We start from the raw sequence: 115,343 nt of genomic DNA, 5'->3' as shown, positions 1-115,343 counted from the left end.
CACCTTTTTGATTGGTGATCGCGATTATTTTCATTATGAATTCTCAAACACAATTAAATGTCTTTCCGCTTGCAGGTTGGGCACTTGCAAACGAATAATTTCAGAAGGGATGACGCTCGCCAGTTGCAACTCTTCATCAGGCACCACACCCTTCATGGCTAGCCAGCGGCCATGTGCAACAATAAGGTGCATGGTCAGGCGCCTGAATAAAGCGATGTCTGAAAACGCCCTGGAAATAACCTGGTCAAAAGGCGAGGGCGGCTGATAGGCTTCCACGCGTCCATGCACCACCTCCACATTGCTTAAGCCCAACTCAGCTTTTACCTGGCGCATAAAAATGGCTTTTTTCTGCACAGTGTCGATAGTGGTTACCTGCACATCCGGGCGGGTAATGGCAATGATCAACCCGGGCAAACCGCCACCACTGCCAACATCCAGCAACCGACCGGATTGTATATGCGGCAATACGCTCAGGCTATCCAGTATATGCAGGCTTAGCATTTCCTGCGGGTCGCGTACTGCGGTCAGGTTGTATACCTTGTTCCACTTTTGCAGCAGGGCGATATACGCCAGACATTTTGCCTGCATCTCGTCAGAAACAACAGACTCCAGACCCAGTGCCTGCACACCGGCGGCTAATTGTGACGCTAATGTCATCATGCGGCGGCGATATCGCCAGAGTGACTTTGCTTTTTATGTTTGCGCTTGATATACACTAACAACAAAGAGATGGTCGCTGGCGTAATGCCCTGGATGCGACTGGCCTGGCCTATCGTCTCTGGTTGTTGCATGAGCAGTTTCTGGCGCGCCTCATTGCTCAGGCCATGCACATCATTGTAATCAATCACATCGCCCAATTTTATATGCTCACTGTTCTTCTGGCGCGCGATCTCTTCGTTCTGCCTATCTATATAGCCTTGGTATTTGGCAGCTATCTCAACCTGTTCAATGACATCATCAGCCAATATTTCAGGGGAGGGCACAATATCTAATAGCGATTGGTAACTAATTTCCGGCCTACGCAATAATTCAAACAGAGAATACTCATGCTCCAACGCTTTACCAAAAACAGCTACTTGTGTTTCACGTGAAACAATCCTGTTTTGACTGCTGCTATTCACCTGCCCACCCTCGGGCTGCAAATAAGTTTGCTTTAACCTTGCTTGTTCTCGCTCAACCATTTCCTGCTTTTTACTAAAAGCTTCCCAGCGTGCGTCATCTACCAAGCCTAATTTGCGGCCGATTTCTGTGAGACGCATATCGGCATTGTCTTCACGCAACTGCAAACGATATTCTGCACGGCTGGTAAACATGCGATAAGGCTCATTCACACCGGTGGTAATCAGGTCATCAACCAACACGCCAAGATAAGCTTGTTCGCGGGAAGGGCACCAACCTTCTTTCTCCTGTGCATAAAGTGCCGCATTTGCACCCGCGAGCAAACCCTGCGCAGCCGCTTCCTCGTAACCGGTAGTACCATTAATTTGTCCGGCAAAAAACAAGCCCTTGACGGTTTTGGTTTCCAGAGTCGATTTCAACCCTCTTGGGTCATAGTAGTCATATTCTATGGCATATCCGGGGCGCAAGATGTGTGCATTTTCCAATCCACGGATTGAACGCACTAGCGATAACTGGATATCAAACGGCAAACTGGTAGAAATACCGTTTGGATAAATCTCATGCGTTGTCAATCCTTCAGGTTCCAGAAATACTTGGTGCGATTCTTTATCGGCAAAGCGGTGTATTTTATCTTCAACAGAAGGGCAATAACGCGGGCCCACGCCTTCAATGACCCCTGTATACATAGGTGAGCGATCCAGGCCACTGCGGATAATGTCATGCGTCAGCTGGTTGGTATGGGTGATCCAGCAAGGCAATTGCTGCGGATGCTGCACCACATTACCCAAAAATGAAAACACCGGCACCGGTGTATCCCCAGGCTGCTCTGTCATCACACTGTAATTAATCGTGCGCCCATCAATGCGGGGTGGGGTGCCCGTTTTAAGGCGGCCGGCCGGGAGACCGATTTCACGCAACCTGGCAGCCAGCGAAATAGCTGGCGGGTCTCCGGCGCGTCCGGCACTGTAATTTTGCAAACCGACATGCACCAAGCCACCCAAAAAAGTACCAGCTGTAAGTACAACCGATTTTGCATGAAAGCGCAGACCGATCTGCGTCACCACGCCTACCGCCTTTTCGCCTTCTAAAATAATATCGTCAACCGCTTGCTGAAACAGCCACAGGTTCGTCTGATTTTCCAGTTTATGACGTATGGCGGCTTTGTATAGAATACGGTCAGCTTGTGCACGTGTTGCACGTACCGCCGGGCCTTTACTCGAATTTAGGATACGGAACTGAATGCCACCGATATCGGTGGCTGCAGCCATGGCGCCGCCAAGCGCATCCACCTCTTTTACCAGGTGGCCCTTACCGATACCACCAATAGAAGGGTTGCATGACATCTGCCCTAATGTTTCGATGTTATGGGTCAGCAGCAGGGTTTTTTGTCCCATGCGCGCAGCAGCCAGCGCCGCCTCGGTACCGGCATGGCCGCCGCCAACAACGATGACATCGAATTTATCAGGGAAATCCATCATAAAGTGATTGAACTATTTGATTTAAAAAGAGTTGTGATTTTAGCGTAAACTAGGCTGGTGGTCATTTTAATTCACACCATAATCACATCTTAGTTACACTTGAGCAGCGTTTTAATACAAATTAATAACGGTTTAATACAAATCAATTACACGCAGGCCATAATTATTTAACATAAAAATACTAAAATTTGTCTCAATAATAACCAAGGAGCTCTTACCATGAAATTTAAAACAATAATTGCTGTATTCGGGGTACTTTTTTCTGTGCACGCACTGGCAGATGTCACCAACGCTGAAAAACTGGTCTACAAATATACCAATATCGCTCACTCAGTAAACCCAACTTATCAAGCGCCATCTATCACCGACGGCAAGATCTTTTTTAACCGCAAGTTCCAGACACCAAGTGGTAAAGAAGCAGCTTGTGCTTCATGCCATACCAATAATCCCGCGAACATTGGTAAAAACATTGTGACGAATAAGGAAATCCCACCTTTGGCGCCACGTGTGAATACCAAACGCTTTACCGACCTGGATAAAGTAGAAGAAGAGTTCACTAAACACTGCAACGATATTCTGGGCGCAGATTGCGCACCGGCAGAAAAAGCCAACTTTATCGCCTACTTATTGACTGAAACCAAACCAACCAAATAATCAAGCCGAGATAACAAGCGGAATGCTACGCTACGTATGGGATCCATTTATCCGGATCTTCCACTGGTCCCTGGTGGCGGCTTTCGCTTATGCGTTTTATACCCACAGTTCCATGTGGGATAGACTGCACCATGCTTATGCGGGCTATGTCGCTGGTACCTTAATCGTTGCGCGTATTATTTGGGGCGTAGTCGCTACCGGCTACGCCAATTTCCAGAGCTTTCCCTTAAACCCCGTCTGGGCAGTGAAACATTTATTCAAACTGCTTAAAGGGACTGCCAGGCATTATGTTGGCCATAACCCTGTAGGCTCGATTGCAATCTACGCCATGCTGGGACTAGGTATTTTGGCGGTGGGTTCAGGTTGTATCGTTTATAACAGCGGCTGGGGATTTATTGATGATGCGCTAGCCCAAGTGATCCATCATTACGTCACTTGGACCTGGTTAGGCGTAGTTGTCATTCATGTTCTGGGCGTATTGTTTGAAAGCTTTATTCATAAGGATAACTTGATCTGGGCCATGATCACTGGCAGTAAACGCGTGTGTAGTATTGATGAGCGCTTCAGCAAAAGAAATACACCATTCCCCAGACGAAAAAAAACCCGCTAAAGCGGGTTTTTTTATTTGCCGATACAAAAGCGGCTAAAAATCTCACCCAGTAAATCGTCAGGAGTAAATTCACCAGTGATGGAAGCCAGCGCCTCTTGAGCGCTACGCAACTCTTCGGCAATCAATTCGGCAGCATGCATTTGCTTAACTGCCTGCTGTAAATGTGAATCTACCTCTTGCAAAGCCTGAAGGTGTCGGGCGCGCGCCATAAAAACACCCTCATTACCTGGCTGATAACCCACAATTTTCAGAAGCGTTTTTTGCAGGGCGTCAATACCTAAGCCTGTCTTGGCTGATAAAAACAGGTGTGTCTCATTTTCACGATTTTCGACACGCGATGTTTCACGTGAAACATCTATTTTGTTATGCACCCATATTTTTTCTACTTGCGCAGGTAACTGCTGCAAAATGCCTGTTTCATAGGGCCCAATTCCATGCTGGCTATCCACTAACAATAAGGCCACTTGCGCGGTTTCAATGGCTTTCCAGGTGCGCTCTATACCAACTTGCTCCACAACATCTTCGGTATCACGCAAACCCGCTGTGTCTATGATATGTAAAGGCACACCTTCGATTTGAATGACACTTTTGATGGTATCGCGGGTAGTCCCGGCGATGGGCGTCACAATAGCCACATCTTCACCTGACAGTGCATTGAGCAAACTGGACTTACCGACATTAGGCTGGCCTATCAGCACGACATTCATACCTTCGCGTAGCAGGGCGCCTTGTTTTGCACGTTGGTAAATAGTGAGCAAAGTTTGCTGATTAGCCTGCAGCTTTTCCAGCACACGACCCTGGCTGATAAAATCGATATCCTCTTCAGGGAAATCCAAGCAAGCCTCAACATACATGCGCAAGTCTATCAGTTGCTGCAATAAAGCCTGTATGGCGTGGGAAAACTCACCGGATAAGGAACGTACTGCACTGCGCGCAGCTTCCGCTGTAGCAGCGTTAATCAGGTCAGCGACTGCTTCTGCCTGTGCCAGGTCGAGTTTATCGTTCAGGTATGCGCGTTGGGTAAACTCACCGGCAACTGCATGGCGTGCGCCACATTCAATACAGCGCGCTAGCAGGATTTGCATGAGCGCTGTACCGCCATGTGCTTGTAGCTCCAGCACATCTTCGCCGGTATAAGAATTCGGGTTGGGGAAATAAATCGCGATACCACGATCGATCAGACTGTTGTCTGCATGGTAAAAAGGCAAATAAGCCGCATGCCGCGGGGCAGGGCAGTGGCCGAGCACTTGCTCGGCAATCCGCACAGCTAAAGGCCCGGATACCCTTACAACGCCTATACCACCAGCACCAGGGGCGGTGGCAATGGCTGCTATGGTTTCAGTGCTTGAACCTGGCGCAGATTGGTCCTTCGCTAGGTTAGCCGGCTGAAGATCACCCGATGGCTGACTATTTACCATTTCCTTTTTTAGCGACCGTCTCGGCATGGATCATGCGGTTGATCGCCCATTGTTGCCAGATAGAAAGAATGTTGTTCACCAACCAGTACAGCACAAGGCCGGCGGGGAAGAAGAAGAAGAACACACTAAACAGCACCGGCATGATTTTCATCACCTTGGCTTGAATCGGGTCCGTAGGCGGTGGATTCAAAGTGGTTTGAATAATCATGGTTGCGCCCATCAGGATAGGCAAAATAAAGTAAGGGTCGGTAGCTGACAAATCCTGGATCCAACCAAAGAAGGGTGCATGACGTAGCTGCACGGAACCCAGCAACACCCAATAGAGGGAAATAAACACCGGGATCTGCACCAGGATAGGCAAGCAACCACCCATCGGGTTGATTTTCTCGGTGCGATACATTTCCATCATGGCTTGTTGCAGCTTTTGCTTATCGTCGCCAAATTTGTCTTTCAGTGCCTGCATGCGCGGCGCCATTTCACGCAAGTGGGCCATATTACGGTAGCCGGATGCAGACAGTTTGAAGAAGGCAGCCTTGATCAGCACTGTCAGGATAATGATTGCAATACCCCAGTTTTTCACCAGGTCATAGATATGCGTCAGCAACCACATCAGCGGCTTGGCGATAATGGTGAGAATGCCGTAATCAACCACGAACTCCATACCTGGTGCAGCAGCTTCCAGATCATCTTGTTCCTGCGGGCCACTGAATAACTTGGCATCTATGGTTTTAGTCGCGCCAGCAGCAATCTCGCCCACAGGCAAAATGGTGCCTATCGAGTAATCCTGTTCACTCAGTTTCGTTGTGTAAAACTTGCGTTCAGCTTTGGATTGCGGGATCCAGGCACTGACAAAATAATGTTGTACCAGGCCGACCCAGCCATCTTTGGCATTGATAGAAACGTCTTTTTTGGCCATTTCATCGAATTTGACCTTGTTATATTTATCCGCCTCGGTGAAATAAGCGCCACCGGTAAAGGTAGGCATCATTTTGGAGCCTTGATTGGACTCACTATCATGGATGATCTGATAATACACTGAAGGCGAAATCGCTTTTTCGCTATTGTTTTTAATCTCGTAACGGACATCGATCTGGTATTGGCCACGGTGGAAAGTATAAATCTTGTCGACCGCCACACCATTGGTTTCCGGCGCGGTTAAACGCACTTCCAGTGAGTTTTCACTCTCCTGCATCACATAACTGGTATTCGCGGCTGTAAACGTCTCGTAATGCGTAGGCAGGCCATCGCCTTTCAGGCCGGACTGTGCGACATACAGTTTTTCTTTGCTCTGATCACTCATCAGCTCATAAGGGCCGGAGTTATCATCGGCTTTATGCTCAAGCAGAGATAATTGACGCAGATCGCCACCGACTGTGTCGATCACGGCAGCATACCTGTCGGTTTTGACTGAAATACGCTCGCCCTTTTTCAGGCTGAAACCACCATTTTCCAATGGTTTATCAGCTGGTGCGCCTTGAGGCGTCGCCGCAGTTTGCGTGGCTGGTGCTTCAGGTACATGTTCCTTTTGCCAGGCATCCCATAGCAGCATGATGGAAAAAGAAAAAATGACGAACAGAATTAAACGGCGAGTATCCATAAGGTTTCGTTTTTACAAGTCAAGGAAGAGGGTCTACACCACCAGGATGCCAGGGGTGACAACGGCCAATTCGGGCCAATGCCAGCCGCGAGCCTTTAAAGGCGCCATAGCGCTGTAAAGCTTCGATCGCATAGTGTGAACAGGTTGGATGAAAACGGCATTGACGGCCAAGCCAGGGACTCAGCCCCCACTGGTAACACTTTATCAAAGTAATCAGTACCATTTTCATCAGCGTTATCAGGAAACTGTAGAAGGTTTTTTTAGCTTGTTCAGCAATACCGACAAATCGCGTTGTACTGCTTGAAAATCTGCATGCTGAAAAGTCTTGCGCACCTGAAGCACCACATCATAACCGCTTGTTGTTGAAGAAGGTTGATTTCTTAACAATTCGCGCAATACCCGCTTCATATAATTACGTTTCACCGCCAGCTTGGCGATTTTCTTGGGTACGACTAAACCATAGCGATTGAGTTCTTGCTGGTTAGGTTTAATATTGACCAGCAACCACTCGCCATATAAGCGTTTCCTGAAAGTAAAAACGGATGAAAATTCATCCGTTTTTCTAAGCTTATACAATGTCATGGCTGGTAGACTGTCATGCATTGGCAAAGCAATGCAGCGCCGGGATTACAGACCCAGGCGTTTACGGCCTTTAGCACGGCGAGCAGCAATCACTGCACGGCCACCTTTGGTTTTCATACGTACAAGAAAGCCATGGGTACGTGCACGACGGGTTTTAGATGGTTGGTAGGTACGTTTCATTATTTAGCTCCTGCGCCAAGTAGGGAAGTAAATCCCGACAATTAAAATCTGTTTCGGCCCCGCTGATTTCGCAGCTGAAATTTGCCGATTTCAAAAACCCTTAATTAAACATGAATTGCGCTAGGTATGTCAATGATTTTTTTTATATTTATCTAGTCTAAGGCTGTGGATAACTCCTGTCAAAACGTTTAGAATGTTCCCAGTGAATCAGTCTATCAAACAGCTTTGATTCCCACTTCTGCCACTCTTTCCTGGCACATAACGAAATAACAAACGCAAACTTCTCCCAGGCTGACAGGCCGGAGCAAGCATTTTGCATACATTGAAAATACTGGAGCAATGGAAAACTTTTGGGCACATTGCCTGCTGAAGTTCGAACAGGAACTATCCGCACAGCAATACAATACCTGGATTAAACCCCTGCGTGCACGCGTGAATGGTCAGGCTGTGCAAATTGTTGCGCCCAACAAGTTTGTCATGCAGTGGGTTAAAAGCAAATTCTTTAACCGTATTGAGACTATTGCCCTCGAATTATCCAATACAGTGGTGGTTGAACTGATTGTCGATAGCAGCATTTTGCAAACTGAGCCTGCGCTTGTAAATGCTTCCTCAGCCATCGATAGCACGCCCACTACTGCCAGTGCAGCGCCAGTTGCAAAAAGCCAGCCCAGGCAAACTGAAAAACCCGTTGAGAAAAAACCTTTACCTAGCCGGGCACCAGTTAAAAATATCAAGGCCGAAAAAAGTAGCGGCCTCAATAACAGCTTTCTGTTTGATAACTATGTCACCGGACGTGCCAACCAGTTAGCGCGCGCAGCGGCGGTACAAGTCGCGGGTAACCCTGGTGAAGCCTATAACCCTTTGTTTATTTATGGCGGGGTGGGCCTAGGCAAAACGCATTTGCTGCAAGCGATTGGTAATGAACTGAAAAAAATCAAACCGGAAGCCAATATCCGTTACCTGCATGCTGAACGCTATGTATCAGACGTAGTGAAGGCCTATGAAAACAAGGCGTTTGATGAGTTTAAGCGACAATATCACTCGCTGGATTTGCTGTTGATTGATGATATTCAGTTCTTTGCCAAAAAAACACGCACGCAAGAAGAGTTTTTTTATGCCTTTAATACGCTGATCGAAGAAAAGAAGCAGATCGTCATCACCTGCGATACCTATCCCAAAGAAATCGTGGATATGGATGAACGGTTGCGCACACGCTTCAGCTGGGGCCTGACGGTCGCGGTGGAACCACCGGAACTGGAAATGCGCGTGGCTATTCTGCGCAAAAAAGCCGAGACGCTGAAGATCAACCTGCATGAAGATGTCGCGTTTTTTGTCGCCAAACAGATCCGCTCCAGCGTACGTGAGCTCGAAGGCGCCTTGAACCGTATTATTGCCATGGCCAACTTTACCGGGCATGCGATTGATGTGCACCTGGCTAAAGATGCCTTACGTGACCTGATCGCGGTGCGTGGTCGCCAGATCACGATAGAAAATATCCAGAAAACCGTGGCTGACTATTACAAGATCAAAGTCAGCGATATGTTCAGCAAAAAACGTTCGCGTAATGTCGCCAGGCCTCGTCAGGTGGCAATGTCGCTGGCAAGAGAGTTAACCAATCACAGCTTTCCCGAGATCGGTGAAGCTTTTGGCGGACGTCACCATACAACGGTGATGCACGCCTGTGATGAAATCGAGCAACATCGCTTAAATGACCAGACCCTGGCACGCGATATCGGTTTTTTAACGCAAGTCATTAGAGATTAGTATTAAGGATTAATGCAATAAAATGCAAAAACAAAAGCTGTGGATAAGGTGCGAATGAAGTGTGTTTAAATATTGCGTATAGACAGGATAAAATCGGTTTACAATATCAGCCACAAACTATGCATGTTTAAACCGCAATTTATACACAAGTTAAATGGGTAGCAAGTATTTGAATATAAATGGTTTTTTTAGTTACCCACAAATAAATGCTACATTACTATTAATCTTATCTTTTATATATTGAAATAAAGTTATTAATCAGGTCAGGCCATGCAAATCAAAATCAGCCGTGAAGTATTGCTTAAACCACTTAACAATGTCACTGGAATCGTTGAACGCAGACATACGTTACCTATTCTCTCTAACTTGTTGATCAACATCAGACAGCAGGAAATGCATTTGACAGCGACAGATCTGGAAATGCAGATTTCACTGAAAGTGAATAGTGGCGTAGAAGGTGAACTGAGCACGACGATTTCTGCTAAAAAATTACTGGATATCTGTCGCTCATTGCCTGAGAACACGGCAATCGAAATGAATAACCAGGATAATCGCATCACGCTGAAAGCGGGCAAAAGCCGGTTTAACCTGCAAACGTTGCCATCTGCCGATTATCCATTAATGAGTAAGGCCAGCGGCCAGAACATCAGTTTCAGCCTGGCACAATCTGAATTGAAACGCCTGTTGAAACAGGTTGAATTCGCTATGGCGCAGCAGGATATCCGTTATTACCTGAATGGTTTGCTGCTGGAAGTACAAGGCAACCAGTTGCATGTGGTGGGTACTGACGGCCATCGTTTAAGCTACACCAATACTACCCTGGACCAGGAGTTTGAAAAAACAGAAGTGATCCTGCCACGCAAGACTGTGCTTGAATTGACCAAGTTGCTGGATGATCAATCTGATTCACCAGTGGTGATTGATTTATTGAATGGCCAGGTCAGTTTTGAATTTGGTGATATTCAACTGATCAGCAAAGTGATAGACGGTAAATTCCCTGATTACAACCGTGTCATTCCAAATGGTCACCAGAACACATTTGAAGTGAATCGCCAGGAGATTTTGAGTGCATTGCAACGTGCCTCTATCCTGTCTAACGAGAAATATCGCAGCATCCGCATGGTGATTACCGATGGTCAGCTCAAGCTGATCAGTACCAACACCGAGCAGGAGGAAGCTGAAGAAGAACTCGATATCAATTACAGCAAAGCTGCACTGGATATTGGCTTTAATGTCACTTACCTGATTGATGTACTCAATAACCTCGGCGATGAAAACATCCAGTTTGCCTTTGCCGATGCCAACAGCAGTTGCCTGATCACCACGGCAAGCGATGCCAACTATAAATACGTTGTGATGCCAATGCGCATATAATGCAAGGTTACCAATAATGGCTTTCCGTGTTTCACGTGAAACACGGTTGCTATTGGTTTCAGTCGTCTTTTAATCTCATTAAAGAAACTTTTGTTATGGCACAGCCACAAGAATATAACTCAGACAGTATCAAGATTTTAGAAGGTTTGGATGCGGTACGTAAGCGTCCAGGCATGTATATCGGTGACACGTCAGACGGTTCCGGCTTGCACCATATGGTGTTTGAAGTGCTGGATAATGCGATTGATGAGGCACTGGCTGGCCATTGCGATGACATTAAAGTCATTATTCACCCGGATAATTCCATCAGTATTTCTGATAATGGTCGCGGTATCCCAACCGATGTCAAAGACGACGATAAGCACGAACCCAAGCGTTCAGCCGCTGAAATCGTCATGACTGAATTGCATGCCGGTGGTAAGTTCGACCAGAACTCTTACAAAGTTTCTGGCGGCCTGCATGGAGTGGGTGTGTCTGTCGTAAATGCCTTGTCTGATTGGCTGAGACTGAAGATCTACCGCAAAGGCCAGGTACACCAGATGGAATTCCATAGAGGTGTGCCACAAGCGCCGTTGGCGGTGACAGGTACGACTGATAAAAAGGGCACCGAAGTGCACTTCCTGGCTTCTGTAGATACTTTTGTACTGGTTGAATACCACTTTGAGATCCTGGCCAAACGTATCCGTGAACTGTCTTTTCTGAATAACGGCGTTAAAATCGAGTTGATCGACCAGCGCACCGGCAAGTCAGAAAATTTTGCTTTTAGCGGTGGCATTAAAGGCTTCGTTGAGTACATGAACCGTAGCAAAACCGTATTACACCCAAAAGTGTTTTACGCGGTCAGCGAAAAAGACAATATGACCGTCGAAGTGGCCATGCAATGGAACGACAGTTATTCAGAAACCGTACAGTGTTTCACCAACAATATTCCGCAACGTGATGGCGGTACGCATTTAACCGGTTTGCGCACGGCGATGACACGTACGCTTAACCAGTACATCGAGCAAAACGAATTCGCTAAAAAAGCCAAAGTGGAAACCACAGGCGACGATATGCGCGAAGGCATTACCTGTGTCTTGTCGGTCAAGGTGCCGGATCCCAAGTTCTCCTCACAAACCAAAGACAAACTGGTTTCCAGTGAAGTGCAACCAGTCGTTTCTGAAATTGTATCCGCTAAACTGGCAGAGTTTCTGGCTGAAAACCCTATCGATGCGAAAATCGTCTGTGGCAAAATCGTAGAAGCTGCACGTGCGCGTGAAGCCGCCCGTAAGGCGCGTGAAATCACCCGTCGTAAAGGTGTCATGGACACCATGGGCTTGCCAGGAAAACTGGCTGATTGCCAGGAAAAAGACCCGGCACTGTGCGAAATCTACCTGGTCGAGGGTGACTCCGCGGGCGGTTCTGCCAAACAAGGCCGTGACCGTAAAAACCAGGCCATCCTGCCACTCAAAGGTAAGATCCTTAACGTAGAAAAAGCGCGTTTTGACAAACTGTTAGGCTCTCAAGAAATTGCGACATTGATTACCGCACTGGGTACCAGCATAGGCAAAGCGGATTTCAATGTTGAAAAGCTGCGCTATCACCGCATTATCATCATGACCGATGCTGACGTGGATGGTGCCCACATTCGTACTTTGCTGCTGACCTTCTTCTATCGCCAAATGCCAGAACTGGTAGAACGCGGTCATATCTACATTGCACAACCACCGCTGTACAAAGTCAAACAGGGGCGCGATGAGCGTTACCTGAAAGACGAGCATGAGCTGGATGAGTACCTGCTGAACTCCGCTTTAAAAGGCGCCGAATTGTTGACACGCGAAGGTGGCAACACCTTGAAGGATGACGCACTGAACAGCATTGCCAAACAAATGGTGCTGACAGAAGCGGTGATCCGCCGTATTGCCAACCTGTATGACGAAAGCGTGCTGCGCGCCATTCAGGATCTTGGTGACCTTGAATTGAATACAGAAGTCGCTGCCAATGCCGCTGCCGAAAAATTGCGTCCTATTCTGGGTGCGATTGGTTCTGAAGTGATTGTGGCGCAGGATACTGAAACCAGCGCCTATCGCCTGGAAGTGAATAAATACGTACACGGCAACCTGCAAAGCTGCGTCATCGATGCTGAGTTCTTAAGCAGTGGCGATTACCGCCAGATCAACCGTACCTCACAAATGGTCAACAACCTGCTTGGTGAAGGCGCTTTGATCAAACGTGGTGAGAAAGAGCAAAAAGTCAGCACCTTTAAACAAGCACTGGATTGGTTGTTAGGCGAAGCCAGACATAACCTGAATATTCAGCGTTATAAAGGCCTGGGCGAGATGAACCCGGAACAATTGTGGGAAACCACCATGGATCCTAAAGTACGCCGCCTGCTGAAAGTGCAAATTGATGATGCCATCAGCGCTGATGAGATTTTCACTACCCTGATGGGCGATAATGTGGAACCACGTCGTGCGTTTATTGAAAGCAATGCACTCAGCGTGAGTTCTCTGGATATTTAAGTTTTCAGGTTCAGATGAGTATCTGAATCTTCGATAAGTTTAAATTTAAGGCCCCTGAAAAGGGGCCTTTTTTATCTGATCTAGCGAAAAATTTGCGCGGAGGCTAGCAGTTCCAAAGCGGAAATGTCTACCTGGCTTTGCATGACTCCGCATTGTGAACCAATCTCAATCTCTCAATTTTTAAAGACTAATTATTTGTTTAAATAAATATGACCACATCCACCATTACCCATAAAGCTAAAAGCTTGCCTGGTAAAACCGGGCAGCGCTCTCGCCGAAGCACTTTTTTGAAGTGATTGCGGGATATCCACGGCTGGCTAGGCCTGTGGGGGGTGATTCTTGGTGCTGTTCGGTGTAACTGGCATTATTCATAACCACCGTACAGTTTTAAAGATTGAGCTAGAGCAACCAGCATCCAACCAGATTCAAATGGTCGTCCCTGAGGCCGCCATGAAAAACCCTAAAGCAATGGGTGCCTGGTTGCGTAATGAGTTATCTATGGATAGGGAGCCACGTGTCAAAAAAGACAAGGCAGAAACCGTCGCCTGGCATGGACAGGATGTAAAACAGCCCGAGCATTGGGATATTCGTTTCGTGGCACCACAATATAAAGTCGTTGCTGATTACTGGGTGGGTGCCAATATAGTCACAATCAAACGCACTGACGAAACGTGGGTGGGCGCACTGAATAATTTCCATAGAGCGAATGGCGCAGGGGTGGGCTGGGTGTTGTTAGCTGACAGTATTGGCGGCAGCATGATTTTGCTCTCCCTGACGGGCATATTGCTGTGGACAGAGCTGAACCGCAGGAAAACAGTGGGCGCGCTTATCTTCTTAAGCTCTGTTGCAGCCATCATCGGCATTGCCATGCAGACGATGTTTGCCTAGCGCCTGAATCAGGGCAAGTGTTTATCAGAAACTGATAGCCAGGGCGGTGGTAGCCAGTAAGCTGCGGCTGGAAAAATCGTTATCGTCTTTCTGAAAAATACGGTCTTTGCTGACGAACTGGCGCAGCTCTGCCCGCAGCAGTATGGAAGGGTAGAGCTGATAATCCATATTGACTGAGTAACCCTGGGTTTTAAAACCATTGGGCGTGTCGGTGCTGACTATCACGCCTTGCTTGTCCTGGTAATATTCTGCCCGTGCAGCCATGCTTAATTGGTCTGAATAACGGTATCTTAAGATCAGGTTAGGCGTGTACCAGACATTGTAGCGGCCCTTGTCATCCAGGCGTTGCTCAGCGCCGATATCAAACCCCGCCAGCATAGACCAGTGGTCATCCAGCTGCACCTGCGCAAACAGATTATGAAAGTAGCGCATCTGGCGATCGGCATCTGATTTGTCGTTGCCTATGAATGAGCTGCTATTGATGGTCAGCCTGTCATTGGGCCTGTAGGTGATCTGATGGCCAAGCGAAGGCGTGCTGTTGCCATCCGGCCGATGCACCCGTTGCCAGCCATTCAACAGCAAGCCGCTGACATACCATTTGCCATCTGCACTGGTGTAGGAAAGTTTTGCACCCGTCTCAAAATAGGGCGAGTTGTCTGCCATCATGCTTCTGGTTAGGGTCCAGTTTTCAGCGCCGATCGCACTCTCAAAACCAATGTGTGCAGGCATCAGACCCACATCCAGCCAGATGTCGTGCTGATCTGAAAGTTTAATACCCACATTGGCTTCATACAGATGCTGCAAAGTGCGATTCTCGGCAGCATAATTCGCTTTCATATAGGTACCGGAGGCAACCCCCAGATGCGCCCTGAAATGACTGGCAGTGATGTCAGCTTTGACAAGAGCTAGGTTAACCTGCAGGCTATCATCCTGGTTATAGCTGTAGATAAATGGAGGCCTTTTCTGTACTGAAGGCTGGTTAAAATCCTTGCTGTAATACGACTCAAGATAGCCACTGGCCTTAAACCTGGGCTCACTTAGATTTTGTAAATCTTCCGACAAGCAATCATTGGCCAGCAATGAAATTGCCAGCAAGCCACCATGAGAGAAAAAATGGAGAGGGGATTTACTCACGCTATATCCTTATAAACGAATCACTTCTTTGAAGTCGTCATTATTCTAGAAAAGAAATAAGTTTTTTGAATGGTATTTAATTAACCACGCATACATACATATAAAAAACCAAGCGTTGCCTACCAAAGAGTTTTTATTGCAAGTGAACAGACCTTTCTGTATATTTAATTGCAGGGTAATCATTTTGCTTACCTAGCGACCGTGAACATACATTACTCCTTTGAAGACTGTCTGAAGACAACAATACTGTAACGACAGCGGGTTTACAAAGATTAATTGTATTTCACTCTCTTCATTATGAATACAGAGGATTTTCAAAATGGAATCAGCCATTGATGCGCACTTACAATGTCCACGAACTGTGAGCAGAAACATGGAAGAGGGCTACGAGCCTGCTTTTCCCATGTGGGCCGCCCGTGCCGGCACAGATTTGAAGCAAGTGGTGATGGGTTATTTTGGGGTTCAATTCAGCAAACAGGAATTGCATGGTAAGGCCTGCGCCGTCTTGGGTCAGTATCTGCGTAGCTTCGCTGTTGCGAATGGGCCACAGCATTACGACATTACCCAATTTAAAGACGCTGCCAACTTTGAAAATATGATCGTCATTGCCTATTGGGATAGTCCGGAAAAATACACGCAATGGCAGGCAAATGCCGAGATTGAAGACTGGTGGCAATCGGATGAACGTTTAAAAGACGAGTTAGGTTATTTCCGTGAAATCTTAATGCCGCGGGTAGAGAATTTTGAAACCGCATTTAGTACGCCAGATTCGCTTGAAGGCATAGGAGTGGTGATGGGCGATATCAGTGGCGAAATCCAGGAACATGGCTACTGGGGTTCCATGCGTGACCGCCTGCCTTCTGCGCAAACAGATGCGCTGGTCACTAAGGAAAGCCTCGCGGCTGGCGCAGTGTTTGACCAGAGCAAGCAGCGCATCAAACTGGCAGGGCATGAAAATCTGGCCGTCATACGTTCAGGACAGAACTGGATAGCGACCGAAGGCAAAGAGCGCGCTTTATATCTGAATGAAATGGAACCTACCTTGCGCAAAGGCATGGATTTTCTGCATCATGACGGGCTTGAGATTGGCTGCTACACCAACCGCTACATGCGGCATGCGGATAGCAAAGGCCAGATACTGGAAAAAAGCTTTGGTGTGAGTTTCTGGCGGTCACTGGCAGACCTTGAACACTGGTCAAAATCGCACCCCACGCATTTAGCCATTTTTGGCACCTTTATCAGAATCGTTCAGGAACTGGAGTCGGAGTTGAACTTGCGGCTTTATCATGAGGTTTCAGTGCTTAAAGCGGATGAGCAATCTTATGAGTATATCAATTGCCATCCCAACACCGGATTACTTAATGGTTTGAATGAAATCGCTGCCTAGCAGGACTGGCTGGGTCTAAACGCGGCGATTGAGTGTAGTCTCACATACCATGGCGATAAAATAATAAGCAACTGATCCAGGGTCAGTGTTTTAATTTTATCGCCATGATGGCTAGCGCCAACCATGATGCATCTGCGCTCAAATCAGTATCTAAGCAACATGCGTGCTACTAAAAAGCAAAGGATGCTATAAAGGGATTGACCCTGGTTTGCGTTTTAACACGCCTGACAGAGGTAGCCGCTGGCTTTAAAAAAGCATCCACAGCCGCGGCCAGACGAGCCGGTTCATCATAGGGCAGGCCATGCCCGGCATCAGGAATCAATTTGTATTGCAGGTCCGGGTTAAGTCTGTGCAACGCACGTGCTGTTTCAGCAGACACAATCCCTTCGCTGCCAAGCACCAATAGCGTTGGCACATACACATTGCGGATCAATTCCTCAAACTCCGGGTTGGGCGGAATCAGCACATCAAAAGCTTTCACGTTAGTCTGTAACCTGGCTTGAACAATATGCTCGATTAGTTCAGACGAACGGTATCTATGTTTGGCTTTTGCTTCCTTAAAAAGCGCTTCCTTGGTTGATTTCAGTAGTTGCAGATGCTGCTCAACCACACCGCTTTCATACACGCCTTCTTGCCATTCCGGGCTGATAAAAGTCGGGTCAGCTAACACCAGGCCACTGATCGCAAAGCCCAAACGGCTTGCCACCATGGCAGCGGTCATACCGCCCATGGAGTGGCCAAGCAGGTAGGGAGATTTAATGCCCAATGTCCTGATCAGTTCGATGACATCATTGGCATGGTCCTGATAGGTATAGCCATGCTGTGGCGCACTCGATAAGCCATGGCCTCTGGCATCAGGCATGATCACGTCATAGTCTTTCTCAAGTGCACGTGCCAGTTGCGACCAGCAGGCGCCGCTGCCCGCCAAACCATGCAGTGCGATTAAAGGCGGCTTGTTGCCACCTGTGCGCAGATAATTGATATTGATATCGTTGGCCCGGCAAACGCCATTAGCCCAGCTGGTCGAAATAATGTTTTTGCGTGTCATGATCAAAACTTTCTGAAAGAACCGGTGACTACACCCCAGATCTGAAACTCCATGCGAGTTTGAATCAGGATAGGGCTGTATCTGCCGGAAGAGTTAGCAGGCAATAGTTTGGGCAAGCCGTTCGATTGTTTGGCCAGGGTTTTTACTGTGAATTCTCCATCTATCATCGCTAGCACGATATCGCCCATAACCGGTTGCTTGCGCTTTTGCACAATGGCTTTATCGCCCGGCATGAGGCCGACTTCTATCATCGATTCACCCTGTATCGTGATAAAGAAGGTGTCATCGGTATTGGCGATCAGGTATTGGTACAGGTCCAGCTGTTCTTCGATATCGTTGTCAGCTGGAGATGGCAGCCCCGCCGGTACCTTGGATTGGTACAAGGGCAGGCTGATGCTTTCAGTGGTGGATGAAGGTTGCGCGAATGCGTCCACCGCATCCAGATTATCTTTCAGCTCATGCAGGCGTTGCTTTTTTGCATAGGCCTCAAGGAAATCAGCAATCACAGCTTTTTGGCTATTTGGGATACGGATAACAGAGGTTTCCTCACGGAAAGTACCAGAGCCAGGCTTGCGTCCGGAACCGGGTTTTCTGCCTGTCATTTTCAGTTCGTCTTTTTTCATAATTTTTATTGTAACAAAAATAATTATTTTATTGTTACAATAAATAAATAATTTTTTGAATGCGTTAGCGATACCTCGTTATTCACTACTTAAGATTTAAATTGCGCTCGCTGAACTTGCGGCTGATAGAGACCAGTCGTGTTTTAACCCATCACACCAACACTGCCAATGTGGCTTAAACGAATTTGAATAGCCATTAGGCTATCCAGATTTAAATGAATTAAGTACCTAGCATAAAGACCCCTATGGAACTCAAGCAAAAACTCGAAATACTGGCTGACGCCGCCAAATACGATGCTTCATGCGCTTCCAGCGGCACGGATAAACGCACCTCGACGGATGGCAAGGGCATAGGATCTACCACCGGCATGGGTATATGTCACAGCTACGCGCCAGATGGGCGCTGTATTTCGCTGCTGAAAATCCTGCTGACCAATTTTTGCGTCTACGACTGCATCTATTGCGTCAACCGCGTCAGCAGCAATGTGCCGCGCGCGCGGTTCAATGTAGATGAGGTGGTCAACCTCACCTTGAGTTTTTACCGCCGCAATTATATTGAAGGGTTGTTTTTGAGTTCGGGCATCATCCGCAACCCGGACTACACGATGGAACAAGTGGTGGAAGTCGCGCGCGTACTCCGTGAGGTGCATGATTTCCGTGGCTATATACACCTCAAAACCATCCCCGATGCCAGCCCGGAGCTGATGGCGCGTGCCGGTTTGTATGCGGACCGCCTCAGCATCAATGTCGAGCTGCCGACCATCGCCAGTCTGCACACATTGGCGCCAGAGAAGGACGGGCAGGCGATACGCCGCTCCATGGGGCATTTGCGGTTGAAAATAGACGAGAGCAAAGACAAGACGCTGACCGGCAAAAAGCCGCCGCGTTTCGCGCCTGGCGGGCAAAGTACGCAGATGATCGTCGGAGCTGATGCGACTGATGACCGCGCCATTCTCGATACCAGCGCCAACCTTTACGGCGCCTACCGTTTGCGCCGTGTGTATTACTCGGCCTTTAGCCCTATCCCCGATGCCAGCAAAATGTTGCCGCTGAAAGCGCCGCCGCTGGTGCGTGAGCACAGGTTGTACCAGGCCGACTGGCTGTTGCGGTTTTATGGCTTTAACACAGATGAGATCGTGACCGGGCAGGATGGCATGCTGGATCTCGATGTCGACCCCAAGATGGCCTGGGCGCTGCAACACAGAGAGCAGTTTCCGGTAGATCTCAACCGTGCGCCCAAGGCCGTGCTGTTGCGGGTGCCGGGGCTGGGCGTGACCAGCGTTGCACGCATTATTTCTGCCCGCCGTGTACGCGCCATACGGCATGACGACCTGGCCCGTTTGCGCGTGTCGCTGAAAAAGGTACTGCCGTTCGTCTTGCTGCCGGATCACCATCCCGGACGCAGCCTGGACAGTCAACAGCTGAAACAGCAGGTGCAGCAGGTGATCACACCGCAACAGTTCGGCTTGTTCGGGCCGGTTTAGCAGATGCAGATCGTCCGGCTGACACATGAAACCGATTTTGAAGGCTGGCGCATGGCTGCGCGGGGCTTATTGGGGCAAAGTATTGCCCCCGAGACTCTGGAATGGCGGATAGGCGAAGAGCGGAGTGGTTTATTCGATCTTCCCGAGTTTGATGCAGCGCACAGCCAGCCACGCAACCCAGGCTCAGACTTCAAGGTCCCACGCGACTTCATTGACCTGTGCAGCAAGGCCATCCTGCATAGAGACCCGTCGCGCTTTGGGTTGTTGTACCGCCTGTTGTGGCGTTTGCAACAGGAGCCAAAACTGCTACAGGTTTCATTTGACCCTGATGTGGCAAAAGTACAAGCCATGGTTAAAGCCGTCCGGCGTGACTTGCATAAAATGAAGGCGTTTGTGCGCTTTCGCGAGATAGAGATGGAGGGCGGAGAACCCGAATTCATTGCCTGGTTTGAGCCCAGCCAGCATATCGTGCAGGCGTCGGCGCCGTTTTTCACGGGGCGTTTTACCAATATGCGCTGGTCTATACTTACGCCAGACATCTGCATGCACTGGGATGGTAAAACGCTGAGCTACAGGCCAGGCGCCCGCAAAGCTGACGCACCGACTGAAGATGCCGGTGAAGAGTTATGGCGTGCTTATTACCGCAGCATTTTTAACCCGGCACGGCTCAAGGTATCAGCCATGCTGGCGCAAATGCCAAAAAAATACTGGCGCAACCTGCCGGAGGCCCCCTTGATCGCCGGGCTGATCGCGAATTCATCAAAACGCATGGACAACATGATGATCGCCCCGCCGACTGAGCCGCAACGCAAGATCGTGAAATATGTCGCGAAAAAGGCCAGCCCTGAGCGGCACATAGACGCAAGCAACCCTAGCGATGCCTTGCGTGCGTTGAACGAGCGCATGCTGGCCACAACTGAATTCCCGCTGGCAGTCCATGCCACACACGCTGTTTTTGGCGTAGGGACCGCGTCAGCAACGATCATGCTGTTGGGTGAACAGCCTGGCGAGCATGAGGATCTGGCTGGGCAGCCCTTTGTTGGCCCGGCCGGTAAGTTGCTGAATCAGGCGCTACTGGAAGCGGGAATACAACGTTCCGAGGCGTATGTGACCAACGCGCTCAAGCATTACAAGTTCAAGTTGCAGGGCACGCGGCGTGTACGCATGTTGCCTGGGGTTGGCGATATCAAAACCTATTTGCCGTGGTTGCAGGGGGAAATAACAATTGTGCAACCACAGGTGGTGATTGCTTTGGGGACCGTAGCCGCGCATGCCATCACTGGCGTGGCGCTAGAAATGGAAGCCAATCGCGGCAAAATTTTTCAGCTGGCCGCTAACCGGCAGGCGCTAGTGACTTACCATCCATCGTATATCCTGCGCTCACAGGATGCGGCAACCAGGCAATTACGATATGAAAAACTGGTGGCTGACCTTAAACTGGCGGTCAGCATGGTGATAAAAACCGCTTAGTGGTTTATAGAACGGCCGTAGTTGCAGCCTGTTGAAAAGTGCACGTTTCAGGCAGCTTTGGCAGAACGATACATATACAACTGGGACAGTTCACCCGTCAGCAGCTTGCAGGCTTCATCATAATCTACACGCGAAAGCAGTATGCGGTCACCCTCGGCAGGCACAAACAGAAACGATGCATTCACTTCATCCGAAATAAACTCGCCTGCAAATACACCATTGATATGCACAAAATCCAGGCTGGATTGGGTTTCTGATTTTTTAAATTCTATTTTCATGAAAATGCCTTGCTCAAGGATAGGACACAAAAGCGGCGGCTCCCGCAGAAGCCACCGACTGTTTAGCCTGCCGAAACCTGAAAATCACTCAAATTTTAAATCCGGCGACACGCTATATAAATAGATTAACGGCAATCAAAGGATAAATTTATAGGGCAAACACGATTTAGTTTGTAGGAATATCTTTACGCTTCAGGATTCGGGCTTTCCAGCTCCAGCAGGGTTTTCAGATCCTGGCGGCCTTGCTCCATTAAACTGGAAATGGCTTTACGGTCATGGCGGATTTTCAGGGTGGCTTCCAGTTGGTCTAAATCGTGTTTTTCAAACTGATGGACGATTTTTGCCGCCGAACTGGCGCTTTCACCGATGGCCAGTAATGACTGCCTCGCCGCTTCCAGCGAAGAATAAAAGGTTTCCCTGATCGGGTTTAAATCCAGCTCACGCAAATCAAAGGCATCGGTCCTGCTTCTGGCGCGTGCCACAATCGCCACACCGGGCCAGCGCTCTTTGACCAGCTTTGCCATCTCCAGCGCTGCCGCAGAGTCATTGACGGCGATCACCAGTAGTTTTGCTTCGGCAATGCCTGCTTCTTCGAGTAAATCCAGCCGCGATGCATCGCCGTAATAACAGCGCCAGCCAAACTCGCGCATCAGGTCGACCTGGTTAGGGTCGTTATCGATCAGCGTTGGCGTGATGCCTTTGGCCACGAGCACCCGGCCTACGATTTGCCCGAAACGGCCAAACCCGGCAATGATGACGGTGTTATTTTCCGGGATGGCATCTTTGGGCCGCTCACTGCATTGCAGGCTGAGAAAGCGGTCATACAATAACAGCAGGATAGGCGTAGTCAGCATGGACACAGCGACGATGGCGTTGAGGATATTGTAGGTTTCGCGCGAGATGGAATCCTGCGCCAGCGCCAGGCCAAAAATCACAAAAGCGAATTCGCCGATTTGCGAGATGGAAACACCGAATAACAGTTTGTCGCGCAGCGGGTATTTAAATACCCAGCCCAGGCTCATGAGGACTGCGATCTTGATGGCGACGATGAGCAGGGCAAAGCCGAAAATCAGTAACGGCTGGCTGGCAACCAGGTTTAAATCCACTGTCATGCCGACGGCGATAAAAAACAGGCCTAGCAGCAGGCCTTTGACCGGCTCGATATCCAGGCGCAGTTCATAGCGGTATTCCGAATCGGCCAGCAGTACGCCAGCGAGAAAAGTACCCAGCGCCATGGATAATCCGACTGATTCCATGGCTAATGAAATGCCTATCACCAGCAGCAGTGAAAAAGCGACAAAAATCTCGCGCACACCTGTTTGCGCAATCATGCGCATGATGGGTCTCAACACAGTGCGGCTGGCCAGTACAATGGCAATGATCACGGCAATGGCTTCTGCCACTGCCAGCAGGTCAAAGCTGGAGGCAGAGCGGTTAGGTGCCAGAAAAGCGAGTAGCATGAACAGCGGGATCACTGATAGATCCTGGAACAGCAGGGTGGCAAATGCTGCCTGGCCGCCAGCGGTATGCAACTGCTTTTTTTCGATCAGCGCGGTCAGGCCGATGGCGGTGGAGGACATGGCCACACCCATGCCGATGATCAGCGCTTCACTCCAGGAAAAGGCCAGCGTGTGAGCGATCACTGTCACCAGCAGTATGGTCAGTGTTACCTGGGTGCCGCCCAGTCCGAATAGCAGTTTGCGTAATTCCCACACTTTTTGCGATTCCAGTTCCAGCCCGATCAGGAACAGCATCAGCACCACGCCAAACTCGGCAAAATGCAGCACGTGCTCCGGGTCTGCGATCAGTTTCAGGGCCGACGGACCGATCAGTATGCCCGCGATCAGGTAGCCGAGCACCGACCCCAGGCCCAGCCGTTTGAACAGCGGCACCAGGATAATGGCGGCAGACAGGTAGATAGCAGCCTGGAAAAGAAAATGCGAGGTATTCATTAAAGCCTTTGTCTATGGTCAGGTGTCTGGCATGCCTGTGTTTCACTGGCAGCACTGCACCCGTAAATGTAAGAGTGGTTTAGTGGAAATTACCATAGATGGCGCGGGAGTCAACACACTCAAAAAAATTAATAAAAAATCGAGTAGCGGCTCACGACTATCTGCCTGGAAAAAGTCTGTCTTGTAGGAGAAACTTACCATTATCCACGGCGAACAGGTACTAAACCAATCTTTACCCGCCAAATATGGGCTTAGGCTAGCCATCCCATGCTATCTACGGTATCTTTATCAGGTTAAGCAGAGATACTTTCAGGGATAGCAATGACAGGCCAGCAGCAAATTGATCAAATCGGTTTTCGCAGAATACTTACCCGCAATGTCACCTTACCCTTAGCGCTCGGCGTGCTGAGCGCGCTGATTTTTGTCGTGCTTATCTATAACTTGCTGGCAGCGTTGAACTGGGTGGAACACACGCAGAAGGTCATCGGCAAGCTCAATGAATCTGCCAAACTCTCCACCGATATGGAGTCTGGCATGCGCGGCTACCTGTTGACGGGTGATGAAAGTTTCCTCACGCCTTACCAGGTCGCGCGGCCCCTGGTGCATTCCGAGCTGGATAGCCTGATAGCCCTGGTGGGCGACAATGACTACCAGGCCAATCGCCTGCGCAAAATCAAGAGCCAGATCACGCAGTGGGACGAGTATGCGCAGTCCATGATAGAGATGCGCCAGAAAAACTCTGATTATTTATCTGTGGTCCGGTCGCAGCGCGGCAAAACGCAATTTGACGAATTAAGAAAAGAACTAAGCATGGCGCTGGAAACCGAGCAGCGCCTGCTCAAGGAAAGAAACGACAAAGCAATCAGTACCACGACCACCAGTGTGATCGCCTTCCTGGTCATCAGCCTGCTGGTGAGCGCGATACTGGCGTTGCTGGGGCGCAGGGACCTGATGGGGCTTTCAAGCAACTACAACGCCATCCTGAAACAGCAAGATGAGCACGGCCAATATTTGCAGGAGCAAGCCCGCATGCGCGAAGGTCAGGCGGAGATCGTGCAAAGCGGTCTCGGCCAGCTTGCCCTGCCCGAGCTAGGCACCTCGGCACTGGCGATCCTGTCCAAATATGTGAATATGCAGGTCGGCGCCATTTACGAATATAAAGAAGATGGCACGCTCAGCCTGTTCGCCACTTATGGCTATAAAGACCATGCCGACAACCTGCAGCGGCACTTGCTCAAACATGAAGGCCTGGCTGGGCAGGCGGCGCTGACCGGCAATATCATCCAGCTGGCTGATCTGCCGGAAACCTACCTCAGTATCAATTCTGCCCTGGGTTCGGCTCGCGCCAATGGCGTAGCAATCATCCCGCTCAAGAGCGAAGGCCATGTCAATTCGGTGATGGAACTGGGCTTTATCGACGCCATCCCTGCCAAAGATATGGCATTGCTGGAATTTATTGCCAGCAACCTGGGCTCAGCGATTGAAGCCACCATCGCCAAGCAGAAACTGCAAAGCGCCTATGCCGAAGTGCAGCAACTCAACGAAGAGTTGCAGGTGCAGCAAGAAGAACTGAAAACCGCCAATGAAGAGCTGGAAGAGCAGTCTACGATACTTGAAGAATCGCATTCCATGCTGGAAAACCAGAAAGCCGAGCTGGAGCAAACCAATGAGCAACTGGCGCATCAGGCCACATTGATCGATCAGCGTAATGACTCGCTGGTGCTGGCACAGCAGGCGTTGGAGAAAAAAGCCGAAGAGTTGCAGAAATCCAGCCAGTACAAATCCGAGTTCCTGGCCAATATGTCGCACGAGCTGCGCACCCCGCTCAACAGCGCGTTGATCCTGTCCAAGCTGCTGGCCGATAACACAGAGGGTAACCTCAACGAAGAGCAGGTTTCGTTTGCGGAAACCATTTATGCCTCCGGCAATGACCTGCTTAACCTGATCAACGATATCCTGGATATCTCCAAGGTCGAGGCTGGCAAGCTGGAGCTTAACCTGCTGCCGGTGAGTGTGCAGAGCATCGCTGATGCCATGAAAATGAGCTTTGACGCGCAGGCCAGGGAAAAGAAATTACAGTTCCAGATCTCCGTCAGCCAGCAGGCACCTGCCCATATCACCACTGATAAGTTCAGGCTGGAGCAGATCTTGAAAAACCTGCTCTCCAATGCGTTTAAATTCACACAGGCCGGCGAAGTCGCGTTTACGGTAGACGCAACAGCTAACGGCCAGGTGTCGTTCAGCGTGCAGGATAGCGGTATAGGCATCGCCAAAGACCAGCAGGAAAATATCTTTGAAGCCTTCCACCAGGCCGATGGCTCTATCAGCCGCAAGTATGGCGGCACCGGGCTGGGCTTATCGATCTCACGCGACCTGGCACGGTTGCTGGGCGGTGAACTGACGGTAGAAAGCACGCCTGGCAAAGGCAGCGTGTTCACACTCATCTGTCCGCTGCACGTCACGGCAGCAATGGTGCCGCAGGAGGTCGCCGCTGAAAGCAAAGCGCCGGTCATTCCGCGGGCCGTGCCGCAGAAACCTGTTGAACCGGCGCCACTGGCGATGCCGGCGTTTCCTGATGACAGGGACAATATCCAGCATGCCAATCGTCTGGTGCTGATCATTGAAGACGAGACCGATTTCGCCAAAATCCTGTATGACATCTCGCATGAGATGCAATACAGCTGCCTGGTGGCGCATAGTGCAGGTGAAGGCTTGCGGTTGGCAAAAACATTCAAGCCGCAGGCGATCCTGCTGGATATCCGCCTGCCGGATGCTTCTGGCTTGACCGTGTTGCAGCAATTGAAAGAAGACCCTGAGACCCGGCATATCCCGGTGCATGCGCTGTCGGCAACCGAACAGCAGGATGCCGCCCTGCAACTGGGCGCGATCGGCTATGCGGTCAAACCGAAGACGCGCGATGAGTTAAAAGAAGTCTTCCTCAAGCTGGAAGAGAAATATACGCAGCAGATCAAACGTGTGCTGGTGGTGGAAGATGATGCCAGACAACGGCAAAGCGTGATCCAGCTGCTGTCTGATGAGGATATCGAGATCGTCGCCGTCGAGCTGGGCGAAGAGGCCTTGCAGCAACTGCACAAGCAGGTGTTTGACTGCATGATCATAGACCTGAAACTGCCGGATATGAAGGGCAACCAGCTGTTACAGCGCATGTCGACTGAGCATATCCTTTCCTTCCCGCCTGTCATCGTTTACACCGGCCGCAACCTGACCCGCGAAGAGGAGATGGAGTTACGCAAGTATTCCAACTCCATCATCATCAAAGGCGCCAGGTCGCCGGAACGCCTGCTGGACGAAGTGACCTTGTTCCTGCACAAAGTCGAGTCGCAACTGTCGGCCGAGCATCAATCCATGCTCAAAACCATACGCAATCGTGACCGCGTGTTTGAAGGCCGCAAGATCCTGCTGGTGGATGACGATGTGCGCAATATCTTCGCCCTGACCAAAGTGCTGGAGCACAAGGGCCTCAATGTGGATATCGCCCGCAATGGCCGTGAAGCGATCGATAAATTGCAGGCGCTGGATGATATCGACCTGGTACTGATGGATATCATGATGCCGGAAATGGATGGCTACGAAGCCATGCGCGAGATCAGGAAAGACGCGAAATTCAGCCGCTTGCCTATCATCGCGCTGACCGCCAAAGCCATGAAAGACGACCAGGAACTATGTATGAAAGCCGGCGCCAGCGATTACCTGGCCAAACCGGTGGATATAGACCGCCTGCAATCACTGTTACGCATCTGGATGCCTAACCTGGAGCGCTTGTAAGCATGCAGTTGCAAGACGCAGAGATTGAGATCAAGTTGCTGATAGATGCCATCTATCTCAAATACAACTACGATTTCAGGGATTATTCCAAAGCCTCGCAAAAACGCCGGATAGAGCAGGGCATCACCGCGCTGAAATGCCAGACCATTTCAGAATTACAGTCGCAAGTGCTGCACGACCCGGCAGTGTTCATGCAATTGCTGCAATACCTTACCATCCCGGTCAGCGAGATGTTCCGCGACCCGTCCTACTTCCTGTCCATCCGTGAGCATGTGGTGCCGGTGCTCAAAACCTATCCTTCGCTTAAGATCTGGGTAGCAGGCTGTAGCACCGGTGAAGAAGCCTATTCGCTGGCGATCCTGTTGCAAGAAGAAGGCCTGCTGGAGCGCAGCATTATTTACGCGACCGACATCAACCCGGTCTCGCTGGAAAAAGCCAAAAAAGGCGTGTTCCCGCTGGAGCGCATGGCGCTTTACGCCGAAAACTACCAGGCCGCGGGCGGCAAACGTTCCCTGGAGCACTATTACACCGGTGCCTATGGCGGTGCGCTGTTTGATAAAGCCCTGGCCGAAAAAATCACCTTCTCTGACCATAGCCTGGCGACTGACTCTGTGTTTTCTGAAACGCATTTTGTCTCCTGCCGCAATGTGGTGATCTATTTCAACAAGGCCTTGCAGAGCCGCGCCTATGGTTTGTTCCATGAATCCCTGTGCAGGCGTGGTTTCCTCGGCCTGGGCCATAAGGAAAGCCTGGATTTTTCCACCTGTTCACACCTGTTTGAAGCGGTGGTGAAACGTGACAAATTGTTCAGGAAGCTGTGATGATGAGCGAACAGCTGGCAGATGAACGGTTACAGGCGATTGAAGCGATTGTGGTGGGCGCGTCTGCGGGCGGCATAGAGGCCATGATGCATATCTTCTGTCCCCTGCCGCCTAACTACCCGTTACCGATTATCTCCGTCATCCATATGCCGGACAACCATGACAGCCACCTGGCGGAAGTGTTCCAGCAATGGACGCGCATTAAGGTGGAAGATGCCGAAGACAAGGCGAGCATACGCAAGGGCAGGTTGTATTTCGCTCCCGCCGGTTACCATTTGCTGATTGAAGAGGACGCGACGTTTTCGCTGAGTTGCGAGATGCCGGTCAACTATTCGCGGCCATCGATAGACCTGATGATGCAAAGCGCGGCCCAGGCCTATGGCAAGGGCTTGCTGGGCATTTTGTTAACCGGGGCTAACCTCGATGGCGCCATGGGCATGCAGAGCGTCAAGCAACACGGCGGCGTCACCATCGTGCAAGCGCCGTCAGAAGCAAAATCGGGTACTATGCCGAAGGAAGCCATCAAATTACAAACGCCCGACCTGATTCAAGGATTGACCGAGATTAAGAACATGTTGCTGCGACTTGGGGAAATGCATGCCGTACAGTAACGAAAAAATCAAAGTCCTGATCGTGGATGACCTGAGCGAAAACCTGCAGGCGCTGGATGCCATCCTGCGTGCACCGGATAGGGTGATCATGCAAGCCAGGTCTGGCCTGGACGCACTGGAACTATTGCTGGCACACGATTTTGCGCTGGCGATGGTCGATGTCGAGATGCCGGAGATGGATGGCTTCCAGCTGGCAGAACTGATGCGTGGCACCGAAAAAACCAAGCACGTACCTATCGTGTTTGTCACCGCCGCCGGTATGGAGCTCAATTACGCTTTTAAAGGCTATGGCGCCGGGGCGGTCGATGTCCTATACAAACCATTGGATATCAATGCGGTCAAAAGCAAGGCCAACGTGTTTGTCGAGCTGTTCCGCCACCGCACCGCGTTTGAAAACCAGGTCAAAGCACTGGAAGAAAGCCGCAAAGAACAGGAATGCCTGCTCAAGCAACTGCAGGCGACGCAAGAAGAACTACAACATTCACTGAATATGCGTGAGGAGTTTATGTCACTGGTGGCGCACGAGATGAGGACGCCGTTGAATACGCTGTTCCTGGAAGTGCAGGTCAGGTTGTCGCAACTCGCCAAAAATAACTTGTCTATCTTCACGCCTGAACATCTGCAAAAGATGCTGAGTCGCGGCGAGCGCCAGCTGAAAAGCATCATGCGCCTGATCGAAGATATGCTGGATGTCTCCCGCATCAAAAATGGCAAACTTTCCATCCAGCCGCAGGACGCCAATCTATCCGGCTTGCTCAGGCAACTCGCCGAAGACCTGACGCCATTAGCCAAAGAGTCGGAAACAGAATTTGTACTGGAGATCGCCAGCGAAATCGAAGGTCACTGGGATGCGTTCCGCATCGAGCAGATCATCATCAACCTGCTGACCAACGCCATCCGTTACGGCCAGGGCAAACCTGTGCATGTGTCGCTAAACCTGGAAGGCAATCATGCCGTGATCAAGGTCGCTGACCAGGGCGTCGGTATCGCTGAACATGAGCAGAAAAAAATCTTCGAGGCATTTGAACGCAGCGGCGATAACGAGGTAAAAGCCGGGCTGGGCCTGGGTTTGTATATCTCGAAAAAATTGGCTGAAGCGCACGCAGGTGAGATCAGTGTCATCAGCCAGAAAGACAGCGGCAGCACGTTTATATTGCGTTTACCCCTCAAGAGCGTCGCCATCATATGAAAATCCTGGTCGTAGAAGATGATGTCGATACGCGGGAGATCCTCAGCGAACTGCTGGAGATGCAAGGGCATGACATTGTCGCTGCCAGCGAAGCTCAACAGGCTTTAAACACTTTACGCCAGCAGCCAGATATCGATCTGCTGATCACTGATATCAGCCTGCCCGGCATGTCCGGCATCGATCTGGCCCGCCTGGCAAAAACGACGCATCCCGAGCTCGCCATGATGATCTGTTCCGGCTATGGCGAGCAACAGTTTGAAGCCTTGCCGTTTACGGTCGCCTGGATACAAAAACCGCTGGAGATGGATGCGTTCCTGCAAACGATAGAGCGTTTCTCCGGGGTGAATCAATGACGATTGCTGGCCATACAGACGCATTTGAAAAGTTACGCGCAGAAGTGCTTAACCGCGTCATGCCAGGCCTGCGTCACAAGATGCTGGGTAAATTGCAGCCTGTGACTTTGCTTTCCCAGGTGCTGAGCAGAAAACTATCACTCGGCAGCGCCGATCACGCCTATGTGCAAACCCAGGTCGATGAGATCAAACTCAATGCCCGCCTGGTCACCGCCGCCACGCAAAACCTGTTTACCTGGGTGGCACTCGATGCGCCCGTTCAGCTAGCGGCAGATGACCTGCTCAGTGAGTGTGTAGACCTGCTCAAGATGGACTGTTACACCAACCACCTCATTATCAGCAACCATGTCACCTCCAGGCAGCAACTGCCAGCGCTCGAGGTCAGGATGTTGATCTGTGCCGGCATTATCCTGCTGGCAGACAAGCAGGCGCTGGAAAAAACACTGGAGATCAGGGCTACGGATCACGCGATCCAGTTCAAATGGAATGACGCCTGTAACGGCTCAGCCTCCAGCAACCCCGGCATGTTGAGCAACTGGGATTGGATCACGGATATTTCACCCAGGTGCCAAATCGAAAAGATAGATTCAGGCATGCAGTTCAATTTTCAGGCCGCCGCCTGAGCCTGGTCACGCGCTACATTTTTAATGACAGCCCTGACACCTACCTTAGAACCCACCCGCGCAGAAGTAGATAGCCTTGCAGGCGCAACTGTGCTCGAGTTTGGTGCCAGCTGGTGCGGCCATTGCCAGGCAGCGCAACCAGCCATTACGGCTGCCATGCAGCAGTTTCCCCAAGTCCGCCATATCAGGATCGAAGATGGCAAAGGCCGCCGCCTGGGCAGGTCTTTCCACGTCAAATTATGGCCGACGCTGATTTTTTTAAAAGATGGCGTCGAGCTCAAACGCCTGGTTCGCCAAAGCCAGGCTGAAGAATTAAACGAATCTCTGCAACGCATCACTTCAGCCTGAATCCCCTGGCGGCCTGGCTTAATATTTTGCCAGATTAATCTGACAAGAAAATCAGATTACCGCCAGTATGACACCTGCCTGTTTCACCCTACACTGACGCCATTCTTACTCAGTGCATTACTAATCATAGGTTGAACGACATGCGTAGCCCAAACCAATTTGCAGAACAGATTTTTGAAGTATTGAGCTTCTCGATTAATCAGGCATGCAATGAGCAGGATTGGTTTAATGTCAGACGCGATGCGTTAGCCTACGGTTTCAAGCAGACCGATGTCTCCACCAGCTCTGCCTACGGACAACGTTTTGACCTGTTGATCGAGCCTGGCATCTACCTGTGCCTCACTTACCGCTCTTTCGACCCTTCCGGCCCTTTTCAAACCCTGCCGGTCATCAGTCGTTTTGAGCTCACATGCGCCATCGAAAATGAAAACATCAAGTCTTACCAGAACGGCTTTGATGAACCAGTTGCCGCCAATGACAAATCCATCTGGCACGAACTTTCATTCGCTTAAGCATCATTCACCGGCCTGGCATCTCTAGTCAGGCCTTTGTATTGAGTAGTATTACCTGATTTCAACTGGCAAGGAGAAGACTGTATGCATAGGCCCCAGCACGTGAATATATGGTCCGGCTTCCTGAAAAAATGCCTGCTGGTTTACAGCGGCGTGTATGCCGTTGTTGCCATAGCGGCCGAGCCAGCACAACTGTTTGAACCCATACGCTCTGTCCTGCAACATCCGCGTTGCCAAAACTGCCATATCCCCGGTGACCAGCCCCTGCAATATGACCAGGGCAAACCACACGCCATGCTGGTGCAGCGCGGCATAGATGGCAAAGGCATGCCGGCTATGGAATGCAGCTCCTGCCATCAGGAGAAAAACTCACCCACCGTGATGGGCCTGCATGCGCCCCCTGGCGCACCACACTGGCAATTACCGCCACCCGGCAACAAAATGGTGTTTATCGGCCTCTCCCCAAAAGACCTGTGCATGGTGCTCAAAGACCCGGCGCGCAATGGTGGCCGCGATGGCCAGAAACTGATTACTCACTTTGCCGATGACAAACTGGTCGCCTGGGGCTGGAACCCCGGCGGCAACCGCACTTTACCACCACTCACCAAAGCGCAGACCGTCACCGCCGTCAAACAATGGGTAGATGCAGGCATGCCTTGCCCGGCTTAAAGGCTTAATTAATTTAGGTCGCTTAATCTACCGCCTGGGCATTACTCAGGCTATTTGATTGCCATGCCCACAAATGCGCCGCCAGCAAAGCGCGCCATGGGCTAAATGCTTTCAGCCATTGCTCCGCTTCTTTCTCGCTGATCTGCTCCACCGCCATCAATCCCCGAATCGCCCGCCTTACCGCTGCATCCCCATGCAAGGAGCCATCCAGCCAACCGTAGCCGCGCAATAATGTGTAACTGATGGTCCACGGCCCTATGCCTTTGATCGCAGCTAACGCCGTGGCGATCACCTCAGAAGAAACCTGATCGCGCAGCCAGTCATCCATAGGCAACTCGCCCGCCAGCACCAACTCGCTTACTTTCAGCAAGGTGTTGGCCTTGCTTTGCGAAAGGCCAGCCAGCCGTAAACCCTCAACAGATAATTGTGCCACCTGCGCTGGTGAAGGGTAGCAATAAAAACCGGATGAATGCTGCATATCAGCCAGTTGAATAAACTTACGCCGCATCGAAATCGCCGCATGCAAACTCACTTGCTGGCCAATCACCGCCCACGTCAGCGCTTCAAACGGGCTCATACTCACCGGCACCCGCAACCCCGCCTGCCGGGCAATCATTATGCCTAGCAAAGGGTGGTCGGCATAAGCCTGTTCAAATTCTGCAATCGGCTGCGTAAAGCCCAGCATATGCTGCACCATTTGAACAACCGCATCCGCATCCACCTCATGCACGGCAGCATCCACCGCCAGGCTGTAGTCAACTTTCTGCTCGCTAAACGTCAGCGTCAACAAGGCAGGGCGGTCGTGCAGCACGATCGCCTTTTCCAGCACATTGCCAGTCACTTTTTCCGACACTGCCAACTTGTCCCGCCCATGAAAGGTCAGGAAATCCTGCGCGCGGAAACCAGCCGGTAATGCAATAGGTTGAGTGCTCAAAGCCAATTCACTTTCAAACAGGTGTGCATATTTTTACAGCTAAACATGATTTAGATTTAATAGCATATACTTTCATTGAAACACATGCGCTGCTGCATTGTCAGACTCATCAGTAACCAACTGTTTCAATATTTGATGGAGATACCCATGTCAGATGCATCCAAAAACAATGCAAACCCACCCGCAACGCCAGTCTATGACGAAACCTCGTTGTTACCGCCCATACACCCAAACACCAAAAACAAACAACCCGGCTCACACTCGGCGGAGATCGCAACCGAAGTTGAAGACGGCAAAGTATCCCCCGGCGAGTTAAGCAGCGAGAATGACATCTAAGCCCTGAACAGATTCCAAACAAGCAAATATAAAAAGCTCCTTCGGGAGCTTTTTTTGTTAAGGTAACGCGTGATTATTTTCTCTGAAGGAAAAAACGCATGAGCCAGCTAGAAGAAAACTTTCAAAACACTCTGTTTAAACTCATCCCGCAAACCAAAAACTTAGGGATAAAAATCACCAAGATTGATGAAAATCAGATCACCGTGCATGGCGATTATGCCCTGAACAAAAACCATCTCGATATCGTATTTGGTGGCAGCATTGCTGCCATTTCAATTACCACGGCCTGGTCATTAGTGCAGTCAAAAATCGAGCAAGCAGGCTTAAAAGGTAACCTGGTGATCAAGCGCCAGGAGATCGACTATCTATTGCCTGTGAAAACAGATTTTGAATGTGTGGCGAGTTTTCAATCAGCGGATGACTGGGATAGTTTTAAAAAGAGTTATGAGGAAAAGGGCAGGGCGAGAATTGTAGTCACTGCACAGATTATCAGTGAATCAAAAGCAACATCTAAGTTTCAAGGGGTTTTTATTCTGTATAAATAATTACCAATTGGTATTGGCCTTTTTCCAATACCCTTTATCATTAGCGCTGCTTATAAATTTCCTAAATAGGGTCTCAAATGTTGGCGACTGAAAGTCAAATCGAAAAAGACTTGATTCAAAAGCTCATAGAGCTTAAGTACGCTTATCGTGCGGATATTCGTGACCGCGAGTCTCTTGAAGCCAATTTTCGTCAAAAATTTGAAGCACTCAATCGTGTTAACTTAACCAATGCTGAGTTTGCACGGCTGCGTGATGAAATTATCACCCCTGATGTCTATCAAGCAGCAAAAAGGTTACGTGAAACCAACTATTTTCAGCGTGAAGACGGCACGCCGCTGCATTACACACTGGTCAATACCAAAGATTGGTGCAAAAACGACTTTGAAGTCATCAATCAACTACGGTGCAATACGCACAATAGTCACCATCGTTATGATGTAATTTTGCTGATTAACGGTATTCCTACCGTGCAAATCGAGCTTAAAACTTTTGAAGTCATCCCACGCAAAGCCATCGAACAAATCGTCCATTACAAAAATGACCCAGGCAATGGTTACGCCAATACCTTGCTGTGTTTTATGCAGTTGTTTATTGTCAGCAACCAAAGCAATACGCTTTATTTTGCGAACAATAAAAACGAGCATTTCAGTTTTAATGCCGATGAACGCTTTTTGCCTATTTATCAATTAGCAGATGAGCAAAACCATAAAATCTCGCACTTGCATGACTTTGCAAATGTCTTCTTAGTCAAATGTACCTTGGGGCAAATGATAAGCCGTTATATGGTACTGGTCGCCAGTGAGCAAAAACTCATGGTTATGCGCCCATATCAAATTTATGCGGTTAGAAAGATCGTCGAGTGCATCCACCAAAATCGTGGGAATGGCTATATCTGGCACACCACAGGCAGTGGCAAAACGCTCACCTCATTTAAAGCCTCTACGCTGCTCAAAGATAACCCAGACATTGAAAAATGCCTTTTTGTGGTTGACCGCAAAGACCTCGACCGCCAAACACGCGAAGAATTTAACCGCTTTCAAGAAGGCTGTGTAGAAGAAAACACCAACACCGAGACCTTGGTGCGCCGCCTGCTTTCCGAAGATTATGCGGATAAGGTGATTGTCACCACCATCCAAAAATTAGGCTTGGCGCTGGATGAAAATAGCAAGCGTAATCAAGTGAATGTGCAAAAGGGCAAGCTCACTTATAAAGAGCGCTTAGAGCCATTACGCGACAAACGCGTCGCCTTTATTTTTGACGAATGCCACCGCTCGCAGTTTGGTGAAAACCACAAAGCTATTAAAGAGTTTTTCCCCAAAGCGCAAATGTTTGGCTTTACCGGCACCCCTATTTTTGACGCCAACTCCAGCTTTGTGCAGGTTGATGGCAATGTCGGCTCGTTTAAAACCACACAAGATTTGTTTGAGAGCGAGCTACACGCTTACACCATTACCAACGCTATTGAAGACAAAAATGTCCTCAGCTTTCATATTGATTATTTTGGCAAAAACAAAGGCGAAGATACAAAGCCCAAAAAGAGCGAGGTACCCATCCCGCAAGCCGTGATTAACGAAATCTTTGCAAAGCACGATGCCGCGACGAACCATCGTCGCTTTAATGCCATTTTGGCGACTTCGTCCATCAACAGCGCCATTGAGTATTTCAAAGTGTTTGCGCAAATGCAGGCGCAAAAACAAGCCGAAGATGCAAACTTTAAAGCGCTCAATATTGCCTGTGTGTTTTCACCACCCGCTCAAGGCAATGTTGAGGTGCAACAGCTACAAGAAGACTTACCCACTGAGCAGCAAGACAACCAACAAGCGCCCGAAGAGAAAAAAGCCGCGCTTATTGCAATCATGGTGGCCTATAACCAACAGTTTGGCACTAACCACACCATTACCGAGTTTGATGCCTACTATCAGGATGTGCAAAAGCGCATTAAAGACCACCAATACGCCAATTACCCGCACAAAAACAAAATCGATATTGTGATTGTGGTGGATATGCTGCTCACAGGCTTTGACTCAAAATATCTCAACACACTGTATGTGGATAAAAACCTCAAAAATCATGGCCTGATTCAAGCGTTTTCACGCACCAACCGCGTACTTAACGACACCAAACCATGGGGCAATATTCTCGACTTTAGAGGCCAAGAGACCGAAGTCGATGCGGCCATTAAATTATTTTCTGGCAAACAAGACGAAGCCAGCGCGCGTGAAATCTGGCTGGTAGACCCTGCGCCTAAAGTGATCGAAAAATTGCAGAGCGCTGTGACCAAGTTGGGTGAATTTATGGAAAAACAAGGCCTAGACTGTGCGCCAGAGCAAGTGAGCAACCTCAAAGGCAATAACGCCAAAATGGGCTTTATCAACCACTTTAAAGAGGTGCAGCGCTTTAAAACTCAGCTCGACCAATACACTGACCTCACAGAAGAGCACAAACACACTATCGAGCAACTCATGCCCGAAGTCACCTTGCGCAGTTTTAGAGGCCGCTATATTGAAACCGCCCAACAACTCAAAACTCAGCAAGAAGTCACCAACCCGAACAAAGTGGAGCAAGAAAGAGCGAGCTATGTCGACGAAGCTAATCTGGAACAACTTGATTTAGAACTGGTGCTGTTTGCCTCGGCGGTGATTGATTACGACTACATCATGAGCCTGATTGCTAAATCGACGCAGGTGGACAGCAACAAACAAAAAATGACCCGCCAGCAGTTGGTGGACTATATCCGATCTCACTCTAATATGATGGACGAGCAAGACGCCATCATCGAATTTATCAACAGCCTGCCAGTCGGTGAGGTGATGACAGACCAACAAATAGGCCAAGATTTACAACGTTTTAAAGCCGAGAAGAATAACAAAGCGTTGGCAGAAGTAGCGAAGAAACATGGCTTGACACTCGAAAAACTCAAAGCCTTTGTGAATGGTATTTTAAACCGCATGATTTTTGACGGTGACAAACTCAGTGAACTATTTACCGAGCAAGATCTTGGCTGGAAGGCTCGTACACAAAAAGAGCTCGCTTTGATGGAAGATATGGTGCCACTGCTCAAAAAACAAGCGCAAGGCAGAGAGATTTCGGGGTTGGCGGCATATGAGTGAGAAAATTAAATTAGTGCCTAAATTGCGGTTTCCTGAGTTTAGAGATGTCAGTGAATGGAAACCTCAAGAACTGAATCAATTAGGTAAACTTGTTTCAGGTTTAACTTATAGCCCTGAAGATGTTCGTGAGAGTGGCTTGTTAGTTCTAAGATCATCAAACGTCCAAAATGGTCAAATCTCGCTTGATGATAACGTTTATGTGACGCCGAGCATTAAAGGCGCTAACTTAGCAAAACCAAATGATATTTTGATTTGTGTTAGGAATGGCTCAAAAGCACTGATTGGAAAAAATGCGTTAATACCAGATGGAATGTCGCTATGCACACATGGCGCATTCATGACAGTTTTTCGCTCGCCAATAGCAAAATTTGTCTATCAGTTGTTTCAAACAGATTCGTATCAAGACCAAGTTGATGCTGACTTAGGTGCAACAATCAACTCAATAAACGGCAGTAAATTTTTGAAATATAAATTTTTCGTTCCCAAAGAACCAAAAGAACAACAAAAAATTGCCGATTGCCTGTCATCACTTGATGATTTAATCACCGTACAAAACCAAAAAGTTGAAGCCTTAAAAAAATACAAAAAAGGCATGATGCAACAACTTTTCCCCGCTGAAGGTAAAACCGTCCCCAAACTTCGTTTTTCTGAGTTTGAGGAAGATGGAGAGTGGGCGTTTTTGAACGGAGATAAAATTTTCGAACCAATAAGCAACAAAAAACACAATTCAGACTTACCCATTTTAGCTATCAGCCAAGAACATGGGGCAATTCCTCGGGAGCTAATTGATTACAAAGTCATTGCAACAGAACAAAGTATTGAAAGTTATAAAATAGTTGAGGTTGGTGACTTCATTATAAGTCTCAGGTCTTTTCAGGGAGGTATTGAATACTCAAATTACAAAGGTATTTGTAGTCCCGCGTATATTATTTTGCGTAAGAAAATAGAAGTATTTGACTTGTTTTTTAAATATTACTTCAAAACAGATTTATTTATACGTGACCTTAACAAAAATATAGAGGGAATAAGAGATGGGAAAATGGTTTCCTTTTTTCAATTTTCTGAGAAATTGTTACCGTTGCCTGACTATGCTGAGCAAAAAAGAATTGCTAACTGCTTAACCTCAATTGATGATGCAGTCACTAGTCAAATTAAAAAACTAGAATCCTTAAGAGAGCACAAAAAAGGCTTAATGCAGCAGCTTTTCCCAAAGGCAATTGATTCGCAGGCCATTGAACAATGAATTTAGAGCAAGTTGCCACACAGCTTTATCAATCAGAAAAAAATATCATTCTTGTTTATGCCTTTAACGCAACGGGGAAAACAAGATTATCTGTAGCCTATAAAAATGTTAGCAAAAATGCTGATAGTGGCGAACATGAAGGGGTTTATTACAATGCCTTTAGCGAGGACCTCTTCGTTTGGGATAATGATAATGAAAACAACGAACAGAATATTAAGCTTGAGGTCAAGAGAAGTAGTTTAAATAGACTACATTCCTCAATCACTGAAGAGGATGTAAATGCGAAATTAGCACCATATCAGCCAAGATATGACTTTTACTTTAATACAAATGAAAATCCCGAACTTGGTATTGATGCGGTCACTTTCTATGTAAAAGGGGATAGTGAGACACCAATTAAGATCTCAAGAGGTGAGGAGCGTATTTTTGTTTGGTGTTTATTTTTAGCATTGTTTGAGGTTGAAGGCTGGGCAGATAAGCAATCAAAACATTTCTTTATAGACGACCCTGTTTCAAGTTTAGATGACCATAATATTTTCGTTACAGCTTTTACATTGTTTGAGTTAATAGATAAGCACTTCAAAAATAGAAAAATAATTATTACAACCCATCACTTAGGCTTGTTTTCGATTTTAAGTGATTGGATCACGAAAGGTGAAAAAGCTAGTCAGTTCAAAGAGCGTAACAACAATAAGTATCAGATGTATATTTTGAGTCGTAATGCTGATGAGCTCTCTTTAGAAAGCACAAGAAATGATGTGCTTTTGTATCATTTACAACTCATGAAGTTATTGCAACAAGCAAAAGATGGACAGCTTTATACCTATCATTTTGCATTGCTACGACAAGCACTTGAGAATATTGCTTCTTTTTTGGGGGTCGGTCAGTTTTCCTATGTCTTGGAGCAAATTGGTATAGCGGATAAAGATAGAGTAGCAACTATCGTCAACACCCTATCTCATCAGAAAATCTATTACCATCAATCTGATATTATGCAGCCAGATAATAAATCTATTTTTATAGAGATATTTGATAGGCTAATAGAAAAATATAAGTTTGTTTTACATGCGGAATAACCAGTGACTCAAGAAGAATTAAATCAACTCGGTAAAACCCTATGGGGCATTGCTGACCAATTGCGCGGCGCGATGAACGCGGACGATTTCCGTGACTACATGCTCTCGTTTTTGTTCTTACGTTACCTCTCAGATAACTACGAGGTTGCAGCAAAAAAGGAACTAGGTTCTGACTATCCAACACTTGATAAAGATGACAAAAGGTCACCTTTAACCGAGTGGTATGAGCTGAATTTAGAAGACTATTTAGAGTTTGAAAAGCAGATGCGCCGTAAGCTGCATTATGTGATTCAGCCGCAGTATCTATGGCGCAACATTGCTGAGCAGGCAAGGCTACAAGACACAGTATTGCTAGAAACATTAGATAAGGGTTTTGATTACATTGAAAATGAGTCATTCAACAGCACCTTCCAAGGCTTGTTTTCTGAGATTAATCTCAACTCAGAAAAGCTGGGCAAAACACACACCGACCGCAATGCCAAGCTGTGCACGATTATCACTAAAATTGCCGAAGGTATCGCACACTTTTCTACCAGTAGCGATGTGTTGGGCGATGCTTATGAGTATTTGATTGGGCAATTTGCCGCTGGCTCTGGTAAAAAGGCTGGGGAGTTTTATACCCCGCAACAAATCTCGACCATACTCTCTCGCATTGTGACGTTGGATAGCCAAGATCCAACACTAGGCAAAAAAACCAAAATAGAACGCGTGCTGGATTTTGCCTGTGGCTCTGGCTCGCTGTTGCTGAATGTGCGCCATCAGTTGGGCGAACATGGGATTGGCAAGTTTTACGGGCAAGAAAAAAACATCACCACCTATAACCTGGCGCGAATGAACATGCTGTTGCATGGTGTGAAAGATACCGAGTTTGAGATTTTTCACGGTGACACGCTAGATAACGAATGGCCCATGCTCAATGAGCGCAACCCAGCTAATAAGGTAGAGTTTGATGCGATTGTGGCAAACCCACCTTTTAGTTTGCGCTGGGAACCCACCGAGGAAATGAGCAAAGATTTTAGATTTGCCAATTATGGCCTTGCGCCAAAATCTGCAGCAGACTTTGCCTTTTTACTGCATGGCTTTCACTTTTTGAGTGAGAGTGGCGTGATGGCGATTATTTTGCCGCACGGTGTGTTATTCCGTGGCGGCGCAGAAGAGCGCATACGCACTAAGCTGCTTAAAGATGGGCATATTGATACCGTGATAGGCTTGCCTGCCAACCTGTTTTATTCCACGGGCATCCCAGTGTGTATTTTGGTGCTTAAGCGCTGCAAAAAGCCAGATGATGTGTTGTTTATTAACGCCGCCGAGCATTTTGAAAAGGGCAAACGCCAAAACCGCTTGCTGGAAAATCAGATCGACCAGATTGTTAGCACCTATCAATATCGCAATGAAATAGAGCGTTACTCGCGCCGTGTTCCGATGGCAGAAATTGAGAAAAATGATTACAACCTGAATATCTCGCGGTACATCAGCACCTCTGTTGCCGAGCAGGCAATTGACTTGCTGAAAGTGAATGCAGATTTATTGGCTGCGGAAGAAAAAGTTAATGAAGCCAAAACACGCCATAACGAATTTTTGAAAGAACTGGGTTTACCCTTGATACCTTAACAACAGGTTAAGCATGAGCGATATAAAACTTTTCAAAATAAAGAATCAAGCCGCGACGGAGCTCACAGGGTCTGCCTCGGACCTTGAAAAGCCATTGCAAACATTAATAGAAACAAATCTAGAAACATTATTAGGGGTCAGATTTCTAGCAACAGAATATTCAACTGGCAAAACCCACGCTGGACGCATTGATAGCTTAGGCATTGATGAAAATGGTAGTCCAGTGATTTTGGAATACAAGCGTTCGACGGGCGAAAATGTCATTAACCAAGGTTTATTTTATTTAGATTGGTTAATGGATCATAAAGCTGAGTTTGAACTCTTGGTCATGAAAAAGTATGGTCAGTTAGTTTCTGATACCATCGATTGGTCACAACCACGTTTAGTCTGTATTGCTGGAGATTTTACGAAGTATGATGCTCATGCTGTTCAGCAAATGAATCGCGAAATACAGCTAATCCGCTACAGATTATTTGAAGATGATTTGCTGTTGTTTGAATTGGTGAACTCAACCTCGGCAGGTCAAAGCAATAAGATTAGCCCAAAAACAGCCAAAGTTTTAGCTGGAACCAAGCTTACTAAGACCGGTGATAAGAGTTATGCGGAATGGATCGTCGATTTGTCACCTGAATTGATGCAGGTGTTATCTTCACTTGAAGAGTATATTTTTTCCTTGGGTGATGATATTGAAAAGAAAGAGCTCAAGCTTTATTCTGCTTTCAAGCGCATTAAGAATTTCGCCACAGTAGTGTTACAGAAAAACAAGATTCTTCTGTTTTTACATCTTAATCCTTCAGCATATTCAAATTTCCCTGACAATTTTCGTGATGTTCGCGAAATAGGACATTGGGGTACAGGTGACATTGAATTTACTATTTCAACCTTTGACGATTTAGAAAAGGCTAAGGCTTTTATTGTCGATGCTTATGAAGGTAAGAAATAAAAGAGCGAATTTCCATTAATGCTAACTAGATTTATTTTCTTTAATAGCAGTTTCCCACGATGCTTTCATATCAATTTCATCAAACGGCTTAGGTCTACTAAAGTAAAAGCCTTGCACCACTTTGCAGTCACAGTCTAGTAGATACTTAGCCTGTTCTGCCGTCTCCACCCCTTCTGCCACCAGTTCTTTACCCAAGCTTTTCGCCATTGAAATAATCGCCTGCACAATCAGCCTGTGGTCGTTGTTATCTGCAATGCCTTGCACAAATGACTGATCAATTTTGATTTCACTGACGGGGAATTTGTTTAAATAACTGAGCGCTGAATAGCCGGTGCCGAAGTCATCGAGGGAGATTCTGAAGCCCAGGCTATCCAGGCTTTTCAGGGTTTTTCGGATATGCAGGCTGTCGCTTAGGAGCAGGCTTTCGGTGATTTCCAGGGTGATCCATGCCGGGTTGCAGTGAGTTTTCTTTAACAGGTGCTTGATGGAGTTGAGCAGGTTGTTATGGATAAACTGGCGGCTGGACAAGTTGATGGCGACGCTGATAGGGTCTGTGCGGCCCGTGTTCCATCTGACGGCATCTTTAAACGCCGTTTGCATGATCCACTCGCCGATCTCGATAATGAAGCCTGAATCTTCTGCGATGCCGATAAACCGGTTGGGAGGGATCATTTCGTTGTGGTTGCGGTGCCATCTGAGCAGGGCTTCTACGCCGACGATTTTGTTGGTCTCTAAATTGACCTGCGGCTGGTAGTGCAGCAGGAACTCATCGTTTTGCAGGGCGGTGCGTAACGAGCGTTCGATGTCTATGCGTTCAATGGTGGTTTGCGATAGGTCGGACGAATAAAACTGGTAGTTGTTGCGGCCGTGCTTTTTGGCTTTGTACATGGCGATATCGGAATATTTCACAATATCACTGACGTCACTGCTGTGGTCGGGGCAAATGACCAGGCCTATGCTGGCCGAAATAAACAGTTCGGTGCCGCGGATCAGGATAGGTTGTTTGATCGCCTCCAAGATTTTTTTGGCGACGATGCCGGCATTTTTAGGGTCTTTGACTTCTGTCAGCACGATGGCAAATTCGTCACCACCCAGGCGGGCAACGGTATCGGTAGGGCGCACTGCCCGTTCAATGCGTCTCGCCATTTCGTAGAGCAGCAAGTCACCTTCTGCGTGCCCGAGTAGATCGTTGACGGCTTTGAAACCATCCAGGTCCAGCATTAGAAACGCAAATGAGGATGCTGACTGCTGCGATTGTTTGATGCAGTGATCCAGTACCTCAAGCAACGAGATGCGGTTGGGCAGTTTGGTGATGGAATCAAAATAGGCCAGATTATTGATGCGGTCCAGGTTTTCATACGACTGCGTCATATCCTGCCCGATGGCGATGACGGCGATGACTTCGTGGATGGCGTTGAATTCCGGCGTTAGCACGGTATCCATGATCTTGTGCTTGCCGTTTTTTGTGGTGAGCCTGAAGGCGACATGCTGGTTCTCGCCGCTTTGGAACACTTCACGTATGCTTTGCTCCAGCGCTATCGCGGATGCGCCACCTGGATATTGCGAGGGCGTTTTGCCTAGCAGGCTGCTGGCATTCACTTCATAAAATGAAGAGTTGGCATTGTTGAGGAAGATGCGCTCGCAGTCCTTGTTGTACTTGGCGATGCAATTGGACGAGTTTTCTACGATGGATTTGTACTCGTGCTCTTTCTGGATATCTTCGGTGACATCCCTGGCGTAACCCAGCGAACCCACCACTTTGCCATTGACCACCACGGCAGATTTATAAGACTCTATCCAGTAATACTCGCCTTCTGCATTTTTAATCGGCACGGTGACTGGGCTGGGTGAGGTGCTGAGCATGGCTTTTTTGTCGCCATCGACATATTCCTGCGCCAGATCGGGCGGGAAAAAATCAAAATCGGTCTTGCCTATCAGTTCGGCACTTGAAGAGACGCCCACCATATTGGCATAGGCAGTATTCGCCACCAGGATGCGGCTGTTCGCATCCTTGAGCCAGACCATGAATGGAAAATTATCGATCAGGGTCTGGATGTATTGGTTGCTTTCAATATTTTGTTTTTTAATATTTTCCATAAAATGAATGAATATTTAATATTGATCTATTACTATCTTCCCACAATAAATTAAGTTCATTGATATTAAATTGTTTTCGGTAGTATTTGATTTTTCTTAAATATCAATATGTTGCTTATTGATCTCCCTCAGATCACCTGCTAACTGTACTCTAAAAATTCCCCGCTTTTGTATCTGTTTTCCTTGCGCTGGCTGTCTTAGCATGGCTGTAATCCTCAATCCGTAGTTATTCGCTGTTCTGCTTTAACCAGCCCCCAGCCTTTATTCGCAAGCAAGTAGGAAAAATGTCGCAACAAAAAGCCTCCATCAAGCCTTATCACCACCCAGCCGCCGGTTGGGGTGCGTTGAAGCAAGTGGCTGCGCAACTCGCGCTGCAGAAGATCCCGGTGAAGGGGATCATGACTTTGCTTGCACAAAACCAGCCGGATGGCTTTGACTGCCCGGGCTGTGCTTGGCCGGACAAGGAACACACGTCTACGTTTGAGTTTTGTGAAAACGGCGTCAAGGCCGTGGCTGCTGAAGCGACTGCCAAACGCACGCCGCCTGCGTTTTTTGCCAAGCACACGGTGACCGAGTTGATGGGCTGGAGCGATTTTGACCTGGAGAACGAAGGCCGTTTGACGCACCCTATGCGCTATAACGCGGTGACGGACAAGTATGAAGAAGTCTCCTGGGATGGTGCGTTTGAGCTGCTGGCGACACACCTGAACGGCCTGGCCGACCCGAATGAGGCGATTTTTTACACTTCTGGCCGTGCGGCGAATGAAGCGGCTTTTCTGTACCAGTTATTCGTGCGTGAATTCGGCACCAATAATTTCCCCGATTGTTCCAACCTTTGCCACGAATCCACCAGCATGGCCTTGCCGCCTACCGTGGGCATAGGCAAGGGTTCGGTGACTCTGCATGATTTTGAGCATGCCGACACCATACTGATCTTCGGCCAGAACCCTGCCACCAACCATCCGCGCATGCTGGGTGAGCTGCGCGAAGCCGCTAAACGCGGCGCGCGCATTGTGGCGATCAACCCCTTGAAAGAGCGTGGCCTGGAGCGCTTTGCCGACCCGCAAAGCCCGTTTGATATGCTTTCTTTCAAAGGCAGCAAGATCAGCGACCTGTTTATCCAGCCGACACTGGGAGGTGACCTGGCGCTGGTCAAAGGCATGATCAAGTTCATCATCCAGTGGGATGACGAAGCGATCAAGCAGGGTGCCGAGCGCGTGGTCGACCTGGAGTTTATCGAGCAGCACACCAACAACTTTGAGGCGATTGCGGCCGATGCGCGCCAGGAAAACTGGGATTTGATCGTAGAAGAGTCGGGCGTGCCTTTGGCGCAGATCGAAGAACTTGCGCGTATTTATGCCACTGGTGACCGCGTGATCGCGACCTGGGGCATGGGCATTACCCAGCACAAACATGGTGTCGCCACGATTAAAACACTGGTCAACCTGATGCTGTTGCGTGGCAATATTGGCAAGGAAGGCGCTGGCCTGTGCCCGGTGCGTGGCCATAGCAATGTGCAGGGCAACCGCACCGTGGGTATTTATGAAAAGATGCCACTGGAGTTTCTCGAAAGCCTGGAGCGCGTGTTTGATATCAAGGTGCCCAAGACACCTGGCTATGATGCCGTAGCGGCCATCCAGGCCATGATAGATGGTAAAGGCAAAGTATTCTTTGGGCTGGGGGGCAATTTTTCGATTGCGACACCCGACACCGACCGCACCTGGGAAGGCATGCGCAAATGCGACCTGACCGCGCATGTGACCACCAAGCTCAATCGCAGCCATCTGGTACATGGCAAGGATGCCCTGATTCTGCCATGCCTGGGCCGTACTGAGATCGATACCCAGGAAACCGGGCCGCAAGGCGTGACCGTTGAAGACTCCATGAGCATGGTGCATGTGTCTTATGGCATCAACAAACCTGCTTCGCCGAATCTGCTTTCAGAGCCTGCCATTGTGGCGCGCCTGGCGCATGCCACGCTCAAGCACAGCAAAACGCCGTGGCTGGAAGCGATCAAGGATTACAGCAAGATCCGCGACATGATAGAGCGCACCATGCCGGTGGCGTTCAGGGATTACAACGAACGTATCAAGACGCCGGGCGGCTTCCGCATGCCGGTGCCTTCCAGTGAGCGTATCTGGAAAACACCTTCCGGCAAGGCTGAGTTCACGGTGCAGGCGATCCCCAGCCAGTCGCCTATCCACCTGGCACGTGAGCAATATGGCGACCGCCTGTTTGTGCTGATGACCACCCGCTCGCACGACCAGTACAACACCACCATTTATGGCATGGATGACCGCTATCGTGGCGTGTTCGGCCAGCGTCGCGTGGTGTTTATGAACCCGGTGGATATTGCGCGCATGGGGCTGGAGGCCGGTGACTGGGTCAATCTGGTCAGCGTCTGGCAGGATGGCATCACCCGTCGCGCGGACAAGTTCCTGGTGGTGTCTTACGATATTCCGCAAGGCTGCCTGAGTGGTTATTACCCGGAAACCAATAACCTGGTGCCGCTGGAAAGCGTGGCCGATGGGTCGCGCACACCTACCTCTAAGTCTATCCCGGTGATCCTCGAGAAAACCACTGCACCAGAGGTGGCCCGTGCTGCTTGATCACGATTATTTGAACGCGCCGGTAGAAGAAGCGTTTGCCGACTATGCCCCGCTGGACAGGAGCACAGTGCTGATGCTGAGTATCCTGGAGCTGCTGCATGCCGAGCATGCTGAAGGCCGCGCGCAGGTTTCGCTCGCCGTGATCTGCAAGCGGCTGGATATCCGCATGAGTACGGTGCAACGGTTGATGACGGCACTCAATGAGCAACAACTTGTTGACGTGTCTATGCAAAAAGACCGTCTGGTGGCTGCCCTCACCACCAGCGGCGAAGAAATTTCGCAGGTCTTGAAAACCGCCTAGCCAGCACGACGCGCTATTCGTAGAACGACAGCCGGGGCCAGGCTGACGTATAATGGAAAACACCTGAATTTTCCTCCCCGCTTGGCCACCATGAAGCTTTATGTCTCGTTTGCCGCCCGCATACGCGCAATGATCGATGAAGGCGTTTTACGGCCAGGAGACAGGATTTTCTCGGTACGCCAGGCCAGCCAGAAATATGGCCTCAGCATCAGCACCGTGTTGCGCAGCTATCTGTTGCTGGAGCAGGAAGGCGTGATCAGCAGCCATCCGCAATCCGGTTACTATGTCACGCTGCGCAAACGCCTGCAGCAAAAACACGCCTCGCCACTTGCCAAAGATATCAATCTATCTGAAGTGGATGCCAGCCGGCTGGTGCTGACTACCCTTAAATCCATCCGCGAATTCGGCACCGTGCCGCTAGGCTCGCCTTTCCCCGACCCGCAACTGTTCCCGCTCAGAAAGATACACCAGTATGAAAAAGCCCTGACGGATGACCAGGGCGAGTGGGGCGTGCTGAGTGACCTGCCGCCCGGCAACGAAATGCTGCGCCAGCAGATCGCGCGCCGCTATTTGGCCAATGGCATGGATGTCTCGCCGGACGATATTGTCATCACGCATGGCGCAACTGAAGCGATCACGCTGTGTTTGCAGGCCGTGGCCAAGGCTGGCGATATCATAGCCATGGAGTCGCCCGGCTATTACGCACTGGCGCACACGGTGGAACGCCTGGGCATGAAAGTGGCTGAAGTGGCGACTGACCCGGAATCCGGCATAGACCTGCAAGCCTTGCGTGTCATGACCGGCCAGGTGCGTATTGCGGCCGTGATCCTCACCAGCAACTTTCAGAACCCGCTTGGTTTTGTGATGCCGGACGCTAAAAAGCAGGCCTTAGTGGCGTTTTTGGCCGAGCAGGAAATCCCGCTGATTGAAGACGATGTCTACAGCGAGCTGTATTTCAGTGATGAGCCGCCGTTACCGGCCAAAGCCTATGATAAAACCGGCATGGTGCTGCATTGCTCGTCGTTCTCCAAATCACTGGCGCCTGGCTATCGCGTTGGCTGGACCAGCGCCGGGCGCTATCGCCAGCAAGTGGAACAACTGATGTTCCTCAACAGCCTGTCGCTGACTTCTGCACCGCAGATCGCGATTGCCAAATTTATGCAGCGCGACAGTTTTGAACAACACCTCAAGCAGTTGCGGCATACCTTGCGCTCGAATTATGTGTTGATGCGCAACGTGATCGAGCAAAGCTTCCCGGCGGGCACGCAGCTTTCAGAACCCAAAGGCGGCTACGTGATCTGGGTCAAACTGCCACCAGCGCTGGATGCACTTACGTTGTACAGGGCCGCTATCGACAACGGCATCACGGTCGCACCCGGCACTATTTTTTCCCTCAAAAAAGACCTCACCCACTATATCCGGCTGAATTTCAGCCATCTGTGGACATTAGCCATTGAGCAGGCGGTGCGTGATGTGGGGGCGATAGCCTGCGAGATGTTGTCATCCGACGCGCAGCCACAGCAGGCATAAAGCGCTCCAGGCTTTATCCCCTGCTTTATTGGTGTCTGGCTGCAAAAAGCAATAAAAACTAATTCTCTTAGCGCTTGCGCTACAGCGTTGCTTGAAACGCCGCTTTCAATGCCAACACCCCTTTTTCCAATTCAGCGGTCGTCAAACTGCCAAAGCCCAGCCTGATTGCATGCACGCTTTGTTCGGATTCTGAAAACAGGGTGCCGGGCAGGATGCGTACCTGATGTTTTAACCCTTGTGCCGAGACAGCCTCCACGTCTATACCTTCCTTTAGCCGTAGCCAGATGGCAAGGCCACCATCTGGCGCATCAAAGGTCACGTACTGTTTCAATTCCTGATTAATCAGCGCGATCAGCAGGTTACGGCGCTCGTTATACACTTTGAATGTCCGGCGGATATGGCGTTTGATTTCGCCGGAATCCATGAGCTCGGCCACGGCCAGCTCAGTGATGGAATTACCTTGACGGTCTATCAGCATGACCTCTTTAGCGCAGCGGTCTATCAGGCCTGGGGTTGCCACCAGGTAGCCTACGCGTAAACCGGGTGCCAGCACTTTGGAGAGTGAACCTACATACATGACACGGCCGCCGTGGTTGGTGCTGGCCAGCGGAAACACAGGGTGGTGCGAGAAGTGGAATTCGTGGTCGTAGTCGTCTTCCACAATGGTGAAGTCGTATTGCTCGGCCAGCATCAGCAGTTTCAGGCGCCGCTCGGCAGTCATGATCACGGTGGTGGGGAATTGATGGTGTGGCGTGACATAAATAGCGCGTATAGGCTGTTGCTGGCAGAGTTTTTCCAGCGCGGTGACATCGATGCCGTGTTTGTCTTGCCCGACAGTGAGGATGTTGGCGCCGCAAGACCTGAAGGCTTCTTTTGCCGCCGGGTAGCTGAGCTGCTCGACCACGATATTGTCATTAGGTCTGGTGAGTACACGCGCCGCCAGGAAAATACCCATCTGGCTGCCGCGCGCGATACAGATCTGGTCGATCGCGACACTCAGGCCTCTTTCCATATTCAGCATGGTGGCGATGGATTGCCGTAACGCCAGTGTGCCGCGCGGGTCGCCGTACCCCAGGCTTTTGCCTTTGCTGGAACCTATGAGTGCATGCCTGAATGCGCGCGACAGGATATTGAACGGGATCAGTCGCGCATCGGGGATGCCGTCATTAAAGTCGATCACGCCATCGACCGGCGATTGGTAACTCAGCAGCGGGTGATTGGTCGCTTCCACCACATTGGCGGGTTGCTTGCTGGTATTGGCTGTTTGCGGCTGTGCATTGAAGTTAGGCAGGCTGGCAGAAACAAACGAGCCCCGGCGCTGCTCGGAAACCAGCCAGCCCTGGGCGATCAGTTCATCATAGGCCAGGATCACCGTTTTACGGTTGACCTGCAGTTTTTCGGCCAGCTCCCGCGTGCCTGGCATGGCGGTCGAAGGCGCCAGGCGGCCGCGCTGGATCTCTTCCATGATTTGCTGGGCGATTTGCAGGTAGACCGGTAACCCCGAGGTGTCGGTAATGGTTAATTTAAGGCTCCACGAACGTAGCATTTTTCACGTCTCCATCCGCCGCTGAATATACGCAACAGCGGGAAAAAATCCCTTTTCTTTAGTCGCAATCTGGACTATGTAACCTTCACTATATCGCATATTTAACTGGACCAGCAAAGTTCTCGAAACTGGAGGATTGTGGACTAGTTACATTCTGTTACATTTTTGAAACATTCTATTAAAGGAAAGATTCATGTCCGCTTCATTAGATATTCAATTGGCAGATTGGCGTAACCATGCTCTGAACCTGGAAAAGCAGGTCAACCAGGTGATTGTTGGGCAAAGCAAAGCCATTCGTTTGATGAACATTGCGATTTTTGCACGCGGCCATGTGTTGCTGGATGGCGGCGTCGGTGTCGGTAAAACCACTTTGTTGCAATCGATTGCGCGCGGTATCGGTGGCGCTTACGAGCGGATCGAGGGCACGGTGGATCTGATGCCGAATGACCTGATCTACCATACCTTCCTCGGCCCGGACGGCAGGCCGCAGATTGACGAAGGCCCGCTGCTGCGCGCGGGTGAAAACTTATCCGTGTTTTTCTTTAATGAGATCAACCGTGCCCGGCCACAAGTGCATGCGCTGATGCTGCGCGTGATGGCCGAGCGCCATATCAGCGCGTTCAAAAAAGAATACCGCATGCCGCACATGATCGTGTTTGCTGACCGTAACCAGGTGGAAAAAAACGAGACGTTTGAGATCCCTTCTGCGGCGCGTGACCGGTTCATGATGGAGATCCCGATCGAGATCCCGTCTGACCGCGAGCTGAAAAAGTCACTGGTGTTCAATACCAAATTCCAGCATGCCGAAAAACTGACGCAACAGGTAGAGAGCGATATCCTGAAATTTGACCAGTTGAATGCGTTTTCTGACTTACTGCAAGACCACATCAAATCCAGCGATGTGCTGGAAGAGTACACCATGGATCTGTGGGATGCCACGCAAAGCCCGGAGAAGTTTGGCGTGACCATGGACAGTGTGGATGTCGGCCGTGTGATCCAGACCGGCGCCAGCCCGCGCGGCATGGGCATGCTGATGAAAGCGGCCCGCGTGAATGCCTGGCTGAATGGCCGCGACAGCCTGTATCCGGAAGATATCCATGCCGTGTTCCACGAAGTGATCTCGCACCGCCTGGTGTTTAACGCGGCCTATGAAAACCGCAGGACGGCGCTGGCGCGTGAACTGACGACCAATATCATCCGCACGCTTGCCGTGCCTAGCCTGACCTTCAGCAAAGCAGCCTAAAGCCAGCCAATGATACGTTCATTCATCAAAAAAGCGGATAAGCAGCCAGCCGGGCAGTATGACGATGCGAGCTATGCGCGGCCGTTCGAGTATGTGATCGGCTGGAAATCGGACAGCATACAACTGGGTGATCATGCCGGTACCCAGCGTGGCCTGGGCTCGGATTACCGTGGTACCGTCAACCTGGTCGATTACCCGGATGCGCGGCGCATGGATTTGCGTCAGACCATACGTGACCCGTTTGAGCAAGTGCAGGTGCGGCAGTTTAACCAGGACAGCACCACGCCTATTTACGCTGTGTGTGATTTGTCCAGCTCCATGCAATTCAGTGGGCGCAAGCGCAAGCTGGATACTGCGATCGAGATTGCCACCGCGGTGGCGAATTCGGCCTACAACGCGGGTGATCTGTTCGGGTTTATTGGCTATAACCAGCAGGTGATCGAAGATTTCACCTTGCCGTTAAGCCGCAATTTGCACCAGAGTAAAGCCGCCATTGCCTTGTTGCATGACTACCGGCATTTGCGCATAGGCGTGGAGGGCGTGACTGATGTGCCCAATTTCCTCGGCCAGACGCGTGCGCTGGTGTTCTGGATTTCAGACTTTCATATGCCTCTGAGCCTGATAGAAAAAACCTTGCTGGCGATGTCGGCGCATAAGGTCATTCCTATCGTGCTATGGGATGACGAGGAATACAAAAAACTGCCCAAGTTTGGCTTTGGCACCATGATAGATCTCGAAACCGGTCTTAACCGTACGCTGTTTTTCCGCAGCGAAGTGAAAGCAAAATTCCTAGCTGCATTTAATGCACGCAGGCATGCGCTGGAAGCCTTGTTTTTGCGTTTTGATAGTCCGGCGCTGTTTATGCACGGTGACTACCGGCCAGAGCTGATGACGCATTATTTTGAACAAGCCATGTGACCCAAACAGCGTGAAAAGCAAATAGTGATCACCAGTTAACCGAGCGAAATATACAATTATGCTAAAACAGATTTCATACCAGACGAACCGCCAGGCGCTGCAACGCCTGGTGCTAGTCGCCAGCTTATTAGGCACCGCCAGTATCGTGGTGGCAGAAGAGGCCGCGCCACCTGCCAGCACTTCGGTGACATCGGCACCAGTGGTGACAGTGACCAATCCGCCTTCTACCAATGGCGTGCATATTGGCGATGTACTGAGCAGAACGGTGGTGGTCGATGCGCCAACAGCGTATACACTGGCCGACAATGCCTTGCCTAAAAAAGGCAGCAAGCATGACGGCATTGAGTTGGTCGATGTGGCCCTACAAACCAAGCCGCAATCTGACCATACTCAATACACCCTGCAACTCAGTTACCAGGTATTTGCTGTCAGCACTTACCCGAGTGTGATGCATTTACCGGCTGAGAAACTCGCATTTACCGGGGCAACGGCAACGACAGTTGAAGTGCCTGCCTGGGGCTTCTGGTTTTCACCTTTGGTCACAGGCGGTACTGCCACCGCCAAGAAGAACCTGCTGCCGGAATTTAAAACGCCACTGATCGTAAGCCGTGCCGATGAGCAACGCCTGGGGTTATTTGTCACCTTGCTGGTCGCCAGCCTGGCGGGCTTGCTTTATATCAATGCCGATGGGCAATGGTTACCGTTTATGGGCGGTGCTTTTGCCCGCGCCCATCGCCAGCTCAAACGCCTGGCAAAATCATCCAAACCAAAAACGGCGGTGGAAGAGAAAAAAGCACTGGTGTATCTGCATCAAGCTTTTAACCAGCATTATGGCGCGAACATTTTTGCGCGGGATATCGAAGAATTTATGCGTTTGCGCCCTGGTTTTAAAGGCATGCAAAGCGAGATCACGCAATTCTTTGAAGCGTCCAATCAGTCTTTATATGACGTTAAAACACGCGACAGCCAGCAGGTGATCGCGCAACTGGTGCAACTCAGCAAACAGCTGCGTGATTGCGAGCGGGGCGTGGCATGATTATCTTGCATCCGTGGGCATTTGCGCTGTTGCCGATCGCGCTGCTGCCTTTCTGGTTAAAAGGCCATCAGGGCCAGCATTACAGCTGGCTGGATATCGTGCCCGAAGACGTTTTTTCTGACCGGCTGAACCTGGCGGTTAAAGTCATCATGTCGTTGCTGTTGCTGAGCATCGTGATTGCACTGGCCTCGCCCAGAGGTTCGGATGAGCAGGTGCCTAAGGTAGGCAAGGGCGCGCAAACGGTGATGGTGATAGACCGCAGTGTCAGTATGGATCACCCGTTTGCCGGTGATTCGTCCGGGCATGTAGCTGAGATCAAATCCGCGACCGCACGGCGCATCATTACCCAGTTTATCGACTCACGGCCGAACGACATGATGGGCGTGGTTGGCTTTACCAACTCGGCCTTGTACGGCATCAAAATCACCACCAATCGCGACGCGATCCATGCGGCGATCGTGGCGGCGACCAGCCCGTCACTGAACCAGACCAATATCGGCGCCGGTTTGACGGAAGCGGTCGGCCTGTTCGATAACATCCAGAACTCCGGTTCTCGTGCGGTGATTTTATTATCAGATGGCGCGGGCAAGCTGAGCCCACGCGTGAAGTTTTTACTGAGCGAACGCCTGAAGAGCCGCAAACTGAGTATCTACTGGATCATGCTACGCGAACCCGGCGAGGCCAGTATCTTCTCCAAGGACGAATACGAAGAAGGCCGCACGCCAAATTCGATCGTGCTGCATAAATACTTCCAGTCATTGGGGCTGAAATACAAAGCCTATGAAGCCGACAATCCGGAGACTCTGCAATCAGCGATCAATGACATTGATTCGCGTGAGAAAAAGGTCATTAAGTATAACGAAACCATCGCCGGTTTTGATTATTCAAAAATATTCGTGATCAGTGCACTGGTGCTGGTGTTGTTGATCCTGGGTATTAAAAATTTAAGGGTGTATGAATGAAAAACCATATAGCGCGCAAAAACCAGGTACTGGGACTATTGTTGTTCGTCGGGCTGGTCGGCACTGTGTACGAAGGTTTCCAGGTGAATAAGATCGCCTCTGCCAACAGCATTCTGCAAAGGGGCGAGGTGCTGGAAGGTGACCAGTTTGCCTTCCACCGTAAATTTGCCGATGCTTACCAGCAAGGGAAAACCGGTAACTTCAAGCATGCCAGCCAGAATTTCGGGCAATTGCTGGAAGCACCTAAAAAGCAGGATGAGCAAGTGTTCGAGCCTGACCCCCTGCTGAAATCGCAGATCCATTTCAATATCGGTAATCACCTGTTCCGCTCCGGTTTGCAACGCCTGGTAGAGGCAGACGGTGCGATTCAGGAACAGGCAAAGTTCGATTATCTGCAGGCGCGTGCTTCGTATGAGCAGGCGTTAAAGCTTGACCCGCACAACCAGGCAGCCAAATTCAACCTGAGCCTGCTGCATGGCGTGATCCCCAGGCATATCAAGACCGTGCCCCAGGATCCGTCTGGCCTGGAGATCAGTAACCTGCCACAGGGGTTGCCATGAAACGTTTTTTTGCACTGTTAAAACACAACTACGAAACGGCTTTGTTGTTATGTGCCATGATTTTCCTGGTACTGGCGCTGGTCAAACCGGAGATCCAGCTCAAGCAGGAAGTGCATAACTATCTGTTGCTGGCTGATATCTCGCAAAGCATGAACGCGGAAGATATGAAGGTCGCCGATAAGCCTGCGACACGCCTGGCTTACACGCAACACCTGATGAAGCAGGTCGTGAAAACATCCCCTTGTGGCACTTATGTCAGTGTCGGTGTATTTGCGGCTGAGAATGTAGCGTTATTGTTTATGCCACTGGAAGTGTGCGCTAACTTTGACATCATCACTGATAGTATCAACCATCTGGAATGGCGTATGGCCTGGAGCGGTAACAGCCGCATGACGTTTGGTGTGAAAGCGGCTGAGGCTACGTTTGACTACCTGAATATCCCCGCGCAAATGCTGTTTTTTACCGATGGCGATGAAGCCCCGAAAGCCAACGGCATCAACAAGCTGGATATCAGCGATGTGCGCATAGGCAAGAATGTGATCTTTGTCGGCATAGGTGGCACCGAGCCAGCGCCTATCAAGCGCTTTAATGCCAACAACAAATTTGTCGGTTACTGGGGAACAGATGCAGCCGCCGAAAGCGCGGGCGGCGGTGTGAATTACAACGATGCCAGCAAAGACGATCCGGACCCGCCGGTGGCGTATGCCGAATTTGACCGCTATTTATCCAGCCAGGATGTGGAACATTTGAAAGAACTGGCCTCCGATATCAAAGGGCAATATATTGAAGGCGTGGACCAGCCGGCGTTTTATGAGTTTGTGCAATCGCAAACCCCGGCAGCCAAATTTGTGACCAGTTATTCAGTGAAATGGTTGTTCCTGACGCTGGCGGCACTGATGGTGATCGCGACCTATATTCCAGATCTGCTGGTCTATCGTTTGCGCTACCGCAATGTCGCCAGATGAGGGTTGGCTTGGCGCATAGGCCATTAACAAGCTGACAAACACCATCAATAAAAAACGGCGACCAAACCAGGTCGCCGTTTTTTTATCACGATCCGCAGAAGCCGTTTAATAAGGCCTCTAACAATAACCATCTAGCATAAGTCATCCAGGTGCGTGGGTTCAGGAATGGCTTTCCCGATCGACATGGCATTGGTATGTTTGGACATTTCATAAGTGATTTTGCGCAAACGCATGACTGAGCCTAACGGCCGGTGGGACTTGATGCCATGCCAGGGCGAGAACATCATGCCATTATCCACCACTTCTGAGCGGTAAGGGCTCCAGGCGATTTGCGGTTTGGCGGTGATTTTTGCCACCGGCAGATACGGCGACACATCTTCAGACCAGACCACAGAGGAATCCTCAATCGGCATTTTATTGATGTCGGTGCACAACTGGATACGCAATTCCCACTCGGCCGTGTGCGTAATGAAAAAATCCACCACCGATTTTTTCAGGCTATCGGAAGCAAAGCTGACATCGATAGGCTTGTTGGTTAAGGCGATAAGCGACGGAGCGATCGGTACCAGCGCTACTTTGGCCATGAAATTGCCATACAAAATAGGGTCCTGGCTAAAATAGGTTTCGCCGAGGATATTGGTTTCCGGCTGCCCTTCACTACTTATCAGCCTTTCGCGGCCACCACTCAATGACGCGATCAGTTTTGAGGTCGCCTGCAATATCTGGGCGAGGAACTGCTTGAATTCAGGCGTGTTATCAGTGTTGGCGAGCAGCTTGAGGTTAGATAAGAATTGCTGCACGCTGGAAGACAAAAAGCTGGAGCCATTCACGAACAGGAAATTTTGCGTAGTCGCTGCTTCACTGCCACTCAGCCTTTCACCCTCAACGCCCAAAATCTTGATCGCCAGGCTGCGGGGGGTGCACAATTTGTCATTCAGGATATCGCCAGGTACGGTAGAAAAACGCATGACCAGCGGCAGTTTTTTAGGCGTTGCAAACATGCCTTGCGCTAAATGTTCAGGCAGATGGTCGTAGATTTCCATCTCGGCATAGATCAGCCCATGGCTTTTGCCATGTACGCTACGCGCCGAATAAGCGGAATGACGGTTAGTCGTTTCAGAAATCTTGCGCAGGGTGTATTGCAGGTTTTCTTTGCGCCTGGTTTTGCTTTCGTCTGGCACGATTTCGCCAGCTACGCCTTCGGTCATGATCTGGTCATCCAGCACTTCATAGGCAGGATGATATTCAAGAGGCGACATTCTTGAGCCCACGGTTGGTTGCATATAAACCCCCACTTCCCATACGCAAGTGTGTTTATTGACAAACAAACTTGTGATTTACATTTTTAGATAAAACATAAAAGCCATTCATCAAAAGGACTGAAAGCATGACTGCCTGAGTGTTGGATAAATCATTGATGGCCTTTGCTATCAGGCCAGATTCCAAACCTCACAGCTTTCAATACTTAAGACTCTTTTGTTTCGCCAGCGCGTTTTCTTTGTTTATTGACAATCCTGGCGGCGACTTCTTCTTCACGGCCCGGGTATCGGTGATCTTTTTTGAATTCAGTTTTTAAGGTTTGGTATTCACGTTCACGCTTGGGGTTGGAGCCTCTGGGCATTTGAATACTCCTTAATCAGATTCAGGTGAGTGCAAACGGCAGCCGCTAAGGCTGCCGTGTGTCTTGTTGTGAAAATGAATACGAGATTCATTTCAAACGCGACAATTGCAGGTTACCCCTTAGATTGTAAATATTTAATAAGTATTTATCTTAATGTTTTGTAGGAATTTCTTTATGTAAAACTGATTGGTATAAAGATTTTGCATGAATACAAAAAGACCCAAAAAGGGTCTTTTGTTGCAGCCAGTGATCACTTGGCTTGCAGGGTATTATAGGCAGTCATCAGGTTGCGGTAATCAGGAATATGGTTAGCACATAGCGCGCCCAGGCCTTCAATATCGCGGCGCCAGTCGCGGTGCAACTCGCAGGCCACGCCAAACCAGGTCATCATTTGTGCTCCGGCCGCTTCCATGCGGCGCCATGCCGCATCGCGGGTCAGTTCGTTAAAGGTGCCGGAAGCATCGCCGACCACAAACACTTCAAAGCCTTCTTCAATCGCAGACAGGGCAGGGAAAGCCACACATACTTCAGTCACCACACCGGCAATGATTAATTGCTTTTTGCCGGTGGCTTTGATCGCCTTGACGAAATCTTCGTTATCCCAGGCGTTGATCTGACCAGGACGGGCGATATAAGGCGCATCCGGGAACAAGGCTTTCAACTCCGGCATCAATGGGCCGTTGGGGCCGGTTTCAAAGCTGGTGGTGAGTATGGTCGGCAGGTTAAAAAACTTAGCCGCATCCGCCAGCGCCAGTACGTTGTTCTTGAAACGGTCAGGTTCAATGTCACGTACCAGCGATAATAATCCGGCTTGATGGTCGACCAGTAATACCACTGCGTTGTCACGGTCCAGGCGTACGTAAGGTTTGTTATTGCTCATGATAAATCCTCTCAAAAATGGTTTTTTATAAATTGAAAACAGGTAAAACTTCTAACGTCAGGCAGTCGCAAAACGGCCCAGGTTGTAGTCATTGATGGCCTGGTCTATCTCTTCCCAGGTGTTCATCACAAACGGGCCATGGCCAACCACTGGTTCGTTCAATGGCTCACCGTTCAATAACAGCAACACGGTGTCCTGCTGTGCCTGCAACACCAGTTCAGTGCCTTCGCGCTGCATCACGGCCAGCTCGGAAGGGCGTATGGTATGTACGCTGCCGGTTTTTACTGCGCCTTTAAGCACAAAGATCGCAGTCGTGTGGCCTTCAGGCAGGTTGAATACGGTGCGGGTGCCTGCATTCAGGCGTACATCCCACACATTCATAACACTGAAAGTCTTGGCCGGGCCGGTGTGACCTGCATATTCCCCGGCAATCACACGGACCTTGCCTGCGTCATCCGGTAATGCCACTTCAGGGATATCTGCGCGGGTAATTCCCTGATAACCTGGTGCGGTCATTTTGTCTTTGGCAGGCAAATTCACCCACAACTGGATCATTTCAAATGGGCCGCCACTTTTGGCATAGTCATCACCATGGTATTCCTCATGGATAATGCCTTTACCGGCGGTCATCCATTGCACTTCACCTTCGCCTATGGTGCCGCCGGCATTGGTAGAGTCATGGTGTGACACCTGGCCGTCATAGACGATGGTCACGGTTTCGAAACCACGGTGCGGGTGCTGGCCGACGCCACGGCGTTGCTCGGTTGGCTCAAAGCGGGCCGGGCCTGCATAATCCATCAGCAAGAATGGAGACATTTCTTCAGCGATATCCCTGTAGGAAAAAATGCTTTGTACCGGAAAGCCATCACCTACCCAGTGGTTACCGTTGCTACGTTTGATAAAAGCCAGTTTTTTCATGATGCGCTCCTTGTGTATTCATGTCGTGTTGCGATGGTTCACACTATAAACAGATGACTTTTAGCGCACTAGATGGTTAAATGATAAATTACTTTTCAATATAATGAACAATCATGGATTTGAACGAGGCAGCGGTATTCGTCAAAGTGGTGCAAGCCGGCAGCTTCAGCGCCGCCGCGCGCCAGCTGGGCTTGCCGACTTCTACCATCAGCACGCGTGTGGCCCGGCTTGAAAAGCGGCTGGGCGTGACCTTGTTGCAGCGCACTACGCGGCGCTTGCATCTCACAGAGAGTGGCGCCTTGTATTTTGAACAGGCCGCGATCGGGCTGGGTTATTTGCTGGAAGCCGAAGCCGCATTGGATGCCGCCAGGCAGCAACCCAAAGGCACTTTGAAAGTCACCGCCCCCGCTGACCTGGGTGATGCCTTGCTGGCCGGGCTGGTCAGACGTGTGCAAATCGAATTCCCCGAATTGATTGTTGAAATGCTGTTGACTGACCGCTATGTCGATTTGATTGCCGAAGGTGTGGATGTGGCGATCCGTACCGGTGACTTGCGTGATTCCAGCCTGATCGCCAAATCCCTGGGTACCATCCAATGGGCTTTGTTCGCCAGCCCGCAATATTTGCAGCAGGCACCCAAACTCGAAGCGCCACCCCATCTGCATGCGCACACTTGCCTGCAATTTACCCCTATGGGGCGTGAACATTGGGTGCTCAGCAATGAAAGTAGCGAGATCAGTGTGCCCATGAGTGGCCGCACGCTGGTGAATAGCATCGGCGTGGTCAAAGCCATGACTGAAAACGGGCAGGGCGTGGCGTTGTTGCCTACTTTTATCTGCCAGCCATCGCAACGCAGCCAGCAACTGGTGCGGGTGTTGCCGGCCTGGCTGGGGCGCGCAGATAATGTGCATCTGGTCTACCCGCAGCAGCGCTTTATGCCGCCAAAATTAAGGGCGTTTATTGACCTGGCGCTGGCAGAATTAAAACCGCAGTTTAAAGAATCACCTTAAAAAAACATCTGTAACAATGGTAAGGCTGCCACAACAATAAGACGCAGCTAGCGCTGTTTATGCACAACTTAAGATAAAAGGATTTCCCTGAATATGAGCCAGCAACCAGCATCCCTCAATCTGCCACATGGCGCCAGTGCAGTGATTAGTCACCGGGTTGATCTAGCACAGCAACCCGCCTATGAGCAGTGGCTGACAGAGATCAGTGCCGCATGCAAGGCATCAGCCGGCATGCTCGACTGGCATCTGATCCGCCCCATCGCCGGTTATACCGATACTTATACAGTAGTGATCCGCTACGACAGCGAGCAACACCTGAAACAATGGCTGTCTTCCGATATCCGCCAGCAACTGATCGCTAAAGTTGAAAGCCTGTTAAGTGCCAAAGACAGCTACCAGATCAAAAGTGGGCTGGATTTCTGGTTTGCGACAGAAACCGGCGCGGCAGAAACCGGCAAGGTATTGTTGCCGGTGCGCTGGAAACAATTTTTACTCACCTGGTCAGCGATTTTTCCCTTGGTGAGCGGCGTGTCGTTCCTGATGATACCCGTCATGGACCAGGCGGGTTTGCCGCAAAGCCAGCTGTTGCATACATTTTTGATCACCGGCGTGGTGGTCGGGCTGATGGTGTATGTAGTGATGCCACGTTACACAAAGCTGGTACGCAACTGGTTGCATGGCTGATCATGCTGTCATTTTCTGTTCAAAACGCTGATTTTTAGCACATCGTCGCGAAATTCAATTTATCACCGGTAAAACGAATTTAAGAATGGTGTTTTTGCTTTGCTTTTGGTGCATGATTTAAGCATGAATTAAAGTGTGGGTTTAAAACCACCGATGAATATTGCATAAATACAATATCAGGGGGTACGGCGTTGAGCACCGCGGCGGAATCAACAGCATTACACGCAGAAATCGTGGAAATGCTATATGCAAATAATCGTAGATCACTGATGGCTGCCATCGTGGTCATGGCCGCGCTTTTGCTGACGCAGCGCCATTTCATAGACCACACTATCCTGGTCATCTGGACGGTTATTTTCTTGTGTGCATATGGCAGCCGCGCTTACTTCAGCTTTCTCTATTACAAAGATCAACAACGCGCCTTGCATAGCCGGCGCTGGTTACACTGGTTTCGATTCACCACCGGTTTTTGCGGTTTAGCCTGGGGCCTAGCTGGTATTTTGCTGTTCCCTGAGGCTGCACCCGCCAACCAGGCGTTTCTGATTTTTGCACTGGTCGGCGTTTCCGGCGCCGGCATCGTCATTTACTCGGTAGATAGTTTAACCACCAACCTGTTCACCGGCGGCATCCTGCTGTTTATGATCCCGCGCTTTATCGCCCACGGCAGCTCGGTCTCTATTGCGCTGGCGGTGCTGTTCATCGTCTATGTGCTGTATGTCACGGTGGCGGGGCATGCACTGGCCAAAAGCCTGCGCGAAAATATCTCCTTGCGCATTGCTTCCAATCTGGACAATAAAAAAGTCCACCAGTTGGCCTATTATGATTTTTTGACCAACCTACCGAACCGCCGCCTGCTGTCTGACCGCTTGCAACAGGCGTTTGCGCGGTGTGCCCGTAGCCAATCTTATGGCGCAGTGCTATCGCTGGATCTGAATAATTTTAAAGGCCTGAATGACAGCAAAGGCCACCAGGCCGGGGATGAATTATTGCAGCAGGTCGCTACACGGTTACAGCAATGCCTGCGCAAAAAAGACACCATTGCGCGTATGGGCGGGGATGAGTTTATCGCGGTGCTGGACGAGCTGGGCAGCGACAAAACTGAAGCCATCAAGTCTGCGCAGGTGGCGGCGGAAAAGATGATGGCGGTCTTTTCGCAGGCTTTCCAGTTACAGCAAAGTAAATACCGTACAACGCCCAGCATAGGCATCTGCCTGTTTCTTGGTGATGATTATAGTGAAGCCGAAGTATTAAGGCGCGCTGATATTGCCATGTACCAGGCAAAAAAATCCGATAACCTGAATAGCGTCGAGATGTACGACGAAGTGCTGCATCCGGCGGTCAAGACGCGCGCCACGCTGGAAACTGACCTCGCATTCGCATTGCAGGGCAATCAGCTATTGCTGTATTTCCAAGTGCAGGTGGATGAAACACATCAGCCGATAGGCGCAGAGGTGCTACTGCGCTGGCAGCATCCGACCTTGGGCATGATCCCGCCCGACCAGTTCATCCCTATTTCAGAAGAGACCGGCGAGATCGTGCCGATAGGGCAGTGGGTATTGCAACAGGCATGCCAGCAACTCAGGCGCTGGGCCAATGCGCCATTGACGCGTACGCTGAAGCTGTCAGTCAATGTCAGTGCCGTGCAGTTTAATCAGCCGGACTTCGTGCAAATGGTGACTGATACCGTGCTGCAAAGTGGTTGCGACCCGCGCCTGTTGCGGCTTGAGCTCACCGAAAGCCTGATTGTGCGCAATGTGGAAGAGATCATAGGCAAGATCCAGGCACTAAAAGCATTAGGAATGACTTTTTCACTGGACGATTTTGGTACCGGTCAATCTTCATTATCGGTGCTGAAGCGGCTGCCGCTTGATGAACTGAAAATCGATAAAAGTTTTATCAAGGATATCCTGCACAACACTTACGACACGTTCATCGTCGAAACCATTATCAATATGGCGAAAAACCTGGGGCAAACGGTGATTGCCGAAGGCGTTGAAATGCAACCGCAAAAGGCCTTGCTGCAAACCATGGGTTGTCATCGTTTCCAGGGTTATTTATTTAGCAAGCCATTGCCATTAGAGGCATTTGAAACCAGTTTGCAATCTGAATTGGCCGTCCTGGTATCGAGCAATGACAATCTGTTGAATAACGGCACTACTCGCGCGGCGGGTAACTAGGCCTTACACTTTGACCAGCTCGTCACCGTGACTGAGCCAGCGTTGCAGATGCGCGGCAACTGCTTCTGGCGTTTTTAACAAAAGTTGATCAGCCACCTGCTTGGCCTGTTCCAGTAAATCGACGTCACGTTCCAGGTCAGCGATCTTCAGCATGGGCACACCGCTTTGGCGCGTACCCAGCAATTCGCCGGGGCCACGCAGTTGCAGGTCGGCCTGGGCAATATGGAAACCATCCGTGCTTTCATAAATCACTTTCAGCCTAGCGCGACCTATCTGTGAACATTGCTGTTTGCTATAGAGCAGTATGCAGGTACTTTTGGCCGCGCCGCGCCCTACGCGACCACGCAACTGGTGCAATTGGCTGAGGCCCATGCGCTCGGCATGATCAATCACCATCAGGCTGGCGTTAGGCACGTCTACACCCACCTCAATCACAGTGGTCGCCACCAGCAAATGCGTTTCGTTGGCGGCAAACGCCTGCATCACCGCCTGCTTTTCGGCTGGCTTCATGCGGCCATGCACCAGGCCAACCTTTAACTCGGGGAAAGCTTGCTGCATATAAGCATAGGTATCGTTAGCGGTTTGTAATTGCAGGGTTTCCGATTCTTCAATCAACGGGCATACCCAATAAGCCTGATGGCCCAGGGCGCAAGCTTCGCGTACCCGCTGCAAGATCTCTTCGCGACGGTCATCTGCCACCAGCTTGGTTGCCACTGGCGTACGGCCGGGCGGTAAGGCGTCAATCACGGACACATCCAGGTCAGCGTAATAACTCATGGAGAGCGTTCGCGGGATCGGCGTCGCCGACATCATGAGCTGGTGCGGTTCCAGGTCTGTGCGCTGGCCTTTTTTGCGTAGCGCCAGCCGCTGGTGTACGCCAAAACGGTGCTGTTCATCGACAATGGCTAACCCCAATTGTTTGAACTGGACTTCGTCCTGGAATAAAGCATGTGTGCCTATGGCCAGTATGGCTTCACCACTGGCAATGCGCGCCAGTGAGTGCTCACGCGTTTTCTTGTTCTGGCTACCGGTCAGCCAAGCGATCTCTATGTCCAAAGGCTGTAACCAGCCGCTGAGTTTTTTGTAATGCTGTTCTGCCAGGATCTCGGTCGGCGCCATGATGGCTACCTGCCAGCCTTGTTCTATCATCTGCAAAGCCGCCAGGCAGGCGACGATGGTTTTGCCACTGCCGACATCGCCCAGTAACAGGCGCTGCATAGGGTGCGGCTGATTTAAATCATGGCTGATCTCGGCGACGACTTTCTGCTGTGCCATGGTTAAGGCGAATGGCAGGCTGGCCAGTAATTGCGGCACCAGTTGTTTAGATGGTGCAGCCGCGGGCGCATGGCCTTGTTTGCGGCGCGCGTAGTGCTGGCGCATGGATAATTGCTGCGCCAGTAATTCGTCATACGCCAGCCGTTGCCAGGCGGGATGGCTGCGGTTTTCCAGCGTGGATAAAGCGATCTCCGGGCTGGGTTGGTGCAGTTGTTGCAGGCTGCTGGCGAAGTCTGGCAGTTGCAGCGTTTGATAGGCCCATTCTGGCAAAGTTTCCTGCAAGTAGTCGGCAGTTAGCACCAAGTTGACGGCTTTTCGTATCGTGTTCTGGCTCAGGCCTGCGGTGGACGGGTACACCGGCGTCAGCGCGGTGCTCACCGGTGTGTCTTCTTTTACTTTGCGTTGCTGCGGGTGCACCATCTCATAGCCAAAAAATCCGGGGCGGACCTCGCCAAACGCACGTATACGGGTGCCGGTTTGCAGGGCGGTGATCTGGCTGGGGTAGAAATGGATAAAGCGTAAATTGATGATGCCGGAGTCGTCCTGCACCCGCACATTGAGCATTTTGCGTGGCTTGTAGCTGACTTCGTTATGCACTACCACGCCTTCGACCTGTGCCTGTTCGCCCAGCCGCAGATCACGAATGGCGGTGACATGCGTTTCGTCCAGGTAGCGCAACGGCAGATGCAGCAATAAAGCCTGTGGTGTGTGTATGCCCAGTTTTTCCAGCTGGCTGCATACGGCAGGGGTGAAACCTCGGATATCGCTCAAGGAAGGCATGTGGCCATCACCCGCCGTTTACTGGATACGTTGTTCCAGCTGGTTGCCCTTAACCCGGTTAATGCGTACCACTTGCTGGATTTTTCGCAGGTTACGGATCAGGGTCGCCAGATGCACGCGGTTGTGCACCTGTACGGTGAAGTTCACGTTGGAATACTGGCTGCCATCACTGGATTCGACGCTGACGTTATCAATGTTGGCATCTGCATTGGCGATGGTGGCTGCGATTTTAGCCAGCATGCCGCGTTCATCCACCACAGAGATACGCAGGTTCACGCTGAACAGTTTTTTCGGATCGGCATCCCACTCAACATCCAGCCATTTTTCCGGGTCCAGCTTGAATTTGCGGATGGCCTGGCAATCATGGGTATGAATGACCAGCCCTTTGTCTTTATTGATAAAGCCCAGGATAGGGTCGCCTGGGATAGGGCGGCAGCATGGGGCGAATTGCACCGCCATGCCTTCTGAACCGCGGATGGTAATGGTGTCCAGCGTCTTGCTGGTTTTGTCTTCAGCGTCTGCCGGGTGTGCCAATAACTGATGCGCCACCATCAGGCTGTTACGTTTGCCTAGGCCGATATCCGTGAGTATGGTTTGGCGGGTTTTGGCGCCGTAGTCATTCATGACTTTTTGCCATTGCTTGTCAGAAATATCACCTGGCTGGATATGCATGGCGCGCAGGGCCACATTGAGCATGCGCTCGCCCAGCTGGGCAGATTCTTCCACTTTTACCGTTTTCAGGTAATGGCGGATATGTGAGCGCGCCTTGCCGGTGACCACGTAATTCAGCCAGGCCGGATTAGGTTTGGCCAAAGGTGCGGTGATGATCTCGACATGGTCGCCGTTACGCATTTCAGTACGCAATGGCGCCAGTTCGTTATTGATCTTGACCGCTACGCAACTGTTGCCGACGTCAGAATGCACCGCGTAAGCAAAATCCACCGCGGTAGAACCGCGTGGCAGCGCCATAATGTTGCCTTTAGGCGTGAAAATGTAGACTTCGTCGGGGAAAAGGTCGACTTTGAAGTTTTCCAGGAATTCGTGGCTGTCGTCACTTTCAGTCTGGATTTCTACCAGGCGTTGCAGCCACTGATGCGTTTGCTGTTGCAGTTTGGTCAGGTGCGCATCGGTGGTTTTGTACAGCCAGTGCGCGGCCACGCCAGCATCGGCGATATTGTGCATTTCCTGGCTGCGTATCTGTACTTCTATCGGCGTGCCGAACGGGCCGAATAACGTCGTGTGTAGCGATTGATAGCCGTTGGCTTTGGGGATGGCGATATAGTCTTTAAAGCGGCCGGGAATCGGCTTGTATAACGCATGTAGCGCACCAAGCGCCAGATAGCAGGCGGCAGTATCTTTTACAATCACGCGAAAACCGTAAATGTCGCCAATTTGCGACAATTTCATCGATTTCTCGATCATTTTCTTGTAAATGCTGAAAAGATGCTTTTCGCGGCCTTCTACATTAAATTCAAGATGGTAGTGCGTGAGCTGGTTCTGGATCGCTTCCAGAATCTTGCTGATGACTTCCTTGCGATTGCCACGCGCGGTACGGATAGCTTTATCAATCACGCGATAGCGATTGGGGTACAAATACTTGAGGCTCAGGTCTTCCAGTTCGTGGAAAATAGGGTTGAGCCCTAGCCGGTTGGCGATTGGGGCGTAAATATCCAGTGTTTCACGCGCGATGCGTTTTTGTTTTTCCGGACGCATGGCGTCCATGGTCTGCATATTGTGCAGGCGGTCGGCCAGTTTGACCAGGATCACGCGCACATCCTGGCTCATGGCCAGCAGCATTTTGCGGAAATTTTCTGCCTGGGCCTGGGTGGCTGTTTGCAGTTCTACTTTGTCCAGCTTGGTCAGGCCATCGACCAGGTCAGCCACCTGCTTGCCAAATTTTTCGGCAATCTCGGCGCTATTGATCTCGGTATCTTCCACCACATCATGCAGCAACGCAGCCAGCAGGGTGGGCAAATCCAGATGCAGCTTGGCCAGGATGCAGGCCACAGAGATCGGGTGGGTGATGTAGGGTTCGCCGGTTTTGCGCGTTTGACCGGCGTGCGCCTGCTCGGCGTAGCGATACGCCTGCCACACCAGCTGTACTTCTTCTTCGTTGAGGTATTTACGGATCAGCTGCGTGAGGGGGGAATCCTCACGGTCAGCTGGGAGTAAGTCTGCTTCTTCTAGTGGTGATTTAGACTTACGATAGGCATGGTCGCCTTGGGTGTGCGGCATAAATGCTTAAGCCTGGCCTTTTTTCTCTAACAGTTCGACACCGATTTTACCGGCTGCGATTTCACGCAGGGCGATCACGGTCGGTTTGTCTTTTTGAGCGTAACCGGCCACCAGCGGGTCAGAGCCATTGGCGATTTGTCTGGCGCGGTAAGCGGCTACCAGGGTTAGTTGAAAACGATTAGGGATGTTGTCCAAGCAATCATCGACGGTAATACGAGCCATAAAAAACCTCTACATTGTATTGAATCACAGATCAGCGGCGGATTGCGCTGGTATCAGGTGAGTAATTGAATCAGTGACGCGTGGCAGGCAACCTGGCGGTCAAGCTGCAAGCGCTTGGCACGCACGATGGCGATCAAATCCTGCAGCGCCACGTCAAAATTGTCATTAATTGTAACATAATCAAACTCATGCACGTGACGCATCTCCTCACGCGCGGCGGCTAAGCGGCGGGCGATCACGGCTTCGCTATCCTGTCCGCGGCTGTTCAATCTGTGCGAAAGCGCCTCGATGGAAGGTGGCAAAATAAAAATCGAAGTCACTTGCGGAAACAGGGTGCGGATCTGTTGGGCGCCTTGCCAGTCGATCTCGAGAATCACATCGCGGCCCTCTGCAAGGGCATTTTCCACTTCACTTTGCGCGGTGCCATAGCGGGCATTGTGCACATGCGCACTTTCCATAAAACCGCCCTGGTCCAGAATCTCCAGAAATGCATCTTCAGGCACAAAGTGGTAATGAATGCCGTCTTCTTCGCCCGGACGTGGCTCACGGGTGGTGTGCGAAACGGATAATTTAAGTAGCGGGTCTTGTGCCAGCATGGCGCGTACCAGGCTGGTTTTACCGGCGCCGGAAGCGGCAGAAATCACAAATAAATGGCCGTGGCTCATCATGCACCCCATTCCGGATTAGGCAATGAAGAAAACACTGTTTTCAACCCTTCGCCCCAGCCTTTATGGACGCTGGCGTAATATGGGTCGCGCTCGGTCAGGCGCTGGCGGCAATCGGCGGTCAGAGTGTCGGTACGGTAAATCATTAAATCGATAGGCATGGCGACAGAAATATTGCTGCGGATAGTGGAATCAAAGGAAATCAGCACGCATTTAACGGCTTCCATCATATCGGTGTGGTAATTGATCACGCGGTCTATGATGGGTTTGCCGTATTTGGTTTCGCCGATCTGCAAATAGGGTGTATCTGAAGTGGCTTCAATAAAATTGCCAGCTGCATACACGTTAAACAGGCGCGGCTTTTCGCCCTTGATCTGCCCGGCCACCAGGATGCTGGCGGTGAAATCAATGCCATGTTCCTTGAGCGACTCGCCATCGCGATGATAGATGCTGCGCATGCCTGCCCCTACCACACTGGCAGCTTCAAACATGGAGTGCACACTGTTCAGGTTGGGCGTGCCTTGTTCGGGCTCTTTAATCTGTTCACGCAACAGGTTGACGACGGATTGCGTGATCGCCAGATTGCCCGCGGTGAGCAGCACGATCACACGCTCGCCCGTGAGTTCAAATACATGCGTTTTTGGGGCAATGGCTACCTGGTCAACACCCGCGTTAGTACGTGTGTCAGACGCGAGCACCAGCCCTTGTTCCAGCAGGATGCCTACACAATATGTCATAACGGTATGGAAGAAAAAAGCGGAGTCGCTAAAGTGACATGATAGCACGGGCCGTCTGCACGACTCCACTGCGGTAAATCACGTGCTTATTGTTGCGCGGAAAGTGCCTGTTGATAGAGCTGGTCTTGATGTTGCTGGCGCTGGTCATGCGTCAATGCCGTTTGATTGACGCTGACCACGCTGGACATGCCTTCCAGACCACCGCCGATGCGGGTGCCGGTGACCGGGCTGGCGCTGCGGTAATCCAGGCCAACCGCCAGCCGTACATGGGTTTCATTGGTCCAAATACCATTGGAGATATCCAGCCCCAGCCATTGCTCGTTTTGCCAGACATCCACCCAGGCATGGGTTTGCATCAGGCTGCCATCTTCGGTGAACAGGTAACCGCTGACATAGCGGGCAGGCACACCCAGGCTGCGGCAGCAGCCGATAAACGCATGCGCATGGTCCTGGCAGACACCTTTGCCCAGCCTGAAAGCTTCGGCAGCAGGTGTATGCACCTGCGTGGCGCCTTTGAGGTAGTCCATTTTGTCGCGCAGCGCATACATCATGTCGGCTAACGATGCCCGCGTAAACTGGCTGGCAAATGCCGTCATGGCAGCATCCGCCTGCGTGAGCGGGGATTCGCGCAAATACAGCGCGACCGGCAGTGGCTGGTGAGAAGGCGGGCTTTCCACCCCGGTTTCTACTTCGCCAGTCACTGAAATCAGTAATTCATGATGCGGCTGGTCTATCACCAGCGTGTGGGTGAGGTTGCCGTAAGTATCTTCAAAGGCGTGGCATTGGCCGTTGACTTTGATCTCCCAATGGTTGACCTGCTGGCCCATGCCATTGCGCGGCGTCAGGCGCAATTGTTGAATGGTGTACTGTGCTGGTTCACTGTAAATATATTGCGTTTGATGCTCGATATTCAGCAGCATGGGCGAATTAGAAACGCCAGATGGTGTGGTGGAAACGGTATTTGATAAACCCCTGTGGCATTACGCTGTTGCGCTTAAAAAATTACGTTGTATCTCTTCACCCAGTTTGCGATTCGCCAAGATAAATTCATCCAGAAAATGGTGTACGCCATCTTTGACGATATCCAGCATGCGGCCGTAATGCAGCCTGGCATGCATTTGCCCGGCCAGTCGCTCGGCCTCGGTTTGCCGGCTACCGGCCACCTGCCGCAAAATCGGCATGATCTCGGCGTAGCAGGCGTGCAGTGAGCGTGGCATGTCCTCGCGCAATATCAGTAATTCTGATACTTTCATCGGCTCGATCGCATCGCGATACACTTTCTGGTAAGCCTGGAAGGCAGCTACAGAACGTAGCACAGCGCTCCATTCGTAATAATCCACCGCGCCTTCGTTGGCTTCCTGCATGGGGATCAAAAATTCGTATTTCACATCCAGCAAGCGTGCGGTATTGTCAGCGCGCTCCATAAACGTCCCCAGCCGCACAAAGCTAAAGGCTTCATCACGTAACATGGTGCCAAAACACACGCCACGGAACAGGTGAGAGCGACTTTTCACCCATTCACAAAATTCATTCAGGCCAGACTGGGTAAGGTCCTGCTTGATATACTGGCCAAATTCCAGCCACAGTGTGTTCATGTTCTCCCAGGTTTCCACCGTCATCGCTACGCGTACCGCACGCGCATTTTCGCGGGCATTACGCAAAGAGCTGTAAATGCTGGAAGGATTATTGCTGTCCATCACCAGGTGTTGGATGACATGGGCGGCATTGAGGTCATCATAGGTGGCGTCATAAATATCGCGCACACCGGCTATTTCCAGCACGCTATCCCATAATGCCTCTTCGTTGCTGGCGTCAGTGGGCAGCAACGACATGCTGTAAGTCACCTCCAGCACGCGCGCCACGTTTTCGGCACGCTCGATATAGCGCGCCATCCAATATAAATGCTCTGCGGTCCTGCTTAACATATCACGGCCTCCTGACGCTGGAGTTGAGCAGCCATTTGCGACTGCGATTGTTCTACACACACATCATCACGTTCCAGCACCCAGGTATCCTTGGTGCCACCGCCCTGGGACGAATTAACTACTAGTGAACCCTCCTTGAGTGCCACACGGGATAATCCGCCCGGCACCACGCTGACGGTTTTGCCGGAAAGCACAAATGGGCGCAGATCGACATGGCGCGGCGCAATGCCCTGATCGACCAGGGTCGGGCAGGTGGAAAGCGCCAGCGTCGGCTGCGCAATGTAATTCGCTGGTCTGGAAACAATGCGTAACCTGAATTCTTCTATCTCCTGTTTGCTGGCGGTCGGGCCGACCAGCATGCCGTAACCGCCTGAGCCTTGCACTTCCTTGACGACCAGCTCGGGCAGATGATCCAGCACATAGGCCAGATCATCTTCCTTGCTGAGTTGATACGTAGGCACGTTCTGCAGGATGGGAGACTCACCCAGGTAAAACTTGATCATCTCCGGCACATAAATATAGGTTGCCTTATCATCGGCAACGCCGGTGCCTACGGCGTTGGCCAATGTGACGCCCCCATTGCGGTAGACGGAGAGTAGACCCGGTACGCCCAACATGGAATCAGGCTTGAAAACCAGGGGGTCTATGTAGTCGTCGTCAATGCGGCGGTAAATCACGTCCACCCTTTGCGGGCCTTGCGTGGTGCGCATATAGACGGCGTTATTGCGGACAAACAAATCCTGGCCTTCCACCAGTTCTATGCCCATTTGCTGGGCGAGGAAGGCATGTTCAAAATAGGCGCTGTTATAAGCACCTGGAGAAAGTAATACTACCGTCGGGTCAGTGACACCGGTCTGCGCGACAGAGCGTAAATTATTAAGCAACACATGCGGGTAATGTTCAACTGGCGCTATTGGGTATTTCTTGAACAGGTCAGGGAATAGCCGCATCATCATTTTGCGGTCTTCCAGCATGTACGAAACGCCAGACGGCGTACGCAAGTTATCTTCCAGCACATAAAACTGCGATTCGCTGGTGCGGACTAAATCAATCCCTGCCACATGCGCATAGACCTGGTTAGGCACATCCACGCCCACCATTTCCGGGCGATATTGCGAATTGGTCAAAATACTGTGCGGTACAAGGCCAGCCTTGATGATCTCCTGGTCATGGTAAATATCATGCAGGAACATATTCAAGGCACGCACGCGTTGCACCGCACCTTTGGATAAGTGCGCCCATTCGCTGGCAGAAATCATGCGCGGGATCACATCAAACGGGATCAGGCGCTCGGCACCATCTTCCTCACCGTAAACGTTGAAAGTGATGCCCACGCGGCGGAACAATACCTCTGCTTCCGCCCGTTTGGCCGCCAGTTGCTGGGTAGGTACGTTGGTCAACCAGCGGTCATACGCCTGATAGATGCCACGTACATTGCCCCCATACCCCTGCATTTCATCAAAAAACTGTTTGGCCGTTTGCGTCATGGTCCTTGACCTTTGCATTGCTTATAGAAATCAATTACATAAGAGCAAGCCGTGTGCCAGACATTATTTGTTAATTAAATCAGTGACTTGGGGTGATTGAGTCGGGATAGTAAAAGCAAAACGCACCATTAAGGTGCGTTAAGGCGTGCTAAAGCGCTAAAAAACCTGGAAGCCAAGACACATTAACAAGACACATTAAAAAGCCTGCTCCTGGCATTGGAGAATGAAAGAATCAGGCTTATTTGTAACTCAGCGATGCTGCGAATTTGTCCAGCAACTGTAAATCACTTTCCCTGGGGTTGGAAACCGCCACATGCAGGTTCGCCCATCGGCCACGGTAAGCAAACAGATAATGAACATGTTTTTGCTTGATGGCAGCGTCCTGAAAGGTGTTTTCAAAATCGTAGCTCAGTTTGCAATATTGGCTATTGCAGCTTTTGGCAACGGTGGCCGGGTTGATCAAAGGATCTTTACTGGCTTTAGACCAAAAACAGTTCAGCAACTCTTCATGCGCCTCGCCGCCATTACATGAAGGGGTATCTACATTGAGCGTCACTGCAAAGTTATTCGCGTTCGCTGAGTACATATAGTGGTCATTAGAATCTGCCTCCCGCACTGGCCGCAGTTTGGGCGCATCAAACGTGATGCCCCAGCCCTGATCTGGGATCGGCAACGTGGTGATTTCAGCGAAGGACGGGAGCGGGGCTAAGCTGGCGAGTAGCAGCAAGTAGTGAAAAACATAGCGGGACAGAGGCATATGTCTAAACCCTATGAATATATTGAGGTAAATTGACTATAGCATCATACATTCAATAAACGGTGACATCCGCATGGCTGCGGCGTCACATTTTGCATCGTTGTGGCGTTATTCAATATTCTGGATCTGCTCACGCATCTGTTCGATCAGCACCTTGAGTTGCATGGAAACCTGCGTGGTTTCAATCGCCACCGATTTTGAGCCCAGGGTATTGGCTTCGCGGTTCATTTCCTGCATCAGGAAATCCAGTTTTTTGCCGACAGGACCGCCGGCAGCCAGGATGCGGTCCATTTCAGTAATGTGTGAATTCAAACGCGCCAGTTCTTCATCGACATCGGTGCGCTGTGCATAAAGCACGATTTCCTGTCGCACACGGTCATCGTCTGCCTGCATCGCTTCACGCAGTTTCGCTGTCAGTTTTTCCTGATATTGCTGTATCACTTGCGGCAGCAATGGTTTCACAATGGTGATTTGCTCACGCACGCCTTGCAGGCGGTCCAGCAATACCTGCTTGAGTTTTTCGCCCTCACGCTGACGCGCCGCGATCAACTCATCAATCGCCTGCGCAAGCCCGCTTTGCACACTGTGTGCCAGCGCTTCAGTATCCACCGCCTCGGTTTGCAACACGCCCGGTAGCTTGAATATATCCACCAGGTTGACCGGTTGCGCTTGTGGGAAGTGCTGGTTGAGGTCTTTCAGTGTCTGCGCGATTTGCGTGACCATGGCCGGGTTCAATGCCAGCTTGTTTGCGCTGGCATTATCGCTTTTCAGGCTCAGCCTGCATTCCACCTTACCGCGCCCAAGCCTGCTTTGCAGCTGTTCGCGCACCAGCGATTCAAACTGGCGCAAGCTGTCTTCAATTTTAACGTTCAGCTCCAGGTAACGGTGATTCACCGCACGCAGTTCAATCAGCAACAGCCCGGCCGGAAAGCGCGTTTCGCTGTTGGCAAAGCCTGTCATGCTCAGGATGGGTTGCTGGGCGGAATTCTTTTTTACGGTCATATTCTACTTACCTTGCTTCTGTAGGCCTTGCTGCGCAGGCTAAGCGGATGATTGTATCAAATGCAGTATCGATATGCGAAAATAGCGTTATAACAAGTAAACATAGTTAAAGGAAACGCGGAATGCAGCAGTTCGCCCGCGTAGACGCTGTCATTCCGTCTTTCCTTAATTTCGTGTTTCCCTTAATTAAAGCCATGATGCGTACGTTATACCTTTAGTGAAACTCGCCAATAAAATCGATATTGCCTTGCCCGTAGGCACCGAACTGCATGACTACACCATTACGCGGGTGTTGAGTCTGGGCGGGTTCAGCTTCGTCTATCTGGCGCAGGATAAGCAGAAAAACACCGTTGCCATCAAGGAATACATGCCGGTCACACTGGCCAAGCGCGATGGACAGACGCATATTCGTTCCAATGGCAAAAATGAAGCCGCCTATAAACATGGCATGAAGTGCTTTTTTGAGGAAGGGCTGGCGCTCGCCAATATCGAGCACAAGAATATCGTGCGCGTGAAAAACTTCTTCCGCGCCAATAACACCGTGTATATGGTGATGAAATACGAGCGCGGTAAATCGCTGCAGGATTACATCATGGCTTTGTCGCAGCCGGTGCCGGAAAATTTCATGATCCGCATGTTTGTGGAGCTGCTCAATGGCCTGCGTGAAGTGCATACGCGCAAACTACTGCACCTGGATATCAAACCGGCCAATATTTATATCCGTCTGGATGGCTCGCCGGTGCTGCTGGACTTCGGATCAGCGCGCCAGGCCTTGTCTGAGGTGACACTGGCACCGACCTACACCCCGGGCTTCGCGCCGCCGGAACAATATATAGACCGCAAGCATCTGGGGCCTTGGAGTGATATCTACAGCATAGGCGCCAGCATGTATGCCTGTCTGCAACGTTCATCACCACTGGCGGCCAATATCCGCCTGAATGAAGATACGCTGGTGCCTGCGGTAGAACTGGGCAAGCAGGTGTATTCTGAAAAACTGCTGTCGATTATTGATGACTGTATGCAGATCGATTACCTGATGCGGCCACAAAGTGTGTTTTCATTGCAGAAAAAGATGATTGAGGTGCACGTGGCAGATGATGTGCGCGGCTCTCTGGTCGATAAAATTATTAAAGTGCTCACCAAACCACTATGAAATTTTCAATTGCGCAGGGCAGTCGCCAGGGGCCGCGTCCGTATAACCAGGATCGCCTAGCTTACTCTTACCATAGACATGCGATTTTAATGGTGCTGGCCGATGGCATGGGCGGGCATCAGCACGGTGATGTAGCGGCAGAAATCGCCGTCAAAAGCATGGTAGAAGCCTTCCAGCGGGAATCCGAGCCCATGATCGCGCACCCGGCGCAGTTTCTGCGCGAGCAGATTGCCCAGGTGCATGACGTGATTGAAAATGTGCGTGTACGCAAAAAACTGGCAGAATCACCACGTACCACCATAGTGGTAGCCTTGATCCAGCACAATAAATTGTTTTGTGCGCACGTAGGCGATTCGCGCCTGTATCTGTACCGTAACGGCCTGGAAGAATTCCAGACCCAGGATCATTCGGTGGTGCAATCGTTATTACGCGAAGGCAGGATCACGGCCGAGCAGATTGAACGTCACCCGCACCGCAACAAAATCTATAATTGCGTAGGTGGTGATAAACCGCCACAAGTCGAGCTCGCTGATCCTATTCCGCTGAGCGAGGGCGATGTCATCTTGTTATGTTCGGATGGCGTGTGGAACACCGTGCCCGATATCACCATGGCCCAGCATATGCTGGCGGCCAATATGCAAGATGGCGTCACGCGCCTGCTCGATGATGCCGATGCCGCCAGCATCACCGTTGGCGACAATATGAGCGCCATTGCCGTGCAGTGGGGTGAGCGCAACACCGCGCCGCTGTCGGTTTCTACCCTGGATTTACCGGGCGATGGCACCACCACCATGCTTAGCCAGGCCGGCGCCATGCCCAACCCGCATGCACTGGATCTGACTGATGACGAAATTGAAAAGGCGATTGCCGATATACAGGACGCGCTGGGCAGAACCCGGCAACATATTAAAAAAGAGGACTCTTAGAATGACCAGACCGAGCGAACGTGCCAACGACCAGTTGCGCAGTATTGAAATCATCCGCAGCTACACCAAACACGCCGAAGGCTCGGTATTGGTCAAATTCGGTGATACCCACGTGATTTGTACCGCCAGTATCGAAGAAAAAGTACCTGGTTTCCTCAAAGGAAAAAACCAGGGCTGGGTGACGGCCGAATACGGCATGCTGCCGCGTTCTACCGGTTCACGCATGGACAGGGAAGCCGCCCGTGGCAAGCAAACCGGGCGCACCCAGGAGATACAGCGCCTGATCGGCCGCAGCCTGCGCGCGGTGATCGATATGCAAAAACTCGGTGAGCGCACCATCCATTTTGACTGTGACGTCATCCAGGCCGATGGCGGTACACGCACCGCTAGCATCACCGGCGCTTATGTCGCCATGGTCGATGCTGTTAGTACTTTGCTGGCAAAAGGGCTGCTCACGGTCAGCCCGATCAAAGACTCGGTTGGCGCGATCTCGGTAGGTGTTTATAAAGGTGTGCCGGTGCTGGACCTGGACTATATTGAAGACTCCGATTGTGATACCGACATGAACGTGGTCATGACTGGCAGCGGTGGCTTTGTTGAAATCCAGGGCACTGCCGAAGGTGAGCCTTTCAGCCGCGATGCCATGAACCAGATGCTGGACCTTGCAGCAAAAGGCATCGCCGAATTATCCCAACTGCAACAACAGGCATTAGCGAAATAACATGGCATTAACCTTCAACAAACTGGTCATCGCCTCTGGTAACAAAGGCAAAATCCGCGAAATCGCGCATGTGCTGACGCCCTTGAATATCGCGATTGTGTCGCAATCTGAATTCAACGTGCCTGAGTGCCCGGAGCCGTATGAAACCTTTGTTGAAAACGCCCTGGCCAAAGCGCGGCATGCCAGCCAGCACACCGGTTTACCAGCCCTGGCTGATGATTCCGGCTTATGTGTGCATGCCCTGCAAGGCGCGCCCGGCGTGATTTCCGCACGTTATGCCGGTCCGTTGCCAGCGAATAGCCTGCTCACGCAGGATGAACGTAATAACGATAAACTGCTCACAGTCATGTCGCGCGAAAGTGATCGCCGCGCCTATTTTTACAGTGTGCTGGTGCTGGTGCGCTCGCCAAATGACCCGCAACCGATCATTGCCGATGGCGTGTGGCTGGGTGAGATCCTGCGCGAGTTCCGCGGGTCTGACGGGTTTGGCTATGACCCCTTATTTATGGATATGGCAACACGTAAAACCGTGGCTGAATTACCGCTGGAAGTGAAAAGTAAAATGAGTCACCGCGGCCAGGCCTTGGTAAAATTGCTACAAGCGTTAGAAAAAAGCCAGTAAAAGCGGCGAGTGAAAGAACAAGCATATGACAAATGAGTGGCCCAAATGGGTGCGTGACGACGGATCGGTGGTTTCCTGCACCGAAAAAGTCAAAGTCATGTCTGAAAATTTTGATGAGCTCAAGCAGATCGCACAAGATGCGCTGGAAGACGGCTTGCTGATGGAAGTCAGCGAAGAGCAGATGCGCAAGGCATTGCATGAATTAGTAGAGCAGCTCATTAATCCCTACAACAAGATCTAGGTTTGCTATCCAACATGGCAAGCCCCTCACCGCAACAAATCCTCCACGACGTTTTCGGTTACAACCAGTTCCGCCACCAGCAACAAGCCATCGTAGAGCATGTGATCGCCGGGCAGGATGCGCTGGTGCTGATGCCTACCGGCGGCGGTAAATCCCTTTGTTACCAGATCCCCGCCTTGGCGCGCGATGGCCTGGCGATCGTCGTCTCACCGCTGATCGCGCTGATGCAGGACCAGGTCGAAGCGCTGCAACAAGTGGGTGTGAACGCCGCCTTTTTAAATTCCAGCCTCAGTGCTGAGGATAATGCCCGCATCACCCGCGAAGTTGTGAGCGGAGAAATCAAGTTACTGTATGTCGCCCCCGAGCGCCTGATGGTCGGCAGCTTTTTAAGCCTGCTCGACGAAGTGCAGCAACACACCGGCCTCGCCCTGTTTGCCATTGACGAAGCGCATTGTGTATCGCAATGGGGGCATGATTTCCGCCCGGAATACCGCCAGCTCACCGTGCTGCACAACCGCTTCCCCGATGTGCCGCGTATCGCGCTGACAGCCACGGCAGATGCACCTACACGTGCCGAAATCATTAGTCAGCTCAATCTCGAAAACGCCCGCCAGTTCGTTTCCAGTTTTGACCGCCCGAATATCCGTTACCACGTTGGCATTAAAAACAATGCGCGCCAGCAATTGCAGGCATTTCTGGCGCGTGAACACGCGAACGACGCTGGCATTATTTATTGTTTATCGCGCAAAAAAGTCGAAGAAACCGCCGCCTGGCTGGTAGAAAAAGGCTGGTCAGCATTGCCTTACCATGCCGGCTTGCCCGCGCAATTGCGCGAAGTGCACCAACGCCGCTTCCTGCGTGAAGAAGGCATCATCATGGTGGCAACCATCGCATTCGGCATGGGCATAGATAAACCCAACGTGCGTTTTGTCGCGCATTTAGATTTACCAAAAAGCATGGAAGGCTACTACCAGGAAACCGGCCGCGCCGGGCGTGATGGCCTGCCAGCCAACGCCTGGATGGTCTACGGCATGGGCGATGTCGTCTCCATGCGGCAAATGCTTGATAGCGGCGAAGCCTCAGAAGAACGCAAACGGTTAGAGCGTTTAAAACTGGACGCCTTGCTAGGCTACTGCGAATCCACCGCCTGCCGCCACCAAAGCATCTTGCGCTATTTTGGCGAAAACCACCCCGGCGCCTGCGAACAATGCGATAACTGCCTGCACCCGGTCGAAACCTGGGAAGCCACCCAGGTCGCACAAATGGCACTTTCCTGTGTATTCCGCACTGGCCAAAGATTCGGCGTCGGCCATTTAATCGATGTGCTTACCGGCAAAACTACCGCACAAGTCGAGCGCTTTGGTCACGACAAAGTCAGCACCTTCGGCATAGGTAAAACCCTCAATCAAAACCAGTGGAGCGGTGTGTATCGCCAACTGATCGCAGCGGGGTTACTGGAAGCCGATATGGCAGCCTACGGCGGCTTAAAGCTGACAGAAGCGGCAAGGCCAGTGCTCAAAGGCGAACAGGAAGTCTGGCTACGCCGCGATGCCGAACCGGAAAAACGCATGAGCAAAGCCGAGCGTAGCGCCCGCGCCAAAGAAGCATTTGAAGGTGCGAATGATGACCCGCTCTGGCAAGCACTTAAAGCGAAAAGGTTAGAACTGGCGAGAGAGCAAGGTGTGCCACCGTATGTTATTTTTCACGATAGTACGTTGCTGGAAATCCACAACCGCAAACCGCAGACCTTGGATAAAATGGGGCAGATTAGTGGGATAGGGCAGGCGAAATTACAGAAATATGGGGATGCATTTTTGCTGATATTGGAGGAATTGATTTAGAGGAGAGAGGTATTAAACGCATCCAGATTCAAGTTGGGTAAGCCATGCATTAAAAAGTGGACATTCTTGTCTTATCGCAGTTAAGCCTATTTCCAAGGCTGCTAATGTACCCATCAACGGTTTATTGTAGCTGGGATATAAATCCAAAATTCTCTTTGATGGGGCAGTGAGAGGTGAGTCATTTATATGTTCAGGCGTGGGAAAGGTACCTTTTATCGTAGAAAAACTTTCACTTAGAGATGCTTTTCCGATCCCATAAGCCAGTTTCTCTGGGTCGCTAAAAAGCAAACCTTCAAATTCATGCATCATAATATAAGGGATAAATCTGCTTACCTTAAAGCCTCCTCCCATTTGCATGCATATGTCTGCATGGATTGCATCTTGTATAACTATTGGTTTTCTCTCAAAAGCTAAAGTACTGGATGCTGCACGCATGGGCCAATTTAAAGGGTCTTTTTGAGGAAGTGCATAGTAATCAACCATAATTGTAGAAAAGCATGCAGTATCGGCTTTTAGGTGATTGATAATTTCGTCTCTCACGGATGACCAAGATTTGATTCCACCACGCTTTGCTCTCATTCGAGCGTTTCCAAGGAGTCGAGCACCTATATTAGTGTATCCATAATTATATAGATGTGGGGCAAGCACCTCATTTACAAAGGTTTCTTCTGTTTCACCCTCGACATGTATTAATAATCTAGACATTTATCTTTCTGCTTTAGGTCTTCCACCAATCTCATTTTTCTCCCACAACTGACCTAAACTAAATTCTTCCAACCATTTATCGAGTGTTTCTGAATTCTCTAGTCTGGTTAATACCGTTCCACCATCCACTCTATCAGCAACAAGTATGTCCTCTGGTTCAAAATGATCAAGGAGTAACGGGGATTGCGTAGAAATAATTACCTGAGTCTGAATAGAAGATTGTTTTATTAAAGACGCCAGCATAGTGATTGCATATGGATGCAGGCCCAGTTCAGGCTCATCAACTAATATTACTGAAGGTCGATAATTTTCAGGTTGAAGGAATAATGTTGTTAATGCGATAAACCTTAGCGAACCATCAGAAAATGAAGAGGCATCAAAATACTCATCGGAACCTTTATGTTTCCATTCCAAACGAATTTTTTCTGCATTTAATTTTTGCGGTAGTAGAACAAAATCTTCAAAGTATGGAGCGACCCTTTGAACCGTTCGCCGTATCATGTCATAAGAAGATTCATGTTTTTCTTTTAGATAATAAAGAAAACTCGCTAAATTGGAGCCATCTGGACGAAGAAAACGATTGTCGTTGATGTCCATAGTTTTCTTCATAGGCGAAGATGAGCTGGTGTCGTGAAAGTGGTAAACACGCCATTTATCAAGATGGTCTCTTACATATTGGGCTACGGTTTTAGTTATTTTGCCATCACTGATACCAGCTTCTTTACCCACTCTATTAATAGGATAGCTAATGGGGCTAGGGTAGACTTTGTTCCAAAAATATACTGATTCAGACACTGGGATTAGATCATCTTCATCTGTAGGCTCCAGATGAATGGAATATTGATTAACACCTTCAGAGAAGCTAATTCGTATATATAGGCTTTCAGTTACTTTGCGACCAAAATGAAGAATTTTATTTGCACCACCAGTTTTAATTACTGAGTCCTGCAGATTGCCCTCACGGATGGCATGCAGAAATGAGAAAACACCGATAAAATTTGATTTTCCAGACCCATTAGGGCCGATAACAACATTAATAGGATTTAATTTAAGAGCGTCTATGGCAGAAATACTCTTGTATCCTTTAATGGTAATTGTCTCTAGTTGGGCCATTTTTTTTAGCTAAAATCTATAATTACTAGGCAGAATGTACTTATTCATTCTACACACTTAATAGATCGATGCGTTATCAATCGAGTTTTTAAGTCCAGCAGATTACCGTGGATCCTGCTTACTCAATTAGTTATTTGTTTACTTACTATTGTTCGCTAGTAGCGGCTTCAAAGTCGGCCAAACATTCTCCAATATTTTGCGCTGCGCATTCACATTAGGGTGCAGCCCATCTTCCAGCACCAGATCACTATGACCACTAATACCATCCAAAAAGAACGGTATAAATGGTATTTTGTATTTCTCCGCTAGCTCCAGGTAAGCTGCTTTAAAACCATTGGTGTATCTGGGGCCGTAGTTTGGCGGTATAAACATGCCAAGCAAAACTACCTGCGCATTAGCCTGTTTGCTGGCGAGTATCATTTTTTCAAGGTTGCTTTTCATTGCATCCAGCGATAAGGCGCGCAGGCCGTCATTGGCGCCTAGTTCTATCACTACGATGCTTGGTTTAAACTGCTTGATTGCGGCGGGTAAACGGCTGAGCCCGCCCGCAGTTGTTTCACCGCTGACGCTGGCGTTGGCAACTTCGTAGGGCAATTGGTTGTCTTTCACTCGTTGTGCCAGCAGACTGACCCAGCCTTGAGACTGGGGGATATGGTAGGCGGCGGATAAACTGTCTCCAAATACCAGTATCGTTTGTTTGGATGCGGCCTCTGCCATAGCTAAGTTGGTAAACAATAAACCAGGTAACACGATCAATATTTTTAGAAATCGGAACATCATTAATGCCAAGCCCTTATGCTGTTGAAGCGCTGTCTTTAAGTAAATCTGTTGTGAGCAATGATACAACAATCCCCATCCTGACCAATTTGAATCTTGCCGTACCCAAGGGTGAGAGGCTGGCGATCATTGGGAGTTCCGGTTCCGGTAAATCTACTTTGCTAGGCCTGCTGGCGGGGTTGGATATCGCGAGTAGTGGCAAAGTCCTGATCGCCGGGAAAGATATTGGGCAGATGGATGAGGATGGTCGGGCGGCGGTCCGTGCCGAGCATATGGGCTTTGTGTTTCAATCCTTCCAGTTGCTGGGTTCGCTGACTGCGCTGGAAAATGTGATGCTGCCTTTACAACTGGCAGGTCGCCGTGATGCGCAGGCGATTGCGGTATCGGCACTTGAAAGTGTAGGGCTGGCAGCGCGTGCCACGCATTACCCGAAACAGTTATCGGGCGGTGAACAGCAACGGGTAGCGATTGCCAGGGCATTTGCCGCCAAGCCTTCTATTTTATTTGCCGATGAGCCGACTGGTAATCTGGATGTGGCAACGGGTGAGGCGATTATTCAATTACTGTTCGATCTGAATGCGCAGAGCGGTACGACGCTGGTGCTGGTCACGCATGATATGAACCTGGCGAGACGTTGCCAGCGGGTGCTGACTTTGCAGAATGGCGTGCTCAACGAGCGCACGATGCCTAATAATTCAGGAGCGCATTAATGCTGGCGCTATCGATTGCCTGGCGCCAATTCCGCAGCCTGTGGTTTTCAGGGGAGATCCGGGTATTGCTGTTCGCGCTGATCCTGGCGGTGACAGCGACTACTTCAGTCAGTTTTTTCACTGACCGTATCAAGTCCAGCATGCAAACCCAGGGCAATGTGTTGCTGGGCGCGGATCTGGTGGTGAACTCAGACCATGCCATTCCCGCCACTTATCTGGCAGAGGCGCAACAGCGCCAATACCAGGCCACGCAGGCGCTGGAATTTTCCAGCATGGCGGTGAAAGGCGAGAGCAGTGAGCTCGCTGAAATCAAAGCGGTGGCAGCCGGTTTCCCGCTACGCGGACATTTGACCATCAGCAGGCAGTCAGCAGCCACGGCACAGGGTGAACAAGTTTCAGCAGAAATCCCCGACCCCGGCACGGTATGGATAGAGCCGCGACTGGCGCAAAAACTCGCATTGAGCATAGGTGATGAGATCAGCTTGGGTGAAAGCCAGTTTACCGTCGCCGCCTTTGTATTGCAGGAGCCTTCGCGTGGTGGCGATATGTTCAGCATTGCGCCGCGTTTGTTTATGAATAGTGCCGATGTGGCTGCCACCCGCCTGGTCCAGTTTGGCAGCCGTGTGAAATATCAGTTGCTGGTCGCCAGTGACAACAATATTGACGAGCAAGCGATAGCAAATTATGCCGAATGGCTGAAGCCGCAACTCGCGCGTGGTGAACGCATAGACGATATCCGCAGTGCGCGACCGGAGATGCGCAACGCGCTTGATAAAGCGCAGCAGTTCCTGGGTATCGCCTCTATGGTCGGCGTGATCCTGGCGATGGTGGCCATGTTGCTGGCGAGTATTCCCTACGTGCAAAAAAGCCTGGATGCTTATGCGCTGATGCGTTGCTTTGGCGCGACCAAAAAACTGATCACGCAGATATTGCTTTACCAGACCTTGCTGTTGGCGTTGGTCGGCAGCCTGATCGGCTGTGTGCTGGGTTTCGCTGCCCAGTATGGGCTAGCTATTTTGGCCGGACGCCTGTTTGTGGAGACTTTGCCTGCCCCGGGCTGGATGCCGGTTTTTCTGGGTCTGGCGACCGGGTTTGCGACCTTGCTCACTGTGGTGTGGCCGCAACTGATGCGTTTACGCGCAGTGCCGGCCTTGCGCATTTTGCGCCAGGACTTGGAAGGCGATGTGCGTATGAATGCTATCGTATTCATCCCCGCATTTCTGGTGCTGGCCGGGCTGGTGTTCTGGCATGCCGGTGATCTCAAACTGGCAGGCATTGTATTCGCATCGCTGATCGCCTTGGTCGTGGTGGCGGGCTTCTTGGCGCTGGCCGGGTTGCGTATCGTGCAATCGTTCTCTGTGCAAAATTTCGGCATTATCAAACTTGGCCTGATGGGTTTAAGGCGCCGTCCGATATTGACCATCGCGCAAGTGGTTGGCCTGAGCATGGGTTTAATGGCGGTGCTGCTGCTGGCATTTGTGCGTAATGACCTGCTAAAAAGCTGGCAAACCTCATTACCGGCGGATGCGCCTAACCGTTTTGTGATCAATATCCAGGCCGAGCAAATACCGGGCATTAATGATTTACTCACCGCGCATGCCATCCAGCATGCCGATATCTTCCCTATGGTGCGCGCACGCCTGGAAGCGGTGAACGGCAAGCCGATTAATACCGACGATTACAAAGATGACCGCGCCAAACGCCTGGCCGAGCGCGAATTCAATCTTTCATGGGCGGCGCAGATGCAAGCCGATAATGAGCTGGTAGCCGGGCAATGGTGGCGTGCCGAGGACGCAGGTAAACCCCAATTGTCTTTAGAGCAGGGGCTGGCCGAAACCCTCAATTTAAAGTTGGGTGACCAACTTTCTTACGATGTGGCGGGCAGCAAACTCAATCTCACCATCACCAGTTTGCGCAAGGTGGAGTGGAACAGCATGCACGTTAACTTTTTTGCCGTGACGCCGCCTAAAGTGCTGGATAGCTATGCCGCCAACTACCTCACCAGTTTTCACCTGCCTGCCCGCAATGAAAACGTGTTGAATCAGCTGGTCAAGCAGTTTCCCAACCTCACTATTATCAATGTGGCTGCGGTGATGGAACAGCTGCAGGGGCTGCTCAGCAAAATGAGTTACGCGATAGAATTCGTGTTTGGCTTTAGTCTTTTGGCCGGTGTGGCCGTGCTATACGCCGCGCTGATGGCGACCCGCGAAGAACGCGTGCGGGAAAGCACTTTGATGCGCGTGCTCGGCGCTTCAAGAAAACAAGTGGTGCTGGCCATGCTGGTGGAGTTTTTATGTATAGGCATACTGGCCAGTATAGTCGCCAATATTTTCACCAATGTCGCCGCGTATTACCTGGCTACTTTCATACTCAATATCGAGTACCAGTTCAATGCCTGGTTCACTGTGCAGGCTTTGCTGGCAGCCATCGTGCTGGTGCCGTTTGCAGCATGGCTGGTCGCGCGTAACCAGTTTAATCAACCGCCCAGGGTGTTGCTGCAAAGTATTTAAACAGCTGCTTTTTAACCGTAAGGACACATCTATACATTCAATTCCCGTCGCGATACTGCGTTGCTCACAAAAAATTTCTCCTTACATATCAATTATATGCGGCGTCAAAACTTTTTATTCGCGCCTTGCCTGGCTAGTAACTTGTTTTATAGAAGTGCCCTTAACGCGTTAAAATGCACGCATGATCCCGATTTACCCTGCCAACAGTTTAAGTGACGCGCCCTTACAAGGTGACGTCACGCTGAGCGGCCTCACCAATCCGCCGCCACTTTCGTTATATATCCATATCCCCTGGTGCGTACGCAAATGCCCTTATTGCGACTTTAATTCGCACGAAGCCCGGCAAGAGGTTCCAGAGGCCGCATATGTAGATGCGCTGATCGCCGACCTCGAGCAAGCCACGCCGCTGGTGTGGGGCCGCAAAATCCGCAGCGTGTTTTTTGGTGGCGGCACGCCCAGTATTTTCTCCGCCCCAGCCATAGATAAAATCCTCAGTCATGTGCGCATGCTCACGCCGCTGGAATATGGTGCCGAAGTCACGCTGGAAGCCAACCCCGGCACGGTGGATATCGCTAATTTCAAAGGGTATCGCGATGCAGGCGTGAACCGTGTGTCGCTAGGCATACAAAGTTTTCAGCCGCAATACTTAAAAGCTTTGGGCCGTATCCATGACCGTGAACAGGCGCTAGCTGCTGCTGAACTGGCATTGAATACCTTTGATAAAGTGAACCTGGACGTGATGTATGCACTGCCAGAACAAAGCCTGCAAGATGCATTAAAAGATGCCGAAACCGCCTGCCAGCTCAAACCTGCGCATTTGTCGTTCTATCACCTGACGCTGGAACCCAACACACCGTTCCACCGCACGCCACCCAGCTTGCCGGATGACGATACCAGCGCCACCATGCAGGAAGAGATCGAGAAAATACTCGCCAGTCACGGCTACCAGCACTATGAAACCTCAGGTTTTGCACTGCCCGGCCAGCAGTGTCAGCACAACCTGAATTACTGGACGTTTGGCGACTATCTGGGCATTGGTGCCGGTGCGCATTCCAAGCTGAGTTTTCACGACAAGATCATTCGCCAGAGCCGGCACAAGCATCCGAAGAAATACCTGGAAGCCGTGACGACAGGGCAGATGGTCGATCATGAATGGCAGATCGGGCGGGATGATCTGGCGTTTGAATTTATGATGAATGCATTAAGGCTGGTAGATGGGGTGGAGGTGGATTTGTTCCAGCAACGCACGGGCTTGCCGTTGCGGAGTATTCAAGCGACCATGAAAGAGGCTGTTGAGAAAGGGTTGTTGCAACAGACGGCGCAGAGGATAGTGCCGACATTGCTGGGGCAGCGGTTTTTGAATACTTTGCTGGAGATGTTTTTACCGGAGTAGGTGATTTTAAACGCAGTTGTAAGCGCATGGTTTTGCACGGGGAGTTGTGCGCGGGAGTAACGAATCGCTTTCTTGAAAGGTGCTGGTGCTGCACGAGGGTATCATTTTGAATTAGGGATTAGTCGGGATTTCTCAGAGCTTGCTCTGAGCCTGATAATGGTTGGCTTATGGGACAGTTGATCAGCCCTCCAGTAGGGCTACACTCCCGTTCGTCATTCTGGCGTAGGGTGTAGCAGGGGTTTCATAGAGCATGCTCTATGCCTGCGAAACGACTGGCTTATGCAGAAGTCAGTGCGCCCTGCATGGGAGAATCCAGGCAAGGTTCATGCTTAGCATGGTTACAATGAGGAGTAAGCGTTCCACTTACTGGAAGTTTTAATCGGTATTTCTTTGGGTGGTTCGGCATTCAGTCTTTGCTGTTCTATTTCACCACTCCTTTTCGCCCCTAGGCGAGTTACTTTTCTTTGCTTGCACAAAGAAAACGTAACCAAAAGAAATGCACCCTAGCTTCCGCTTATCTCCTGCGTTGCTCATCAAAATAAGCGGTCGCGAAACTCGCCCTAGCGGCTTGCAAAAGACGCAAGCCACCGCGGAACTCAGACAGTCGCTCTCTTGCTCCTTATTTTGACTCCGCTACTCGGCGCGTCAGATAGGGGCCCATTTAAAACCACCACGATGAAGCAGTAGTGGAGCACAATGGGCTAAGGGCGCTAAGTGACCTATTTAATTCCTAAGACTAAACCCACCAAACCAACTCAATTGTTTTGGTGGGTTTTATTGTTTTGTTTTATTGCAGTGCTTCATTTCAATGGTTGAGCGGGAAGCAATGTGAGAAGCCTCACGTAAGTAACCGCGTAGTGTTTTTCAACGGGCCCCTATCTGACGCGCCGAGTAGCGCAGTCAGCGTGGGAGTTGTCGGCCAGCGGCTGTTCGAGTTCCGCAACAAGCCACGTTGTGTGTGGCTTGTCAGGGCGAGTTTCGTTGGACGCCCACTTTAAGTCCGGCAAAGCAACGGACGAAAGTCCTAGGATGAGCAACGCAGGGAGAAAGCGGAGGCTAGGGTGTCTTGTTCTTTGCCTTCTTTCTTATGGACAAGCATAAGAAAGAGGGTCGCCTAGAGGCGAAATAAAATGTATCCATAACAATCTGAAGATAATTATTTATCAGCGATCCGAATGACGTTTACTCTGCAATCCCCAAACCACTCCCAACACTAGCAACAATAACCCACTACTCACAATCATCACCAAATGCGGTTGTTTCGATAAACGCTTCACCGACACATGCCCAAGCGCGTTGATATTCGACCGAAAGTTCTCCTGCATTTGCGCAGTCACACTCGACAATCCCGACGGCACTGAAGCAAAAGACGCATGATTTAATTTCATCCATGCCGGTACCTGGATTGAAGGCCAGCTCAGCTTGGGAAAGATACTGCCCGATTGTTCCACCTGCCGTATTTGCAGGCTCATCACCAAGCCTTGTGTCGCAAACATCTGCGGATCCGCTTCATCGGCTTTTTTAATGCGGTGCGTCACTGTATGCAGCGCTTGCGCATTTGGCACGGCGATCAGTTGTGCAGAATTTACGCGCTGATCGGCAGTCAGCAGGATGCCGCGGCTGCGGCTAAAGGTGAGTGATTGCTGCACGAAGCGCTGCTGCAATACCGGGCTTTGCGGATAGAGTTTGGCCGCCAGGCTGTTGATGCTTTCGCCCGGTAACAGCGGCCATAACATGGATTGTTCGTGCTTGGGGTTGGCAATGCCGAATGCGGCTTGTGCTGGCTGATGCGCCAACCCTGCCAGCAGGCTGAAACAAAGCAATCCTGCCATCATCAGCCAATGTGATCTGTGATTCCACTGGAGATGCGGCAGGTGTGTCATCAGCGCCCTAACTGTTGCCTGGCTTGCGCGATGGCGCGGCGGACTTGCTCGGGAGCGGTGCCGCCGGTGTGGTTGCGGCTGGCGACTGACCCTTCCAGGGTGAGGACTTCAAACACGTCATCCCCTATGGTGTCGCTGAAGGCCTGTAATTCAGCCAGGCTGAATTCGGCCAGGTCACGGCCGGTTTCTACGCCTGCTTTCACCGCATGCGCGACGACTTCATGTGCATCACGGAACGGCATGCCTTTTTTCACCAGGTAATCGGCCAGGTCAGTCGCGGTGGCAAAGCCTTCCAGCGCGGCCTGGCGCATATTGTCGGCTTTGACGGTGATGCCGCGCAGCATGTCAGCATAAATCTGCAAGGTGACTAACAGCGTATCGGCGACATCAAACAACGGCTCTTTGTCTTCCTGGTTGTCTTTGTTGTAGGCCAGTGGCTGGCCTTTCATCAATGTCAGCAGGCCGATCAAATGGCCATACACGCGGCCGGTTTTGCCACGCACAAGCTCCGGCACGTCCGGGTTTTTCTTCTGCGGCATGATGGAAGAGCCGGTGCAGAAGCGGTCAGCAATATCAATAAAGCCGAATCTTGGACTCATCCATAAAATCAGTTCTTCAGAAAAACGTGACAGGTGCATCATCAGCAATGAGGCGGCGGCATTAAATTCAATGGCGAAATCACGGTCTGATACCGCGTCCAGCGAGTTCTGGCACACGCTATCAAACCCTAATAATTCGGCGACCAGCTCACGGTTAATCGGGTAGCTGGTACCTGCCAGTGCGGCGGCGCCTAGCGGCAAACGGTTGATACGCTTGCGTGCATCGGCAAAGCGTTCTGCATCGCGGTTCAGCATTTCAAAATAGGCCATCAGGTGGTGGCCAAACGTCACCGGCTGCGCCACTTGCAGATGGGTGAAGCCTGGCATGATGGTGGCGGCATGTTGCTCGGCCAGAGCTAGCAGTGAGGTTTGCAAAGCACGGATACCCGCGATGGTGTCATCCACCACGCTGCGCAGCCACAAGCGCACATCGGTAGCGACCTGGTCATTGCGTGAACGGCCGGTATGCAGGCGTTTGCCGGCATCACCGATCTTCTCGGTCAGGCGTCTTTCAATGTTCAGGTGTACATCTTCTAGGTCCAGCAGCCACTCAAACTGGCCTGCTTCAATCTCGCCCAGGATCTCGCCCAAACCGCGTTTGATATCTTCGACATCCTGCGCAGAAATAATGTCTTGCGCACCCAGCATGGTGGCGTGCGCAATCGAGCCCTGTATATCAAATGCAGCCAGCCGTTTATCAAAATCGACCGAGGCGGTGTAGCGTTTCACCAGTTCGGCGACCGGCTCATTAAAACGGCCGGACCAGGCCTGGTCTTTTTGATGCAGCGAAGATTGTGGTTTGGATTGCGAAGTTGTCAAAGCAAAAATTCTTTCTGCCAGAAATTTGGCGTCTGGCGCATGCTTGCGCCACCGGCGCTTAATACTTATGATGCTGGCACGACATTATAAACGAACATCCCACCGTGCGTAAAAGCAACCGCATTCCTAACTTCCGCAATCTAGGCATACATTTACGTGTGCTGTTATTGCACGTTTGTTTGCTGGGATTGCTGACGATGGCTGGCGGGCAGCCGGGCTGGAGTATTGCGCTGTGGGCAACCGAGCTCACGCAACTGGCCGGGCAATGGCTACCGCCTTTGCTGCTGACCATGGGTGGTTTAACCCTGTTATATCCGTTCATTATTCGCCTGCCTTACCGCAGTGGCCTGGCGGCCATTATGGCATTGGCGCTGTTGCTCACACTGTTATGCAGCTATGGTTATCACAGCTGGATCTCACCGCTTTCTACCGGCCAGTCTCTGCAAATCATTTTGCTGTGTGTTGGCGATGTGGCTTTATGCCTGTATTACTTTGATTTGCTGCAGCGTGCTTATTCACCGGCGATTGCCGAAGCACGCTTGCAGGCTTTGCAGGCACGTATCCGCCCACATTTTCTGTTTAATAGTCTGAACGCAGTACTGTCACTGATACGCAGCCATCCACAGCGCGCTGAAACCGCTCTCGAAGATATGGCCGAATTGTTCCGGGTGCTGATGGCGGATAACCGTGCGCTGGTGCCTTTAGCGCAGGAAATCGAGCTCTGTCAGCAGTACCTGAGCATTGAAAAACTGCGACTGGATGAACGTCTGCAATGCGAATGGCATATGGCGGAAATATCCGCCGGTATCATGATTCCGCCGCTGATCTTGCAGCCGCTGGTTGAAAACGCGGTTTATCACGGCATTGAGCCGCTGGCGCAAGGGGGCACAATCGTGATTAATATCTACACCAGTGGGCAAGATTTATTACTGCGCATCTGCAACCCGCTGTCGTCGCGTCCGGACAAATCCGGTGGCAATAAAATGGCACTGAAAAATATCCGTGAGCGCTTGCGCTTGCATTACGATCTGGAAGCGCGACTCAAACAGTATGAAGCGCAGGGGCAATATGTAGTAGAAATCACCATTCCCACCCGCCCGCTATCCGAGGTGACACATGGCTGACCAGCGATTGCTGATCGTGGATGACGAGCCGCTGGCCAGACAGCGCTTGCGCGATCTGGCAGGGGATATCGGCGGTTACACCATCGTTGCTGAAGCTGCCAATGGCGTGGAAGCGATGGCAGTTTTACAACACACGGCTGTCGATATCGCCCTGGTGGATATCCGCATGCCGGTGATGGATGGCATCGAACTGGCGCAACATATGCGCAAACTTTCCAATCCGCCCAACCTGATTTTCACCACCGCTTATGATCATTATGCCTTGCATGCGTTTGACCTGAATGCGATTGATTACCTGCTCAAACCTATTCGCGTGGAAAGATTATCCGCAGCCTTGGCCAAGGCGCGGCCCTTGCAGGCCAAGCAGTCGCAGGCATTGCAAACATTGCAGGAAGCACCGCAACATTTGAGCATTCATGAGCGTGGCAAGGTGTTACTGATTCCGGTGGAAGAAGTGCTGTACCTACGCGCCGAGCTTAAATATGTGACGGTGCGTACGCGCGAAAAAGCCTATTTACTGGAAGTTTCACTGAATCAGCTGGAGCAGATTTATGCCGACCGCTTTGTGCGTGTGCACCGCAATGCATTAGTCGCAAAAAATGCCATTGCTGGTTACGCAAAACAGCGTGTATCTCAGGGTGAGCAAACGGGCGATGAGGCAGGGGAATCAAGCTGGGTGGTGCTGATCAAAGGGGTTGCGGAGACGCTGGTCGTCAGCCGGCGTCATCAGCATATGATCAGGGCCGTCTAAACGGCCCTGTATGGTTGCATTACATTTTCTTCTTCTGGTCGGCTTGTTCAATCACCTTGGCTGCCCAGTCTTTACCACCGAGGCCAAACGCAATCGCCAGCGCCAGGAATACGGCGCCAAACACAATGATAAACAAGGCGTGTATTAACTGCATGCCTATGCCCAATTGTTCCAGGCCAATAAAAATCGCCAGGATCTGGATGCAATATTCAGCGGAAGTGCTGATGATCAGTGCCTGTTCAAACTTGATGCTGTGCAACCAGGCAAATACCAGGCGGTTGATAAAGCGCGCAAACAAGGTACCAAAAATCACCACCAGGATAGCGACGATGATATGTGGCAGGTAGCTGGCCAGTTCACGTAACAACATCGCCACTTCGGTCATGCCCAAAGAATTGGCACAGGTGATCACAAACAGCAGAATCACCAGCCAGTAAATCACCTGGCTGATAATGCCGCTGAGCGTGACATTGAAATTGGCGCTACGCATAAATGATTCCAGGCCGGAGCGCTTGGCAAAGGCGTCAAACTGCGTGATTTCGAGCAGGCGCTTTACGCCTATGCGTACCAGTTTGGCCACTAACCAGCCAAAAAACAAGATTACAACTACGGCCAGTAATTTAGGCACAAAGTTGACGAGTTCTACCCAAAACTGGTTGAGTGAAGAAAGAAAAATATCGATTTGATACTGCATGGCAGCCCTCCTTTTTTATCGTAAATACTTTAGTTTTTAGCAATGCTTAGGCTAAAAAGCCTAGGTAGCATAACTCAATCCGACCTGACTGTGGCGTAAAAGGTTCGTGAACAATACGCGGCAAGCGCTGTCATGCAGTCCGCCAATCCCCTATGTTAAAATGGTGGCATGACTACCGTTACCCCTCCAAAATCCCTGGTGATCGCCTCACGTGAAAGCGCCTTGGCGATGTGGCAAGCCCGGCATATCCAGGCCCGTTTACAGGCACTTTATCCACAATGCGAGGTCAGCATTTTAGGCATGACCACCACCGGTGACCAGATCCTGGATTCACCGTTATCGCGTATCGGGGGCAAAGGGCTGTTTGTCAAAGAGCTTGAAAATGCACTGGCCGATGGCAGTGCCGATCTTGCTGTGCATAGCCTGAAAGATGTGCCCATGCATCTGCCGGAAGGCTTTGCCCTGGCCGCCACCGGCGAACGTGAAGATCCACGCGATGCTTTTGTCTCCAACACTTTCACCAGCCTGCAGGCGTTGCCTGTCGGCAGCATCGTTGGCACCTCCAGCCTGCGCAGGCAAAGTCAGATCCAGGCGCGTTTTCCGCACCTGAAGATCGAATCCCTGCGCGGTAACGTGCAAACCCGTTTACGCAAGCTCGATGAAGGCCAATATTCGGCGATTATCCTGGCCGCCGCCGGGCTGATCCGCCTGGGCCTGGGTGAGCGCATCAAAGGGTTTATCGACCCGGCAGAGAGTATCCCGGCAGTCGGCCAGGGCGCACTGGGCATTGAAATCAACGCCAACCGCCAAGACCTGATCGCGATCCTGGCACCGCTCAACCATGTGGATACACAATTATGTGTAGAAGCCGAGCGTGGCTTTAGCCGTGCCTTGGCCGGCAGTTGTACCGTGCCGCTTGGCGCGTATGCGACCAAACAGGCTGACACCATCACCATACATGGCTTTGTTGCCAGTGTGGATGGTCAGCAAATGTTGAAAGAAACCGTGACTGGCCCGGCGCAAGGCGCTGAAAAACTCGGGCAGCAACTGGCATTGAAACTGATCGCCCGTGGCGCGGATAAAATCCTGGCAGCGCTGGATGGCGTGAAATGACCCTGCCACTGGCTGGCGTGCACATCGCCGTCACGCGGCCGCCGGAGCAGGCAACAAAACTGAACGCCGCCATCACTGCCGCGGGCGGGGCGGTGATCTCTTTCCCGTTGCTGGATATCACCAGCCTGCCTGACCTCACGGCATTCCATGCAGCCATCACGCCGCTCAGCCAGTTCAAGTGGGCTATTTTTATCAGTAGTAATGCCGTGCAATATGGCATGCCCTTGTTACAGCAGGCGGCATTCCCTTCTACATTAACATTCGCCGCCATCGGCCCCACTACAGCCAGTGCACTGCACGGCTTTGGTGTGGCTGACGTATTAACGCCAAAAGACAGGTTCGATAGTGAGTCCTTGCTCGCCTTGCCTGAATTACAGCACATGCAAGGCCAGCGCGTATTGATCGTACGCGGCGTAGGTGGGCGTGAAGTCCTGGCGGAAAGCTTAAAACAGCGCGGTGCCGAAGTGGTGTTTGGTGAATGCTACCGGCGCATCAACCCACAAGCAAATGCAGAGGTTTTGGCACAGGCTCATGCCGCAGGCAAGTTACAAGCCATCATCATCACCAGCTCAGAAGCCTTGCGTTTTCTGCTCGATCTGGCCGGGCATGCGGATTGGCTGAAAACAGTCCCGCTGTTTGTAAATCATGACCGCATTGCCGAGCAGGCCACTGTCCATGGTTTAACTGTTGCCAGTGCCGGACAACCTGGGGATGAAGCCATGGTGCAGCTACTCACCCGGCACTTCACCGACACGCATTAAATCAATACCTTCCCGAAAAAACGCTTGACACATATAACTAAATAACTAATTATTTAGTTATATGAAGCTGCTCACACACATTCCAGAAGCCTGGTCGGATATTTCTGACCTGTTTGTTGCATTAGGTGATGCACACCGGCAGCGAATTTTGCTATCGTTTGATAAAAATGAGCGCCTGACCATTTTACAGATCGTCGATAGTTCGCAACTCAGCCGCACTGCTGTCACTCATCACCTGAAAGTGCTTGAACGCGGCGGGGCTTTACGTAGCGAAAAAATCGGTCGCGAAGTGTATTTCTGGGTGAATAAAGACTGGATGCAGCAAGCGTTGCAGAATGTCGTGACTTATTTAAAAGAAGAGATATAAGGGGAAAGTCAATGCTTGCCAGCATGTTGAGAGTGTTGTGTCGTTTGGTGTTCCGGGTCCGGGTGTTGGGGCTGGAGAATATTCCGGCAGAAGACCGTTTACTGATTATCGCCAATCATGAATCTTTGCTTGATGGCATGCTGATAGGGCTGTTCTTACCCAAGCGCGCCACTTTTGTCGTGCACAGCGATGTCCTGAAGAATCCTTTTTTCAGGGGCATCCTGAGTTTGACGCCGCACGTTGCCGTGAACCCCAGCAGCCCGCTGGCGATGAAGAAAGTCATTCAGCGCTTGAATGCAGGTGAAAACGTGGTGATCTTTCCGGAGGGGCGTATTACCTCGACCGGCGCGCTCATGAAAGTGTATGACGGCCCCGGATTTGTCGCCGCTAAAACCGGCGTCAAAGTCCTGCCGGTACGGGTGGAGGGCGCTGCGCAATCCTATTTTGGCCGCCTGTCTGCTGCGCATCCGCGTAAATTATTCCCCAAGGTCACATTGACGGTATTGCCGACCACGGAAATAAACACCGATTCCGAAGTGCAGCCACCGCTCACCAGCAAGCAGCGTCGCCGTATTGCTGGCGTTGCCATGCGCAACATTATGCAAAACCTGTTGTTCCAGACCCAGCAAAGTAGCACCTTGTTTGAAACCCTGCTGGATACGATCGCCAAATCCGGCAGCAACATGCGCATTATCGAAGACCTGAACCAGGTGGAGGAAACCTACAAAGACTTGTTGAAGAAAAGCCTGGCGCTGGGTCGCCTGGCCAGCAAAGTCAGCCAGCCTGAAGAAGCAGTAGGCGTGTTGATGCCGAATGTCACCAATACTGCCGCATTGATATTGGGCATGATGGCGTTCAGGCGGATTCCGGCCATGCTGAATTACACCTCTGGCACTGCCGGGCTGCAAAATGCCTGTATCGCGGCCAAGGTCACTACGGTGATGACATCCCGCAAGTTTCTGGAAACCGCCAAGTTGCAGGAAGTGGTCACGCAGTTAAAAGGCATCAACATCGTTTACCTCGAAGACCTGCGCGCGCAATTTACGCTATGGGATAAAGCCTGGTTGATGGGCTATGCCCTGCATTTCCCGCGTGCTGTGATGGCCTCTGCAAAAGCAGAAGATACTGCCGTCATCCTTTTTACCTCAGGCTCTGAAGGCAAACCAAAAGGCGTGGTGCACAGCCACAAAAGTATCCTGGCCAATATCCACCAGATCATGGCCATGCTGGATTTTAACCCTACCGACAAATTCATGATGGCATTGCCGATGTTTCATGCGTTTGGCTTTACCGGCACTTTGCTGCCCTTGCTGAACGGTATCCGCATTATGCTGTTTCCGTCACCGCTGCAATACAAGGTGATCCCGGAAGTGATTTATGAGAAAAACTGCACGGTGTTTTTCTCAACCAATACCTTTCTGGCTAACTATGCCAGGTTTGCCCATCCTTATGATTTCTACAAATTGCGCATTGTGGTGGCAGGCGCCGAGAAGCTGAATGACGAAGTGCGTAAGGTCTATCATGAGAAGTTCGGTATCCGCATTCTGGAGGGCTACGGCACCACAGAGTGCGCGCCGGTGATTTCTGCCAATACGCCGATGGCGAATAAAAATGGCACCGTCGGCCAGTTTTTCCCCGGCATCGTACACACGCTGGAACCTATCCCGGGCATTGAAAATGGCGGCTTATTGCGTGTCAAAGGCGACAATATCATGCAGGGTTATTACCTGTATGACCAGCCAGGCAAGCTGATCGCGCCGCCGGACGGCTGGTATGACACCGGTGATGTGGTTGAAGTCGACGCGGAAGGCTTTATCCATATCAAGGGCCGCGTTAAACGTTTTGCCAAAGTGGCTGGTGAAATGGTGTCGCTCGAAATGGTAGAGAAAATCGCTAATACCGCCTCACCTGAAAACCAGCATGCCGCGACTACGCAAAGCAATGCCAACCGTGGTGAAAATATCGTCCTGTTCACCACTGATGCCGCATTGAAACGTGAAGATTTGCAGGTAGTTGCCAAAAACCTGGGTGCGCCGGAAATCGCCATCGCCAGGAAGATCGTCCTGGTAGAGACGATTCCCCTGCTAGGCACCGGCAAGACTGACTACGTGACGCTGAAACAAATGGCAGAAGAGCAGCAATGAATCGTCGCCAGTTCTTGCTGGCGACAGGCGGGTTAGCCTGTGCGGGCATCGCCCACGCCGCTTGGCGCTATTGGCCAGATGCCGGGTTAACCAATCCCTGCCTGGCAGAGACGCCAGCCAGCGTGTTGCAACACCCGACCTACCAGCAGATCTGGCAGGGCATCCGGCCAGATCAGGTGTGGGACGCGCATGTGCACCTGGTGGGGGTGGGCGATGCCAGTAATGAAACCTGGTTTAACCCGGATATGGATAGCTGGGGGCATCCGCAGTTAAAGCTGCAAAAAGCGTTTTACATGAACGGCACCTGCGCCGACCCGGCACATATTGATGATTCCACCGTGGCAAAAATGACGCAGCTGGTAGCTGCCATGCCTGCTGGTGTCAAATTGATGTTATTTGCCTTTGACTGGTATCGAGATGAGGCAGGGAAGATACTCAAAGCGCCTTCGATTTTTCATGTCTCTAATACTTACGCGGCGAAAATTGCCAGCCAATTACCAGAGCGATTTGAGTGGGTGGCAAGCATACATCCTTACCGGCCCGATGCCCTGGATGCGCTGGACCAAGCTTATGCAACCGGTGCGCGCGCCATCAAATGGTTGCCTTCAGGCATGGGTATAGATCCGGCCTCTAAAAAGTGTGCACCCTTTTACAAAAAACTGGCTGAGATGCAGTTGCCCATCATCACGCACACCGGCAAAGAAAGCGCCGTGGCAGGTGGTGACCAGACCTATGGTAATCCGCTACGCATGCGGCAGGCGCTTGAGCAGGGTGTCAAAGTGGTGCTGGCACATTGTGCAAGTGACGGTGCCGATGAAGATCTGGATCATGGCAGTCGTGTGGTCAAAAGTTTTGATTTATTCATCCGCCTGATGGATACCCCCGATTACCAGTCTTTGCTGCATGGCGATATTTCTGCCACTACCCTGATCAACCACGCCTGGGTATTGCCTTTCCTGATCGCGCGCCAGGATTGGCATGCCAGGCTGGTGAATGGTTCGGATTATCCACTGCCCGGCATCATGCCGCTGACCAATATCAACACCTTGATTGCCAACGGCTGGCTGGCCAGCGAGCACAAATCCTTTTTGCTGAGTATCAAGCAAAGCAACCCGCTGTTATACGACTTTGCGCTCAAGCGCTTGCTCAACATCAACGGGCAAACATTCTCAGCGCAAGTGTTTGAAACCAGGTCATTATTTGAACGCCATAAAAGCTGAAAACTATGAATAACTTATTCTCCTTGCTCACTCAAAACCGTTTTCGCCCTTTTTTCTGGACCCAGGGACTAGGCGCATTCAATGACAATGTGTTTAAAACAGCGCTGATCACGCAGGTGGCGTTCAATACCGCCAGCCTGACCACGCTGGATGGCAGCACCTTGGTCACCTTGCTGCCTGGCCTGTTTATCCTGCCGTTTTTCCTGTTTTCGGCCTCGGCCGGGCAACTGGCAGACAAGTATGAAAAGTCGCAGATTATCCGTCTGGTGAAACTGCTCGAAATCGCCATCATGCTGTTGGCCAGTGTCGGCTTTCTGTTACATAGCCTGGCCTTGCTGGCACTCGCCTTGTTCCTGATGGGCTTGCACTCCACCGTGTTTGGTCCGGTGAAATATTCTTACTTGCCACAGCATTTGCAGCCACATGAGCTGACCGCAGGCAATGGACTGGTGGAGATGGGCAGCTTTGTCGCTATTTTGCTGGGACAGGTATTGGGCGCCTGGCTAGGCAGCTTGCCGCAACATGAATTCTTCACCAGTTTGAGTATCCTGCTGATTGCGGTTTCCGGTTTTCATATCAGCCGCAGTATTCCGTTGTCACCGCCGCCAGCGCCTGAGATGAAGATTAACTGGAACCCTGTCAGCGAGACTATCAATAACGTCCGTATCTTCTGGGCGCAACAAACATTGTGGGTAGGCATCGTCGCCATTTCCTGGTTCTGGTTTTTTGGTGCCACTTTGCTGGCGCAGTTTCCTAACCTGGCGAAAGATGGCCTGCACGGCAGCGAGCGCGATTTTATTGCCTTGCTCTCCATCTTCTCCGTAGGCGTGGGTATAGGCTCGGTCTGGTGCGAAAAGCTTTCCAAAGGCAAGCAGGAGCTGGGCCTGGTGATGATAGGTGCGGTTGGCATGTCATTGTTTGCCTGGGATTTCGCCGCGACCGCAGGCAATATCCAGCAACAGTTTCTGGCTCACCCTGATTGGACATTGCAAGCCATCAGCCAGCTGCATTACTGGCGCATGCTGCTGGATGTGGCTTTGCTAGGGGTGAGCGGTGGCCTGTATATCGTGCCTTTATATGTGTTGCTGCAATCACGGGTCGAGGCACGCTACCAATCGCGTGTGATCGCCGCCAACAATATTATGAATGCATTGTTTATGGTGCTTTCTGCTGGCTTCTCGCTGATGTTATTTGGCTATGGCCTGAGTATCCCGCAATTGTTTGCGGCAACAGCCGGCCTGAATCTGCTGGTGGCGGCTTATCTATGTGTGCGGCAGCCTGAGTACTGGTTCAGTAGCGTGGCCTATGTCAAACGCTGGTTTGCCGCAGCGTAGGGGTGGGCATGCGACAACTGGCGTGGTGGTTACTGGGGTGCTCTCAGGCAATAAGCGTGGCACAGGCAGGTGAGGGTGTGAAATATCCTTTAGGACAATATGCAAGTGAGCAGTTTGCGACAGTGACAGCGCCTTGCGCGCAGTGCCAGGGGTTGCCACAAGCCCTATGGTATTTTAAAGGTCAAACAATCGCCGTGCCGCAAGCGGGGCAGCCTGTCACCAGCTTTGATGCAGACAAGCGCGGGGCCGACGATGTGACCGCTTTGGAGGTGTCTGCTTTGCCAGGCATAGTCTGGACAGGGTCCACACAGCAATGGATCAATACGCATTTATCGGCAAACGGAAAACAACTGCGATTAGCCGATGGCACAGGAGCTGAGTTTGAGATCGTGCCAAAAATCCCGACTAACCTGTCTTACTGGAATCAGGCTAGCCAGGCTTTTTTCGCGCAGCGAGCGCTTAGTATACGCGGCGAACTGGTCGGGCAAACCATTGTTGCACGCACCATTTGGCCACAAGATTTCCGCCTGGATATGCAGGCTGCTTCACAACCGTTGCAAACCAATGAGTCTTTAAAGCAGCTGGTGCAATTTGAGCAAGGGGGCGCGCAGAGCCTGCATGAAAGTCGTTTGTTATGGCAAAGAACGCTAGGGGTGCAGCCCGCACTGGCAGGCAAAGCGGTCTTGGGTGTGTTATTAAATGGCGCACAAGGCGATGATGATGAAGCGCACGGCGGGCATTTTGCGTTAGCGACCGGTGTCGTCGGTGAGGATGGCAGTTATCACCACTGGCTGGTGAACAATTACTACAACCTGGCCACCAATAGCGAAAAAGGCATTATCGCCGGGGTGACGCCTTTTGATAAATACATGGCTGACCTTAACAGCGGGCAGGCGTTTTACCGGCCGTCTTATATGCTGGTGGCCGTGTTCTCGCAGCCGACCATCCCGGGCCGCATTCAGGCCGCGAGCAACCGTGTCTACCAGCATTTTTACCGCAATGATTTTGTCTATGACCATGCCACCAACAACTGCGCAGGCATCAGTGTCGATGTCTTGCACAATCTGGGTTGGAAAGTGCCACAAAGCGGCGGCGAAAGTGTACTGAAAGCCAGCGCCGCTTACTGGTATATCGCCGTTACCGAACGTAGCCTGACCAAAGGTCGCGCGATTTACGATTACCTGAATACCGAAATGACGCGCCTGTTTCCCGCTGTGGCGTTTGATGCCATAGGCAATGACATGCTCAACATCGCACAAACCGCCAGCACACAGACCTTGGCCTCGCCCGAGATGCAAGCCATGGCTAACCAGATCGAAGCGATTTATTTTGTGCGTATCCCGCAAATTCCCGCCAGCCGCGCCAACGGCCTGGCGCCGGTTTATAGCTTTGCGCAATATCTGCAGCAAGCGCCAGCGGATCGCAGCCAATGGAAGATTATCCCGGTCACGCCAAATCCGTTGCCGGATCATTTAAAAAATGGTCTCGCGCTCAAACCGCAAACCCCGGCTTTGGCACCCGTGCCTGCGATGTTATTTTTAATCAGCTTAATCGGACTAGGCTGGTTGTTGTTAATGCTCATTCGTAAAGGCCTGAAAACGTTTTTCATGCACAAGGCAAAGCGTTAAAATCAGATGATGAAAAAACCGCATTCTATTCTGGCTGCATTGTTAATCAGCGTGTTAACAAGTGAGGTGTATGCAGAGGAGGGCGATATTCTTGAATCTGAATCAAGAAATGTCGCCTCCGCCTTTATAGGCGCAGCCAATTTTGTGGTTGGCCGCATAGGCATTGAGTGTCTTTCATTGCTAGGCCGCCTGGAAACGCCAAGAGAATTCGTGACTATCTGGCAGGACCGTAACGCCAAATATTACACAGCATCCACCAAATACATCGCGAAGAAAATGGAAGCGGCAGATGCCTCTGGAGGCACTATCGCCAGAGATGCCGTGCTCAAGGATTACTCGACTATCGTGCGCAAAGAGGGCGAAGGCATCATCAAGGACTGGATAGGCAAAGGGAGTAAAAGGGAGGGTTGCCACCAGGCGGTGATGCTGATTGATAAAGGCATACTGGATGTGACGCCCGAAGCCCCCATTTATCAGGACCTGCAAGCGTTGGCGGTGTGGTCTAAGATCAATTGAAGATAGTTTCAGCAAAGGTTGCTCCGTCTCGTTTCTATTGGCTAATCTGGCTGCATTCGTAAAGACTTATTAAGAAGTCGCTAACTTATCTGCTAAAGTGGTGTCAGAAAAAACTCAATAATAAGGAGGCACATTTATGTCCCTGGCAATCAATCGCAAGCTGATCCTCACCGCCATTATTTGTTTGTTGTTATATCAGGTAGGTACCTGGATCACCGTCATCGCCGGTGCAGTCTGGGGTGCTGGCGCCGCTGTCATTGTTGCGGTAGTTTCGTATGTTTCCGCACGGCTTGCCAAACGCGGCGCGACCAGCACGATCTGGTTTCTGGTGCCGACTTTGTTATTTACCGTGATCCCCTTGCTCGCTAAATTGTGGAGCGCGTTTACCAGCCAGACCGGCATTGTCGATATGCTGGTGGATTTAATCCCTTTGCTGGTCGGCTTTGTCATCCCGATTGTATTGTTATCCGCCGTGTATCTGGATCTGCGCAAGAAAACGCCCTTGGCAGATGGCACTTAAATTAAATGCCTGTTAATTTTGTGCCCGATCGGTTTGGCAAAGTGTGCTGCAATAACATTGCGCAATAACCCGTTATAATGTCACGCTTGAATCAATTCTGATTAAGCACAACATGCGATCAAGTTATTTCGGTAAGCCTCCTTCACATTCCAAGCTCTGGACGATAGGTCACTGGTTTGGGCCTTATGCGCCGCTGATAGTGATGTTTTTAAGCGGCCTGATTTTTCTCTCCCTGACCCGCCTGGGGCTGGTGGCCTGGAAATGGGAACGCGTACTAGCCACTGGCGAGCTTTGCCAGATTCTGCTGCAAGGCGTGCGCGTTGACCTGATTCAACTGGGCTTGCTGGCGATTATTCCGGTATTACTCTCGCCCGTGCTGGCGACACGCAAACGCTTCCATGTCTGGCGCGCGTTCACCTTCTGGTGGGTGTTGCTCTCACTGGTGTTGCTGGTGTTTCTCGAAGCCGCCACTCCAGGCTTTATTCTCGAATATGATGTGCGCCCCAACCGTATTTTTGTGGAATACCTCAAATATCCGCATGAAGTATTCGGCATGTTGTGGCAGGGCTTCAAGGTAGAACTGTTTTTTGGCCTGGGCATGGCTTTGCTGGCGCTGGTGCTGGTTTACAAACTGCTCAAACCCTGGCGTGAGGCCGAAGCAAAATGGTCTACCTGGGCAGTCTGGCTGGTATGGCCGTTTATTTTAGTGCTGACTGCATTTGCCGTTCGCTCAACACTGACACACCGGCCTGCCAACCCGGCGCTGTTTGCGATTACGCAAGACAGCATGGTCAACAGCCTGATTCTCAATTCCACCTATTCAGTGTTTTATGCCGCTTACAGCTTGCAGCATGAAGCAAAATCGAGCGAGATGTATGGCAAACTGCCACGCGAAAAAGTATTTGCCATCACCGGCGCAACAGAAGGTGATATCCCCACCCTGACGACGCTGGTGCCTTCCGTCACCCATGACAAACCATTAAACCTGGTCATCCTGTTGCAGGAAAGCCTGGGCGCAGGGTTTGTTGAGTCACTAGGCGGCAAGCCAGTCACGCCCAATCTGGAAAAACTCAAATCTGAAGGCATCTGGTTTACGCATTTGTATGCGACCGGCACGCGCTCTGTACGCGGTATTGAAGCGGTGGTGACGGGTTTTCAACCTACACCCGCCGATAGTACGGTCAAGCTGGGTTTAAGCCAGAGCAATTTTTTCACATTGGCTTCGCTGCTGGGCAAGCAGGGCTACAACACTGAGTTTATCTATGGCGGCGAGTCGCACTTTGACAATATGCGCAGCTTTTTTATGGGTAATGGCTTCCAGCAGATCACTGACCAGCCGGATTTCAAGCATCCGGTATTTGTTGCCAGCTGGGGCGCGTCGGATGAAGATTTACTGAATAAAACCCATGAGCAACTGCTGGCGCATCATGCCAGCGGCAAGCCGTTTTTTACCCTGGCGTTCAGCTCGTCCAACCATGCACCGTTTGAATTCCCGGATGGCCGCATTGAGTTGTATGAACAACCGAAAGCCACTGACAATAATGCGGTGAAATATGCCGATTATGCGATAGGCGAGTTCTTCAAAAAAGCCAAGGCCAGCCCGTACTGGAAAGATACGGTGTTTCTGATCGTGGCCGATCATGATATCCGTGTGCGAGGGGATTCACTGGTGCCAATTGAGCATTTCCATATCCCGGCCCTGATCCTGGGTGGTGCGGTACAGCCAAAAACGGTAGATGCCATCGCCAGCCAGATTGATCTACCCGTCACCGTACTATCATTAATGGGCATCGCCGCCCAGCATCCGATGACCGGCCATGACCTGTCTGATATCAGCGCTGATTACCGTGGCCGCGCCATGATGCAATACAACTCTAATTATGGCTGGATGCAGCAACTGGGCCCAGACATTGCGCAGAATGAGGTTGTGGTATTGCGTGAAGGCAAAGCCCCGGCGTTTGGTCATTACGATCCGCAAAGCAAAAAACTGCAAAATACCGCCGCCCCTGCGGATGGGCAGACATTGGCCGAGCAGGCTCTGGCGAATGCCTTGTTGCCAGCCTTGCTTTATAAAGAGCAGCGTTATCGCTTGCCGGAGTAAACTGTGGCTGTGAAACGATCGAAGTTGCCCAGTATGCTCACCCGCGAGGTAGTGCAAGATGGGTTGGCCTATATTTTTAAGGGCGGTTTGCGGCTTAAAAACAGCCATTTGCCGGTGGAAGACCATGCCATCCCCACGCATTTTATTGGCATTTGTGTCGCCACCAACCAGCAACCGGAAACTGACGATTATGTATTGGCGCAACTCGCAGCGTTAGGCCTGGGGCGCGTGCGCCTGGATATCGGTGATGACGACATGTTCGAGCACCAGACCAGGTTGCTGCAGCGCCTGCTGGATGCAAGCTTGCTGGTGGATGTTCACCTGGTGCAGCCATTTGCGATTGCCCGACATATGCTGGATGCGCAGGTGCAAAGCCGGTGGCAGCAGTTTGTAGAGCAATTTTTGCAGCAATATGCCACGCAGATCGCCAGTCTCGAAATCGGCAATACCATTAACCGCAAGCGCTGGTCTGGTTACCAATGGCCTGGCTTTTTGCAGGCGTGGCAGATCGCTCATCGTCTCGCCAGGCAATATGGTGTCAAAGTGGTTGGCCCGAATATCCAGGATTTTGAGCCGCTGTACAACATCAGCGCATTCAAGAAACTACAGGCAGCACATTTACTGCCGGACGTGCATAGCAATAACCTGTTTGTGGAGCGCGTGATTGAGCCCGAGCAACCGGATCACCGTATTTTTCAGTTCCGCTGGACACGCTGTTTAAAATTCAACCTGATTAAAAAAGCCCGCTTACTGCAAAAAATTGGTGGAGACTTTGGCGTTGCTACGCTGATTTCGCCGGTGGCTTTCTGGGCGATTTACCGCATACAGCGGCATTTACCGGATGGCGCACAAAAGCAGGCAGACTATGTCACGCGTTATTTCACCTTGCTGGCTGCTTCTGGCGCATTAGCGCAGGCCAACTGGGGCGCCATGATTTGCCACCGCGAAGGGGTGATCAATGACGGCCTGGATGAGGCGCGCTACCCGGCGCTGGAGCGCGTGGCCTATTATCAGTCTGCCGATGGCAACCTGCATGAATACCAGCGTAACCCGAGCTTTTCAGCGCTGAGAACCGTCGCGCGCTGGCTCAATGGCGCGCATTATATCGGGCCGTTGGTTACCGGTAATGGGCTGGAGATTCACCAGTTACGCAAACATCAAAAACTGATCCATGTCGTGTGGGCCATCAATGGCCACTGTGCGATATTGAACCAGGTATATGCGGAATCTGCTTTGCGTACGGTGGAATGTATCAACCGCAATGGCCAAGCCATCGCACAGCCAGCGCTAATTACCGAAACCCCTGTTTACCTGATGTGGGATGCAGCAGAAACGGTGGAATTACACACCACCAACCCCGAATTGTCGCAGACCATCATCCACGCGCATATTCAGGGCCTGCAATACTTCCCGGTGCAAGAAGCCGACTGGCGCGGCATGATCCTGGCTGAAAGCCCTGAGCAGGCGGCACAGCTCTGGTATGCCTGGCACCCGGGTACCCTCAAAGCGCCTGCCAAAGAGCAAGCTTTACGCCATGCCCGAAACGCGATCTGGCCGATTGCTGACCCCAGGTCTGCCAATCGAAAAGTCACCGTCAAACAACCGGTCAGGATGCATGCGCACAAAACCTTGCTCGACCGTTTTAAACCCAGCAAAGCCAAGCGTAGCTGGAACGGTGCCATGGAATTATTGCGTCGTGGCGTAGGCACTGCCATGCCGCTGGCTTACTTCGAACGTGTCAACGACACCAGCCTCAAGCAGAATTTCTTTATCTGTGAATATGTCACGCACGACTTTAGCATTGCCCAGGCATTTATCGCTTTTAGCCAGGGTGAGCAGAGCTTTCATGGCGTTGCTGCGCAAACCTTGTACCAGGCCTTTGCGCTGTTCTGCCTGCATATGCACGCTTCAGGCATTTATTTCAGGGATTTCTCCGGCGGCAATATTCTGGTCAGCCAGCAGGACGAGCGCCTGACATTCTCATTGATTGATACCGCACGCCTGCACGCCCATGCCACCGCAACTCCGTATGGCGAAAGAATTGCCGATTTAACCCGTGCTATCCAGAAGTTACACTGGGATGGGCGCAAGCAGTTCCTGACGCTGTATCTGGGGCTGTCGGGGCACAGCCTGAATATCGGCACGTTGCTGCCGTTTTATTTATATGATTTTAAAGTCCATTTAAAACGCACCATAGGCCGTAAAGGCATGCGCAAGTTATTGCGCAAGATCAAAAGTCTGCGCACCGGGAGCAGTACTTAGGGCAGTCTCATGAAAATCATGATGGCTAGTTGCGCAGTTTAAGCACGACAATGCCAGCGCGCAGTTTTAATATGGTCACACGTAATAGCAAACGCTAAAGCGAAACTAATTAAAGGAAATCAATCATGTGGACAAAACCAGCTGCTACCGAAATGCGTTTCGGCTTTGAAGTAACTATGTACGTAATGAACAAGTAATTGTTCCTTGCTACGAAAAACGGGCGCTCTCAGCGCCCGTTGTCATTTGTGCAAAGCTTTGTGGATGTATAAATTAATAATTGATTTGCCCGGATAAATACCAGCCGGTTTGATTTTCTTTGGTGGCAATCGTCCCCAGGTCTATATAAGCGCCAGTCACGGAAACATTTCTATGCGGAAACCAGGTCAGGAAGATATCCTGCGCTTTTTTTTCCTCAGCCGCAGAAAGGTTATCTGGCTTGAAGCGCAACTCAGTGCCTACCAGGAAACTGTCCGATAACATCACTGCCGCAGAAACAGCAGGGTAAATGCGATAACTGTCACGCCTGTCGCCACCAAAACCCAGCAGGCCAAACTGGTTAGCTTTACTGGCGTGCAAGTTAGCATTCACTAGCAAGTTGTAGCCATTGGCCGCACCCAGAAACAACTTGCTGGCCGCAACATAGTAATCGACACCGCTACGGTCTTTGGCACCCAGTGCTTTGGGGATAAAGTTAAAGTCCTCGTTGTATTTGTACTGCGCGCCTACAGAAATCTGCGGTAGCCAGCTGTCCTGATCATAAATGGCATCGCCAATCACACGCAATTTAACACCCAGCGTATTCAGGCGTATTTCTTCACCACGTACCGTGTTGCCCAAACCAAACCTGGTCTGTGCAGCACTGACTTCCACGCGGTTAGCAAACCCTAATGAAATACCTGCTGAATTCAATTTGTAATCCGCTTTGGTTTCTGCATGCGTGTAAAACGCCGAGCCACCAACTTGTTTATCCGTCCCGTAACCGCTAATCACTGCCCACGGCATCAAGCCGCCGCCAGCGGAGCCCTCTACTTGTGTCACGCCGCCGGTCGCCAGTAAGCGATCGCCTGCGTGTGCCTGTGAAGAGAATGCAATGCATGCCAATAGGGTTGATAAAGCAGTGGCGATAGATTTCAGTTTATCCATAGGAACCTCGATTGTTATTCAGTCTTTTATTCATTGACGCATTATCTAATTGACGCGATAAATATAATTGTGCGAAAAAACACAGGAATAGGGGTTTTTTTGCCAAATGCATCCCGCGGCGGGGTTGTATGATGCGAGCATAGGTCAAAAGAATATGGAGAGAATCAGTGCGAAATTTTGTGATGGCGGTAGTGATATTATTATGTGCCGGTTGTGTTTTGCAGACCAAGCCGGAAGCCACATTGTTTCAGCGGATAGGTGGTTTGCCGATATTGAGCAGAATCTCAAACCAGACACTGGATATCGTTAGCAAAGATCCACGCACCAAGCGCTCCTTTGAAGATGTTAAGATGAAGACATTAAAGGAAAGCCTGACGAATTTTCTATGCATCAAAACCGGCGGTAATTGCGTTTACGAAGGCGAAACCATGAAAAAATCGCATGCGGATTTGCACATTACCACGGCAGAGTTTGAAATCCTGGTGGATGTATTACGGGAACGCATTGACGCCAATGGTATAGCCACCAAAGAGAAGAATGAGTTGCTGAAAATACTGGCCCCAATGAAGCACGATGTAGTCACCAATTAAAATGAATAAAGGAATGCTTATGCTGGCAGCAATGCTGCGAACAGTGTTGCTGGTGTTCACCACTGCGCTGTTGAGTGTGGCCAATGCAGATACGGTGACGGTGATTGTGACCAATGCCGCCGGCAATACTGTGACCGATGCCGTGGTGGCTTTTTATGATGGCAAAACACCCGCCAGCAACCCGGCTGCGACTGGCACGATTGTGCAGAAAAACAAAATGTTCAACCCCAAGATCACGGTCGTGCAGACCGGGACGAATATTAACTTCCCCAATGAAGACACATTCCGGCATCATGTGTACTCTTTTTCACCCGCCAAGAAATTTGAATTAAAATTGTATTCTGGTGTGCCGACCAATCCCTTGCCGTTTGACCAGGCAGGCGTGGTGACCTTAGGATGCAACATTCATGATTCTATGGTAGGGTACATATACATAGTAGATACGCCATTTTTTGCTAAAACGGATGATAAAGGCCGGGCTGTGCTCAAGTTGAGCCAGGGCCAATATACTTATCAAGTGTGGTTGCCAGGGGTGAATAAGCCCGGTACTGAGCAAAAGGTAAAAATTGATGGGGCTACTGAGGTTAAAGTGTCGATTCCATAAAAATAAGACTGCATGATCAAGTTCAAACATATTCGCTCCCGAATAGCGTTTACATTTCTCTCCGTTGTAGTCGTTATTCAACTCGCTGGTCTCATACCGCTGAAATACGCGCTGGTTAAACATGCTAACGAGCTTGCCGAAGACCAGATCAACGTTGGCGAACGCGTCTTTGTTAATCTGCTGCAACACAATACCCAAAGCCTGAAACAAGCCACGCAAGTGCTGGCTGCTGATTTTGCATTCCGCGATGCCGTGGCCAGTAACGATGCAGAAACGATCAAATCTGCGCTGGAAAGTTACCAGGGCCGTATCCACGCCCAGGTGGCTTATTACATCAGCAATAGCGAGGATCTGGTGATAGGAACGGCTGATGGCAAGTTTGATGCAGATGCGCGGCAGGCCGTATTACAGAACCAGAACGGCACCCTCAAGTTTGATATTGTCGAGGGCAAGCCGTATCAACTGATCACGGTGCCGGTGAAAGCGCCCGATATCATAGGCTGGATTGTGATGGGCTTTGCCGTGGATGGCCGACTGGCCGACCAGATCAAGCAACTCACGCACCTGGATGTCTCCTTTCTGCAAAAAACGGCACAACAGGACTGGAAGCTGATGAGCAGCACCGGTACTAGCCTGTTGTCAAATGTGCTGGTCAAAACCGTCTCTGATATTTACCGCCAAAAACTGTCTCTGCATAAAGTCGATCTACGCGGCCAGACTTATCACCTCAAAATCCGCTCTTTGCATGAAACCAAAGACGAAGTATTACTGGTCGTGCTGCAAGGGTCGGTCGCCCCGTTTACGCGTGAGTTGAACCAGCTGTTCCAAAGCATGGTTGTGCTGACGTTTATGGGCGTGCTGATCTTTGCCGTGCTGATCTGGTATGTCTCACGCAAAATCACCGAGCCTATCGCCGAATTGGTGAAAAATGCCGATGAAATCGCCATGGGTGATTATGCAAAAGAAATCCACATTGATAGCAGCGATGAAGTCGGCTACCTGGGTAAAGCGCTCAACAGTATGCGGGAGGCGGTGTTGCAACGCACGCTGCGCATACAGCGCCTGGCGTTTAATGATGAGCTGAGCGGGCTTTCAAACCGCCTGGCCTTTATGCAAGGCCTGCAGCAGGCGATTATGCGGCACGCAGAAACGCAGCAGAAGTTCAGTGTGCTGGTGATCAATATCCACCGTTTCAAACCGATTAATAAAACGCTGGGCCGGGATTTCGGTGATGATTTGCTGCGCCATGTCGGCCAGGTGTTAAAAGAAAATATCCTGTCTGAGCATGATGTGGTCGCGCGTCTGGCTGCCGATGAGTTTGCCGTGCTGTTACAACAGACAGACCAGGCCAAGGCAACGCAATATGCCGACAAGATCAACCGTATCTTCGATACGCCGGTCAATGTGCAAGGGCAGGCGATCGATGTGCGCACCGCCATGGGCATTGCGCTGTACCCTGACCATGGCGTGAATGAAGAAGCCTTGCTCAATCATGCAGAGACTGCCCTGCATGAATCCAAAATCAAAAAATCCGACTGGATCGTCTACAACACGGCACTGGAGATCGATCAGTCAGAAACCCTCACCCTGATCTCCGATTTAAAAGAGGCGATCCAGAAAAATCAGCTGTTACTGTATATCCAGCCAAAAATTGATGTGAAAACACGCAAAACGCTGGGCGGTGAAGCACTGATCCGTTGGGTACATCCGGAAAAAGGCATGATCTTCCCTGACCAGTTCATCCCGTTTGCCGAGCAGACCGGCATCATCAGCGAAATCACCAACTGGATGCTGTTGCGTGCCTGCCAGGTACTGGCGGAGTACAAAAGTCAGGGTTTATACATCAGCCTGGCGGTAAACCTGTCTACCCGCGATTTGAACAATATGGAGTTGCCGGAGCAGATAGCCGAGTTGCTGAAAACGCACAAGCTCGATTCAAAAGCACTCAAACTGGAAATCACCGAAGGCAGCTTGATGCAAGACCCGGAACGCGCCGAAACGGTGGTGAGGAAACTGGCCGCCATGGGCTTGCATCTGGCCATTGACGATTTTGGTACCGGTTATTCTTCGTTGGCTTATTTACGGCAACTACCAGTGCAAGAGTTGAAGATTGACCGCTCGTTTGTCATGTTTATGGATAAAAATGCCGGGGATGCCAGCATTGTGAAATCGACCATAGACCTGGGGCACAACCTGGGTTTGAATGTGGTGGCTGAAGGCATTGAGAACGAAGAAGTGCTTGGCCAGCTAGCCAAGCTGGGCTGTGACGAAGGGCAAGGCTATTTCATCGGCAAACCGATGCCGGAAAAAGATTTTTCTATCTGGCTGGAGCGATGGGAAGGCCAGAACGAGATTGATATCGATATTGGCGACGACTTGTCATTTGCCGTCAATCCGCTGGATGGTTTTAACACGCCGCGTTAAGTGGATTTGTCGTTTCACTTTTCTCGATATCACAACCAGCTCATGCTTGCTGATGACCAAACCTGCCTGAAGGCGCAGCTTTGCGATTTCAGTTGGACTTACCAGCATTTCGCTTCCAGCAATTTTACTTATCAGCCACATAAAAAAATTCAATTTTCTTTTGTGACTCATTGGTTTTACCATGTGTTTCATATTCAAAGGAGATTGAAATGAGCAAAATCAGAATGCACAACAAAGGATACTTCGTGGCGAAGATCCTCTTAAACCTGCTTAAAAAATAAGCGTTTAATTTTTTATTGCAATTAAATAGCGCGCTATATATAATCATCAGCATGACTGGCACTACCAAGAGCAAGACCCCGATTTTAAATGAGCAATTATGTTTTGCCGTGTATTCGCTATCACTGGCCATCAACAAAGCTTACCGGCCATTGCTGAAAAAACTTGGGTTAACCTACTCGCAGTACCTGGTCATGCTGGTGTTGTGGGAAAGCGACCAGCGCACTGTCAGTGATATTGGTGAGCAGCTGTTCCTGGATTCGGCCACCTTGACGCCATTGCTCAAACGGCTGGAATCCGCCGAATTGTTACAACGGGTGCGTTCGAGTAAAGATGAGCGACAAGTGATTATTTGCCTGACCGACACTGGGCGTAATTTACGGCAGCAGGCAGCTAGCATCATGGATGAATTGTTATGCGCAATGGGCTGCCCGGTCGAAGAGCTGTTGTCATTGCGGGACCGTATGAATGTATTACGCAACCATTTGATCCAGAATGCCGGATAAAAATGGTTGTATAAGTTGTTGGGGTTGTTTTATATTTTTTATGTCATAAAAGTAGTGCACTATTTAATCTTGTCATATGGTTAATTTTACAAGATAAATTTAATTTTTTACCTTACAGATTGAAAGGACATCATCATGAAAACAAAAATACTGATCAGCGCGTTAACCGCCGCCTCCTTTATCGCTGCCCAGCCTGTGTTGGCCGACGATAAATTGGTTACTGATGCCAAGCCTGTCACTGAGCAATTGGTTGATACGCTAACTACGCTATCCGGCGGGCCGCATGCAGGCTTTCGCTCCAACCATGCCAAGGGAGTGATGCTGGAAGGCGCATTCAAACCCTCAGCGCAAGCTGCAAGTATCAGTAAGGCAGCGCATTTGCAGAAAGCAGACAGCCCGGTGCTGGTCAGATTTTCGGATGCGACTGGCGTGCCGAATATCCCCGATGCCAACGGCAATGCTTTTCCTAAAGGCATCGCCATTCGCTTCCAGCTGGATGATGGCCTGGCGACAGATATTGTGAGTATTTCAATCAATAACTTCCCGGCCGCGACGCCGGAAGACTTTTTAGGCTTGCTCAATGCCGTGCGTGATTCACAAAATAGCACTGCCAAACCCAGCCCGGTGGAACAGTTTTTAGGCTCACACCCGGCCGCTTTGAAATTTGTGACTACGCCCAAGCCAGCGCCAGTCAGTTTTGCCACGCAGCCATTTTTTGGTGTGAATGCCTTTAAATTTACCAATGCGGCAGGGCAAAGTGTGTATGGTCGTTACCAGATCATCCCGGTGGCAGGCGCGCAGTATCTGAGCAAGGAAGCGGCCGATGCAGCGGCACCGGATTACCTGATGCAGGATATCGCCGAGCGTGTGAAAGCAAAGAGCGTGCAATACAAGTTGTTGCTGCAAATTGCTGATAATGGCGATGAAGTGAACAATGCCACTGTGCAGTGGCCGGAAAGCCGTAAAGTCGTTGAGTTAGGCACATTGACCCTGAAATCGGTGGTGGCAGATAGCAAAGCCAAGGAAAAAACAGTGATGTTTAATCCATTGCAATTAACCGAAGGCATAGAGGCCAGCCAGGATCCTATCCTGCTTGCCCGCCCGACCGCTTATGCCGTGAGCTTTGGCAGAAGGTTAGGTAAATAAAGCGAGATTAGAAGTGAATTGGCCCCTGTAGACTGATGTCCACAGGGGCCAAATTTTAAGCACTGATCAACTTAAGCGCTAATAAACGTAGTCGCCTTGCCATTAATGCAATAGCGCAAGCCGCTCTCAGTTTTGCCGTCGGGGAACACATGCCCCAGGTGCGCATCACAGACATTACATTTCACTTCAATCCGCTGCATGCCATGACTGCCGTCTTCAATATACGCAATCGCATCCGGCGTCAGAGGCTGGTCAAACGAAGGCCAGCCAGAGGAAGATTCAAATTTTTGCCCGGAATCAAACAGCGCTTGTTCGCAACAGGCACAGGCATAACGCCCTGGCGTAAACGCTTCACACATTTCTGATGAAAATGGCCGTTCGGTCGCGCTTAGCCGCGTGATGGTGAATACATCTTCAGCCAGGATCTCACGCCATTCCTGCGGCGTTTTTTCTACTTTGTGACTAGGCTCATGATTGCCATCTCTGGCAAGTTTGAGTACATCTTTCCATTTCAACATGATCATTTACTCGCTAACGATGATTAAGGTGATTGTGACTAAGTTGACTCGCAATAAAAACGCGTTAAAGCAGCTGATTCCCCTGTTTCTTTCGCAAATGCAAACAGGTCGCTGGCGGATACACTTAACCATCGAGTATACATCACAACAATAGTTCGATTTGCAGGAGAACCCTTTTGATCGTCAGACCCAGACCACATTTGCTAGAGCTCTTTTTTATTATCAAAGGTTCGATTGTATTAAAGATCATGCCACTGCTGGTGTTTGTGGCGACGCTCTCCACGTTGATCGTGTCTATCTACACCTACCGGCCCGACTGGTTACCCAAATTTGACGGTGGCCCGTTTGCTTTGCTGGGGATCACCTTGTCTATTTTCCTGGCGTTCAGGAATAATGCCTGCTACGAACGCTGGTGGGAGGCGAGGAAAATCTGGGGAGAATTCGTGCTGGCTTCGCGTAGCCTTGCTCGCTTGAGCCAGGTGCTGGATGAAGGCAGCGAAAATATTGCGCAATCGCCGCGCCGTATCTTGCTCGAATGTAATATCGCCTATGCACAGGCATTGTTAGTGCAACTCAGGCCTGGTAACCCCAGACACAAAATCCACGCCTACTTGCCGGAAGCGGTATTTCATGAATACGCAAACAGCAGAAACCCTGCCGAAGCGATTCTGAGGGCGATGGAATGCGTGTTGATCCAGGCCTTGCACAGCGATCGTATTGATACGATACAGTTCAATATGCTCGATGAACTGATCCAGAAACTGGCGCTGGTGCAGGCCTCTTGCGAGCGCATACAAAATACACCGATTCCGTTCGGCTACACCTTGCTGTTGCACAGAACTGCTTACACTTTTTGTTTTCTGCTGCCGTTTGGTTTTGCCAACACCCTGGGCTGGGCAACGCCTTTTGTCACCGCGCTGACGGCCTATACTTTTTTTGGCCTGGATGCGCTTGGTAACGAACTGGAAGAACCCTTTGCCGTGGGCGCGAATGCATTGCCTATCAGTGCGCTGGTGGATGTGATCGAGATTGAAACCAAGGAAGCCTTGGGCGATACCGATATTCCACCGCTGCCTGTGCCTAAAGACTTTGTATTGATGTAGTGAGGTCAGAGCGATTCAATAAACAGCAGCAGAAGCGCTCGCTCTTCTTTGGTGAAAGCCATATAGCGCTGTTTAGCGGTCTTGCCTTC

The 115,343-nt window shown here is 50.7% G+C and carries 105 protein-coding genes (2 of these 105 running past the window's edge); 66 read left to right on the top strand and 39 right to left on the bottom strand.

What is annotated here, in order from left to right; genetic code table 11:
* The 3 genes in view from ACTS9Y_RS06380 to mnmG are tightly spaced (each overlapping or abutting the next) and all read right to left on the bottom strand, a layout consistent with a single transcriptional unit that may run on beyond the window.
* On the bottom strand, nt 1–34 hold the start of the coding sequence (locus ACTS9Y_RS06380; RefSeq protein WP_442585131.1) for a ParA family protein. It extends 725 nt beyond the left edge of the window; the window shows 34 of its 759 coding nt (coding positions 1–34); its start codon is at nt 32–34; its stop codon lies off the left edge, out of view.
* A complete protein-coding gene (gene rsmG / locus ACTS9Y_RS06375; protein WP_442586912.1) occupies nt 34–657 on the bottom strand; it encodes a 16S rRNA (guanine(527)-N(7))-methyltransferase RsmG in 624 nt (207 codons plus the stop codon). The genes ACTS9Y_RS06380 and rsmG overlap by 1 nt, the downstream gene beginning before the upstream one ends.
* Complete coding sequence (mnmG, locus tag ACTS9Y_RS06370; protein WP_442586911.1) at nt 657–2,594, bottom strand: tRNA uridine-5-carboxymethylaminomethyl(34) synthesis enzyme MnmG; 1,938 nt, start codon at nt 2,592–2,594, stop codon at nt 657–659. Before mnmG ends, rsmG begins: the two co-directional genes overlap by 1 nt.
* 222 nt (nt 2,595–2,816) lie before the next feature.
* On the opposite strand from mnmG, the gene cycA reads away from it, so the two are divergent.
* Both cycA and ACTS9Y_RS06360 read left to right on the top strand, forming a co-directional pair.
* Nucleotides 2,817–3,251 carry a cytochrome c'' gene (gene cycA, locus ACTS9Y_RS06365; RefSeq protein WP_442585130.1) on the top strand — a complete coding sequence of 145 codons (435 nt, stop codon included), beginning with the start codon at nt 2,817–2,819 and terminating at the stop codon, nt 3,249–3,251.
* A 22-nt stretch (nt 3,252–3,273) separates the two neighbouring features.
* Nucleotides 3,274–3,861, top strand: coding sequence for a cytochrome b/b6 domain-containing protein (locus ACTS9Y_RS06360; RefSeq protein WP_442585129.1), 588 nt, complete (start codon nt 3,274–3,276; stop codon nt 3,859–3,861).
* A gap of 11 nt (nt 3,862–3,872) precedes the next feature.
* Here ACTS9Y_RS06360 and mnmE read toward each other — a convergent pair whose 3' ends face one another.
* From mnmE to rpmH, 5 genes are read right to left on the bottom strand one after another with little or no spacing between them, the layout of a single operon-like run.
* The gene (mnmE, locus tag ACTS9Y_RS06355) at nt 3,873–5,279 is read right to left on the bottom strand and encodes a tRNA uridine-5-carboxymethylaminomethyl(34) synthesis GTPase MnmE (RefSeq protein WP_442585128.1); all 1,407 of its coding nucleotides are present in this window, start codon (nt 5,277–5,279) and stop codon (nt 3,873–3,875) included.
* The gene (yidC, locus tag ACTS9Y_RS06350) at nt 5,269–6,876 is read right to left on the bottom strand and encodes a membrane protein insertase YidC (protein WP_442585127.1); all 1,608 of its coding nucleotides are present in this window, start codon (nt 6,874–6,876) and stop codon (nt 5,269–5,271) included. Before yidC ends, mnmE begins: the two co-directional genes overlap by 11 nt.
* A gap of 19 nt (nt 6,877–6,895) precedes the next feature.
* Nucleotides 6,896–7,099 carry a membrane protein insertion efficiency factor YidD gene (gene yidD, locus ACTS9Y_RS06345; RefSeq protein WP_442585126.1) on the bottom strand — a complete coding sequence of 68 codons (204 nt, stop codon included), beginning with the start codon at nt 7,097–7,099 and terminating at the stop codon, nt 6,896–6,898.
* 14 nt (nt 7,100–7,113) lie between these two features.
* Entirely contained in the window at nt 7,114–7,458 is a 345-nt protein-coding gene (gene rnpA / locus ACTS9Y_RS06340; protein WP_442585125.1) for a ribonuclease P protein component, read from the bottom strand.
* A 45-nt stretch (nt 7,459–7,503) separates the two neighbouring features.
* Complete coding sequence (rpmH, locus tag ACTS9Y_RS06335; protein WP_018987191.1) at nt 7,504–7,638, bottom strand: 50S ribosomal protein L34; 135 nt, start codon at nt 7,636–7,638, stop codon at nt 7,504–7,506.
* Between the two features lie 339 nt (nt 7,639–7,977).
* Here rpmH and dnaA point away from each other — a divergent pair, with 339 nt between their 5' ends.
* From dnaA to ACTS9Y_RS06315, 4 genes are all read left to right on the top strand, one after another.
* A complete protein-coding gene (gene dnaA, locus ACTS9Y_RS06330) occupies nt 7,978–9,402 on the top strand; it encodes a chromosomal replication initiator protein DnaA (protein WP_442585124.1) in 1,425 nt (474 codons plus the stop codon).
* A gap of 270 nt (nt 9,403–9,672) precedes the next feature.
* Nucleotides 9,673–10,776 (top strand): DNA polymerase III subunit beta, encoded by a 1,104-nt coding sequence (dnaN, locus tag ACTS9Y_RS06325; RefSeq protein WP_442585123.1) that lies wholly within the window; start codon nt 9,673–9,675, stop codon nt 10,774–10,776.
* Nucleotides 10,777–10,871: 95 nt separating this feature from the next.
* Nucleotides 10,872–13,277, top strand: coding sequence for a DNA topoisomerase (ATP-hydrolyzing) subunit B (gene gyrB, locus ACTS9Y_RS06320; protein ID WP_442585122.1), 2,406 nt, complete (start codon nt 10,872–10,874; stop codon nt 13,275–13,277).
* A gap of 342 nt (nt 13,278–13,619) precedes the next feature.
* Nucleotides 13,620–14,165 carry a PepSY-associated TM helix domain-containing protein gene (locus tag ACTS9Y_RS06315; RefSeq protein WP_442585121.1) on the top strand — a complete coding sequence of 182 codons (546 nt, stop codon included), beginning with the start codon at nt 13,620–13,622 and terminating at the stop codon, nt 14,163–14,165.
* A 24-nt stretch (nt 14,166–14,189) separates the two neighbouring features.
* Here ACTS9Y_RS06315 and ACTS9Y_RS06310 read toward each other — a convergent pair whose 3' ends face one another.
* The gene (locus ACTS9Y_RS06310; protein ID WP_442585120.1) at nt 14,190–15,299 is read right to left on the bottom strand and encodes a porin; all 1,110 of its coding nucleotides are present in this window, start codon (nt 15,297–15,299) and stop codon (nt 14,190–14,192) included.
* Nucleotides 15,300–15,672: 373 nt separating this feature from the next.
* On the opposite strand from ACTS9Y_RS06310, the gene ACTS9Y_RS06305 reads away from it, so the two are divergent.
* Entirely contained in the window at nt 15,673–16,686 is a 1,014-nt protein-coding gene (locus ACTS9Y_RS06305; protein WP_442585119.1) for a phenylacetaldoxime dehydratase family protein, read from the top strand.
* A gap of 169 nt (nt 16,687–16,855) precedes the next feature.
* Here the strand turns inward: ACTS9Y_RS06305 and ACTS9Y_RS06300 are convergent, their stop codons facing one another.
* Nucleotides 16,856–17,734, bottom strand: coding sequence for an alpha/beta fold hydrolase (locus tag ACTS9Y_RS06300; protein ID WP_442585118.1), 879 nt, complete (start codon nt 17,732–17,734; stop codon nt 16,856–16,858).
* Nucleotides 17,735–17,736: 2 nt separating this feature from the next.
* Nucleotides 17,737–18,357, bottom strand: coding sequence for a LexA family protein (locus ACTS9Y_RS06295; RefSeq protein ID WP_442585117.1), 621 nt, complete (start codon nt 18,355–18,357; stop codon nt 17,737–17,739).
* Between the two features lie 245 nt (nt 18,358–18,602).
* On the opposite strand from ACTS9Y_RS06295, the gene ACTS9Y_RS06290 reads away from it, so the two are divergent.
* A complete protein-coding gene (locus ACTS9Y_RS06290) occupies nt 18,603–19,841 on the top strand; it encodes a putative DNA modification/repair radical SAM protein (protein ID WP_442585116.1) in 1,239 nt (412 codons plus the stop codon).
* Nucleotides 19,842–19,844: 3 nt separating this feature from the next.
* Nucleotides 19,845–21,311 carry a UdgX family uracil-DNA binding protein gene (locus ACTS9Y_RS06285; RefSeq protein WP_442585115.1) on the top strand — a complete coding sequence of 489 codons (1,467 nt, stop codon included), beginning with the start codon at nt 19,845–19,847 and terminating at the stop codon, nt 21,309–21,311.
* A gap of 47 nt (nt 21,312–21,358) precedes the next feature.
* Here ACTS9Y_RS06285 and ACTS9Y_RS06280 read toward each other — a convergent pair whose 3' ends face one another.
* Together ACTS9Y_RS06280 and ACTS9Y_RS06275 are read right to left on the bottom strand one after the other, a co-directional pair.
* Complete coding sequence (locus tag ACTS9Y_RS06280) at nt 21,359–21,589, bottom strand: hypothetical protein (RefSeq protein ID WP_442585114.1); 231 nt, start codon at nt 21,587–21,589, stop codon at nt 21,359–21,361.
* A 185-nt stretch (nt 21,590–21,774) separates the two neighbouring features.
* Complete coding sequence (locus ACTS9Y_RS06275) at nt 21,775–23,541, bottom strand: monovalent cation:proton antiporter-2 (CPA2) family protein (protein WP_442585113.1); 1,767 nt, start codon at nt 23,539–23,541, stop codon at nt 21,775–21,777.
* Nucleotides 23,542–23,862: 321 nt separating this feature from the next.
* Between ACTS9Y_RS06275 and ACTS9Y_RS06270 the strand changes: the two genes are divergently transcribed.
* The 9 genes from ACTS9Y_RS06270 to ACTS9Y_RS06230 all read left to right on the top strand — a co-directional run bounded on the left by ACTS9Y_RS06270 (nt 23,863) and on the right by ACTS9Y_RS06230 (nt 32,453).
* A complete protein-coding gene (locus ACTS9Y_RS06270; protein ID WP_442585112.1) occupies nt 23,863–27,327 on the top strand; it encodes a response regulator in 3,465 nt (1,154 codons plus the stop codon).
* 2 nt (nt 27,328–27,329) lie between these two features.
* Nucleotides 27,330–28,148 (top strand): CheR family methyltransferase, encoded by an 819-nt coding sequence (locus tag ACTS9Y_RS06265; protein ID WP_442585111.1) that lies wholly within the window; start codon nt 27,330–27,332, stop codon nt 28,146–28,148.
* Nucleotides 28,148–28,759 carry a chemotaxis protein CheB gene (locus tag ACTS9Y_RS06260; RefSeq protein WP_442585110.1) on the top strand — a complete coding sequence of 204 codons (612 nt, stop codon included), beginning with the start codon at nt 28,148–28,150 and terminating at the stop codon, nt 28,757–28,759. The genes ACTS9Y_RS06265 and ACTS9Y_RS06260 overlap by 1 nt, the downstream gene beginning before the upstream one ends.
* Nucleotides 28,746–29,948: a hybrid sensor histidine kinase/response regulator gene (locus ACTS9Y_RS06255; protein WP_442585109.1), complete on the top strand. Its 1,203-nt coding sequence runs from the start codon at nt 28,746–28,748 to the stop codon at nt 29,946–29,948. The genes ACTS9Y_RS06260 and ACTS9Y_RS06255 overlap by 14 nt, the downstream gene beginning before the upstream one ends.
* Entirely contained in the window at nt 29,945–30,301 is a 357-nt protein-coding gene (locus ACTS9Y_RS06250) for a response regulator (protein ID WP_442585108.1), read from the top strand. The genes ACTS9Y_RS06255 and ACTS9Y_RS06250 overlap by 4 nt, the downstream gene beginning before the upstream one ends.
* On the top strand, nt 30,298–30,924 hold the full coding sequence (locus ACTS9Y_RS06245) for a hypothetical protein (RefSeq protein ID WP_442585107.1): 627 nt from the start codon (nt 30,298–30,300) through the stop codon (nt 30,922–30,924). Before ACTS9Y_RS06250 ends, ACTS9Y_RS06245 begins: the two co-directional genes overlap by 4 nt.
* Before the next feature lie 24 nt (nt 30,925–30,948).
* Nucleotides 30,949–31,272, top strand: coding sequence for a thioredoxin family protein (locus tag ACTS9Y_RS06240; protein ID WP_442585106.1), 324 nt, complete (start codon nt 30,949–30,951; stop codon nt 31,270–31,272).
* 140 nt (nt 31,273–31,412) lie between these two features.
* The gene (locus ACTS9Y_RS06235) at nt 31,413–31,784 is read left to right on the top strand and encodes a hypothetical protein (RefSeq protein WP_442585105.1); all 372 of its coding nucleotides are present in this window, start codon (nt 31,413–31,415) and stop codon (nt 31,782–31,784) included.
* Nucleotides 31,785–31,868: 84 nt separating this feature from the next.
* The gene (locus ACTS9Y_RS06230) at nt 31,869–32,453 is read left to right on the top strand and encodes a hypothetical protein (RefSeq protein ID WP_442585104.1); all 585 of its coding nucleotides are present in this window, start codon (nt 31,869–31,871) and stop codon (nt 32,451–32,453) included.
* Nucleotides 32,454–32,475: 22 nt separating this feature from the next.
* Here the strand turns inward: ACTS9Y_RS06230 and ACTS9Y_RS06225 are convergent, their stop codons facing one another.
* Complete coding sequence (locus ACTS9Y_RS06225; protein ID WP_442585103.1) at nt 32,476–33,387, bottom strand: DNA-3-methyladenine glycosylase family protein; 912 nt, start codon at nt 33,385–33,387, stop codon at nt 32,476–32,478.
* Between the two features lie 147 nt (nt 33,388–33,534).
* Between ACTS9Y_RS06225 and ACTS9Y_RS06220 the strand changes: the two genes are divergently transcribed.
* From ACTS9Y_RS06220 to ACTS9Y_RS06190, 7 genes are all read left to right on the top strand, one after another.
* Nucleotides 33,535–33,723: a hypothetical protein gene (locus ACTS9Y_RS06220; RefSeq protein ID WP_442585102.1), complete on the top strand. Its 189-nt coding sequence runs from the start codon at nt 33,535–33,537 to the stop codon at nt 33,721–33,723.
* A gap of 98 nt (nt 33,724–33,821) precedes the next feature.
* Nucleotides 33,822–34,268: a YiiD C-terminal domain-containing protein gene (locus ACTS9Y_RS06215; protein ID WP_442585101.1), complete on the top strand. Its 447-nt coding sequence runs from the start codon at nt 33,822–33,824 to the stop codon at nt 34,266–34,268.
* Between the two features lie 77 nt (nt 34,269–34,345).
* A complete protein-coding gene (locus ACTS9Y_RS06210) occupies nt 34,346–37,378 on the top strand; it encodes a type I restriction endonuclease subunit R (RefSeq protein WP_442585100.1) in 3,033 nt (1,010 codons plus the stop codon).
* Nucleotides 37,371–38,621: a restriction endonuclease subunit S gene (locus ACTS9Y_RS06205; protein ID WP_442585099.1), complete on the top strand. Its 1,251-nt coding sequence runs from the start codon at nt 37,371–37,373 to the stop codon at nt 38,619–38,621. Before ACTS9Y_RS06210 ends, ACTS9Y_RS06205 begins: the two co-directional genes overlap by 8 nt.
* The gene (locus ACTS9Y_RS06200) at nt 38,618–39,697 is read left to right on the top strand and encodes an AAA family ATPase (RefSeq protein WP_442585098.1); all 1,080 of its coding nucleotides are present in this window, start codon (nt 38,618–38,620) and stop codon (nt 39,695–39,697) included. The genes ACTS9Y_RS06205 and ACTS9Y_RS06200 overlap by 4 nt, the downstream gene beginning before the upstream one ends.
* A 3-nt stretch (nt 39,698–39,700) precedes the next feature.
* Entirely contained in the window at nt 39,701–41,308 is a 1,608-nt protein-coding gene (locus tag ACTS9Y_RS06195) for a type I restriction-modification system subunit M (RefSeq protein WP_442585097.1), read from the top strand.
* Nucleotides 41,309–41,321: 13 nt separating this feature from the next.
* The gene (locus ACTS9Y_RS06190) at nt 41,322–42,251 is read left to right on the top strand and encodes a DUF5655 domain-containing protein (RefSeq protein WP_442585096.1); all 930 of its coding nucleotides are present in this window, start codon (nt 41,322–41,324) and stop codon (nt 42,249–42,251) included.
* A gap of 21 nt (nt 42,252–42,272) precedes the next feature.
* Here the strand turns inward: ACTS9Y_RS06190 and ACTS9Y_RS06185 are convergent, their stop codons facing one another.
* Complete coding sequence (locus ACTS9Y_RS06185; protein ID WP_442585095.1) at nt 42,273–44,348, bottom strand: sensor domain-containing protein; 2,076 nt, start codon at nt 44,346–44,348, stop codon at nt 42,273–42,275.
* 284 nt (nt 44,349–44,632) lie between these two features.
* On the opposite strand from ACTS9Y_RS06185, the gene ACTS9Y_RS06180 reads away from it, so the two are divergent.
* The 3 genes from ACTS9Y_RS06180 (at nt 44,633) to ACTS9Y_RS06170 (ending at nt 48,788) form a co-directional block, all read left to right on the top strand.
* Nucleotides 44,633–46,957: an FdhF/YdeP family oxidoreductase gene (locus ACTS9Y_RS06180; RefSeq protein WP_442585094.1), complete on the top strand. Its 2,325-nt coding sequence runs from the start codon at nt 44,633–44,635 to the stop codon at nt 46,955–46,957.
* Nucleotides 46,947–47,258 carry a hypothetical protein gene (locus ACTS9Y_RS06175; protein ID WP_442585093.1) on the top strand — a complete coding sequence of 104 codons (312 nt, stop codon included), beginning with the start codon at nt 46,947–46,949 and terminating at the stop codon, nt 47,256–47,258. Before ACTS9Y_RS06180 ends, ACTS9Y_RS06175 begins: the two co-directional genes overlap by 11 nt.
* Before the next feature lie 90 nt (nt 47,259–47,348).
* On the top strand, nt 47,349–48,788 hold the full coding sequence (locus tag ACTS9Y_RS06170) for an aminotransferase-like domain-containing protein (protein WP_442585092.1): 1,440 nt from the start codon (nt 47,349–47,351) through the stop codon (nt 48,786–48,788).
* A gap of 79 nt (nt 48,789–48,867) precedes the next feature.
* Here the strand turns inward: ACTS9Y_RS06170 and pdxR are convergent, their stop codons facing one another.
* Nucleotides 48,868–50,334 carry a MocR-like pyridoxine biosynthesis transcription factor PdxR gene (gene pdxR, locus ACTS9Y_RS06165; RefSeq protein ID WP_442585091.1) on the bottom strand — a complete coding sequence of 489 codons (1,467 nt, stop codon included), beginning with the start codon at nt 50,332–50,334 and terminating at the stop codon, nt 48,868–48,870.
* 193 nt (nt 50,335–50,527) lie between these two features.
* Between pdxR and ACTS9Y_RS06160 the strand changes: the two genes are divergently transcribed.
* The 6 genes from ACTS9Y_RS06160 to ACTS9Y_RS06135 are packed head-to-tail and all read left to right on the top strand — an operon-like array spanning nt 50,528 to nt 56,018.
* Nucleotides 50,528–51,577 (top strand): AAA family ATPase, encoded by a 1,050-nt coding sequence (locus ACTS9Y_RS06160; protein ID WP_442585090.1) that lies wholly within the window; start codon nt 50,528–50,530, stop codon nt 51,575–51,577.
* A gap of 9 nt (nt 51,578–51,586) precedes the next feature.
* Nucleotides 51,587–52,495 (top strand): DUF58 domain-containing protein, encoded by a 909-nt coding sequence (locus ACTS9Y_RS06155; RefSeq protein WP_442585089.1) that lies wholly within the window; start codon nt 51,587–51,589, stop codon nt 52,493–52,495.
* Between the two features lie 58 nt (nt 52,496–52,553).
* Nucleotides 52,554–53,531: a hypothetical protein gene (locus ACTS9Y_RS06150; RefSeq protein WP_442585088.1), complete on the top strand. Its 978-nt coding sequence runs from the start codon at nt 52,554–52,556 to the stop codon at nt 53,529–53,531.
* Nucleotides 53,528–54,493, top strand: a complete 966-nt coding sequence (locus ACTS9Y_RS06145) for a vWA domain-containing protein (protein WP_442585087.1) — start codon at nt 53,528–53,530, stop codon at nt 54,491–54,493. Before ACTS9Y_RS06150 ends, ACTS9Y_RS06145 begins: the two co-directional genes overlap by 4 nt.
* Nucleotides 54,490–55,053 (top strand): hypothetical protein, encoded by a 564-nt coding sequence (locus tag ACTS9Y_RS06140; protein ID WP_442585086.1) that lies wholly within the window; start codon nt 54,490–54,492, stop codon nt 55,051–55,053. The genes ACTS9Y_RS06145 and ACTS9Y_RS06140 overlap by 4 nt, the downstream gene beginning before the upstream one ends.
* Nucleotides 55,050–56,018, top strand: a complete 969-nt coding sequence (locus ACTS9Y_RS06135; protein WP_442585085.1) for a vWA domain-containing protein — start codon at nt 55,050–55,052, stop codon at nt 56,016–56,018. Before ACTS9Y_RS06140 ends, ACTS9Y_RS06135 begins: the two co-directional genes overlap by 4 nt.
* Nucleotides 56,019–56,149: 131 nt before the next feature.
* On the opposite strand, the gene ACTS9Y_RS06130 is transcribed toward ACTS9Y_RS06135, so the two are convergent.
* The 4 genes from ACTS9Y_RS06130 to ACTS9Y_RS06115 all read right to left on the bottom strand — a co-directional run bounded on the left by ACTS9Y_RS06130 (nt 56,150) and on the right by ACTS9Y_RS06115 (nt 59,437).
* Nucleotides 56,150–57,301 (bottom strand): catalase family protein, encoded by a 1,152-nt coding sequence (locus ACTS9Y_RS06130; protein ID WP_442585084.1) that lies wholly within the window; start codon nt 57,299–57,301, stop codon nt 56,150–56,152.
* A 182-nt stretch (nt 57,302–57,483) separates the two neighbouring features.
* Nucleotides 57,484–57,639 (bottom strand): hypothetical protein, encoded by a 156-nt coding sequence (locus ACTS9Y_RS06125; protein WP_442585083.1) that lies wholly within the window; start codon nt 57,637–57,639, stop codon nt 57,484–57,486.
* Between the two features lie 250 nt (nt 57,640–57,889).
* Nucleotides 57,890–58,519 carry an isochorismate family cysteine hydrolase YcaC gene (gene ycaC / locus ACTS9Y_RS06120; RefSeq protein ID WP_442585082.1) on the bottom strand — a complete coding sequence of 210 codons (630 nt, stop codon included), beginning with the start codon at nt 58,517–58,519 and terminating at the stop codon, nt 57,890–57,892.
* A gap of 57 nt (nt 58,520–58,576) precedes the next feature.
* On the bottom strand, nt 58,577–59,437 hold the full coding sequence (locus tag ACTS9Y_RS06115) for a pirin family protein (RefSeq protein ID WP_442585081.1): 861 nt from the start codon (nt 59,435–59,437) through the stop codon (nt 58,577–58,579).
* Between the two features lie 113 nt (nt 59,438–59,550).
* Here ACTS9Y_RS06115 and ACTS9Y_RS06110 point away from each other — a divergent pair, with 113 nt between their 5' ends.
* The 3 genes from ACTS9Y_RS06110 to ACTS9Y_RS06100 all read left to right on the top strand — a co-directional run bounded on the left by ACTS9Y_RS06110 (nt 59,551) and on the right by ACTS9Y_RS06100 (nt 63,308).
* The gene (locus ACTS9Y_RS06110) at nt 59,551–60,447 is read left to right on the top strand and encodes a LysR family transcriptional regulator (protein ID WP_442585080.1); all 897 of its coding nucleotides are present in this window, start codon (nt 59,551–59,553) and stop codon (nt 60,445–60,447) included.
* Between the two features lie 93 nt (nt 60,448–60,540).
* Nucleotides 60,541–61,131 carry an antibiotic biosynthesis monooxygenase gene (locus ACTS9Y_RS06105; RefSeq protein WP_442585079.1) on the top strand — a complete coding sequence of 197 codons (591 nt, stop codon included), beginning with the start codon at nt 60,541–60,543 and terminating at the stop codon, nt 61,129–61,131.
* A 191-nt stretch (nt 61,132–61,322) separates the two neighbouring features.
* Complete coding sequence (locus ACTS9Y_RS06100) at nt 61,323–63,308, top strand: putative bifunctional diguanylate cyclase/phosphodiesterase (RefSeq protein WP_442585078.1); 1,986 nt, start codon at nt 61,323–61,325, stop codon at nt 63,306–63,308.
* 3 nt (nt 63,309–63,311) lie between these two features.
* On the opposite strand, the gene recG is transcribed toward ACTS9Y_RS06100, so the two are convergent.
* The 10 genes from recG to ACTS9Y_RS06050 all read right to left on the bottom strand — a co-directional run bounded on the left by recG (nt 63,312) and on the right by ACTS9Y_RS06050 (nt 74,393).
* On the bottom strand, nt 63,312–65,363 hold the full coding sequence (gene recG, locus ACTS9Y_RS06095; protein ID WP_442585077.1) for an ATP-dependent DNA helicase RecG: 2,052 nt from the start codon (nt 65,361–65,363) through the stop codon (nt 63,312–63,314).
* Between the two features lie 18 nt (nt 65,364–65,381).
* Nucleotides 65,382–67,598: a RelA/SpoT family protein gene (locus tag ACTS9Y_RS06090; RefSeq protein ID WP_442585076.1), complete on the bottom strand. Its 2,217-nt coding sequence runs from the start codon at nt 67,596–67,598 to the stop codon at nt 65,382–65,384.
* A 6-nt stretch (nt 67,599–67,604) separates the two neighbouring features.
* Nucleotides 67,605–67,820 (bottom strand): DNA-directed RNA polymerase subunit omega, encoded by a 216-nt coding sequence (rpoZ, locus tag ACTS9Y_RS06085; RefSeq protein WP_055830603.1) that lies wholly within the window; start codon nt 67,818–67,820, stop codon nt 67,605–67,607.
* 53 nt (nt 67,821–67,873) lie between these two features.
* Nucleotides 67,874–68,485 carry a guanylate kinase gene (gmk, locus tag ACTS9Y_RS06080; protein WP_442586910.1) on the bottom strand — a complete coding sequence of 204 codons (612 nt, stop codon included), beginning with the start codon at nt 68,483–68,485 and terminating at the stop codon, nt 67,874–67,876.
* The gene (locus ACTS9Y_RS06075; RefSeq protein ID WP_442585075.1) at nt 68,485–69,222 is read right to left on the bottom strand and encodes a peptidase; all 738 of its coding nucleotides are present in this window, start codon (nt 69,220–69,222) and stop codon (nt 68,485–68,487) included. Before ACTS9Y_RS06075 ends, gmk begins: the two co-directional genes overlap by 1 nt.
* 86 nt (nt 69,223–69,308) lie before the next feature.
* A complete protein-coding gene (locus tag ACTS9Y_RS06070) occupies nt 69,309–70,142 on the bottom strand; it encodes a transglutaminase family protein (RefSeq protein ID WP_442585074.1) in 834 nt (277 codons plus the stop codon).
* A 60-nt stretch (nt 70,143–70,202) separates the two neighbouring features.
* Entirely contained in the window at nt 70,203–71,147 is a 945-nt protein-coding gene (locus tag ACTS9Y_RS06065) for an alpha-E domain-containing protein (RefSeq protein ID WP_442585073.1), read from the bottom strand.
* The gene (locus tag ACTS9Y_RS06060; RefSeq protein WP_442585072.1) at nt 71,141–72,634 is read right to left on the bottom strand and encodes a circularly permuted type 2 ATP-grasp protein; all 1,494 of its coding nucleotides are present in this window, start codon (nt 72,632–72,634) and stop codon (nt 71,141–71,143) included. Before ACTS9Y_RS06060 ends, ACTS9Y_RS06065 begins: the two co-directional genes overlap by 7 nt.
* Before the next feature lie 238 nt (nt 72,635–72,872).
* On the bottom strand, nt 72,873–73,391 hold the full coding sequence (locus tag ACTS9Y_RS06055) for a hypothetical protein (protein WP_442585071.1): 519 nt from the start codon (nt 73,389–73,391) through the stop codon (nt 72,873–72,875).
* A gap of 108 nt (nt 73,392–73,499) precedes the next feature.
* The gene (locus tag ACTS9Y_RS06050) at nt 73,500–74,393 is read right to left on the bottom strand and encodes a YicC/YloC family endoribonuclease (protein WP_442585070.1); all 894 of its coding nucleotides are present in this window, start codon (nt 74,391–74,393) and stop codon (nt 73,500–73,502) included.
* Nucleotides 74,394–74,610: 217 nt separating this feature from the next.
* On the opposite strand from ACTS9Y_RS06050, the gene ACTS9Y_RS06045 reads away from it, so the two are divergent.
* From ACTS9Y_RS06045 to recQ, 6 genes are read left to right on the top strand one after another with little or no spacing between them, the layout of a single operon-like run.
* Nucleotides 74,611–75,546 (top strand): serine/threonine protein kinase, encoded by a 936-nt coding sequence (locus ACTS9Y_RS06045; protein WP_442585069.1) that lies wholly within the window; start codon nt 74,611–74,613, stop codon nt 75,544–75,546.
* Nucleotides 75,543–76,472, top strand: a complete 930-nt coding sequence (locus ACTS9Y_RS06040) for a PP2C family protein-serine/threonine phosphatase (RefSeq protein WP_442585068.1) — start codon at nt 75,543–75,545, stop codon at nt 76,470–76,472. Before ACTS9Y_RS06045 ends, ACTS9Y_RS06040 begins: the two co-directional genes overlap by 4 nt.
* Before the next feature lies 1 nt (nt 76,473).
* Complete coding sequence (gene rph, locus ACTS9Y_RS06035) at nt 76,474–77,193, top strand: ribonuclease PH (protein WP_442585067.1); 720 nt, start codon at nt 76,474–76,476, stop codon at nt 77,191–77,193.
* 1 nt (nt 77,194) lies between these two features.
* Entirely contained in the window at nt 77,195–77,815 is a 621-nt protein-coding gene (rdgB, locus tag ACTS9Y_RS06030; protein WP_442585066.1) for an RdgB/HAM1 family non-canonical purine NTP pyrophosphatase, read from the top strand.
* A 25-nt stretch (nt 77,816–77,840) separates the two neighbouring features.
* Nucleotides 77,841–78,056, top strand: coding sequence for a hypothetical protein (locus ACTS9Y_RS06025; RefSeq protein WP_442585065.1), 216 nt, complete (start codon nt 77,841–77,843; stop codon nt 78,054–78,056).
* 14 nt (nt 78,057–78,070) lie between these two features.
* The gene (gene recQ, locus ACTS9Y_RS06020; protein ID WP_442585064.1) at nt 78,071–79,897 is read left to right on the top strand and encodes a DNA helicase RecQ; all 1,827 of its coding nucleotides are present in this window, start codon (nt 78,071–78,073) and stop codon (nt 79,895–79,897) included.
* Between the two features lie 12 nt (nt 79,898–79,909).
* On the opposite strand, the gene ACTS9Y_RS06015 is transcribed toward recQ, so the two are convergent.
* The 3 genes from ACTS9Y_RS06015 to ACTS9Y_RS06005 all read right to left on the bottom strand — a co-directional run bounded on the left by ACTS9Y_RS06015 (nt 79,910) and on the right by ACTS9Y_RS06005 (nt 82,432).
* On the bottom strand, nt 79,910–80,602 hold the full coding sequence (locus tag ACTS9Y_RS06015) for a DUF4276 family protein (RefSeq protein WP_442585063.1): 693 nt from the start codon (nt 80,600–80,602) through the stop codon (nt 79,910–79,912).
* Nucleotides 80,603–81,715, bottom strand: a complete 1,113-nt coding sequence (locus ACTS9Y_RS06010) for an AAA family ATPase (protein ID WP_442585062.1) — start codon at nt 81,713–81,715, stop codon at nt 80,603–80,605. It lies immediately after the preceding gene.
* Nucleotides 81,716–81,853: 138 nt separating this feature from the next.
* Nucleotides 81,854–82,432, bottom strand: coding sequence for an arylesterase (locus ACTS9Y_RS06005; protein WP_442585061.1), 579 nt, complete (start codon nt 82,430–82,432; stop codon nt 81,854–81,856).
* A gap of 65 nt (nt 82,433–82,497) precedes the next feature.
* Between ACTS9Y_RS06005 and ACTS9Y_RS06000 the strand changes: the two genes are divergently transcribed.
* From ACTS9Y_RS06000 to hemW, 3 genes are all read left to right on the top strand, one after another.
* Nucleotides 82,498–83,202, top strand: coding sequence for an ABC transporter ATP-binding protein (locus ACTS9Y_RS06000; RefSeq protein ID WP_442585060.1), 705 nt, complete (start codon nt 82,498–82,500; stop codon nt 83,200–83,202).
* Nucleotides 83,202–85,712 carry an ABC transporter permease gene (locus ACTS9Y_RS05995; protein ID WP_442585059.1) on the top strand — a complete coding sequence of 837 codons (2,511 nt, stop codon included), beginning with the start codon at nt 83,202–83,204 and terminating at the stop codon, nt 85,710–85,712. Before ACTS9Y_RS06000 ends, ACTS9Y_RS05995 begins: the two co-directional genes overlap by 1 nt.
* A 181-nt stretch (nt 85,713–85,893) precedes the next feature.
* Nucleotides 85,894–87,105, top strand: a complete 1,212-nt coding sequence (gene hemW / locus ACTS9Y_RS05990) for a radical SAM family heme chaperone HemW (protein ID WP_442585058.1) — start codon at nt 85,894–85,896, stop codon at nt 87,103–87,105.
* Nucleotides 87,106–88,268: 1,163 nt separating this feature from the next.
* Here the strand turns inward: hemW and ACTS9Y_RS05985 are convergent.
* Together ACTS9Y_RS05985 and argH are read right to left on the bottom strand one after the other, a co-directional pair.
* On the bottom strand, nt 88,269–88,988 hold the full coding sequence (locus tag ACTS9Y_RS05985) for a hypothetical protein (protein ID WP_442585057.1): 720 nt from the start codon (nt 88,986–88,988) through the stop codon (nt 88,269–88,271).
* On the bottom strand, nt 88,988–90,406 hold the full coding sequence (gene argH, locus ACTS9Y_RS05980) for an argininosuccinate lyase (protein ID WP_442585056.1): 1,419 nt from the start codon (nt 90,404–90,406) through the stop codon (nt 88,988–88,990). Before argH ends, ACTS9Y_RS05985 begins: the two co-directional genes overlap by 1 nt.
* Before the next feature lie 104 nt (nt 90,407–90,510).
* Here argH and ACTS9Y_RS05975 point away from each other — a divergent pair, with 104 nt between their 5' ends.
* Together ACTS9Y_RS05975 and ACTS9Y_RS05970 are read left to right on the top strand one after the other, a co-directional pair.
* Entirely contained in the window at nt 90,511–91,530 is a 1,020-nt protein-coding gene (locus tag ACTS9Y_RS05975) for a sensor histidine kinase (RefSeq protein ID WP_442585055.1), read from the top strand.
* Nucleotides 91,523–92,281, top strand: coding sequence for a LytR/AlgR family response regulator transcription factor (locus ACTS9Y_RS05970; RefSeq protein ID WP_442585054.1), 759 nt, complete (start codon nt 91,523–91,525; stop codon nt 92,279–92,281). The genes ACTS9Y_RS05975 and ACTS9Y_RS05970 overlap by 8 nt, the downstream gene beginning before the upstream one ends.
* A 19-nt stretch (nt 92,282–92,300) precedes the next feature.
* Here ACTS9Y_RS05970 and ACTS9Y_RS05965 read toward each other — a convergent pair whose 3' ends face one another.
* A complete protein-coding gene (locus ACTS9Y_RS05965) occupies nt 92,301–92,975 on the bottom strand; it encodes a mechanosensitive ion channel family protein (protein WP_379058470.1) in 675 nt (224 codons plus the stop codon).
* 168 nt (nt 92,976–93,143) lie between these two features.
* Here ACTS9Y_RS05965 and hemC point away from each other — a divergent pair, with 168 nt between their 5' ends.
* The 12 genes from hemC (at nt 93,144) to pqqA (ending at nt 107,138) form a co-directional block, all read left to right on the top strand.
* Nucleotides 93,144–94,088 carry a hydroxymethylbilane synthase gene (hemC, locus tag ACTS9Y_RS05960; protein ID WP_442585053.1) on the top strand — a complete coding sequence of 315 codons (945 nt, stop codon included), beginning with the start codon at nt 93,144–93,146 and terminating at the stop codon, nt 94,086–94,088.
* A complete protein-coding gene (locus ACTS9Y_RS05955) occupies nt 94,085–94,849 on the top strand; it encodes a uroporphyrinogen-III synthase (protein ID WP_442585052.1) in 765 nt (254 codons plus the stop codon). The genes hemC and ACTS9Y_RS05955 overlap by 4 nt, the downstream gene beginning before the upstream one ends.
* Nucleotides 94,850–94,910: 61 nt before the next feature.
* Nucleotides 94,911–95,216 carry an ArsR/SmtB family transcription factor gene (locus ACTS9Y_RS05950; RefSeq protein WP_442585051.1) on the top strand — a complete coding sequence of 102 codons (306 nt, stop codon included), beginning with the start codon at nt 94,911–94,913 and terminating at the stop codon, nt 95,214–95,216.
* Nucleotides 95,217–95,227: 11 nt separating this feature from the next.
* A complete protein-coding gene (gene aas, locus ACTS9Y_RS05945; RefSeq protein ID WP_442585050.1) occupies nt 95,228–97,360 on the top strand; it encodes a bifunctional acyl-ACP--phospholipid O-acyltransferase/long-chain-fatty-acid--ACP ligase in 2,133 nt (710 codons plus the stop codon).
* Nucleotides 97,357–98,580 carry an amidohydrolase family protein gene (locus tag ACTS9Y_RS05940; RefSeq protein ID WP_442585049.1) on the top strand — a complete coding sequence of 408 codons (1,224 nt, stop codon included), beginning with the start codon at nt 97,357–97,359 and terminating at the stop codon, nt 98,578–98,580. The genes aas and ACTS9Y_RS05940 overlap by 4 nt, the downstream gene beginning before the upstream one ends.
* Before the next feature lie 5 nt (nt 98,581–98,585).
* A complete protein-coding gene (locus ACTS9Y_RS05935; protein ID WP_442585048.1) occupies nt 98,586–99,914 on the top strand; it encodes an MFS transporter in 1,329 nt (442 codons plus the stop codon).
* Between the two features lie 8 nt (nt 99,915–99,922).
* The gene (locus ACTS9Y_RS05930; protein ID WP_442585047.1) at nt 99,923–101,542 is read left to right on the top strand and encodes a hypothetical protein; all 1,620 of its coding nucleotides are present in this window, start codon (nt 99,923–99,925) and stop codon (nt 101,540–101,542) included.
* A 6-nt stretch (nt 101,543–101,548) separates the two neighbouring features.
* Nucleotides 101,549–102,058, top strand: a complete 510-nt coding sequence (locus ACTS9Y_RS05925; RefSeq protein ID WP_442585046.1) for a hypothetical protein — start codon at nt 101,549–101,551, stop codon at nt 102,056–102,058.
* A 136-nt stretch (nt 102,059–102,194) separates the two neighbouring features.
* Nucleotides 102,195–102,578, top strand: coding sequence for a hypothetical protein (locus ACTS9Y_RS05920; protein ID WP_442585045.1), 384 nt, complete (start codon nt 102,195–102,197; stop codon nt 102,576–102,578).
* A gap of 112 nt (nt 102,579–102,690) precedes the next feature.
* A complete protein-coding gene (locus ACTS9Y_RS05915) occupies nt 102,691–104,679 on the top strand; it encodes an LTA synthase family protein (RefSeq protein ID WP_442585044.1) in 1,989 nt (662 codons plus the stop codon).
* Nucleotides 104,680–104,682: 3 nt separating this feature from the next.
* Complete coding sequence (locus ACTS9Y_RS05910; RefSeq protein ID WP_442585043.1) at nt 104,683–106,941, top strand: lipopolysaccharide kinase InaA family protein; 2,259 nt, start codon at nt 104,683–104,685, stop codon at nt 106,939–106,941.
* A 125-nt stretch (nt 106,942–107,066) separates the two neighbouring features.
* A complete protein-coding gene (gene pqqA, locus ACTS9Y_RS05905; RefSeq protein ID WP_081624291.1) occupies nt 107,067–107,138 on the top strand; it encodes a pyrroloquinoline quinone precursor peptide PqqA in 72 nt (23 codons plus the stop codon).
* Nucleotides 107,139–107,211: 73 nt separating this feature from the next.
* Here the strand turns inward: pqqA and ACTS9Y_RS05900 are convergent, their stop codons facing one another.
* Nucleotides 107,212–108,084: a DUF3034 family protein gene (locus ACTS9Y_RS05900; RefSeq protein ID WP_442585042.1), complete on the bottom strand. Its 873-nt coding sequence runs from the start codon at nt 108,082–108,084 to the stop codon at nt 107,212–107,214.
* A gap of 167 nt (nt 108,085–108,251) precedes the next feature.
* On the opposite strand from ACTS9Y_RS05900, the gene ACTS9Y_RS05895 reads away from it, so the two are divergent.
* The 5 genes from ACTS9Y_RS05895 to ACTS9Y_RS05875 all read left to right on the top strand — a co-directional run bounded on the left by ACTS9Y_RS05895 (nt 108,252) and on the right by ACTS9Y_RS05875 (nt 113,633).
* A complete protein-coding gene (locus ACTS9Y_RS05895) occupies nt 108,252–108,674 on the top strand; it encodes a group I truncated hemoglobin (RefSeq protein ID WP_442585041.1) in 423 nt (140 codons plus the stop codon).
* A gap of 19 nt (nt 108,675–108,693) precedes the next feature.
* Nucleotides 108,694–109,278 carry a methylamine utilization protein gene (locus tag ACTS9Y_RS05890; protein WP_442585040.1) on the top strand — a complete coding sequence of 195 codons (585 nt, stop codon included), beginning with the start codon at nt 108,694–108,696 and terminating at the stop codon, nt 109,276–109,278.
* Nucleotides 109,279–109,290: 12 nt separating this feature from the next.
* Complete coding sequence (locus tag ACTS9Y_RS05885) at nt 109,291–111,702, top strand: EAL domain-containing protein (RefSeq protein ID WP_442585039.1); 2,412 nt, start codon at nt 109,291–109,293, stop codon at nt 111,700–111,702.
* 332 nt (nt 111,703–112,034) lie between these two features.
* Entirely contained in the window at nt 112,035–112,487 is a 453-nt protein-coding gene (locus tag ACTS9Y_RS05880; protein WP_442585038.1) for a MarR family winged helix-turn-helix transcriptional regulator, read from the top strand.
* Between the two features lie 135 nt (nt 112,488–112,622).
* Nucleotides 112,623–113,633, top strand: a complete 1,011-nt coding sequence (locus tag ACTS9Y_RS05875; RefSeq protein WP_442585037.1) for a catalase family peroxidase — start codon at nt 112,623–112,625, stop codon at nt 113,631–113,633.
* A gap of 71 nt (nt 113,634–113,704) precedes the next feature.
* On the opposite strand, the gene msrB is transcribed toward ACTS9Y_RS05875, so the two are convergent.
* Complete coding sequence (gene msrB / locus ACTS9Y_RS05870) at nt 113,705–114,151, bottom strand: peptide-methionine (R)-S-oxide reductase MsrB (protein WP_442585036.1); 447 nt, start codon at nt 114,149–114,151, stop codon at nt 113,705–113,707.
* A 176-nt stretch (nt 114,152–114,327) separates the two neighbouring features.
* Between msrB and ACTS9Y_RS05865 the strand changes: the two genes are divergently transcribed.
* Nucleotides 114,328–115,254 (top strand): bestrophin family protein, encoded by a 927-nt coding sequence (locus ACTS9Y_RS05865; RefSeq protein ID WP_442585035.1) that lies wholly within the window; start codon nt 114,328–114,330, stop codon nt 115,252–115,254.
* A 5-nt stretch (nt 115,255–115,259) separates the two neighbouring features.
* Here the strand turns inward: ACTS9Y_RS05865 and ACTS9Y_RS05860 are convergent, their stop codons facing one another.
* Nucleotides 115,260–115,343, bottom strand: the 3' portion of a protein-coding gene (locus ACTS9Y_RS05860; RefSeq protein ID WP_442585034.1) for a di-heme oxidoreductase family protein. It continues 1,248 nt past the right edge of the window; 84 of the gene's 1,332 nt are visible here — the last part of the coding sequence; the start codon falls outside the window, past its right edge — the gene reads right to left on this strand; its stop codon occupies nt 115,260–115,262.

Source organism: Methylophilus sp. (assembly GCF_052173275.1).
GTDB lineage: Bacteria > Pseudomonadota > Gammaproteobacteria > Burkholderiales > Methylophilaceae > Methylophilus.
The sequence above is the reverse complement of the archived record's forward strand: the minus strand, read 5'-3'. Positions and strand labels throughout refer to the sequence as shown.

Bases quoted from the DNA above. Each gene is read 5' to 3' on its own strand.
- ACTS9Y_RS06050 (WP_442585070.1), bottom strand. From the start codon at position 74,393: ATGACCGTAAAAAAGAATTCCGCCCAGCAACCCATCCTGAGCATGACA.
- ACTS9Y_RS06135 (WP_442585085.1), top strand. From the start codon at position 55,050: ATGAAACGTTTTTTTGCACTGTTAAAACACAACTACGAAACGGCTTTG.
- yidC (WP_442585127.1), bottom strand. From the start codon at position 6,876: ATGGATACTCGCCGTTTAATTCTGTTCGTCATTTTTTCTTTTTCCATC.
- mnmG (WP_442586911.1), bottom strand. From the start codon at position 2,594: ATGGATTTCCCTGATAAATTCGATGTCATCGTTGTTGGCGGCGGCCAT.
- rnpA (WP_442585125.1), bottom strand. From the start codon at position 7,458: ATGACATTGTATAAGCTTAGAAAAACGGATGAATTTTCATCCGTTTTT.
- ACTS9Y_RS06250 (WP_442585108.1), top strand. From the start codon at position 29,945: ATGAAAATCCTGGTCGTAGAAGATGATGTCGATACGCGGGAGATCCTC.
- ACTS9Y_RS06180 (WP_442585094.1), top strand. From the start codon at position 44,633: ATGTCGCAACAAAAAGCCTCCATCAAGCCTTATCACCACCCAGCCGCC.
- gyrB (WP_442585122.1), top strand. From the start codon at position 10,872: ATGGCACAGCCACAAGAATATAACTCAGACAGTATCAAGATTTTAGAA.
- ACTS9Y_RS06240 (WP_442585106.1), top strand. From the start codon at position 30,949: ATGACAGCCCTGACACCTACCTTAGAACCCACCCGCGCAGAAGTAGAT.
- ACTS9Y_RS05920 (WP_442585045.1), top strand. From the start codon at position 102,195: ATGTCCCTGGCAATCAATCGCAAGCTGATCCTCACCGCCATTATTTGT.
- recG (WP_442585077.1), bottom strand. From the start codon at position 65,363: ATGCCTTCCTTGAGCGATATCCGAGGTTTCACCCCTGCCGTATGCAGC.
- ACTS9Y_RS06280 (WP_442585114.1), bottom strand. From the start codon at position 21,589: ATGAAAATAGAATTTAAAAAATCAGAAACCCAATCCAGCCTGGATTTT.
- ACTS9Y_RS06215 (WP_442585101.1), top strand. From the start codon at position 33,822: ATGAGCCAGCTAGAAGAAAACTTTCAAAACACTCTGTTTAAACTCATC.
- ACTS9Y_RS06205 (WP_442585099.1), top strand. From the start codon at position 37,371: ATGAGTGAGAAAATTAAATTAGTGCCTAAATTGCGGTTTCCTGAGTTT.
- ACTS9Y_RS06155 (WP_442585089.1), top strand. From the start codon at position 51,587: ATGATACGTTCATTCATCAAAAAAGCGGATAAGCAGCCAGCCGGGCAG.
- ACTS9Y_RS06300 (WP_442585118.1), bottom strand. From the start codon at position 17,734: ATGACACGCAAAAACATTATTTCGACCAGCTGGGCTAATGGCGTTTGC.
- hemC (WP_442585053.1), top strand. From the start codon at position 93,144: ATGACTACCGTTACCCCTCCAAAATCCCTGGTGATCGCCTCACGTGAA.
- ACTS9Y_RS05940 (WP_442585049.1), top strand. From the start codon at position 97,357: ATGAATCGTCGCCAGTTCTTGCTGGCGACAGGCGGGTTAGCCTGTGCG.
- ACTS9Y_RS06185 (WP_442585095.1), bottom strand. From the start codon at position 44,348: ATGGAAAATATTAAAAAACAAAATATTGAAAGCAACCAATACATCCAG.
- ACTS9Y_RS05885 (WP_442585039.1), top strand. From the start codon at position 109,291: ATGATCAAGTTCAAACATATTCGCTCCCGAATAGCGTTTACATTTCTC.
- ACTS9Y_RS05930 (WP_442585047.1), top strand. From the start codon at position 99,923: ATGCGACAACTGGCGTGGTGGTTACTGGGGTGCTCTCAGGCAATAAGC.
- ACTS9Y_RS06110 (WP_442585080.1), top strand. From the start codon at position 59,551: ATGGATTTGAACGAGGCAGCGGTATTCGTCAAAGTGGTGCAAGCCGGC.
- rpmH (WP_018987191.1), bottom strand. From the start codon at position 7,638: ATGAAACGTACCTACCAACCATCTAAAACCCGTCGTGCACGTACCCAT.
- ACTS9Y_RS06220 (WP_442585102.1), top strand. From the start codon at position 33,535: ATGTCAGATGCATCCAAAAACAATGCAAACCCACCCGCAACGCCAGTC.
- ACTS9Y_RS05915 (WP_442585044.1), top strand. From the start codon at position 102,691: ATGCGATCAAGTTATTTCGGTAAGCCTCCTTCACATTCCAAGCTCTGG.
- ACTS9Y_RS05880 (WP_442585038.1), top strand. From the start codon at position 112,035: ATGACTGGCACTACCAAGAGCAAGACCCCGATTTTAAATGAGCAATTA.
- ACTS9Y_RS05950 (WP_442585051.1), top strand. From the start codon at position 94,911: ATGAAGCTGCTCACACACATTCCAGAAGCCTGGTCGGATATTTCTGAC.
- ACTS9Y_RS06265 (WP_442585111.1), top strand. From the start codon at position 27,330: ATGCAGTTGCAAGACGCAGAGATTGAGATCAAGTTGCTGATAGATGCC.
- gmk (WP_442586910.1), bottom strand. From the start codon at position 68,485: ATGAGCCACGGCCATTTATTTGTGATTTCTGCCGCTTCCGGCGCCGGT.
- ACTS9Y_RS06070 (WP_442585074.1), bottom strand. From the start codon at position 70,142: ATGCTGCTGAATATCGAGCATCAAACGCAATATATTTACAGTGAACCA.
- ACTS9Y_RS06090 (WP_442585076.1), bottom strand. From the start codon at position 67,598: ATGCCGCACACCCAAGGCGACCATGCCTATCGTAAGTCTAAATCACCA.
- ACTS9Y_RS05890 (WP_442585040.1), top strand. From the start codon at position 108,694: ATGCTGGCAGCAATGCTGCGAACAGTGTTGCTGGTGTTCACCACTGCG.
- rsmG (WP_442586912.1), bottom strand. From the start codon at position 657: ATGACATTAGCGTCACAATTAGCCGCCGGTGTGCAGGCACTGGGTCTG.
- ACTS9Y_RS06130 (WP_442585084.1), bottom strand. From the start codon at position 57,301: ATGCAACCAACCGTGGGCTCAAGAATGTCGCCTCTTGAATATCATCCT.
- hemW (WP_442585058.1), top strand. From the start codon at position 85,894: ATGATCCCGATTTACCCTGCCAACAGTTTAAGTGACGCGCCCTTACAA.
- ACTS9Y_RS06210 (WP_442585100.1), top strand. From the start codon at position 34,346: ATGTTGGCGACTGAAAGTCAAATCGAAAAAGACTTGATTCAAAAGCTC.
- ACTS9Y_RS06295 (WP_442585117.1), bottom strand. From the start codon at position 18,357: ATGAAAAAAGACGAACTGAAAATGACAGGCAGAAAACCCGGTTCCGGA.
- ACTS9Y_RS06075 (WP_442585075.1), bottom strand. From the start codon at position 69,222: ATGACATATTGTGTAGGCATCCTGCTGGAACAAGGGCTGGTGCTCGCG.
- ACTS9Y_RS06145 (WP_442585087.1), top strand. From the start codon at position 53,528: ATGATTATCTTGCATCCGTGGGCATTTGCGCTGTTGCCGATCGCGCTG.
- ACTS9Y_RS05875 (WP_442585037.1), top strand. From the start codon at position 112,623: ATGAAAACAAAAATACTGATCAGCGCGTTAACCGCCGCCTCCTTTATC.
- ACTS9Y_RS06015 (WP_442585063.1), bottom strand. From the start codon at position 80,602: ATGTCTAGATTATTAATACATGTCGAGGGTGAAACAGAAGAAACCTTT.
- yidD (WP_442585126.1), bottom strand. From the start codon at position 7,099: ATGGTACTGATTACTTTGATAAAGTGTTACCAGTGGGGGCTGAGTCCC.
- ACTS9Y_RS06040 (WP_442585068.1), top strand. From the start codon at position 75,543: ATGAAATTTTCAATTGCGCAGGGCAGTCGCCAGGGGCCGCGTCCGTAT.
- rpoZ (WP_055830603.1), bottom strand. From the start codon at position 67,820: ATGGCTCGTATTACCGTCGATGATTGCTTGGACAACATCCCTAATCGT.
- ACTS9Y_RS05965 (WP_379058470.1), bottom strand. From the start codon at position 92,975: ATGCAGTATCAAATCGATATTTTTCTTTCTTCACTCAACCAGTTTTGG.
- msrB (WP_442585036.1), bottom strand. From the start codon at position 114,151: ATGTTGAAATGGAAAGATGTACTCAAACTTGCCAGAGATGGCAATCAT.
- mnmE (WP_442585128.1), bottom strand. From the start codon at position 5,279: ATGGTAAATAGTCAGCCATCGGGTGATCTTCAGCCGGCTAACCTAGCG.
- dnaN (WP_442585123.1), top strand. From the start codon at position 9,673: ATGCAAATCAAAATCAGCCGTGAAGTATTGCTTAAACCACTTAACAAT.
- ACTS9Y_RS06235 (WP_442585105.1), top strand. From the start codon at position 31,413: ATGCGTAGCCCAAACCAATTTGCAGAACAGATTTTTGAAGTATTGAGC.
- ACTS9Y_RS06005 (WP_442585061.1), bottom strand. From the start codon at position 82,432: ATGGCAGAGGCCGCATCCAAACAAACGATACTGGTATTTGGAGACAGT.
- dnaA (WP_442585124.1), top strand. From the start codon at position 7,978: ATGGAAAACTTTTGGGCACATTGCCTGCTGAAGTTCGAACAGGAACTA.
- ACTS9Y_RS05900 (WP_442585042.1), bottom strand. From the start codon at position 108,084: ATGGATAAACTGAAATCTATCGCCACTGCTTTATCAACCCTATTGGCA.
- ACTS9Y_RS06060 (WP_442585072.1), bottom strand. From the start codon at position 72,634: ATGACGCAAACGGCCAAACAGTTTTTTGATGAAATGCAGGGGTATGGG.
- ACTS9Y_RS05935 (WP_442585048.1), top strand. From the start codon at position 98,586: ATGAATAACTTATTCTCCTTGCTCACTCAAAACCGTTTTCGCCCTTTT.
- ACTS9Y_RS06000 (WP_442585060.1), top strand. From the start codon at position 82,498: ATGCCAAGCCCTTATGCTGTTGAAGCGCTGTCTTTAAGTAAATCTGTT.
- ACTS9Y_RS06170 (WP_442585092.1), top strand. From the start codon at position 47,349: ATGAAGCTTTATGTCTCGTTTGCCGCCCGCATACGCGCAATGATCGAT.
- ACTS9Y_RS06270 (WP_442585112.1), top strand. From the start codon at position 23,863: ATGACAGGCCAGCAGCAAATTGATCAAATCGGTTTTCGCAGAATACTT.
- ACTS9Y_RS06260 (WP_442585110.1), top strand. From the start codon at position 28,148: ATGATGAGCGAACAGCTGGCAGATGAACGGTTACAGGCGATTGAAGCG.
- ycaC (WP_442585082.1), bottom strand. From the start codon at position 58,519: ATGAGCAATAACAAACCTTACGTACGCCTGGACCGTGACAACGCAGTG.
- ACTS9Y_RS06115 (WP_442585081.1), bottom strand. From the start codon at position 59,437: ATGAAAAAACTGGCTTTTATCAAACGTAGCAACGGTAACCACTGGGTA.
- ACTS9Y_RS06065 (WP_442585073.1), bottom strand. From the start codon at position 71,147: ATGTTAAGCAGGACCGCAGAGCATTTATATTGGATGGCGCGCTATATC.
- ACTS9Y_RS06275 (WP_442585113.1), bottom strand. From the start codon at position 23,541: ATGAATACCTCGCATTTTCTTTTCCAGGCTGCTATCTACCTGTCTGCC.
- ACTS9Y_RS05985 (WP_442585057.1), bottom strand. From the start codon at position 88,988: ATGACACACCTGCCGCATCTCCAGTGGAATCACAGATCACATTGGCTG.
- ACTS9Y_RS06230 (WP_442585104.1), top strand. From the start codon at position 31,869: ATGCATAGGCCCCAGCACGTGAATATATGGTCCGGCTTCCTGAAAAAA.
- rdgB (WP_442585066.1), top strand. From the start codon at position 77,195: ATGGCATTAACCTTCAACAAACTGGTCATCGCCTCTGGTAACAAAGGC.
- ACTS9Y_RS06025 (WP_442585065.1), top strand. From the start codon at position 77,841: ATGACAAATGAGTGGCCCAAATGGGTGCGTGACGACGGATCGGTGGTT.
- ACTS9Y_RS06245 (WP_442585107.1), top strand. From the start codon at position 30,298: ATGACGATTGCTGGCCATACAGACGCATTTGAAAAGTTACGCGCAGAA.
- ACTS9Y_RS06160 (WP_442585090.1), top strand. From the start codon at position 50,528: ATGTCCGCTTCATTAGATATTCAATTGGCAGATTGGCGTAACCATGCT.
- ACTS9Y_RS05995 (WP_442585059.1), top strand. From the start codon at position 83,202: ATGCTGGCGCTATCGATTGCCTGGCGCCAATTCCGCAGCCTGTGGTTT.
- pdxR (WP_442585091.1), bottom strand. From the start codon at position 50,334: ATGCTACGTTCGTGGAGCCTTAAATTAACCATTACCGACACCTCGGGG.
- ACTS9Y_RS06360 (WP_442585129.1), top strand. From the start codon at position 3,274: ATGCTACGCTACGTATGGGATCCATTTATCCGGATCTTCCACTGGTCC.
- ACTS9Y_RS06105 (WP_442585079.1), top strand. From the start codon at position 60,541: ATGAGCCAGCAACCAGCATCCCTCAATCTGCCACATGGCGCCAGTGCA.
- ACTS9Y_RS06255 (WP_442585109.1), top strand. From the start codon at position 28,746: ATGCCGTACAGTAACGAAAAAATCAAAGTCCTGATCGTGGATGACCTG.
- recQ (WP_442585064.1), top strand. From the start codon at position 78,071: ATGGCAAGCCCCTCACCGCAACAAATCCTCCACGACGTTTTCGGTTAC.
- ACTS9Y_RS06305 (WP_442585119.1), top strand. From the start codon at position 15,673: ATGGAAGAGGGCTACGAGCCTGCTTTTCCCATGTGGGCCGCCCGTGCC.
- aas (WP_442585050.1), top strand. From the start codon at position 95,228: ATGCTTGCCAGCATGTTGAGAGTGTTGTGTCGTTTGGTGTTCCGGGTC.
- rph (WP_442585067.1), top strand. From the start codon at position 76,474: ATGACCAGACCGAGCGAACGTGCCAACGACCAGTTGCGCAGTATTGAA.
- ACTS9Y_RS06290 (WP_442585116.1), top strand. From the start codon at position 18,603: ATGGAACTCAAGCAAAAACTCGAAATACTGGCTGACGCCGCCAAATAC.
- ACTS9Y_RS06190 (WP_442585096.1), top strand. From the start codon at position 41,322: ATGAGCGATATAAAACTTTTCAAAATAAAGAATCAAGCCGCGACGGAG.
- ACTS9Y_RS06285 (WP_442585115.1), top strand. From the start codon at position 19,845: ATGCAGATCGTCCGGCTGACACATGAAACCGATTTTGAAGGCTGGCGC.
- ACTS9Y_RS06150 (WP_442585088.1), top strand. From the start codon at position 52,554: ATGCTAAAACAGATTTCATACCAGACGAACCGCCAGGCGCTGCAACGC.
- ACTS9Y_RS05970 (WP_442585054.1), top strand. From the start codon at position 91,523: ATGGCTGACCAGCGATTGCTGATCGTGGATGACGAGCCGCTGGCCAGA.
- ACTS9Y_RS06055 (WP_442585071.1), bottom strand. From the start codon at position 73,391: ATGCCTCTGTCCCGCTATGTTTTTCACTACTTGCTGCTACTCGCCAGC.
- ACTS9Y_RS06010 (WP_442585062.1), bottom strand. From the start codon at position 81,715: ATGGCCCAACTAGAGACAATTACCATTAAAGGATACAAGAGTATTTCT.
- ACTS9Y_RS06200 (WP_442585098.1), top strand. From the start codon at position 38,618: ATGAATTTAGAGCAAGTTGCCACACAGCTTTATCAATCAGAAAAAAAT.
- ACTS9Y_RS06140 (WP_442585086.1), top strand. From the start codon at position 54,490: ATGAAAAACCATATAGCGCGCAAAAACCAGGTACTGGGACTATTGTTG.
- ACTS9Y_RS05955 (WP_442585052.1), top strand. From the start codon at position 94,085: ATGACCCTGCCACTGGCTGGCGTGCACATCGCCGTCACGCGGCCGCCG.
- cycA (WP_442585130.1), top strand. From the start codon at position 2,817: ATGAAATTTAAAACAATAATTGCTGTATTCGGGGTACTTTTTTCTGTG.
- ACTS9Y_RS05925 (WP_442585046.1), top strand. From the start codon at position 101,549: ATGATGAAAAAACCGCATTCTATTCTGGCTGCATTGTTAATCAGCGTG.
- ACTS9Y_RS06125 (WP_442585083.1), bottom strand. From the start codon at position 57,639: ATGCCCAGAGGCTCCAACCCCAAGCGTGAACGTGAATACCAAACCTTA.